102 protein-coding genes and 2 tRNA genes (1 of these 104 running past the window's edge) are annotated in these 115,343 nt (G+C 38.9%); 21 read left to right on the top strand and 83 right to left on the bottom strand.

Annotation, left to right across the window (positions count from 1 at the left end; genetic code table 11):
• From TZ94_RS09920 to TZ94_RS02835, 10 genes are all read right to left on the bottom strand, one after another.
• Window positions 1-3,345: Spy0128 family protein (locus tag TZ94_RS09920; RefSeq protein WP_080929464.1), on the bottom strand; the 3,345-nt coding region annotated here is incomplete at its 3' end.
• Window positions 3,346-3,650: 305 nt separating this feature from the next.
• Window positions 3,651-4,358: a glucosamine-6-phosphate deaminase gene (locus TZ94_RS02795; RefSeq protein WP_045613918.1), complete on the bottom strand. Its 708-nt coding sequence runs from the start codon at window positions 4,356-4,358 to the stop codon at window positions 3,651-3,653.
• Between the two features lie 154 nt (window positions 4,359-4,512).
• Complete coding sequence (locus TZ94_RS02800; RefSeq protein WP_045613920.1) at window positions 4,513-7,122, bottom strand: GbpC/Spa domain-containing protein; 2,610 nt, start codon at window positions 7,120-7,122, stop codon at window positions 4,513-4,515.
• Window positions 7,123-7,625: 503 nt separating this feature from the next.
• Complete coding sequence (locus TZ94_RS02805; RefSeq protein ID WP_045613922.1) at window positions 7,626-15,377, bottom strand: YSIRK signal domain/LPXTG anchor domain surface protein; 7,752 nt, start codon at window positions 15,375-15,377, stop codon at window positions 7,626-7,628.
• Window positions 15,378-15,762: 385 nt separating this feature from the next.
• Window positions 15,763-18,939 carry a carbamoyl-phosphate synthase large subunit gene (gene carB / locus TZ94_RS02810; protein ID WP_045613924.1) on the bottom strand — a complete coding sequence of 1,059 codons (3,177 nt, stop codon included), beginning with the start codon at window positions 18,937-18,939 and terminating at the stop codon, window positions 15,763-15,765.
• Window positions 18,940-19,251: 312 nt separating this feature from the next.
• Complete coding sequence (locus tag TZ94_RS02815) at window positions 19,252-20,331, bottom strand: carbamoyl phosphate synthase small subunit (RefSeq protein ID WP_045613926.1); 1,080 nt, start codon at window positions 20,329-20,331, stop codon at window positions 19,252-19,254.
• 49 nt (window positions 20,332-20,380) lie between these two features.
• Window positions 20,381-21,304, bottom strand: a complete 924-nt coding sequence (locus tag TZ94_RS02820; RefSeq protein ID WP_045613929.1) for an aspartate carbamoyltransferase catalytic subunit — start codon at window positions 21,302-21,304, stop codon at window positions 20,381-20,383.
• 17 nt (window positions 21,305-21,321) lie between these two features.
• Window positions 21,322-21,843 carry a bifunctional pyr operon transcriptional regulator/uracil phosphoribosyltransferase PyrR gene (gene pyrR, locus TZ94_RS02825; protein WP_000850019.1) on the bottom strand — a complete coding sequence of 174 codons (522 nt, stop codon included), beginning with the start codon at window positions 21,841-21,843 and terminating at the stop codon, window positions 21,322-21,324.
• Window positions 21,844-22,052: 209 nt separating this feature from the next.
• Window positions 22,053-22,682, bottom strand: coding sequence for an endonuclease III (nth, locus tag TZ94_RS02830; RefSeq protein WP_045613931.1), 630 nt, complete (start codon window positions 22,680-22,682; stop codon window positions 22,053-22,055).
• The gene (locus tag TZ94_RS02835) at window positions 22,683-23,225 is read right to left on the bottom strand and encodes a YceD family protein (protein WP_045613932.1); all 543 of its coding nucleotides are present in this window, start codon (window positions 23,223-23,225) and stop codon (window positions 22,683-22,685) included.
• A 168-nt stretch (window positions 23,226-23,393) separates the two neighbouring features.
• Here TZ94_RS02835 and TZ94_RS02840 point away from each other — a divergent pair, with 168 nt between their 5' ends.
• Both TZ94_RS02840 and TZ94_RS02845 read left to right on the top strand, forming a co-directional pair.
• Window positions 23,394-23,723 carry a hypothetical protein gene (locus tag TZ94_RS02840; protein ID WP_045613933.1) on the top strand — a complete coding sequence of 110 codons (330 nt, stop codon included), beginning with the start codon at window positions 23,394-23,396 and terminating at the stop codon, window positions 23,721-23,723.
• 243 nt (window positions 23,724-23,966) lie between these two features.
• Window positions 23,967-25,526, top strand: coding sequence for an ATP-binding cassette domain-containing protein (locus TZ94_RS02845; RefSeq protein WP_045613934.1), 1,560 nt, complete (start codon window positions 23,967-23,969; stop codon window positions 25,524-25,526).
• A gap of 43 nt (window positions 25,527-25,569) precedes the next feature.
• Here the strand turns inward: TZ94_RS02845 and htpX are convergent, their stop codons facing one another.
• The gene (gene htpX, locus TZ94_RS02850; protein ID WP_045613935.1) at window positions 25,570-26,469 is read right to left on the bottom strand and encodes a zinc metalloprotease HtpX; all 900 of its coding nucleotides are present in this window, start codon (window positions 26,467-26,469) and stop codon (window positions 25,570-25,572) included.
• Window position 26,470: 1 nt separating this feature from the next.
• Window positions 26,471-27,031 (bottom strand): LemA family protein, encoded by a 561-nt coding sequence (locus tag TZ94_RS02855; protein WP_045613936.1) that lies wholly within the window; start codon window positions 27,029-27,031, stop codon window positions 26,471-26,473.
• A 94-nt stretch (window positions 27,032-27,125) separates the two neighbouring features.
• Between TZ94_RS02855 and rsmG the strand changes: the two genes are divergently transcribed.
• Window positions 27,126-27,839, top strand: a complete 714-nt coding sequence (gene rsmG / locus TZ94_RS02860) for a 16S rRNA (guanine(527)-N(7))-methyltransferase RsmG (protein WP_045613937.1) — start codon at window positions 27,126-27,128, stop codon at window positions 27,837-27,839.
• Window positions 27,840-28,096: 257 nt separating this feature from the next.
• Window positions 28,097-29,380, top strand: coding sequence for a uracil-xanthine permease family protein (locus TZ94_RS02865; RefSeq protein ID WP_045613938.1), 1,284 nt, complete (start codon window positions 28,097-28,099; stop codon window positions 29,378-29,380).
• 51 nt (window positions 29,381-29,431) lie between these two features.
• Here the strand turns inward: TZ94_RS02865 and TZ94_RS02870 are convergent, their stop codons facing one another.
• The 5 genes from TZ94_RS02870 to TZ94_RS02890 all read right to left on the bottom strand — a co-directional run bounded on the left by TZ94_RS02870 (window position 29,432) and on the right by TZ94_RS02890 (window position 35,220).
• Window positions 29,432-30,349: a DMT family transporter gene (locus TZ94_RS02870; RefSeq protein ID WP_045613939.1), complete on the bottom strand. Its 918-nt coding sequence runs from the start codon at window positions 30,347-30,349 to the stop codon at window positions 29,432-29,434.
• A gap of 9 nt (window positions 30,350-30,358) precedes the next feature.
• Window positions 30,359-31,291 (bottom strand): serine hydrolase domain-containing protein, encoded by a 933-nt coding sequence (locus TZ94_RS02875; RefSeq protein WP_045613941.1) that lies wholly within the window; start codon window positions 31,289-31,291, stop codon window positions 30,359-30,361.
• Complete coding sequence (locus TZ94_RS02880; RefSeq protein WP_045613943.1) at window positions 31,288-32,013, bottom strand: CppA N-terminal domain-containing protein; 726 nt, start codon at window positions 32,011-32,013, stop codon at window positions 31,288-31,290. Before TZ94_RS02880 ends, TZ94_RS02875 begins: the two co-directional genes overlap by 4 nt.
• Before the next feature lie 149 nt (window positions 32,014-32,162).
• Window positions 32,163-32,981, bottom strand: a complete 819-nt coding sequence (locus tag TZ94_RS02885) for an endonuclease/exonuclease/phosphatase family protein (protein ID WP_045613945.1) — start codon at window positions 32,979-32,981, stop codon at window positions 32,163-32,165.
• A gap of 52 nt (window positions 32,982-33,033) precedes the next feature.
• Entirely contained in the window at window positions 33,034-35,220 is a 2,187-nt protein-coding gene (locus TZ94_RS02890) for a PTS transporter subunit IIBC (RefSeq protein ID WP_142321337.1), read from the bottom strand.
• Window positions 35,221-35,411: 191 nt separating this feature from the next.
• On the opposite strand from TZ94_RS02890, the gene TZ94_RS02895 reads away from it, so the two are divergent.
• From TZ94_RS02895 to TZ94_RS02915, 5 genes are read left to right on the top strand one after another with little or no spacing between them, the layout of a single operon-like run.
• Window positions 35,412-36,359 (top strand): TIGR01212 family radical SAM protein, encoded by a 948-nt coding sequence (locus TZ94_RS02895; protein WP_045613947.1) that lies wholly within the window; start codon window positions 35,412-35,414, stop codon window positions 36,357-36,359.
• The gene (locus TZ94_RS02900) at window positions 36,343-36,900 is read left to right on the top strand and encodes a tRNA (mnm(5)s(2)U34)-methyltransferase (protein ID WP_045613950.1); all 558 of its coding nucleotides are present in this window, start codon (window positions 36,343-36,345) and stop codon (window positions 36,898-36,900) included. Before TZ94_RS02895 ends, TZ94_RS02900 begins: the two co-directional genes overlap by 17 nt.
• Window positions 36,893-37,147 (top strand): hypothetical protein, encoded by a 255-nt coding sequence (locus tag TZ94_RS02905; RefSeq protein ID WP_006150587.1) that lies wholly within the window; start codon window positions 36,893-36,895, stop codon window positions 37,145-37,147. The genes TZ94_RS02900 and TZ94_RS02905 overlap by 8 nt, the downstream gene beginning before the upstream one ends.
• An 11-nt stretch (window positions 37,148-37,158) precedes the next feature.
• Entirely contained in the window at window positions 37,159-39,213 is a 2,055-nt protein-coding gene (locus TZ94_RS02910; RefSeq protein WP_045613952.1) for a cation:proton antiporter, read from the top strand.
• A 37-nt stretch (window positions 39,214-39,250) separates the two neighbouring features.
• Complete coding sequence (locus TZ94_RS02915) at window positions 39,251-40,114, top strand: YihY/virulence factor BrkB family protein (RefSeq protein WP_045613953.1); 864 nt, start codon at window positions 39,251-39,253, stop codon at window positions 40,112-40,114.
• Between the two features lie 227 nt (window positions 40,115-40,341).
• Here the strand turns inward: TZ94_RS02915 and TZ94_RS02920 are convergent, their stop codons facing one another.
• Together TZ94_RS02920 and TZ94_RS02925 are read right to left on the bottom strand one after the other, a co-directional pair.
• Window positions 40,342-41,283 carry an ATP-grasp domain-containing protein gene (locus TZ94_RS02920; protein WP_045613954.1) on the bottom strand — a complete coding sequence of 314 codons (942 nt, stop codon included), beginning with the start codon at window positions 41,281-41,283 and terminating at the stop codon, window positions 40,342-40,344.
• 13 nt (window positions 41,284-41,296) lie between these two features.
• Window positions 41,297-42,547, bottom strand: coding sequence for a dicarboxylate/amino acid:cation symporter (locus tag TZ94_RS02925; protein WP_045613956.1), 1,251 nt, complete (start codon window positions 42,545-42,547; stop codon window positions 41,297-41,299).
• A gap of 245 nt (window positions 42,548-42,792) precedes the next feature.
• Here TZ94_RS02925 and TZ94_RS02930 point away from each other — a divergent pair, with 245 nt between their 5' ends.
• The 3 genes from TZ94_RS02930 (at window position 42,793) to TZ94_RS10000 (ending at window position 46,669) form a co-directional block, all read left to right on the top strand.
• Window positions 42,793-43,152 carry a DUF3397 domain-containing protein gene (locus tag TZ94_RS02930; RefSeq protein WP_045613958.1) on the top strand — a complete coding sequence of 120 codons (360 nt, stop codon included), beginning with the start codon at window positions 42,793-42,795 and terminating at the stop codon, window positions 43,150-43,152.
• A gap of 116 nt (window positions 43,153-43,268) precedes the next feature.
• A complete protein-coding gene (locus TZ94_RS02935) occupies window positions 43,269-44,939 on the top strand; it encodes an N-acetylmuramoyl-L-alanine amidase (protein ID WP_045613960.1) in 1,671 nt (556 codons plus the stop codon).
• Between the two features lie 968 nt (window positions 44,940-45,907).
• Window positions 45,908-46,669: a hypothetical protein gene (locus TZ94_RS10000; protein WP_045613961.1), complete on the top strand. Its 762-nt coding sequence runs from the start codon at window positions 45,908-45,910 to the stop codon at window positions 46,667-46,669.
• A gap of 161 nt (window positions 46,670-46,830) precedes the next feature.
• On the opposite strand, the gene TZ94_RS02945 is transcribed toward TZ94_RS10000, so the two are convergent.
• The 18 genes from TZ94_RS02945 to TZ94_RS03030 form a co-directional block, all read right to left on the bottom strand.
• Complete coding sequence (locus TZ94_RS02945; RefSeq protein WP_045613963.1) at window positions 46,831-47,145, bottom strand: hypothetical protein; 315 nt, start codon at window positions 47,143-47,145, stop codon at window positions 46,831-46,833.
• 175 nt (window positions 47,146-47,320) lie between these two features.
• Window positions 47,321-47,393, bottom strand: a tRNA-Thr gene (locus TZ94_RS02950).
• A 47-nt stretch (window positions 47,394-47,440) separates the two neighbouring features.
• On the bottom strand, window positions 47,441-47,902 hold the full coding sequence (locus tag TZ94_RS02955; RefSeq protein WP_045613965.1) for a GNAT family N-acetyltransferase: 462 nt from the start codon (window positions 47,900-47,902) through the stop codon (window positions 47,441-47,443).
• 38 nt (window positions 47,903-47,940) lie between these two features.
• Window positions 47,941-48,726: an ABC transporter permease gene (locus tag TZ94_RS02960; RefSeq protein ID WP_045613967.1), complete on the bottom strand. Its 786-nt coding sequence runs from the start codon at window positions 48,724-48,726 to the stop codon at window positions 47,941-47,943.
• A 1-nt stretch (window position 48,727) separates the two neighbouring features.
• The gene (locus TZ94_RS02965; protein ID WP_045613968.1) at window positions 48,728-49,546 is read right to left on the bottom strand and encodes an ABC transporter permease; all 819 of its coding nucleotides are present in this window, start codon (window positions 49,544-49,546) and stop codon (window positions 48,728-48,730) included.
• 1 nt (window position 49,547) lies between these two features.
• A complete protein-coding gene (locus TZ94_RS02970; protein ID WP_045613969.1) occupies window positions 49,548-50,540 on the bottom strand; it encodes an ABC transporter ATP-binding protein in 993 nt (330 codons plus the stop codon).
• A gap of 315 nt (window positions 50,541-50,855) precedes the next feature.
• Window positions 50,856-51,401 (bottom strand): histidine phosphatase family protein, encoded by a 546-nt coding sequence (locus TZ94_RS02975; RefSeq protein ID WP_045613970.1) that lies wholly within the window; start codon window positions 51,399-51,401, stop codon window positions 50,856-50,858.
• A gap of 50 nt (window positions 51,402-51,451) precedes the next feature.
• Window positions 51,452-52,384: an alpha/beta fold hydrolase gene (locus TZ94_RS02980; protein WP_045613972.1), complete on the bottom strand. Its 933-nt coding sequence runs from the start codon at window positions 52,382-52,384 to the stop codon at window positions 51,452-51,454.
• A 132-nt stretch (window positions 52,385-52,516) separates the two neighbouring features.
• The gene (locus TZ94_RS02985; protein WP_033688381.1) at window positions 52,517-53,398 is read right to left on the bottom strand and encodes a class II fructose-bisphosphate aldolase; all 882 of its coding nucleotides are present in this window, start codon (window positions 53,396-53,398) and stop codon (window positions 52,517-52,519) included.
• Window positions 53,399-53,554: 156 nt separating this feature from the next.
• Entirely contained in the window at window positions 53,555-54,865 is a 1,311-nt protein-coding gene (gene vncS, locus TZ94_RS02990; protein ID WP_045613976.1) for a sensor histidine kinase VncS, read from the bottom strand.
• Window positions 54,862-55,518: a response regulator transcription factor gene (locus tag TZ94_RS02995; RefSeq protein ID WP_045613978.1), complete on the bottom strand. Its 657-nt coding sequence runs from the start codon at window positions 55,516-55,518 to the stop codon at window positions 54,862-54,864. The genes vncS and TZ94_RS02995 overlap by 4 nt, the downstream gene beginning before the upstream one ends.
• Before the next feature lie 70 nt (window positions 55,519-55,588).
• Window positions 55,589-56,968, bottom strand: a complete 1,380-nt coding sequence (gene vex3, locus TZ94_RS03000; protein WP_045613982.1) for an ABC transporter permease subunit Vex3 — start codon at window positions 56,966-56,968, stop codon at window positions 55,589-55,591.
• A 330-nt stretch (window positions 56,969-57,298) separates the two neighbouring features.
• The gene (vex2, locus tag TZ94_RS03005) at window positions 57,299-57,931 is read right to left on the bottom strand and encodes an ABC transporter ATP-binding subunit Vex2 (RefSeq protein WP_006150586.1); all 633 of its coding nucleotides are present in this window, start codon (window positions 57,929-57,931) and stop codon (window positions 57,299-57,301) included.
• 13 nt (window positions 57,932-57,944) lie between these two features.
• Window positions 57,945-59,222: an ABC transporter permease gene (locus TZ94_RS03010; RefSeq protein WP_045613983.1), complete on the bottom strand. Its 1,278-nt coding sequence runs from the start codon at window positions 59,220-59,222 to the stop codon at window positions 57,945-57,947.
• Window positions 59,223-59,357: 135 nt separating this feature from the next.
• Window positions 59,358-59,443: transfer RNA gene (locus tag TZ94_RS03015), tRNA-Leu, on the bottom strand.
• Between the two features lie 77 nt (window positions 59,444-59,520).
• Window positions 59,521-60,096: a cysteine hydrolase family protein gene (locus TZ94_RS03020; RefSeq protein ID WP_045613985.1), complete on the bottom strand. Its 576-nt coding sequence runs from the start codon at window positions 60,094-60,096 to the stop codon at window positions 59,521-59,523.
• Window positions 60,096-60,884 carry a GTP-sensing pleiotropic transcriptional regulator CodY gene (codY, locus tag TZ94_RS03025; protein WP_045613986.1) on the bottom strand — a complete coding sequence of 263 codons (789 nt, stop codon included), beginning with the start codon at window positions 60,882-60,884 and terminating at the stop codon, window positions 60,096-60,098. Before codY ends, TZ94_RS03020 begins: the two co-directional genes overlap by 1 nt.
• A 271-nt stretch (window positions 60,885-61,155) precedes the next feature.
• The gene (locus TZ94_RS03030; protein WP_045613987.1) at window positions 61,156-62,730 is read right to left on the bottom strand and encodes a DEAD/DEAH box helicase; all 1,575 of its coding nucleotides are present in this window, start codon (window positions 62,728-62,730) and stop codon (window positions 61,156-61,158) included.
• 340 nt (window positions 62,731-63,070) lie between these two features.
• Here TZ94_RS03030 and TZ94_RS03035 point away from each other — a divergent pair, with 340 nt between their 5' ends.
• The 5 genes from TZ94_RS03035 to TZ94_RS03055 all read left to right on the top strand — a co-directional run bounded on the left by TZ94_RS03035 (window position 63,071) and on the right by TZ94_RS03055 (window position 68,415).
• Window positions 63,071-64,387 (top strand): FAD-containing oxidoreductase, encoded by a 1,317-nt coding sequence (locus TZ94_RS03035; protein ID WP_045613989.1) that lies wholly within the window; start codon window positions 63,071-63,073, stop codon window positions 64,385-64,387.
• Between the two features lie 94 nt (window positions 64,388-64,481).
• Window positions 64,482-65,009: a hypothetical protein gene (locus TZ94_RS03040; protein WP_045613991.1), complete on the top strand. Its 528-nt coding sequence runs from the start codon at window positions 64,482-64,484 to the stop codon at window positions 65,007-65,009.
• 82 nt (window positions 65,010-65,091) lie between these two features.
• Entirely contained in the window at window positions 65,092-66,435 is a 1,344-nt protein-coding gene (murT, locus tag TZ94_RS03045) for a lipid II isoglutaminyl synthase subunit MurT (RefSeq protein ID WP_045613992.1), read from the top strand.
• A complete protein-coding gene (gatD, locus tag TZ94_RS03050) occupies window positions 66,435-67,217 on the top strand; it encodes a lipid II isoglutaminyl synthase subunit GatD (RefSeq protein ID WP_045613993.1) in 783 nt (260 codons plus the stop codon). Before murT ends, gatD begins: the two co-directional genes overlap by 1 nt.
• A gap of 115 nt (window positions 67,218-67,332) precedes the next feature.
• Entirely contained in the window at window positions 67,333-68,415 is a 1,083-nt protein-coding gene (locus TZ94_RS03055) for a M24 family metallopeptidase (RefSeq protein WP_045613995.1), read from the top strand.
• 46 nt (window positions 68,416-68,461) lie between these two features.
• Here the strand turns inward: TZ94_RS03055 and TZ94_RS03060 are convergent, their stop codons facing one another.
• The 19 genes from TZ94_RS03060 to TZ94_RS03150 all read right to left on the bottom strand — a co-directional run bounded on the left by TZ94_RS03060 (window position 68,462) and on the right by TZ94_RS03150 (window position 89,699).
• Window positions 68,462-69,004 (bottom strand): GNAT family N-acetyltransferase, encoded by a 543-nt coding sequence (locus tag TZ94_RS03060; protein WP_045613997.1) that lies wholly within the window; start codon window positions 69,002-69,004, stop codon window positions 68,462-68,464.
• A gap of 204 nt (window positions 69,005-69,208) precedes the next feature.
• Window positions 69,209-70,033 carry an ammonia-dependent NAD(+) synthetase gene (gene nadE / locus TZ94_RS03065; RefSeq protein ID WP_045613999.1) on the bottom strand — a complete coding sequence of 275 codons (825 nt, stop codon included), beginning with the start codon at window positions 70,031-70,033 and terminating at the stop codon, window positions 69,209-69,211.
• Window positions 70,030-71,490, bottom strand: a complete 1,461-nt coding sequence (locus TZ94_RS03070; RefSeq protein WP_045614001.1) for a nicotinate phosphoribosyltransferase — start codon at window positions 71,488-71,490, stop codon at window positions 70,030-70,032. Before TZ94_RS03070 ends, nadE begins: the two co-directional genes overlap by 4 nt.
• Before the next feature lie 107 nt (window positions 71,491-71,597).
• A complete protein-coding gene (locus TZ94_RS03075; RefSeq protein WP_045614003.1) occupies window positions 71,598-72,086 on the bottom strand; it encodes a DUF6773 family protein in 489 nt (162 codons plus the stop codon).
• Window positions 72,076-72,285, bottom strand: coding sequence for a helix-turn-helix transcriptional regulator (locus tag TZ94_RS03080; protein ID WP_045614005.1), 210 nt, complete (start codon window positions 72,283-72,285; stop codon window positions 72,076-72,078). Before TZ94_RS03080 ends, TZ94_RS03075 begins: the two co-directional genes overlap by 11 nt.
• A 149-nt stretch (window positions 72,286-72,434) precedes the next feature.
• The gene (locus tag TZ94_RS03085; RefSeq protein ID WP_045614006.1) at window positions 72,435-73,031 is read right to left on the bottom strand and encodes an HAD family hydrolase; all 597 of its coding nucleotides are present in this window, start codon (window positions 73,029-73,031) and stop codon (window positions 72,435-72,437) included.
• 55 nt (window positions 73,032-73,086) lie between these two features.
• Window positions 73,087-73,497 (bottom strand): GNAT family N-acetyltransferase, encoded by a 411-nt coding sequence (locus TZ94_RS03090; protein WP_052689731.1) that lies wholly within the window; start codon window positions 73,495-73,497, stop codon window positions 73,087-73,089.
• A gap of 98 nt (window positions 73,498-73,595) precedes the next feature.
• Window positions 73,596-74,969 (bottom strand): amino acid permease, encoded by a 1,374-nt coding sequence (locus TZ94_RS03095; protein WP_045614007.1) that lies wholly within the window; start codon window positions 74,967-74,969, stop codon window positions 73,596-73,598.
• Window positions 74,970-75,051: 82 nt separating this feature from the next.
• Window positions 75,052-75,534, bottom strand: coding sequence for a transcription elongation factor GreA (gene greA / locus TZ94_RS03100; protein WP_004252406.1), 483 nt, complete (start codon window positions 75,532-75,534; stop codon window positions 75,052-75,054).
• Window positions 75,535-75,610: 76 nt separating this feature from the next.
• Window positions 75,611-77,254 (bottom strand): endolytic transglycosylase MltG, encoded by a 1,644-nt coding sequence (gene mltG, locus TZ94_RS03105; RefSeq protein ID WP_241767279.1) that lies wholly within the window; start codon window positions 77,252-77,254, stop codon window positions 75,611-75,613.
• 75 nt (window positions 77,255-77,329) lie between these two features.
• The gene (locus TZ94_RS03110; protein WP_045614009.1) at window positions 77,330-77,824 is read right to left on the bottom strand and encodes a GNAT family N-acetyltransferase; all 495 of its coding nucleotides are present in this window, start codon (window positions 77,822-77,824) and stop codon (window positions 77,330-77,332) included.
• Entirely contained in the window at window positions 77,821-78,231 is a 411-nt protein-coding gene (locus TZ94_RS03115; RefSeq protein ID WP_241767276.1) for a GNAT family N-acetyltransferase, read from the bottom strand. Before TZ94_RS03115 ends, TZ94_RS03110 begins: the two co-directional genes overlap by 4 nt.
• A 113-nt stretch (window positions 78,232-78,344) precedes the next feature.
• Window positions 78,345-79,679, bottom strand: coding sequence for a UDP-N-acetylmuramate--L-alanine ligase (gene murC / locus TZ94_RS03120; RefSeq protein ID WP_045614013.1), 1,335 nt, complete (start codon window positions 79,677-79,679; stop codon window positions 78,345-78,347).
• An 11-nt stretch (window positions 79,680-79,690) separates the two neighbouring features.
• On the bottom strand, window positions 79,691-80,284 hold the full coding sequence (locus TZ94_RS03125; RefSeq protein ID WP_045614015.1) for a hypothetical protein: 594 nt from the start codon (window positions 80,282-80,284) through the stop codon (window positions 79,691-79,693).
• Window positions 80,285-80,330: 46 nt separating this feature from the next.
• Entirely contained in the window at window positions 80,331-83,429 is a 3,099-nt protein-coding gene (locus TZ94_RS03130) for a DEAD/DEAH box helicase (RefSeq protein ID WP_045614017.1), read from the bottom strand.
• Window positions 83,430-83,521: 92 nt separating this feature from the next.
• Window positions 83,522-84,688, bottom strand: a complete 1,167-nt coding sequence (locus tag TZ94_RS03135; protein ID WP_045614019.1) for a MalY/PatB family protein — start codon at window positions 84,686-84,688, stop codon at window positions 83,522-83,524.
• A 4-nt stretch (window positions 84,689-84,692) separates the two neighbouring features.
• Complete coding sequence (locus TZ94_RS03140; protein ID WP_045614020.1) at window positions 84,693-85,787, bottom strand: cystathionine gamma-synthase; 1,095 nt, start codon at window positions 85,785-85,787, stop codon at window positions 84,693-84,695.
• Between the two features lie 142 nt (window positions 85,788-85,929).
• Window positions 85,930-87,888, bottom strand: coding sequence for a peptide ABC transporter substrate-binding protein (locus tag TZ94_RS03145; RefSeq protein WP_045614022.1), 1,959 nt, complete (start codon window positions 87,886-87,888; stop codon window positions 85,930-85,932).
• A 188-nt stretch (window positions 87,889-88,076) separates the two neighbouring features.
• Window positions 88,077-89,699: a putative polysaccharide biosynthesis protein gene (locus TZ94_RS03150; protein ID WP_045614782.1), complete on the bottom strand. Its 1,623-nt coding sequence runs from the start codon at window positions 89,697-89,699 to the stop codon at window positions 88,077-88,079.
• Window positions 89,700-89,804: 105 nt separating this feature from the next.
• Between TZ94_RS03150 and TZ94_RS03155 the strand changes: the two genes are divergently transcribed.
• Entirely contained in the window at window positions 89,805-91,250 is a 1,446-nt protein-coding gene (locus TZ94_RS03155) for a UDP-N-acetylmuramoyl-L-alanyl-D-glutamate--L-lysine ligase (protein WP_045614024.1), read from the top strand.
• Window positions 91,251-91,284: 34 nt separating this feature from the next.
• On the opposite strand, the gene TZ94_RS03160 is transcribed toward TZ94_RS03155, so the two are convergent.
• The 22 genes from TZ94_RS03160 to TZ94_RS03265 form a co-directional block, all read right to left on the bottom strand.
• Window positions 91,285-91,935: a DUF1803 domain-containing protein gene (locus TZ94_RS03160; RefSeq protein WP_045614025.1), complete on the bottom strand. Its 651-nt coding sequence runs from the start codon at window positions 91,933-91,935 to the stop codon at window positions 91,285-91,287.
• Window positions 91,919-92,431 carry a YiiX/YebB-like N1pC/P60 family cysteine hydrolase gene (locus TZ94_RS03165; protein ID WP_045614027.1) on the bottom strand — a complete coding sequence of 171 codons (513 nt, stop codon included), beginning with the start codon at window positions 92,429-92,431 and terminating at the stop codon, window positions 91,919-91,921. The genes TZ94_RS03160 and TZ94_RS03165 overlap by 17 nt, the downstream gene beginning before the upstream one ends.
• 63 nt (window positions 92,432-92,494) lie before the next feature.
• Complete coding sequence (locus TZ94_RS03170) at window positions 92,495-93,430, bottom strand: manganese-dependent inorganic pyrophosphatase (protein WP_045614030.1); 936 nt, start codon at window positions 93,428-93,430, stop codon at window positions 92,495-92,497.
• Between the two features lie 84 nt (window positions 93,431-93,514).
• The gene (locus tag TZ94_RS03175) at window positions 93,515-93,799 is read right to left on the bottom strand and encodes a GIY-YIG nuclease family protein (protein ID WP_045614036.1); all 285 of its coding nucleotides are present in this window, start codon (window positions 93,797-93,799) and stop codon (window positions 93,515-93,517) included.
• Window positions 93,789-94,538 (bottom strand): tRNA1(Val) (adenine(37)-N6)-methyltransferase, encoded by a 750-nt coding sequence (locus TZ94_RS03180; RefSeq protein WP_045614039.1) that lies wholly within the window; start codon window positions 94,536-94,538, stop codon window positions 93,789-93,791. Before TZ94_RS03180 ends, TZ94_RS03175 begins: the two co-directional genes overlap by 11 nt.
• Before the next feature lie 48 nt (window positions 94,539-94,586).
• Window positions 94,587-94,949: a S1 RNA-binding domain-containing protein gene (locus tag TZ94_RS03185; RefSeq protein ID WP_004252382.1), complete on the bottom strand. Its 363-nt coding sequence runs from the start codon at window positions 94,947-94,949 to the stop codon at window positions 94,587-94,589.
• 1 nt (window position 94,950) lies between these two features.
• Window positions 94,951-96,351, bottom strand: coding sequence for a bifunctional Cof-type HAD-IIB family hydrolase/peptidylprolyl isomerase (locus TZ94_RS03190; RefSeq protein WP_045614042.1), 1,401 nt, complete (start codon window positions 96,349-96,351; stop codon window positions 94,951-94,953).
• Between the two features lie 80 nt (window positions 96,352-96,431).
• Window positions 96,432-96,935 carry a GNAT family N-acetyltransferase gene (locus TZ94_RS03195; RefSeq protein ID WP_045614044.1) on the bottom strand — a complete coding sequence of 168 codons (504 nt, stop codon included), beginning with the start codon at window positions 96,933-96,935 and terminating at the stop codon, window positions 96,432-96,434.
• Window positions 96,936-97,105: 170 nt separating this feature from the next.
• Entirely contained in the window at window positions 97,106-97,345 is a 240-nt protein-coding gene (gene rpsR, locus TZ94_RS03200; RefSeq protein WP_000068664.1) for a 30S ribosomal protein S18, read from the bottom strand.
• A gap of 32 nt (window positions 97,346-97,377) precedes the next feature.
• Window positions 97,378-97,848: a single-stranded DNA-binding protein gene (locus TZ94_RS03205; protein ID WP_045614047.1), complete on the bottom strand. Its 471-nt coding sequence runs from the start codon at window positions 97,846-97,848 to the stop codon at window positions 97,378-97,380.
• A gap of 11 nt (window positions 97,849-97,859) precedes the next feature.
• Window positions 97,860-98,150 carry a 30S ribosomal protein S6 gene (rpsF, locus tag TZ94_RS03210; protein ID WP_002896497.1) on the bottom strand — a complete coding sequence of 97 codons (291 nt, stop codon included), beginning with the start codon at window positions 98,148-98,150 and terminating at the stop codon, window positions 97,860-97,862.
• Between the two features lie 128 nt (window positions 98,151-98,278).
• Window positions 98,279-98,935, bottom strand: a complete 657-nt coding sequence (locus tag TZ94_RS03215) for a CBS domain-containing protein (RefSeq protein WP_045614050.1) — start codon at window positions 98,933-98,935, stop codon at window positions 98,279-98,281.
• Between the two features lie 357 nt (window positions 98,936-99,292).
• On the bottom strand, window positions 99,293-100,003 hold the full coding sequence (locus TZ94_RS03220; protein WP_045614052.1) for an ABC transporter ATP-binding protein: 711 nt from the start codon (window positions 100,001-100,003) through the stop codon (window positions 99,293-99,295).
• On the bottom strand, window positions 100,003-100,767 hold the full coding sequence (locus tag TZ94_RS03225; RefSeq protein WP_045614055.1) for an ABC transporter ATP-binding protein: 765 nt from the start codon (window positions 100,765-100,767) through the stop codon (window positions 100,003-100,005). The genes TZ94_RS03220 and TZ94_RS03225 overlap by 1 nt, the downstream gene beginning before the upstream one ends.
• Window positions 100,767-101,723, bottom strand: coding sequence for a branched-chain amino acid ABC transporter permease (locus tag TZ94_RS03230; RefSeq protein WP_004252374.1), 957 nt, complete (start codon window positions 101,721-101,723; stop codon window positions 100,767-100,769). Before TZ94_RS03230 ends, TZ94_RS03225 begins: the two co-directional genes overlap by 1 nt.
• A gap of 3 nt (window positions 101,724-101,726) precedes the next feature.
• On the bottom strand, window positions 101,727-102,596 hold the full coding sequence (locus TZ94_RS03235) for a branched-chain amino acid ABC transporter permease (RefSeq protein ID WP_045614058.1): 870 nt from the start codon (window positions 102,594-102,596) through the stop codon (window positions 101,727-101,729).
• Between the two features lie 116 nt (window positions 102,597-102,712).
• Window positions 102,713-103,873 carry an ABC transporter substrate-binding protein gene (locus TZ94_RS03240; protein WP_045614062.1) on the bottom strand — a complete coding sequence of 387 codons (1,161 nt, stop codon included), beginning with the start codon at window positions 103,871-103,873 and terminating at the stop codon, window positions 102,713-102,715.
• Between the two features lie 87 nt (window positions 103,874-103,960).
• The gene (locus tag TZ94_RS03245) at window positions 103,961-104,230 is read right to left on the bottom strand and encodes a YlbG family protein (protein ID WP_004252368.1); all 270 of its coding nucleotides are present in this window, start codon (window positions 104,228-104,230) and stop codon (window positions 103,961-103,963) included.
• A gap of 75 nt (window positions 104,231-104,305) precedes the next feature.
• A complete protein-coding gene (gene clpP / locus TZ94_RS03250; protein WP_006148124.1) occupies window positions 104,306-104,896 on the bottom strand; it encodes an ATP-dependent Clp protease proteolytic subunit ClpP in 591 nt (196 codons plus the stop codon).
• A gap of 171 nt (window positions 104,897-105,067) precedes the next feature.
• Window positions 105,068-105,697 (bottom strand): uracil phosphoribosyltransferase, encoded by a 630-nt coding sequence (gene upp, locus TZ94_RS03255; protein WP_006150334.1) that lies wholly within the window; start codon window positions 105,695-105,697, stop codon window positions 105,068-105,070.
• Window positions 105,698-105,786: 89 nt separating this feature from the next.
• A complete protein-coding gene (locus TZ94_RS03260) occupies window positions 105,787-106,254 on the bottom strand; it encodes a deoxycytidylate deaminase (protein ID WP_045614065.1) in 468 nt (155 codons plus the stop codon).
• Between the two features lie 18 nt (window positions 106,255-106,272).
• Window positions 106,273-106,830 carry a TetR/AcrR family transcriptional regulator gene (locus TZ94_RS03265; protein WP_004252362.1) on the bottom strand — a complete coding sequence of 186 codons (558 nt, stop codon included), beginning with the start codon at window positions 106,828-106,830 and terminating at the stop codon, window positions 106,273-106,275.
• Window positions 106,831-106,954: 124 nt separating this feature from the next.
• On the opposite strand from TZ94_RS03265, the gene TZ94_RS03270 reads away from it, so the two are divergent.
• Both TZ94_RS03270 and TZ94_RS03275 read left to right on the top strand, forming a co-directional pair.
• Window positions 106,955-107,800, top strand: a complete 846-nt coding sequence (locus tag TZ94_RS03270) for a DegV family protein (RefSeq protein ID WP_045614069.1) — start codon at window positions 106,955-106,957, stop codon at window positions 107,798-107,800.
• A gap of 56 nt (window positions 107,801-107,856) precedes the next feature.
• Window positions 107,857-109,032 carry an NAD(P)/FAD-dependent oxidoreductase gene (locus TZ94_RS03275; RefSeq protein ID WP_045614071.1) on the top strand — a complete coding sequence of 392 codons (1,176 nt, stop codon included), beginning with the start codon at window positions 107,857-107,859 and terminating at the stop codon, window positions 109,030-109,032.
• 41 nt (window positions 109,033-109,073) lie between these two features.
• Here TZ94_RS03275 and TZ94_RS03280 read toward each other — a convergent pair whose 3' ends face one another.
• Window positions 109,074-109,814, bottom strand: coding sequence for a MerR family transcriptional regulator (locus TZ94_RS03280; RefSeq protein ID WP_045614074.1), 741 nt, complete (start codon window positions 109,812-109,814; stop codon window positions 109,074-109,076).
• Window positions 109,815-110,044: 230 nt separating this feature from the next.
• Here TZ94_RS03280 and TZ94_RS03285 point away from each other — a divergent pair, with 230 nt between their 5' ends.
• Window positions 110,045-111,385 carry a sodium-dependent transporter gene (locus TZ94_RS03285; protein ID WP_045614076.1) on the top strand — a complete coding sequence of 447 codons (1,341 nt, stop codon included), beginning with the start codon at window positions 110,045-110,047 and terminating at the stop codon, window positions 111,383-111,385.
• Window positions 111,386-111,427: 42 nt separating this feature from the next.
• Here TZ94_RS03285 and manA read toward each other — a convergent pair whose 3' ends face one another.
• From manA to spxB, 4 genes are all read right to left on the bottom strand, one after another.
• Complete coding sequence (manA, locus tag TZ94_RS03290; RefSeq protein ID WP_045614080.1) at window positions 111,428-112,372, bottom strand: mannose-6-phosphate isomerase, class I; 945 nt, start codon at window positions 112,370-112,372, stop codon at window positions 111,428-111,430.
• A gap of 150 nt (window positions 112,373-112,522) precedes the next feature.
• The gene (locus TZ94_RS03295) at window positions 112,523-113,101 is read right to left on the bottom strand and encodes a DUF3592 domain-containing protein (protein ID WP_045614083.1); all 579 of its coding nucleotides are present in this window, start codon (window positions 113,099-113,101) and stop codon (window positions 112,523-112,525) included.
• Between the two features lie 149 nt (window positions 113,102-113,250).
• Complete coding sequence (locus TZ94_RS03300; protein ID WP_004252348.1) at window positions 113,251-113,598, bottom strand: VOC family protein; 348 nt, start codon at window positions 113,596-113,598, stop codon at window positions 113,251-113,253.
• Between the two features lie 59 nt (window positions 113,599-113,657).
• A protein-coding gene (spxB, locus tag TZ94_RS03305; RefSeq protein WP_045614086.1) for a pyruvate oxidase crosses the window boundary here: on the bottom strand, window positions 113,658-115,343 show its 3' portion. The gene runs 90 nt beyond the window's last position; 1,686 of the gene's 1,776 nt are visible here — the last part of the coding sequence; its start codon lies off the right edge, out of view; the stop codon is at window positions 113,658-113,660.

Raw genomic sequence — 115,343 nt, forward strand, 5'->3', positions numbered from 1 at the left:
TTCTGTTGTTGTAGGAGCTTCTGTTGTTGTAGGAGCTTCTGTTGTTGTAGGAGCTTCTGTTGTTGTAGGAGCTTCTGTTGTTGTAGGAGCTTCTGTTGTTGTAGGAGCTTCTGTTGTTGTAGGAGCTTCTGTTGTTGTAGGAGCTTCTGTTGTTGTAGTGTAAGTATTTGTAAACTTACGTGCTGCATCAGCTTCTTTTACAGTTGCAACGAGTTTACCTTCGCCGTTGTCTACCACTGAGACATGGATTGTGTAACTTTCAGTTGAGTATGTAACTCCTTCTTCTGAACCAGCTTTTTCTGTCAACACGTATTCGTGCTCGCCTGCTTCAGTGTATGAAAGTTTGAAGGCTACTTCATTTGTTGCAACTTCAACACCTTCAACTTCTTTACCGTTTGATGATGTTGCGATGACGTTTCCACCTTCGCTCAATTCAAACTCAAATTGTTCTTTAGCAAGTTCTTTACCAACTAATTCTTTAGTTGCTTTGATAACTGCTTCAGCTGGAGATGCTTTATATGTGTTTGTAAACTTACGAGTAGCATCTGCTTCTTTTACAGTTGCAACTAGTTTACCTTCACCATTGTCTACTACTGAGACGTGGATTGTGTGGCTTTCTTTAGAGTATTCAACTCCCGCTACTGAACCAGCTTTTTCTGTCAACACGTATTCGTGCTCGCCTGCTTCAGTGTATGAAAGTTTGAAGGCTACTTCGTTTGTTGCAACTTCAACACCCTCAACTTCTTTACCGTTTGATGATGTCGCGATGACGTTGCCACCTTCGCTCAACTCAAACTCAAATTGTTCTTTAGCAAGTTCTTTACCAACTAATTCTTTAGTTGCTTTGATAACTGCTTCTGTTGGTGATACTTTATAAGTATTTGTGAATTTGCGAGTTGAATCTGCTTCCTTAACAGTTGCAACTAGTTTGCCTTCGCCATTATCTGCTACTGAGACATGGATTGTGTGGCTTTCTTTAGAGTATTCAACTCCCGCTACTGAACCAGCTTTTTCTGTCAACACGTATTCGTGCTCGCCTGCTTCAGTGTATGAAAGTTTGAAGGCTACTTCGTTTGTTGCAACTTCAACACCCTCAACTTCTTTACCGTTTGATGATGTTGCGATGACGTTGCCACCTTCGCTCAATTCAAACTCAAATTGTTCTTTAGCAAGTTCTTTACCAACTAATTCTTTAGTTGCTTTGATAACAGCTTCTGCTGGAGTTGCTTTATATGTGTTTGTAAACTTACGAGTTTCGTCTGCTTCTGTGACAGTAGCTACGAGTTTACCTTCACCATTATCTACAACTTTAACATGAACTGTATAGCTTTCTTTAGAGTATGTAACTCCTTCTGCTGTACCAGCTTTTTCTGTAATTGTATATTCGTGGTCTCCAGCTTCAGTATAGAGAACTGAGAAGACTACTTCATTTGTTGCTGCTTCAACACCATTAACTGTCTTACCGTTTGATGATGTTGCAATGACTTTTCCACCTTCGCTCAATTCAAACTCAAATTGTTCTTTAGCAAGTTCTTTACCAACTAATTCTTTAGTTGCTTTGAATGTAGCACGAGCAGGTGATGGCTCATATGTATTTGTCAAAGTAGGTGTTTGAGTTGTAACCTCAGCTTTAAGTGTTCCACCTTCAGCTTTGACAACAACTGTTACTTCGTATGAGTTTTCATCAAATGTGATACCAGGAACTTTTGTTTCAGTATTTTCTTTGATGACATAGTTGTAGGTACCAGGACCTTTAGCTTTCAAACCTTCAAATGTGATGCTTCCATCTGCTTTGTTTGTTGTTGAAGCAATTGGAGTAGTCAAGTTGTTTGCATTGTACAAATCAAACTTGAACTCACCATCTTTCAAGGCTACTGGACGATTTCCAGCAATTACTTTCTTAGCAGTAATTGAGAAATCTGCTGCGATTGGTTCGTCTTGAAGGTTAATCTTAGAACCTTCGGCTCCAAGAACTACCTTATATTCTTTTTCATCAAGAGTATATCCAGCAGGAGCTGTCTTTTCTTTGATGATGAATGTCTTACCGACATATTTCTGATCAAACTCATCAGAGATTGCCACACCTTTTTCATTTGTAGTCAATTCTGTAGAGATAGTTCCATCTTCTGACTTAACTGTGTAAACCGCACCTGCAACTGGAACCAATGTGAAGGCATTTGTCTTGTTGATCTTAATCTTGAAGGCTGTAGAAGCTTCGATTTGTCCTTTTACAAGAGATACACGTTCAGCTTTAAAATCTAAGTTTGTACGATTACTACGTTGAGTAAGTGCAGTTCCATCTGCTGTAGTCAACTGGATAACGTTTTGAACTTTTCTACCGTCACCTGGTGTTGTGGTGTGGTATTCTACCCAATACGATTTAGATCCATCTGCAAAGATAAGATTGAACTGAGTATAGTTCTCATTCCAAGCTACAGTATAGTCAGTACCTTCTACCATCTTCTTAGCATCAGACGGAACTTGAGAAGTACCATCGTTCAATGTAGCAGAAGAATAAACTACCAATGACTCTGGGATATATTGGATAGGAGCAAATTCAGATGTATTTGGAAGGAAGTCATTCAAAACTAAGTTTTTACCATAGTCTTGTTTTCCTGTGTTAACACGGATTCTCCATGGAGAGTAAACGTCTCCTTTACCTACTGAACCAATTGCAGCTAACTTTTCTGAAGTCCATTCTTTACTTACTACGTCGTTACCGACCTTAGCATAGTTTTCGAAACCTTCTTGTTTGCTGTCAACTGTCTTAGAAGTAAAGCTATGTGTGATTGTTTTACCAACACCCTTGTTTTCGAAAGTGATTGGTGTTGCTGTTTGGTCACTCTTGAACAAGAAAGTAATTGCATAATTTCCTTTCACACCTTTAACGATATCTCCACCTGTTTTAGCTTGGAACTCATCAAGGTTCTTCAAAGTAACACGTGCCTTACCACCTTGGTTATCACCGTTAGCAGTAACAACTACTGTACCGATATTTACTTTTGTTTCCTTATCGTACAATTCAGTTGTTCCATTATAGACAGTTACTGGTGTAGGAATATCTACATCAAAGTAATCGCCATTGGTCAATTTCCCATCATATTGCTTGAGGTCAAATTGAACAAAGAACTGATTTGAACGATTGGTAATAATCTGATAAGTACCATCTGCATTTGGTTCCAATTTGGAATCCGACATGTTGAGGACACTTATATCAGTTACTACACCCGTTAATTCTTTCCCATCTGCATAAGCGACATTAGTCGACAAGAACAATGTGCTTAAGAAGGTCAGAACTGATACAAAAAATATTAATAACGGCTTTTTCTTTATCTTTTTCACCATTAAATATTTCCTTCTTTCCCTATTTTTTTAAAATATATTGAATTATTAAATAATCCAAAATTATAGTACTATATTTAAATTTAAAAGTCAATAAATTCAGGCGTTAAAAGCCTATTATTTAGTATATTTTCAATTATTTTTTTAATTTCCAATCCTTTTATAATATTCTATTGTTTAACGTACATTTTTTGTAAAATTATCCACTAGAAATCTATGGAGTCAGACAAATTTAATATATTCAAAATAAAAAGCCATCCAAATGAATTTTGAATAGCTTCCCTCTATAGTATAGTATAGTATAAATATTATTGATTCAATAGACTTAGCGCTTCTGCATCCGCAATAATGGTTACATCTGGATGATTTTGTAAGCTACTTGCTGGTAGATTTTCAGTCACTGGACCTTGAACAGTTCCTGCAATAGCTTCTGCTTTTGAAGGACCATAAGCAAATAGAAGAATAGACTTAGCATCTAAGATATTTTTGATTCCCATTGAGATAGCTTGTGTTGGGACGTCTTCGATTTTTTCAAAGAAACGAGCATTAGCTTCAATCGTAGACTGATCAAGATCTACAAGGTGTGTTTGGCTGTCAAAGGAAGTTCCTGGTTCGTTAAATCCGATATGACCGTTTCGACCAATTCCCAAAATTTGCAAATCGACTGGATGATCTGCAAGAATTTGGTTATAGCGTTCTACTTCTTCTTCTGCTTTGTCTTTGACACCACGCGGTAAAAAGCTTTCTTTGAATGGCTTTTTATTGAAAAGATTTTCTTGCATAAAGTAACGATAAGATTGAGGATTCTCTCCATCAAGTCCTACATATTCGTCCAAGTTCACACTAGTAAGATTTGAAAAATCAAGATCACTCTTAACGATTTCTGCGTAAAATTCAAGCGGGCTGCTACCTGTCGCAAGCCCTAATGTTTTAGCACCGTTTGCTAGCTTTTCTTTTAAAATATCAAAAGCTACTTTTCCACCTTCTTCAGGATTTTTCACTTGAATAACTTTCATAATTGTTCCTCCATATTTCTTTATTTTATTATATGGTATAGACCAATTTTTGTCAAGTGAAAACGGTTTTATTTTTTTTAATTTTTATAGGTGAAACTTGATAAAAAGAGAAGACTGAATTAGTCTTCTCTTTTCAAAAGATTCTTAGAATAAATTAATCTTCTTTTTTCTTTCTTGACAAAGCATAACCGGCAGTAGCTAAACCAATAAGTGCTGAATAAGTCATGAATGATTGTTCAACTGAACCAGTATTTGGCAATAATTTCTTAGATGATTTTGGTTTTGATTCTGGCTTAGGCTCTGGTTTTGATTCTGGCTTAGGCTCTGGTTTTGGTTCTGGCTTAGGCTCTGGTTTTGGTTCTGGCTTAGGCTCTGGTTTTGGTTCTGGCTTAGGTTGTGGTTTTTCATTTTCCTTGATAAGCACAACATTTTTATTCCATTCAACAACTGGTTTTTCTGTTTCTTTCTTAACAGGATCCTTCACCAACTCAGGTGCTTCTGGTTTAACCGGTTCACTTGGTAAGACAGGTACAGTTTTATATTCTGGTTCTGTCGGTGGAACTGGTTTTTCTTTAACAGTTGGTACTTCTGTCAATTCTGGTTTTTCAGGTTTAACTGGAGGTGTTGGTTCTGTTGGTTTAACTGGCTCTTCACCTGGATCTTGAGGGAAGCCAACGTTTGAGTTGATAGAGAACCAATAGAGAGTTGCTTCGCCTGTTGCGTTAGCACCTTTTGCTGTAAATTCAAGATGACCATCTTTCAAAATAACAGCAGCACCACCATAGTAAAGGTAAGGGCTCTTAGGATCATCCCAACCCTTAGTTTCACTTGAAGAGTCTGCATTAAATGTAGCACCTTGAGCCATGTATTGGTTTTGTTCTTTAGCAGATACTTCTTTTGTCGATGAATCTTGGTCTACACTTGAATTTGGAAGTTTAATAAACTCTTTGTCACCAATGTTTACAGACTCAACGTGAGGAGTATCTTGGTGTTTCATTTTTGGTGTGTATCTCAAAACACCTGATTTAGCGTCTACAGTGTAAGAACCGATAACGTCTGATTTATCACCGAATGTGTAATCTTCAGTACCAACTGAGTGACCATTTCCGCCACCAGATGCGTTCACTGTTGTAGCATCAACTGTTGTTTCTTCAGTTACTTTGAAGGCATCATCATCCCATGTTGCTTTTTGAGCAACAATTTTCAAAGGATTATCAGCATTGATATCAACTTCTGCACTACCGAAATCAGCTTTACCGCTTTTCACAACAACGTCTGCACCATCAAGTTTTGGTTCACTTCCATCTGAATATGGATCCCAAGTTCCACGAACTGTATTGCCTTCGCTATCTTTAGCTTCAACAACTAGAGGACGAGGTTTGTCATTTTCAACATAAGATGCACCATTCCAGTGGTTAAGTGAGTTAAGGGCAAGGATTGCATTGTGTTGTGACAAATCAATTAATTGGTCATTTTCATCGTAAAACTCAATGTCAACACCAACAGTTACTGGGTTTTCAGTATCTGTTGAGCTACCAATTGTCATTGTAACTGCTGGATCGTTGTAAATTTGAACGATTCCTTTTCCATCTGATGATGGAAGGCTCTTCACTTCGTATTTATAAACAACTTTTGCAATACCTTTTTCTTCGCTATCTTTTACAATTTTAGCTTGAGTAAGTCCTGTGTATGTAACATCAAATTTGTCTCCGACTTTTACAAGACCCCACTCGATTTCATTGTTGGCATATGGATTTGTAGTTGTCACATCAGAATCTTGAAGATTCTTTGTTTCATACATCTTAGTAGCTTTACCATCACCGTACATACGAGATTGACCTTCTTTTGTCAAGTAAGTTGTTAATCCAGTTGTTTGGTGTGTGATTTTAGTTGTTTCGCCATCAGCAAGTTCTTCAGAGAGGAATGTCAAATCTTGTTTGTATTTCTCAGGATTTCCACCACGCTCTGCAACCATCTTATTGAAGGCATCTTTAGCATCATCGTATTGTGCTTTTTTCTTGTTATAAATTTCGAGTTCAATCAAGTAAGCCGCTTGTGCTTCATCATAAGCAGCTTTTTTAGTCTTGTAGTCAGCTAATTTAGCTTCATACTCTGCTTGAGCTAATTTATTACTTTCAGTAGCTTCTTGATTTGCTGTTACAGATGCATTGTATGCTGCAAGTGCTGTGTTATATTCTTCAAGAGCTTTTTCATAAGCAACACGTGCTTCTTCATTACTCTGTTCTACTGCTGTTTTTTCTGCTGATTTTTCAGTCAATTCTTTTTTATAAGCAGTAAGTTTTTCGTTATAAGCTTCAAGCTCTTTATCGTAGTTTGCTTGTGCAGCAGCATTTTTAGCATCAACTTCAGCTTTTTCTTTTTCGTAAGCTTCTTGATTTGCTGCTACTTCAGCTTTATAATCAGCTACAGTTTTATAAATATCTGTAACTTGTTTTTCGTAATCTTTAACAGCAGCTTCCTCAGAATCTTGCTTTTTAGTCTCAGTTTCTTTAACTTCAAGACCTTCATTTGTGGCAGCAGTTTTAGCTTCTTCCAACTTCTCTGGAACCGCAACTTCTTTTGTTTCTTCTCCAGCTACTGTTGTAGTTGAAGTAACAGGTGTCGTTGCAGATGAAGTTTCATCGGCTGATACAGTGGCAATACCCGCTGCAGCAATCACTGTTGCAACTGCAACAGAACCAAAAGCAACTGAGGTTTTTCTCAAGGCATACTTGATTGTTTTATTATTCTTTAACGATGACATGACAAACTCCTTTTTTAAATTAAAAAAATTTTCTTTAGAAAAAATCTTATTTTATAAAATTCATATTAAGTTTATCAAAAAAAATATGTAAATACAATTAATTTTCGTATAATTTCTGAATATTTTCAATTTATTTCCAAAATATAAAATTGAACTACAAATATTTAAGATTCAACCTTATTAAGATTGCCCTATAGATTCAAAAAAACTTATTTCCCATTCATAACTTAGAGTTTTGAAAGTTCTTCACGAAGTTACTAAATTTATTAACAACCTATCTTAAACAGGTAATCAATCTTCTCAATGAGCAATTATAGAATTTTCTTTGCTTCTTAGTTTTGTAATCCTAGTCAGTTCTAAAATGCAACAAGACTAGTGTATTTTAGAGAAAGAAACTAGTTTTTTTACAAAGTAACAAAGAGGCCCCACTCTTCCGAGTAAAGCCTCTTTTTATACGACTATAATTTGTACTTCATCATTTTAGAACAGATAGCTTGTTAATTTTAGTCTTCACGTTTTTTACGTTTTGCAACCAAACCTAGACCTACGAGACCAAGCGCAGCACCAAGTGCAACAACTCCAGATTTAGATTGTTCACCAGTATTTGGCAATTCAGGACCTTTAGGTTTTTCTGATGTTGACGGTGTTACCGGTGTTGGCGGTGTTGGCGGTGTTGGCGGCGTTGGTGGTGTTGGTGGTGTTGGTGGTGTTGGCGGTGTTGGCGGTGTTGGCGGTGTTGGCGGTGTTGGCGGTGTTGGCGGTGTTGGCGGTGTTGGCGGTGTCACCTTGTTGTTAAACTCAGTGTCTTCCGGCATTTGTGAAGTAAGGGTCAACACTTTACCATCCTTAGTTACAGTAACTCCAACAGTCGCTACCATCTTATCGTACTCAACTCCAGCCTCTGTACCTTTCACTTCTTCTACATAATAGATATGAGTGCCTTCTTGACCACGTTTGAACTCAAGAGCTGAGAACTTGATCTTACCCTCAGCATCATTGCTTACGGTTTCAATCACGTTGCCATCTTTGTCTTTCAATACGAAGCTAAATTCACCAGCTTTCAACGCACGACCTTCCAATTTCTTCGTGAAGTTGAATTCAACTTTCACTGGGATATTAACAACACGTTTTTCAGTTGGTTTTTCTGGTTTTTCAACTGATTTCTTAGTTGGATCATATTGGTGAACAATTTGAGAAGCTGTATTTTCAATATCTACACCTTCCTTAGCAGTGTCCTTGATACGTGCAAGAATATCAAACTTATAGTAACGACCAAACGCTAGCTTAGTAGTATCAATTACTTGTGTATCTTCCGCATCTCCAAGAGACTTAGTCAAGTCAGCCTTAGATGTAGCAGTAATGACACCATCCACAATTGAGATATCAAACTTAGCTGTTACATCTTCACCAGTTACTGAATCATAAGCCTTAATTTCAGATACAATAACATCCAAGTTTTCGCTGTCATATTTATCTGTAATTCCTACAGATTGAATATTGTGACCTTCTGTGAATTTAGTTGTATCCAACCATACTTGGTAAACAACCTTATCACCTTTATGGAGTGTTTGAGTATTGATATTTTGCTTTTCATTATTATCAACATTGTCCACATATGGATCTTTGTTGGTATCAACTACTTTATCAGTCAACTCTTTATCATCATCAAGGAGTTTATTACCAGTGATATCAAATTTCTCTTCATTAAGAATATATTTCTCTGGATTGAACTCAGGAGTTTCTGGAGGAGTTACACGGTTGTTAAATTCTTTATCCGCAATGTCGCCTACAGTCGCGATCAGAATTTTAGCTGTTCCATCGTGTTTCACTGTGACTGTTACATTCGCTTTCATTGTGTCGTATGTAACGGTTGCGTCGCTTCCTTTAACCTCTTCTACTGTGTAGTTGTGTACACCTTCTTGGTCTTTCTTGAACTCAAGTTTAGAGAACTTAACATTACCTGATGCATCGTTGCTTACAGTTTCAAGAGTCTTACCTTCTGAATCTTTAAGAACGAAGCTGAATTCGTTAGCTTTAAGTTCACGGCCTTCCAAACGTTTCGTGAAGTTGAATTCTACTTCAACTGGAACGTTGTTGACACGTTTTTCAGTTGGTTTTTCTGGTTTCTCAACTTTCTTAGTAGTTGGGTTGTAGTAGTTGACTACTTGAGCCGCAGTATTTTCGATATCTACACCACCAGGTACATCAGCTTTCACTGTTGTTGGGATGTCGAACTTGTAGTAACGTCCAAATTCGAATTTAGTTGTGTCAATCACTTGTGTGTTTTCTGCATCGCCAAGTGACTTCGTGAAGCCATCTTTAAGGGTTGCAGTAATCACACCGTTGTTCACAGTGATATCGAATTTATCTGTTACTTCTGCACCTGTTACTGAGTCGTAAGCTTTGATCTTAGTAGAATCAAGTTCCAATTTAGCTTCATCGTAGTCATCTGAGATTCCTACTGATTGGATGTTGTCCTTGTTAGCTGCGTCAAATTTAGTTGTATCCAACCATACTTGGTAAACCAACTTGTCGCCACGTTTCACAGTCTTGGTGTTCAAGTTTTGAGCTTCGTTGTTTGATGCATCATCCGCATATGGGTTCGCATTGGTATCTGCGTACTTGTCTGCCAACTCTTTATCATCATCAACGAGCTTGTCGCCTGTGATATCGTATTTCTCTTCAGAAACAACATATTTCTCTGGTTGGAACTTAGGTTCAGTTGGTGGGGTTACGGTATTGTTGAATTCTTTATCAACAGCATCTGTTACATTAGCTACGATTGCTTTAGCTGTACCATCATGAGATACAACAACTTTCACAGTAGCAACCATTGTGTCGTATTTAACAGATGAATCTGTACCAGGAGTTTCTTCAACTGTATAGTTATATGTCTTACCTAAATCATCTTTACCAAACTCAAGAGTCTTGAAGGTAATCTTACCAGTCGCATCGTTCTTAACCGTTTCGACAATATCGCCGTCTTTCTTAAGAACAAAGCTGAATTCACCTTCTGCTAAATCACGACCTTCCAGTTTCTTAGTAAATTTAAGATCAAGTGGAACTGGAACATTGTTCACACGTTTTTGAGTTGGTTTTTCTGGTTTCTCAACTTTCTTAGTAGTTGGATTATAGTAGTTCACTACTTGAGCCGCAGTATTTTCGATATCTGCGCCAGCAGCTACATCTTCCTTAACTGTTGTTGGGATATCAAATTTATAGTAACGTCCAAATTCAAATTTAGTTGTGTCAATAATTTGAGTATTTTCTGCATCACCTAATGACTTAGTATTACCAGCTTTGAGTGTTGCTGTAATAACTCCATTATTAACAGCAATATCAAATTTATCTGTTACTTCAGCTCCTGTTACAGAATCATAGGCTTTGATATCGGCTTTATTCAGAGTTAATTTACCTTCGTCATAGTTATCAGAAATTCCAACTGTTTGAATATTATCTCTGTTATTAGCATCAAATTGAGTTGTATCTAACCATACTTGGTAAACCAATTTAGAACCACGTTTAACAGTCTTAGTATTTAAGTTTTCTGCTTCATTGTTGTTATCTTTATCAACATATGGATCAGTATTTGTTTCTGTATACTTGTTTGTTAATTCTTTATCGTCATCAAGTAGTTTGTCACCAGTAATATCGTATTTCTCTGCAGCGACAACATATTTTTCTGGCTGGAACTTAGGTTCTTCAGGTGGTGTTACAGTGTTGTTGAACTCTTTATCAGCTGGATTAGTCACAGTTGCAATTAGAGCTTTAGCTGTACCATCATGTGATACTGTCACGGTCATTTCTGCTTTCATAGTATCATATGTTACAGTAGCGTCTGTTCCTACAACTTCCTCAACAGTGTAGTTATATACACCTTCTTCACCCTTCTTGTATTCTAGGGCTGAGAATTTAACATTTCCAGTTGCGTCGTTCTTAACTGTTTCAACTTCATTACCTTTTGAATCTTTCAGAACAAAGCTAAATTCGTTGGCTTGCAGTTCACGACCTTCTAGTTTCTTAGTGAAATTAAATTCTACTGAAATTGGTACACTGTTCACACGTTTTTCAGTTGGTTTAGACGGTTTTTCAACTTTCTTGGTAACTGGATTATAGTAGTTGACTACTTGTGTCGCAGTATTTTCAATATCTACTCCACCATCAACATCATTTTTGACTACTGCTGGGATATCGAACTTATAGTAACGTCCAAACTCAAATTTAGCTGTATCGATAATTTGAGTATTTTCAGCATCACCAAGTGACTTAGTATTGCCAGCTTTAAGCGTCGCTGTCATTACTCCATTTTCAACTGTAATATCAAATTTATTTGTTACATCATCACCTGATACTGAATCGTAGGCTTTGATCTTAGTACCATCAACATCAACCTTAGTTTCATCGAAATCATCTGTAATTCCAACTGACTGTACCTTTTCCTTGTTATCAGTTGTGAATTTTGTAGTATCCAACCAAACTTGGTAGACTAGTTTATCACCACGTTTAACAGTCTTGGTATTGATATTTTCAGCTTCGTTGTTAGTAGTTTGATCAACATATGGGTTGGTATTCGTATCTTTATACTTATCTTCCAACTCTGTATCGTCATCCAACAATTTGTTGTCTGTAATAGAGTATTTCTCAGTATTCAAGACGTACTTCTCTGGTTGGAACTTAGGTTCAGTTGGTGGTGTAACGGTATTATTGAATTCTTTATCAGCTGGTTCAGTTACATTTGCGATTAAAGCTTTTGCAGTACCATCATGTGAAACAGTAACTTTAACTTCAGCCTTCATCGTATCGTAAGTAATAGTTGCATCTGCTCCTGCTACTTCTTCAACAGTGTATTTATGTTCACCAACTTGGCTCTTTTCAAATTTAAGAGCTTTGAATTTTACTTTACCATCTGCATCGTTCTTGACAGTTTCAACTTCTTTCCCTTTTGAATCTTTCAGAACAAAGCTGAATTCACTGGCTTGCAGTTCACGACCTTCTAGTTTCTTAGTGAAGTTAAATTCTACTTCGATAGGAACACTGTTCACACGTTTTTGAGTAGGTTTTTCTGGTTTCTCTACAGATTTGCTTACTGGGTTGTAAACATGAACGATTTGGTTGGCTTTGTTTTCGATGTCTAGTCCACCTGGAACTGAATCTTTAACTGTTGCTGGGATATCAAATTTATAGTAGCGACCAAATGCAAATTTAGTTGTATCGATAACTTGTGTATTATCTACATCACCTAATGATTTGTTTACAGAAGTCTTAGATGTTGCTATAATAACACCATTTTCAACCTTAATATCAAACTTATCAGTGACTTCATTACCAGTTTCACTATCGTAAGCCTTGATTTCACTAGAGTTAACCGTTAATTTATCAGCATCATAGGTATCAGAGATTCCAACCGATTGGATATTGTTTCTATCAGTGAAATTCTTAGTATCTAACCATACTTGGTAAACTAATTTTTCACCGCGTTCAACAACCTTCGTATTGATGTTTTCTGCTTCGTTGTTAGTAGTTTTGTCAGCATAAGGGTCAGCATTTGTATCTGCGTACTCGTCTGTCAACTCATGATCGTCGTCAACGAGTTTTGTACCAGTGATGTCAAATTTTTCTTTGTTAAGAACGAATTTTTCTGGTTGGAACTCAGGTGTTTCTGGAGGAGTTATTTTATTGTTAAACTCTTTATCTTCCATTCCATCTGTTGATTCTCCATTTTCATTTACACCACCTGCTGAGCTGACATTTGTTACAGTTGTTAGGGTATGTCCATTTTTTGCAACTTCCACAGTAAGCGTTGCTTTCATGGTGTCATAAGTCATTCCTAATTCTTTAGTAGCTGGGATAACCTCTTCTACTGTATAAGTATGGGTACCAACTTTTGTATTATCGAATGATAATTCTGAGAAGGTAACAGTTCCGTCTTCTTTATTCTTAACAGTTTCAACTTCTTCACCTGCTGCATTCTTAAGGACGAAGCTAAATTCACCTTCCTTAAGTTTACGACCTGCGAGTTTCTTCGTAAAATCAAACTTAGTAACTACTGGTGAAACTACATAGTTGTTAAAGATTTTGTCATTAGCGTCTGCACTAAATCCACCTTCAGAACTGTACTTAACTGTAGCTTCGAGATCACCCACTGCATTTTTTTCAGTTACCGTAACAGTCATAGTAACTGTCATCGCATCGTAATCAACATTTGTATCAGAACCTTTTAACTCTGTAATCTTATATTTATAGGTACCAGGATTGCTAAATGATAATTCACTAAATGTAGCCTTGCCATTTTTGTTTGTAACTGTTTCTTCATGTTTATCTGGAGTACTCTTTTCTTCTGTTAACTTGAAGCTGAATTCTCCATCTGTTAATACACGTCCAGCAAGCTCTTTTTCGAATTCTGGTGTAACTTTTGCTGGTTCGCGTTTTACATAGTAGTAGACCGGTTGTTTATGTGGCGTCAAACTGTTAAGCAAGTCAACGTTTGTACCGATACCACCAACTCCACGTTCTAATTGTGCGTTAGCTGAACCGTGTCCAATCCCGTCTCCTAAGAATGGTACGAATACTGATTTATATGGCGTATATCCTGCAGCTTTTTGGAAATCGAATGTAATTTCTTTACCGTTAGGATAGTTTGTTTTGGCTCCAGTTTTTGGATCTGTTACAGTATGTGCAATCGTATTAAGAGGTGATTTTTTAACAACTAGTTCTTGCGTATTAGCTTCACCTGGTTTAATTGGTTTAGTTTCAGCAATCAACATGTAGCCATCAGTACTTAATGAACCATCAGAACGTTTACTTTGTTGTTTTGGATCAAGAAGATAAACACGAATAACTACTGAACCATCTTCTCCAACAACTTCTTTAATCCGTTTAATACCATAACGGTCTGCATCCATAAATTTCGTCCCAACAGTATAAGGACGACTGACATAACCAGATTTATCTTTTGCATCAGCTGTTTGATACAATTTATATCCATCAAATTGACGTTCACCAGATGCTGTGAAGCTTTGTCCTTCCATAGCTTTAGTTGCATATCTAGCTAAATCTACTTCATTACCATTTTCTTTATAATCTTGAACAGTTACATCTGTTTTATTTGCATTGAATGTTGGATTGTTTTTGTCAACTTCTTTATAGTAAGTTGTTTTATTAATTGCCTCTGGTATTTTATCATTTGAATCCGTAATTAAACGACCGTTATAAGCTGGTTCAACAACGTTTAGAATATCTGTTGTTGTACGAGCGTTATAAACCGCAGTATGAAGTGCTTGATCTGCAGGTGTCAATTGGTGTCCAGCAGCCACTAAATCTGTTATACTCTTTCCAACTTCATACCCATTTTGAATGAATGGTTGAATTGTTTTACCTTTTTCTTGAGCAAGTCCAGCTTTATAATCTACTTGGAAGGTTAATTCACTATTAGACGCAGCTGTGGTAGTAGTGAATTTTTGAACGCCACTTGATGAAGTAACCGTTCTTGTTTCTACTACATTCCCAGTCGTTTTATCGATTAATTCAACAGTTGTATCTGTAGATTCATCAAATCTCTTATAAGCACGAGCATAGTATTTTGTACCATAACGTTCATTGAATCTAGTTAAATCCCAGATAGCGTATGTGTACCAATCTCCTTCTTTAGCAGAATAACCAGCTGGTACCGTTTGAGATCTTACAGTTGCACCGTTAGCATCTTTGATTTCTGGAGTTACTTTTTCCCCATCTTTTAAGTAAGTACTTACCGCTAAAGGGTTAGAGTTGTGGTCTCCAGAAACTGCATCTTCCGTTGTAGCACGACGATTACGAACTTTAGGTTTATCACCTTCTGAAACAGCTGGCTTAGTTTCTTCAGCTTTTTCAACCGGCTTAGCAGTTTCCTTATTAGCAATCTCAGTCTCAGTTGAAGCAGGTTTTACTTCTTCTGCTTTTTCTGAAGACACTGGTTCAGATTTAGCTTCTTCTGTTTTAGCCTCAGAAGCTGCTTTTCCTTCTTCAACCTTGTTTGCCTCAGCAAGTTCACTTGTTGCAACATTTTCTACAACATTCTGTTCCTTTTTAGAGGAATCCTCGCTACTATCCTTTTTCACCAACTCTGTTTTTTCTTCAGAACTTGGTTGTGCAGGAATTTCTGAAGCTTTTACTTCACCACCATTTGCCATTAGAAAGCTTAGAGTGGTTCCTAAAAATACCGATGCAACACCAACTTTATATTTACGTAAAGAAAAGCGTTGTTGTTCCTTTCTTATCATCTTGATAAGTTCTCCTTTATAAATCTTTTATTTTACTAGGAGTCAGAATTTTATAATTTTTGTACCTTTTATACAAAAATTATATTCTGGCTTTAGCTCCTTTATCATATCATAAGTTTAAGATAAGTTCAAAGAATTATATGCCCTTGAAAACGTTTACTTTGGAATAGTTTTCATTACCTGAGATCTAAATTTTTTATTATATTTTTTTTTATGCATGCTTGATATAATGCTACTTTTAACAGGATTTATTTGAATATGTTCTAATTTTTACTATATTTTTATTTTTGCTTTTTATATTTTCTAGATTATTTTTTTCTTGTGAAAATGGTAACAACATTTTCATAAAATAAAAAATGATTCCCTTACGAGAATCATTTTTTATTTAGATGGCTTCTGTGACAAAACTTCTGCTTTCTAATACTTTTAACATGGCATCTGCTGTGTCTAGAGCTGTAAAGAGAGGAACTCCATGTTCAATTGCTGAACGTCTGATTTGCTCACCATCTTCATCAGCTGTCCGTTTGGTACCAACTGTATTGATGATTGCTTGAATTTTTCCTTTGCGGACGTAGCTTGGAATATCGTGTTCATCATCACCAATCTTTCCAACGACTTGAGCCTGCAATCCATGACTTGCAAAGAACTCTGCAGTTCCTTCAGTAGCAAGGATTCCGTAGCCAATATTTTGGAAACGACGAGCCAAATCTAGTGCTTCTTCTTTTGCATCATCCGCGATGGTAAAGACAACATTACCAAAGGTTGGCAAGTGAAGATAAGAAGCTTCAAAGGCCTTGTAGAGAGCTTTTTCAAGAGTGGTATCAGAACCCATGACTTCCCCTGTCGACTTCATTTCAGGACCAAGAAGGCTGTCTACCTTAGCTAGCTTGGTAAAGGAGAAGACTGGTGCCTTGATATGAACGCGAGTGCTTTCTGGGTAAAGTCCATCTTGGTAACCAAGTTCTTCAAGACTTTGACCAAGAATCAACTTAGTCGCTACTTGCGCCATAGGGATATTGGTTACTTTTGAAAGGAATGGAACTGTACGGCTGGCACGTGGATTGACTTCAATAACGTAAACTTTTTCATCCTTGATGACAAACTGAATGTTCATCATACCAAGGCAGTTGAGGCCGATCGCAAGACGTTTGGTGTAGTCTGCGATAGTTTCCTGAACCTTTTGAGACAAGGTTTGTGGAGGATAAACAGCCATGGAGTCACCTGAGTGGACCCCAGCACGTTCGATATGCTCCATGATACCTGGGATGAGGACATTTTTTCCGTCTGAAATGGCATCGACTTCACACTCTTGTCCGACGATATAAGAGTCAACAAGAACAGGGTGGTCTGGACTTGCCTTAACTGCAGTACGCATGTAAGAACGAAGATCATCTTCATTCTCAACGATTTCCATAGCACGTCCACCCAAAACATATGAAGGGCGAACGAGAACTGGGAAACCAATTTTACGTGCAGCAAGCACTGCTTCTTCTTCATTGGTTGCTGTCTGTCCAGGAGGTTGTGGAATATCCAAGTCTTTGAGGGCTTGCTCGAAGAGGTCACGGTCTTCCGCACGGTCTAGATCAGCAACTTGAGTACCAAGGATAGTTACACCAGCTTTTGCTAATGGTTCAGCAAGGTTGATAGCTGTTTGACCACCGAACTGAACGATAACACCTTTTGGTTGCTCTAAGTCGATAACATTCATAACATCTTCAAATGTCAATGGTTCAAAGTAAAGTTTGTCTGATACAGAGAAGTCTGTTGAAACTGTCTCTGGGTTTGAGTTCATAATGATGGCTTCGTAGCCAGCAGCTTGAATCGCCTTAACTGAGTGAACAGTTGCGTAATCAAACTCAACACCTTGACCGATACGGATTGGACCAGAACCTAAGACTAGAACAGATTCCTTATCAGACTTGATAGATTCATTTTCCCAACCATAAGTAGAATAGAAATATGGAGTTTCTGATTCAAATTCTGCTGCACAAGTATCCACCATCTTGTAAACTGGGACAATCTTGTTTTCCAAACGTAGTTGGCGAACTTGATCAGCTGTAGTTCCCCAGAGTTCTGCGATTTTACGATCTGAGAAACCATTGAGTTTAGCTGTTTTCAAGACATCGACATCCTGAGGATGTGCACCCAATTCTTGCTCAATCTCAAAGATATGCAAGAGTTTATCAAGGTAGAAAATATCAATTTTAGTCAAGTCAGCAATCTCTTCTGGTGTATAACCACGACGAATAGCTTCTGATACGTAAAAGAGACGGTCATCTTGAGCCTTGACAACTTTTTCAATCAAGCCATCATCTGAAACATCTGCAAGCTCAGGCATTTCATTATGATGGACACCAATTTCTAGAGAGCGACAAGCTTTAAGGAGAGATTCCTCGATGTTCCGACCGATGGCCATAACTTCTCCAGTTGCCTTCATCTGGGTACCAAGACGACGTTCCCCTTTTTCAAACTTGTCAAATGGGAAACGTGGAATCTTAGCCACCACATAGTCAAGGGCTGGTTCAAACATGGCATAAGTTGAACCTGTAACTGGGTTGATGACCTCATCTAAGGTCAAACCGACTGCAATCTTAGCAGCCAATTTAGCGATTGGGTAACCTGTCGCCTTAGAAGCAAGGGCAGAAGAACGAGATACACGAGGATTTACTTCGATGACATAGTACTTAAAGCTGTGCGGATCAAGAGCCAACTGAACGTTACATCCACCTTCAATCTTGAGAGCGCGGATAATGCTCAAGCTAGCATCACGAAGCATTTGGTTTTCATAGTCTGACATGGTTTGCGCTGGAGCAAATACGATGGAATCCCCTGTGTGAATCCCAACTGGGTCAAAGTTTTCCATGTTACATACAACAAGGGCATTGTCAGCTGAGTCGCGCATCACTTCGTACTCGATTTCCTTGAACCCTGCAATAGAACGTTCAATCAAGCACTGGGTAACAGGTGACAACTTCAAACCATTTTCAGCAATTTCACGCAATTCTTCCTCGTTGGCACACATACCACCGCCAGTACCACCAAGTGTGAAGGCTGGACGGACGATAACTGGATAACCAATTGTCGCTGCAAAGGCAACTGCTTCTTCTACTGTGTTAACAATTTCTGATTCAGGAATTGGTTGGTTCAGCTCTTCCATCAACTGTTTAAAGAGGTCACGGTCCTCCGCTTGATCGATGGCAGACAATTTAGTCCCGAGAAGTTCTACTCCCAATTCATCAAGAATACCGTTTTTAGACAATTCCATGGCCATATTAAGCCCTGTTTGCCCTCCAAGAGTTGGAAGCAAAGCATCTGGACGTTCCTTACGGAGAATACGAGTCACAAACTCGAGTGTGATTGGCTCGATATAAACCTTGTCTGCAATTTCCTTATCAGTCATGATGGTTGCAGGGTTTGAGTTTACCAAGACAACCTCGTAACCTTCCTCTTTCAAAGACAAGCAGGCTTGGGTTCCAGCATAGTCAAACTCAGCAGCCTGACCAATAATAATCGGACCAGAACCAATCACCATAATTTTTTTGATATCAGTACGTTTAGGCATTTATAAGATATTAAGGGCGTTAAGCGGACAAAGCTAAAATAGGAGTTATGACGAAGAACTATTAGTTCTAGGAATAACTATATTTTTAGCACCGTCCCTAGCCCGTATTCAGTTCAGCAAATACGGACCACCCTTCTCCTTTCTATTCGTCGCCTCACAGAGCGACATTAAATAAGATACAAAGGACGAATAGAAAGCGATTGAATTTTAGGAAACCAAGGAAGGATTGACAATCCAAGTTGGTTTCTCTAAATTCCGAGCTTTCCGTCCGTGTTCAGTTACATAAATTCTCCGACGATTTCACACTCGTCATTAATTTGCTTGTTTAAAGGCTTCCATCATCTCAATGAACTCGTCAAATAGATAACTTGCATCGTGTGGACCAGGAGCTGCATCTGGGTGGAATTGCACAGAGAAACCTGGTAGATATCTGTGACGTACGCCTTCAACTGACTTGTCATTGATTTCTTCGTGGGTGATAATCAAGTGCTCTGGTAAGTCCTCACGACTAACGGCATAACCATGGTTTTGACTAGTAAAGTCCACTCGCCCAGTTGCAATTTCACGTACTGCATGGTTAAAGCCACGGTGACCAAACTTCATCTTGTAAGTCTTGGCACCATTTGCCATTGCAAAGAGCTGGTGACCCATACAAATACCAAAGATTGGAATCTTCCCTAGAATCCCACGAATCATGTCGAGCGCTTCTGGAACATCTTCTGGATTTCCCGGACCATTTGACAACATAACTCCGTCAGGATTCAAATGTAGAATTTCCTCAGCTGTAGTTGTGTATGGAACTACAGTCACGTTACAATCGCGTTTTGAAAGTTCTCGTAAAATAGAATGTTTAAGTCCAAAGTCTACTAAAACAACACTCAAACCAACTCCTGGAGCTGGATAAGAAGTCTTGGTTGAAACTTGTCTGATATTATCAGTTGGCAAAACAGTTGCTTGAAGTTGATCTGCAATATGATCCATGCTATCTCCAGCATGAGTCAAGGTTGCACGCATCGTCCCATGTTTACGGATAATTTTTGTAAGTGCACGGGTATCAATTCCTGAAATACCAGGAATTTTCTTAGCTTTCAAGAATTCATCCAGCGTCATTTGATTCCGCCAGTTACTTGCTCTACGTGCCTCTTCAAATACTACAACACCCTTGCAGGTAGGGCTAATAGATTCGTAATCATCACGGTTAATCCCATAATTCCCCACCAATGGATAAGTGAAGGTCAAGATTTGTCCATTATAAGACTGGTCTGTAATGGATTCTTGATAGCCTGTCATCCCTGTGTTAAAGACGATTTCCCCTGTTACATCAATATCTGCACCGAAGGCTTTACCTTCAAAAACTGTGCCATCTTCTAAAACTAGAAGTCGTTTTGTCATATTCTCACCTCTCGTGGACGCTCACTGGCGTCTTTTAACGTTTTGTGTCTTATTTGGCTTTTCTACTTGCCAATACGGATTCTAAGATTGCCATTCGAACAAAGACTCCATTGGTCATTTGTTGGACAATGCGTGATTTTGGAGCTTCAACCAAGTGGTCAGCAATTTCTACATCCCGATTTACCGGAGCTGGATGCATAATGATTGCTCCTTCTTTTAAGCGATTGTAGCGTTCTTGGTTCAAGCCATGTTGAGCATGATAGCCTTCTTTTGAAAAGACGGCTCCACTCTCGTGGCGTTCATGTTGAACCCGAAGCAACATCAGAACATCCACCTGGTCAACAATCTCATCAATGGTAACAAACTGTCCATAGTCCGCAAACTCTTGGCTTCTCCATTCCTCAGGTCCTGCAAAATAAAGTTCTGCACCTAAGCGCTTCAAAATCTGCATATTAGACTTGGCAACACGTGAATGGTCCAAGTCACCAGCAATCGCGACCTTGAGTCCTTCAAAATGTCCGAATTCTTCATAAATGGTCATCAAATCAAGCAAGCTCTGGCTAGGATGTTGTCCTGATCCATCGCCTCCGTTGATAATTGAAGTCGTAATCGTCGGACTCGCAATCAATTCTCTGTAGTAATCAACCTCAGGGTGACGAATAACGCAGACATCTACACCAAGCGCTGACAAAGTCAGGATAGTGTCATACAGTGTCTCACCCTTGTTGACTGAACTTGTCTTTACATCAAAGTCAAGTCGTTCCAAGCCTAGTTTGATCTCTGCAACTTCGAACGATTTATGCGTTCTTGTCGAATTTTCAAAGAAAAGATTGGAAACAATGGGATGGTCTTCGTAAGGGATCTGAGCTCCATTTTTAAACTCAATCCCTCGTTTAATCAATTTCATAACCTGATCCACAGTAAGATCTTCCATGGACACCACATGGTTGAGTGCTTGTTGATTTTCTGACATGGCTACTCCTTTAGCTATTAAGCTTCTTCAGTAATCAAAACTCTATCTTGGCCATCAAGTTCTGTCATCTCAACGATGATTTCTTCAGAACGACTGGTTGGAATATTTTTCCCAACGTAATCTGGTCGAATTGGCAATTCTCTGTGTCCACGGTCAACTAGCACCGCAAGACTCACGCGCGCTGGACGACCATGTCCGACAATGTTATCAATAGCAGCACGGATGGTACGACCTGTATAGAGCACATCATCCACCAAGATGACCTCGCGGTCTGTCACATCGACAGAAATCAATGAAGTATCCTCACCACTTTTAACATCGTCGCGGAAAGGTTTAGTATCTAATTCTACAACAGGAACTGAGATGTTTTCCAATTGTTCCAAGCGTTCTTGAATACGGTGAGCAATAAAGACACCACGTGTTTTGATACCCGCTAAAATGATCTTATTCAAATCTTTATTGCGTTCGATGATTTCATAAGTGATACGCGTAATTGCTCGCTTGACGGTTAATTCGTCTACAACTTCTTTTGTCTTCATGACAAACCTCCAAAAAGAAAAGTCTCCTTTTTCAAGGAGACTTGAGAATGTATAACTAAGCGAGCCTTACTGTAAACAGTATAGACTTACTCTTCTACTTTATCGAGCTCCTTGCCTGCCTCACGGGACAGGTTTAAAGGAATATTTTATTGTCCTTACTATATCACAAAGCCTAGTGCAAAGCAAGCAAAAACATTCAATGCTAAGTCTTATAAAGAACTAAAATCGTACAATTGTGGATAGTGTTCGCATTCTGGATTTTTGGGATGACAGATGGCACGACCAAAGTAAATCATAGCCTGATGGGCCGCCAACCATTCTTCTGGTGGCAAGACTTCCATGACACGTTTTTCAACTTCAAGTGGCGTAGCAGATTTTTTAACAATATCATGGTGTTTGCAGATACGTTCTACGTGAGTATCAACTGCAAAAGCTGGAATTCCAAATCCCACACTTAATACTACATTGGCTGTTTTTCGGCCAACTCCTGCCAAACTCTCTAATTCTTCCCTAGTCTGAGGAACTTGACCATCAAAATCGTCTAGTAACTGCTGGGCACATTTCTTAAGAAACTTAGCCTTATTGCGATAGAGACCTAGACGAGAAATATGTTTAGAAATTTCACTCTCGCTTGCATCTGCCATAGCTTGAGGCGTTGGAAAAGCTGCAAAGAGGGCTGGTGTGGCCTTGTTGACTGCAGCATCTGTCGTCTGAGCAGACAACATGACTGCAACTAGCAATTCAAAATGATTGCGAAAATCTAGACTTGGTTTCGCATCGGGAAAAAGAGCAATAATTTCTTCTATGACATGACGTGCACGTTTTTTGGATAAAACCATCTACTCATCTCCGTCGAACAGTCCTTGCAAACCTGCAAAAGGACTATTTTCTTCTTTCTTAACTGCTTGTTGAGCTTGATATTCTTCCTCAGACATGATTTGCCAGTCATTTCCAGAAACAAATCCCTGGCCAGCTTCTTCTTCAGCTGTTAAGACTTTGATTGGAATGTTGAGCAAAATATTATCTGAAACACTCTCTGCCAAGTCAATTTCACCATTTTCAATCGGTAATACTAAGTCATCATCTAGAACTTCTTGGTCCAGTTGATTGGTAGCACCTTCCATAAAGACTTCCGTTACTGGATATGATTCTTTCAATTCTACCGGTTCCATACTACGGCTAGAAGCTAGGACAATTGTATATGACAAGAGATAGTCTAGGAAAAACATTCGGTCTTCGTACTGAACCTTCCCTACTGCTTTGATATCTTTTACATCTAAAATTTCTTGATTACGAGCACGTAAGTCAGTTGCCAAGTCTAAAGTTTGCTCAAAGTGCAAGCCTTCAGGCTGCTTACAAATTTCTTGAATATTTAATTTCATACTTCCTCCATAAAGATTTACTCCCTTGATTATACCATGAAAAGAGCGCTAGCAAGGCAACTAAACTTTCAAAAAATCATTCTCTATTTTTTGATATATTTATTATGACAATTTTATTTTTTGTGCTATACTATAGGCATCAATACATGAGCAAAGGAGGACGCTCATATGGAAGACAAAGCTCTTTTAACAGAAGCCTATCAACTAGTTTCGAAATTAAACCAAACAATACAAAGCTGTAAACAGGGATTACCTGATGATCTACGCTTACAGCAAAATATAGACGAAATTCTCAGAGCACTTAAAAAAGCTGAGAAAGTAGACAACGCCATCTTAATTGAACTGGAATCTTTTTACCAACGGATTAGTCTTTTAATTGGACTTGGTTCACTGAAATTAAATGACCAAGCCCGCACTGCTTGGAGAAACTATGACAAGTTCCACTACGCTCAAGTTAAGCACGTTTTGACACTCTATGGACCTGTTTTTGGTTTTTAAAAATAGAGGATTTTCTGGCTTAATCTTGACAAATTTTCTCAAAAAGAGTATGATGATTGCAACAATATTCGGAGGTAAGGGAGATATGAACAACTAAGTCTATCAAATAAAGAACCTTTATTTAGTAGATCTTGTTTCTGTCTCTTTTTTGTGTGCTCTTTTTCTGCTGGATTTTCAGCCCTTTTAAAAGAGTTTTTTTGACATAGACGATTAGCTCTACTAGGTAAAGTAGAGCTTTTTGTTATGCAATATGGACATTCTAGAAAGGGCAATAATATGATAAAAATCAATCATCTGACCATTACACAAAACAAAGATTTAAGAGACCTTGTTTCCGATTTAAACATTAACATCCAAGACGGAGAAAAGGTCGCTATTATTGGTGAAGAAGGAAATGGAAAATCAACCTTACTTCGAACTTTAATGGGAGAAAGATTAGCTGATTTCTCTATCAGGGGAGAAATCCAATCTGACCTTCAGTCCCTGGCCTACATTCCCCAACATCTCCCTGAAGAACTGAAGAAAAAATCTCTACAGGACTACTTCTTTTTAGAGTCTACAGATTTGGACTACAGTATTCTTTATCGTTTGGCGGAGGAGTTGCATTTTGATAGTGATCGCTTCGCTAGTGACCAAGAAATTGGCAGTCTATCAGGTGGCGAAGCTTTGAAAGTTCAACTCATCCATGAGTTAGCAAAACCTTTTGCGATTCTATTTTTAGATGAACCTTCAAATGACCTGGATATAGAGATGGTTGATTGGCTAAAAAAACAGATTCAAAAAATGAGGCAAACCGTTATTTTCATTTCTCATGATGAAGATTTTCTATCTCAGACGGCAGACACAATTATCCACTTGCGACTGATCAAGCACCGGAAAGAAGCGGAAACGCTAGTCGAGCATTTAGACTACGATAGCTATAGTGACCAGAGAAAGGCTAATTTTGCCAGACAAAGCCAGCAAGCTGCTAACGACCAGAGAGCCTATGACAAAACCATGGAGAAGCATCGTCGCGTCAAGCAAAATGTAGAAACTGCACTTCGAGCTACCAAAGACAGTACTGCCGGTCGCCTATTAGCTAAAAAGATGAAAAATGTTCTTTCTCAAGAAAAACGCTACGAAAAAGTAGCTCAGTCCATGACCCAAAAGCCACTTGAAGAGGAACAAATCCAACTTTTCTTTTCAGATATAGAGCCATTAGCGGCTTCAAAAGTCTTAGTTAGACTAGAAAATGAGACTTTATCCATTGGCCAACAAATTCTGTCTCAAGGGCTACAATTAACTGTCCGTGGTCAAGATAAAATCGGCATTATCGGTCCCAATGGCGTTGGCAAATCCACTCTCTTAGCAAGGTTACATCAACTACTAAGCGGCAAAAGAGAGATTTTGCTTGGATTTATGCCACAAGATTACCAAGAAACACTGCAATTGGATCTATCCCCAGTAGAATTTCTCAGCCAAACTGGACACAAAGAGGAAATACAGAAAATCCAATCTCACTTAGCCAGTCTTAATTTCAGCTATCCAGAGATGCACCACCAAATCAACTCCTTATCTGGTGGTCAACAAGGCAAACTCCTTCTTTTGAATTTAGTTCTACGTAAACCAAACTTTCTCCTTCTGGATGAACCCACACGAAATTTTTCTCCAACTTCTCAACCAGAAATAAGAAAACTCTTTGCCAATTATTCTGGTGGTCTTGTCACTGTTTCGCATGATCGACGTTTCTTAAAAGAAGTTTGTACGAGTATCTATAGTCTGACAGAGCATGGTTTGGAAGTAGTTGATTTACAAGACCTTTAACTTTTGGAAATAAAACATCCAGAGGAAAACCTCTGGATATTTTTTACATATGTTTCAAACGCTCAATCCGTTCTGAAATAGGTGGATGCGTGTAAAATAGTTTTTTCAAGAAACCTGGTTTTTGAGGATCATTGATATAAAGTGCACTACTAGCATCATCCACATGATGACTCATGGGTTGACTATTATCTAATTTTTGTAAAGCATTGATCATCCCTTGAGGATTACGAGTTAGTTCAACACTCGAAGCATCCGCCAAAAATTCCCGCTGGCGAGAAATAGCTAATTGCACTAAAGTTGCTGCTAAAGGCGCTAAAACAATGGATAGGAGAGAAATTACTAACATAATCACTTCAAGTCCCCAACTATCACGATCATTACTTCTACGACTACGGCCAGCACCTCCCCACCACATCATACGACCAGCCATACTTGATAATAGCGTAATCGCACTAGCTAGAGCAACAGCAATAGTTGAAATACGAATATCGTAGTTGCGAATATGGCTAACCTCATGGCCGATCACGGCTTCTAACTCCTCACGGTTCATGATCTCTAAAAGTCCTGACGTAGCAGCAACAGCAGCATTTTGAGGATTCGAACCTGTGGCGAAAGCATTCAAACCTTGGTCATCAATAACATAAACTCGTGGCATAGGAATCTGAGCTACCATAGCCATATCCTCAACAACATGATAGAGAACAGGTTCTTCATTCCTATCAACCTCACGCGCACCATTCATACTCATGACAATCTCTGTAGATTGAAAAATCATGGTCAAGGCATAGATGAAACCGATAATCATGGCTACGGTCACTCCCCATATTCCTGAGTTTATGAAGAGAAAACCAACAGCATAACCAACCAAGGCTAACAAAAGAAAGAAGACAATTAATAGAACCCAAGTTTTTCGTTTATTACTAGCGATTTGTTTGTACAGCATCTTAGTCACCTAAACCACTAAAATCAACTCTAGGCACAGCCTTTTCTTCTTCTGGAGTTTGAAGGAAATCCGCTGCCTTGAAGCCAAATATAGTCGCAACCAGATTACTTGGGAAAGTTTCTAATTTAACATTGTAGTTGCTAACGACACTATTATAAAGCTGACGTGAATAAGAAATTTTATTTTCTGTGTTAGTCAGTTCTTCTTGTAAGTGAGCAAAATTGCTACTAGCCTTCAAGTCAGGATAATTCTCTGCAACCGCAAAAATACCAGATACCTGACGAGTCAGTGCATCACTAGCTTTCATGGCTTCCGCGGGTGTAGTTGCTGCAGCTACTTGTGTTCGAAGTTGAGTAACTTTTTCCAGAGTAGAGTTTTCATATTTCGCATAACCTTTAACTGTTTCAATTAAGTTCGGTAAGAGATCATTTCGACGCTTCAACTGAACATCAATCTGACTCCAAGCTTCCTTGGTCTGCATACGATTTTTCACCAATTTATTATAGCAGTCAATTACCAAGAAAATAATTAGCGCAAGAAGTCCATAAAAAATCCAATTCATCATAAAGCTCCTTTCTGCCTTTTGATTAGTACAAGTATATCAAATTTCCATGTTTTTGTGGTAAAATAAGATGATATACAAGAAGGATATAACTATGAAACCAGAAACTTTTTACACATTACTCACTGAACAAAATATTGTTCTTACTGACCAGCAAAAAGCACAATTTGAGCGTTATTTTGAACTCTTAGTCGAGTGGAATGAAAAAATCAATCTAACTGCCATTACGGATAAGGAAGAAGTCTATCTCAAGCATTTTTATGATTCGATTGCACCTATCCTGCAAGGGTTGATTGAAAATCAGGAAATTAAGTTATTAGATATTGGAGCTGGTGCTGGATTTCCAAGCCTTCCTATGAAAATTCTTTACCCTCAGTTAGATATAACCATTATTGACTCTCTAAACAAGCGAATCAACTTCCTTAATCTCTTAGCACAAGAGTTAGACTTAGAAAATGTTCACTTCTACCATGGACGTGCAGAAGATTTCGGTCAAGACAAGAATTTTCGTGCCCAGTTTGATATCGTCACAGCTCGAGCAGTTGCTCGTCTGCAGGTCTTATCTGAATTAACCATTCCTTTTCTAAAAATCGGTGGAAAATTACTGGCACTCAAGGCAAGCAATGCACCCGAGGAATTGGCAGAGGCAAAAAATGCTCTTACCCTTCTCTTTAGCAAAGTTGAGGACAACATCAGCTATACTCTTCCCAATGGAGATCCTCGCTATATTACTGTAGTAGATAAGAAAAAAGAAACTCCAAATAAATATCCAAGAAAAGCAGGTATGCCAAATAAACGCCCGCTTTAGAGGAATTATAAATAAATCTGCAGAATCAACCTCGCTTTCCTATTTCTAGGCTCGGGAAAAATTCGTTTACAAAACGAATTTTTTCTGCTATACTATCCTAAGCAAAGGTTTTTAATGTCATCCCGTGAGGTGACGAAGACGCAGATATACATAACATTCATTAAATACGGTCAATTATTTTTTAATGAAGTCTTACTCTGAGAGCCTATTGCTGTAAAATAATGGGCTCTTTTTTGATGCCCAAAAGTGAGGTATTTATGAAACAAGAATCAACTGTTGATTTGTTATTAGACGTCGACCAACGTCCGTCTGTTGGTAAGGGAATTCTTCTCAGCTTCCAGCACGTTTTTGCTATGTTTGGTGCAACAATTTTGGTCCCACTGATTTTGGGAATGCCTGTATCCGTTGCCCTCTTTGCTTCAGGGGTTGGTACCCTCATCTATATGATTGCAACAGGTTTTAGAGTTCCTGTTTATCTTGGTTCTTCTTTCGCCTTTATTACAGCTATGTCACTTGCCATGAAAGAAATGGGTGGTGATGTATCTGCTGCTCAGACAGGGGTTATCCTAACTGGTTTTGTTTATGTCCTTGTTGCTGCAAGTGTTCGTTTCGCGGGTACAAAATGGATTGATAAACTCTTGCCCCCAATCATTATCGGACCAATGATTATTGTTATCGGTCTTGGACTTGCTGGTTCTGCCGTAACCAATGCTGGGCTTGTAGCAGACGGAAACTGGAAAAACGCTCTTGTAGCCGTTGTTACTTTCTTGATTGCTGCCTTTATCAATACAAAGGGAAAAGGTTTCCTTCGTATCATCCCTTTCCTCTTTGCCATTATTGGTGGATATCTCTTTGCCCTAGCGCTCGGCTTGGTTGACTTCACTCCTGTTCTTCAAGCTAACTGGTTTGAAATTCCTGGTTTCTACCTACCATTTAATACAGGTGGTGCTTTCAAACAATACGACCTTTACTTTGGTCCTGAAACAATCGCCATCTTACCAATCGCTATCGTAACCATTTCAGAACATATCGGTGACCACACCGTTCTAGGTCAAATCTGTGGACGCCAATTCTTGAAAGACCCAGGTCTTCATCGTACCCTTCTCGGTGATGGTATCGCAACTTCTGTTTCTGCCTTCCTTGGTGGACCAGCAAATACGACTTACGGTGAAAATACAGGGGTTATTGGTATGACTCGCATCGCTTCTGTCTCTGTTATCCGTAACGCTGCTTTTATCGCTATTGCCCTTAGCTTCCTTGGTAAATTTACTGCCTTGATTTCTACAATTCCAAACGCTGTACTTGGTGGTATGTCAATCCTTCTATACGGGGTTATCGCAAGCAACGGTTTGAAAGTCTTGATCAAGGAACGTGTTGATTTTGGTCAAATGCGTAACCTAATCATCGCAAGTGCGATGTTGGTACTTGGACTTGGTGGAGCAATCCTCAAACTTGGTCCAGTTACCCTTTCTGGGACTGCTCTTTCAGCTATGACAGGTATCATCTTGAACTTGATTTTACCATACGAAAATAAAGATTAAATATTTAAATCTCTAAACATAAAAAATCCACTCAAATAAAGAGTGGATTTTTTATGACCTTTTTGGATTCTGTTTCTTTTCTAACATTAAATCCTTCAATGAAATAATGGTTACAGCTAGTAAAATCATTGTCATACCAAGAAAAACTACTGGATAAAAGATATCCCCCATAATCATAAAGGCAAAAAACACTGCCGAGATGGGCTCAATAGATGCCAAAAGACTAGACTTGACCGGTCCAATCATACTGGCACCCTTAAGAAAGGCTGTATAGGCAAAGACTGTTCCAATAAGGATAATACCTGCAAAAGCTAGAATGGTATCAAAAGCTAAGGGGACACTAGCACCGATAATCCCAGTAAATGGCACCGCTACAAACCCAGAGATGGTCATCCCAACACCAATGACTAGAATACTCCCCCACTTTTGAATCAAATGAATGGGTAAAATGATATAAAGAGCATAGGTCAGAGCTGAGAACAAACCCCAGAAGAGTCCAGCTAGTATCATAGAAAGCTGATCCAACTGCCCATGGGTTGCAATGAGAAAAGTTCCACCTATAGCCAAAATCATAGACAGAATTTCTGAAAGTGTAGGGGCTACCTTATCTTTTATACAAGTATAAGCTAAGATTCCAACTGGACAGACATACTGAAGGACTGTCGCTGTACCAGCATTTGTTTCCTGAATAGCTGATAAATAGGCCAATTGATTTAAAAAGAGCCCAAACAAAGAAAATAACAAGAGAGAAAACAGACTTGATTTATCCGTCAGAAAAGCCAAAAACTGTTCTTTAGATTTTATATAAGATAAAAGAACCAAGAGAAGACCTGCGATAATTAAACGAATATTGGTTAAAACAAGAGCAGAAATTCCTTGAGCCATCAGGTACTGCCCACTGGTTCCTGACAGTCCCCAAGCAATACCTGCAATGACTGTAAATAGAGTTCCTTTTAAAGCTTTAGACATAAGTCCTCCCTAGTCTGCTTCACGTATTAAGTCCATGACTTGATTACGGTCCAATATCCACTGGGCACGCTCATCTTTTTCATAGGTTCGGTTAGAGAGAAAGATTACTGCCTCTTGTTTCTTTCGATTCCACATGATAAAAGTTCCAGTATAGCCTGTATGGTCCAACCATTCACCTTCTATATTCCAAGCCAATGAACGTTCCTTGTCATCCAAGTCTGAATAATTTTGACTTAAGTCTTCAGCAAAGGAATCCTGTAAATAATGCTCTAGGAAGATTTTTAAATCATGAACAGTTGAAAATAAACCTGCACTCCCAGCGTGTCTACCTAGTAAACGCGCCTTGGGATCATGTACCACTCCTGCTTTCTGACCACGAGCAGTCGGCACAGCACTGGTTACAGGACCAAACCTCGTTTCCTTCATCTTCCATGGATCCAAAACTTGCTCTTGTAAAATCTGATCCAGGTCCTTTTCAAAATAGGATTCTAAGAGAAAACCAAGCAAGAGAAAGTGCACATCCGAGTAGAGAAAAGCTCGTTTCTCTCGACGATTCAGATGAAACATGGCATCTTTAAGTTGGTCTGCTGAGAGCTGATCTCTATTAGGGATAAAAGGATCTAAATCCGTCGCATGAGTTAATAATTGTCGAACGGTGATGTCTGGATAATCCGTCTCTGGAAGGTACGCCTTTATGGATTGATTGAGCTCAATCTTACCTTCCTTCCACAAGAAGGTTAAGACCGTTCCTACTCCGACGACCTTGCTCACACTTGCTAAATCATAGACCAACCCTTCACGCGTCTTCTCAGCAATTTCTGGATTTGCTTTACCTAGATACCAGTCAGACCAAACGCCATACTGATAATACGCAAAAGAGGCACCAGGATAAATCCCTGCCTCAATTTGTTGCTCTATTTTTTGAATGATTTTTTGTTTCATACTGCTTCAAACCACAATTCGACATTGTTGGTATCCTTAGTTAGGAAGAACTTCTCAGATTTAGGAATAAAGTCACCTGTAGCTTCAAAACGTTGGCGAAGACTTGCTAGGTCAAGTTCTTTCACTTGGAATTTCAACATAGACAAGTCCCAAGTTACATTATTTTCAACAAGTAAATCACCGCCTTGAGCTTCTCTAAAAGCGATTCGATTTTCGATTTCTTCTTTTTCAAGTAGGCTGCTTGTATCTTCTGGCAAGTTAACTTCCACTGAGATTTCAAACGCCGTCAAATATTGCATGTTCTCGTCTTTTGAAAAAGTGACTTCTTCTTCAACCTTTTCCAAATCTCTAACATCATCTTCCGCATGGACAAGGACACAATCGCCTTCTGGAGAAAGAACCTCAAAAGCATATCCCTTGTTTCCTTTATAGAGTTGATGAAGCTTTTCCATTCTAGCTAGTAGCGCTTCAATCTCAGATGAATTTTCTACTTTTACAATCAATCTAGCTAATTTTTTTACCCCTTCAACCTTACGGCTTCTCATACTCGGTGACTCTTCTAAAACTAACTTTTCTATGCCTGACTGGTCTCCTAATGATAAGAAGGCTGACTCTTCAAGCAAGGGTTTCATACCCAAAGTCTCAATATAAAATGATTCATTTAAATTTCTATTATTTACCTTTAGCGTCGGGATCATACGCACAATTTGATTTACAATCATAAATTCCTCCAACACTTTTTATTTTAAAGGATTTTATCTTATTTTACAAGTTATTCAACTAAAAACTTTAACTATATTAACTCTTTAAATAAATAAATCCCCCTTCTACTGACAGAAGGGGGACTTATTTATTTACTAAAAATCCTTATTTAGTCTTTCCAAGATAGTGTTGCTTGTAGACCGTAATGATCGCTCACCTGTGGACTGTTTTTACCATCAAAGACCACGTGAAGTTTTTCTACCTGCACATCCTTTGTTGTAAAGATATAATCGATTCGAAGAGGTTCGCTGTTTCCCTTCCAACCATCAATTTCAGGCGGAACGGTGTAGCTACCACTTCTTTCTTTTGCAACTTCAAATGCATCTTGCAAGTCTAGTGGACTAGCTAAAATAGCTTGGTAACCCTCTTGGCCAGCAGGATTATTGAAATCACCTGCTAGTAAGAGAGTCTTATTTAATTCTTTCAGAACTGCTTCAAAACGCGCCCATTCCTCTTGGAAGCCTTTATCCCACCAAGAGAGATGGACACTCGCAACAGCAAGTTCTTTACCTTCAACTACTGTTTCTGCTAAAGCAACTCGTCGTGTGTGATAATCTGTCGGATCATCCACATCTGAAACCAAAATCTCACGCTCTTCAATCGGTGTTTTAGATAGGATTGCAACACCTTCATGATAGCGGTCATAACCGATATGGTTATAAGCCCATGTCCAATAGTATTTCAGTCCTTTTTCAGCTAATTTCTCTACCATAAGGCGGACATAGTGGTCTTGGTGAATCAGTTCTGCTGAAGGTAACGGATGATAAAGTGGACCAGCCTCTACTTGCTCTGAGGTGATTTCTTGGTTAATTTCCTGAAAACAAATCAAATCATACTTGTGTTCAAGGATATCTTGCAACAAGAGCTGAAATTTTTCTTCAGGATCTTTTTCCATCCAACTATGAGTATTGAGTGTTAAAAACTTCATGCTTTTCTCCTATAAACAAGAGGTTGGAAAAATACTTCCAACCTCCTAAATATTACAATTCTACTTTTGCAACTGGTGTGTTAGCTGCAAGAGAACCTGTTTGTTCTAATTTAACTGATTTAATTGCATCGCCATTTGTAAAGACAACTACAGTTGTAGTTTCACGACCAGCTTCGCGGATAGCACCTAAGTCAGCTGTGACAAGAAGATCACCTGCAGCAACTTGTTGTCCTTCAGCAACACGAACTGTAAATGGTTTTCCTTCAAGACTTACTGTGTCTAAACCAATGTGAACAAGTACTTCGAGGCCTGCTTCAGTCACAAGACCAAGAGCATGTTTAGTTGGGAAGATGCTTGATACAGTACCTGATACTGGAGATACAATGTTTCCGTTTGCTGGTTCTACTGCAAATCCATCACCCATCATTTTTTGTGCGAATACAGGATCCTTCACTTGGTCCAATTCAATCACTTGACCGTCAGCAACTGAGTAAACTTCTTCAGTCACACCTTTATATACAACAGCATCTTTTTGAGCTGCTGCCATTTGACTTGGAAGAGTTTCAGGAATCACTTCACCTGAGTCAAGGATATCTTGGATATCTGATTTCAAAACGTCAGCTTTAGGTCCATAAATAGCTTGGACACCTTGTCCTTTCATGACAAGTCCCATAGCTCCTTCAGCCTTCCATTGTTCTTCTGTTCCGACTTTTTCAGCGTCTTTTACAGTAACACGAAGACGAGTCATACATGCATCCACATCAACGATATTCGCACGTCCACCAAGAAGGTTGATGATGTTCACAGCTTGAGAAGCTTCTGCAACTTTTGACTCACCAGCAGCTGCAGATTCTGATGAACCTTCAGCATTTTCGTAGTTTCCGTTACGTCCTGGAGTTGCGTAGTTGAATTTCTTGATCATGAAGTTAGCGATAACATACATAATAACTGCAAAAAGTACTGTTACCCAAATAAAGTTAATGATATCCATACCAAGACCAGCGTTGATAGCTAATGGTGTACGAGTCAAGAATTCGATTGAGCCGAATGAGTGAACACGAAGGTTCACAATATCAGCCATTGCAAAGGCAGCACCTTGAACAAGAGCGTAGACAAGGTAAAGAGGTGTTGCGATGAACATGAACATGTACTCAATTGGTTCAGTTACCCCTGTCAAGAATGTTGCAAGAGCAGTTGCAATCATCATACCTTTGTATTGGTGTTTCTTATCTGGATCAACGTTACGGTAGATAGCCACAATTACACCCATCAAGATACCAAACGAACCAATCATTTGTCCAACTTTGAAACGAGCTGGATGTACTGTATCTAACAAGTGTTGGTATTGACCTGCGTCAGTACCTTTAAGGTTTACAAGGTCAGTTACCCATGCAAGCCAAAGTGGATCTTGTCCAAATACTTGAGTGCCTTTTGCTGCACCAGTTAACACATCATAAGTACCACCAAGAGCTGTATAGTTCATTGGGATAGTCAACATGTGGTGAAGTCCGAATGGCAAGAGCAAGCGTTCCAAAGTACCATACAAGAATGGTGCAAGAACTGGTGCTGTTTCTTGTGAATTGGCAATCCAGATACCGAAGTTGTTGATACCTGTTTGAACAACTGGCCAGAAAGCTGAAAGAAGAATTGCAGCGATTGCTGAGCGAAGAATAACTACAAATGGTACAAAACGTTTCCCGTTAAAGAATGAAAGGGCATCAGGAAGTTTACGGAAATTATAGTATTTGTTAAATGCAGTCGCTCCAACAAAACCTGAGATAATCCCTACAAATACCCCCATGTTAAGGGCTGGTGCCTCAAGTACACTAATGAAGTAATCAGCAACCTTGATAGATCCACCAAAGATTGTTGAAACCATAGCGTTAGGATCTTTCAACATATCCCCTGATACACCGAAGATTGTACCAGTGATACGGTTAATAAGGATAAATGCAAGACCTGCCGCAAAAGCACCACCAGCACGTTCTTTAGCCCAGCTTCCTCCAATAGCGAGGGCAAACAAAATATGAAGGTTACCGATAACTCCCCAACCAATTTGCTCTAGTACGCCACCAGTAATAACTAGGGGAGCAAGGTTTGGGTCAATCATTGCAAGTGACTTACCGATTGAGATCATCAATCCAGCCGCTGGCATAACAGCGATAACCACCATTAGAGCCTTACCGAATTTTTGCCAAAATTCGAAAGACAAGACATTTTTGAATGTATCTTTCATCATTCAAATCTCCTTTTATATTTATTAGGCAAACGTTTTACGAAAACGTTTGCACTTGTTTGTGACTTAATTATACCACTTTTTATTTTTTTGTAAAGGCTTTTTTAAAAATTTTTTTCTGTCCAATCATTTCAATATCTCTCACTTATTTGCTGACTTTGAGTTTGCAGGTCTTTTTTGATATAATATTAGCTATGAAATCCTATAATACCTTGAATGATTACTATCGAAATTTATTTGGAGAAAAGACTTTTAAAGTCCCTATTGATGCTGGCTTTGATTGTCCCAATCGAGATGGAACTGTAGCACATGGAGGCTGTACTTTTTGTACTGTTTCTGGTTCTGGAGATGCAATCGTTGCTCCTGATGCTCCTATTCGCGAGCAATTTTATAAGGAAATTGACTTTATGCACCGTAAATGGCCAGATGTAAAAAAATATCTAGTCTATTTCCAAAACTTTACTAATACTCATGAAAAGCTCGAAGTGATTCGTGAACGCTATGAACAGGCTATTAATGAACCTGGTGTTGTTGGAATCAATATCGGTACACGACCAGATTGCCTGCCTGATGAGACTATCGAATACTTGGCAGATCTGTCAGAACGAATGCATGTTACTGTAGAACTAGGCTTACAAACAACCTATGAGGAAACTTCTGAATTGATTAACCGTGCCCACTCCTATGAACTCTACGTGGAAACGGTTAAGCGCTTGAGAAAATATCCCAAGATTGAAATTGTAGCTCATTTGATTAATGGTTTACCAGGTGAAACTCATGACATGATGGTGGAAAATGTTCGTCGTTGTGTGACTGATAATGATATCCAAGGGATTAAACTACACCTACTTCACCTTATGACGAATACTCGGATGCAGCGAGATTATCACGAAGGTCGTTTGCAGCTCATGAGTCAGGATGAATATGTCAAGGTTATCTGTGACCAACTAGAAATTATTCCAAAACATATTGTTATCCATCGCATAACAGGAGATGCACCTAGAGACATGCTGATTGGTCCTATGTGGAGTCTCAACAAATGGGAAGTTCTAAACAGCATTGAAGCTGAAATGAGACGTCGAGGTAGTGTCCAAGGATGCAAGGCTGTAAAACAGGAGTTTATGAATGAAAAGACCACTTGAATTGGCGCATGATTTTCTTGCCCAAGTCATCACAAAAGATGATGTTGTTGTAGATGCAACAATGGGAAATGGACATGATACACTTTTTCTTGCTAAATTAGCTAAACAAGTCTACGCTTTTGATATACAAGAACAAGCTCTTCAAAAAACAAGTCAACGTCTACAAGAAGCCGGTTTGACCAATGTTGAATTACTTCTCCAAGGTCATGAAACCGTAGATCAGTTTGTAACTGAGGTGAAGGCAGCCATCTTTAATCTAGGTTATCTTCCTTCTGCCGATAAGTCTATTATTACTAAACCTCACACAACCATTGAGGCACTTGAAAAACTCTGTCAGATGCTCGTTAAAGGCGGACGAATAGCCATCATGATTTATTACGGGCATGAAGGCGGAGATATAGAACGGGATGCTGTCTTAGATTTTGTCAGTCAGTTGCCACAACAAGAATACACTGCTACAATCTATCGTACCCTCAACCAAGTCAACAATCCACCATTTTTAGTTATGATTGAAAAATTAGAAAGGTATCGCCATGGATAAACAATACCTACGAGATAAAATAGAAGGACTTCGCCACAAATTTGTTGAATCAACCCAACATGAACGGGCAGTTGGTATGTTAGATGAAGCTCATATGAGCAAAAAGATGCTAAAAATCAAGAAAAAAATGATTACACTTGAAATGGAGCGTTGTCAAAAGAAAATCGAGCATAAGGACTGCTCTAAGATTGATCAAAAAATCCAAGAACAAAAGGAACTTTTTGAAGCTTGTCGCAAACAAAAATAAGGAGGTAGAAGATGAATTTACTTTTTTATCTCTTAGTATTTTTACTAGTTCTTATTGTTTCTAGCACGACCAATAAACTTCTTCCCTTTTTACCCATGCCCCTGATTCAAATTTTGTTAGGGATTGGAATTGGGCTTTGCTTACCTAACAACCAATATCACTTAGATACTGAGTTGTTTCTGGCTTTAGTCATTGGCCCACTACTCTTTCGTGAAGCTCAAGAAGCAGATGTAACCTCTATCTTAAAGCACTGGAGAATCGTTCTCTACTTGATTTTCCCAGTTATCTTTATATCAGCTCTGAGCATGGGTGGACTCGCTCATGTCCTTTGGGCTAGCCTACCATTAGCAGCCTGTGTAGCAGTTGGTGCTGCCTTAGGGCCTACAGACCTAGTTGCCTTCGCTTCCCTTTCTCAACGTTTTTCCTTTCCAAAACGGGTTTCTAATATCTTAAAAGGGGAAGGTCTTCTTAATGATGCTTCTGGTCTAGTAGCCTTTCGTGTGGCTCTCATCGCTTGGACAACAGGAACATTTTCGCTCACCCAAGCCGGAACTTCATTAGCTATTTCCATTGTTGGAGGTTTTGCAGTCGGCTTTATAACAGCCCTAATCAATCGCTTCCTCCATACCTTTTTACTTAGTGTCCGCGCAACAGATATCGCAAGCGAGCTCTTGCTAGAACTCAGTTTGCCCCTCTTGACATTTTTCATAGCTGAAGAGATTCATGTCTCAGGTATTATCGCCGTTGTAGTCGCTGGGATTTTGAAAGCCAGTCGTTTCAAAAAAATCAACTTGCTTGAAGCCCAGGTTGATACTGTTACCGAGACTGTCTGGCACACTGTAACCTTCATGCTCAATGGTTCTGTCTTTGTCATTCTTGGGATGGAACTGGAAATGATTGCTGAACCAATTCTTAAGAGTGCATTTTACAACAAAGTGCTTCTCTTAGTCAGCGTTTTTCTCTTGACCTTCCTACTCTTTGCCATCCGCTTTGTGATGATCTACGGCTTTTACGCTTTTCGGATTAAGAAACTTCATAAAAGCTTAGATAAGTATGTCAAAGATATGCTTCTCCTTACCTTTTCTGGCGTCAAGGGAACTGTATCCATTGCCACTATCCTTTTGATACCGTCTAATCTAGAACAAGAATATCCTCTTCTTCTCTTCCTCGTAGCTGGTGTAACACTTGTCAGTTTCCTTACGGGATTACTGGTACTTCCACACCTTTCCGAAGAGAAAGAACCATCTAAGGATCAGCTCATGCACATCGCTATCTTAAATGATGTCGCCATGGAGTTAGAGAAGGATTTAGAGAACACAAAAAACAAGGTTCCACTCTATGCGGCTATTGACAATTATCATGGACGTATTGAAAATCTCATCCTCAGTCAGGAGAACAAGGAAATCCAGGAAGACTGGGAAGCTCTCAAACTACTGATTCTCAGTATCGAGAGCGATGGTTTGGAGCAAGCCTATGAAGAAGGCAAAATCGGCGAAAGAGGATATCGTGTCTACCAACGTTATCTGAAAAGCATGGAGAAAAATATTAAACGAAACTTCGCTTCTCGAATAACCTACTACTTCCTTGTTTCTATTCGGATTATACGTTTTCTCCTACACGAGTTGCTTACATTTGGCAAAACCCTTCGTTCCTTGAAGAACAAAGAAACCCAAAGACTTCTGGCCATTGACTATGACCAGATTGCTGAACTCTACCTAGCCAACACTGAAATCATCATCGAAAGTTTGGAAAACCTTAAAGGGATTTATAAAAGTTCTCTGATCAGCTTCATGCAGGAATCTCGTCTCCGTGAAACCAGTCATATTACGAGTGGCGCCTTTGTGGAACGGGTTATCAATCGTATCAAACCCAATAACATCGCTGAAATGCTTAGAGGTTACTACCTTGAACGTAAGTGTATCTTTGAATACGAAGCTCAAAAACTCATCTCAGCTCAGTATGCCAAAAAGCTACGCCAAAATGTCAATAATTTAGAAACCTATTCCTTAAAAGAATCTGCTAATACCTTACCTTACGATATGATGGAATTAGTTCGAAGAAATTAAAGTCTATACAAAACAAGAAAAACTGGAGGTTTGTGAAATGAAAAAGTTGTGGAAACAGCTGAACGATAGACCATTATTAAAAGCTTTTTTACACTACTATCAAGCCTCTGATAGCGAGCTAACCAGCGTTGCTGTTGCCTACTATTGGTTGATTTCAATCTTCCCTTTACTCATGATAGTGGTCAATATCTTACCCTACTTTCAAATTCCCATCTCAAACTTTCTATTAACCATCAAGGAATTTTTACCAGATACAATCTATGAAGTTGTTGCAAAGATTGTCAGAGAAGTTCTGACTCAACCATCGACAGGTTTACTGAGTTTTGCTATCTTATCAGCTCTTTGGACTTTCTCCAAATCCATGAATTTTCTTCAAAAGGCTTTTAATAAAGCCTATGGAATCGCAAAAAATAGAGGAATTATCTCACATCAGATGATGAGCCTCTTAGTTAGCTTTGGACTTCAAATTCTCTTTGCGCTTGCATTATTCCTTAGTATGTTTGGCCATATGCTATTGGATTTGCTTAAAAACTACTGGAAATCTGAGAGTGCTCTGTTTTCATATCTACAAGATTTTACAGGACCGCTGATTTATGCCTTCCTTTTTGCAATCGTAATCATGCTCTATTATTTCCTACCAAATGTTAAAGTAAGTAAGATTCGCTACGTCATACCTGGAAGTCTCTTTGTACTAGTTACGACGATTGCTTTATTAAACATCTTTGCAGCTTATTTCAACAATTATGTCAATTATCTCGTTGACGTTAGATTTTTCAGTTCGATTGTCGTCGTCGTCATGATGTTCTGGTTCATTATCATTGCAAAGATATTAATTATCGGTGCTGTCATCAATGCCAGTGTTCAAAGTTTGAAGGATCCAGACTTTAAAGCAAATCAATAATTTTTTATCGATTAATACTTAATGAAAATCAAAGAGCAAACTAGGAAGCGAGCAACAGGTTGCTCAAAACACCATTTTGAGGTTGTGGATAGAACTAACGAAGGCAGCTCAAAATACTATTTTGAGGTTGCAGATGGAAGCTGATGTGGTTTGAAGAGATTTTCGAAGAGTATAAACAAATTAATCCCCCAGTCATTTGATACTGGGGGATTTTTGAATGTCCTACTTTATTGTCCACTAGTGATGGCTTGCAATTCTGTTTTTAGATAGTGAGCCAAATGTTGGTGAGCAAAAATATTGGCATTTTTTTCTGCGGTAGGATTGTAGTTGGTGTTGGTATTTACATCATAGACATAAATGTCTCCACTCTCTGATTGAACCCATTCGATCGCCGCAACTTCAATCTGAGCATTTTTCAAGAAATTCTCATAAGCTTCTCTTCGGTCATCTGGTAGAGGTTCTGTAATCTGGAATTTTTCAGACGTTTCTAGTTGCTCTGGTCTCTTGCCGATTTGGCAACCATCTGCTGGGCACAGTTGGAATCCATCTGAAGAATCGATCGAAACAGTATAGAGGAATTTTTGATTGATAAACTCTGAACGACGGATACGTCCATCACTTGGCTTGATGTAAGCTTGTAACAAGGTAATCCCGTCCACTGATGGTTCAAAGAGGGGACTATTGACGTAAGCTTCAAGCTCCTCTTCATTTTGGAAGAGTTGAACGCCTAATCCCTTACCTGCTCGATTGTGTTTGGTAATCAATGGATAGATGTTCAATTTTCTGGCTGCTTCAATGATATTTTCTTGGCCCAAAACTGCAACTGTCGCAGGCGTTTCAATACCTGACTCGTTTAACTTCAAATATTGTTTGACTTTACTGATTTCTAGGTTGATAGCGCCTGTTCCATTCACAACCTTGCGTCCGTGTGCTTCTAACCAAGTAATCACCTGCTCTGTAAATTCTGGTGCGTAGCGATGTCCCCTAGTGTGAGAGGATGCAGACATACGATTGTAGAAGATACCCTGTGGCGGTGGACTTTGCAGATCCAAAATTCCACTAGACAAATCCCACAGTTCATATGGAACTTCTAATTCTTCCAACCATTTGACCAAATGCTGGGTCCATTCAAGATTCTCATGAATTACATAAACTTTTGCTTCACTCATTACTCATATCTCCTTAAGAAAAGCTGACTGATAATTGGCTTTCCTTTTCCTCTTCTAAAATATATCCTTCTGTTTTTTCGATAACGCTGACTGTTAAGATTTGACCCAAAACATTGATCATAGTACGGCCGGCATTGACAAAGAAATCAACTGCAAAAATCAAGGCTACTCCTTCAACTGGCAAGCCCAATTGAGGTGCTGCAGCTAGTAGAACCACGATAGCACCTGATGGTACGGTTGCCGCAGTTTTTCCAATCAAAGTCAAAAGCAAAACAGTAAACAAGAGACTTGATAATGAAAATTGAATTCCGTAGGCATGAGCAATAAAAATCGTCGCTACTGAGAAGTAAACCGCTGCTCCCTCTAAGTTAAAAGTATATCCTAAAGGAACAACTAAATCAATTGTATGCTCGTCATGCCCCTGTTTTTTCAAATCTTTAAGAAGTGAAGGCAAGACAACACTAGAACTACCAGTAACAAAAGCCAGTGTCAAGAGACTCCAATTTTCACGAAAGGCTGACAAATACGGTACTTTAAAGAATACAGCAATCAAAGGGAAAATAAGAAGAACCAATACAGCATAAGCTAAGTAAGTTCCGATTACAAATTGACCAAGTCCAATCAATTTATCAACTCCTGTCGTTGCAACATCTTTGGCGATAAATCCAAAAATCCCAATCGGTGATAGTTTAACAATCACTGCAACAATTTTGTAGATGGCTTCAATCCAGATTTGGAAACCTTCGATAATTTTCTGAGATTTCTCAGATTTAAGATTCCCAATTCCATAACCAAGAAAGATAGCAAACACGATAATTGGCAAAAGAGCACCTTCTGAAAGAGATTTGACGATATTTGATGGAATAAAACCAAGCAAAAATTCACTGAACTTGACATTGTTCGCAATCCCATCAAGGTTCCCACCAGTTTGACCAATGTTCACACCTTGTCCAAATCCCAAATAGTAACTAGAGAAAACAAACAAGAGCGTAATGGCAGTTGTTATGGCAAAAAAGTAAACCAAACTCTTGGTCAAGATTTTTCCAAAAGATTTTTTTCCGATAACTCCAGCTACTGCAACAACGATGGTTGGGAAGATTAGCGGAATGATAACCATATTGATTAATTTAATAAAGGCTTGACCTAAAAATTGATAAAAGCCTGCAAATTGTGGCCAGATGACCGCAGCGATAACACCTAAGACCAAAGCCACCAATAATTGAATGCCTAGTGAGAGTTTTGACCATAACGTAACTAATTTCATAAGAAACTCCTTTGTTTTATTTGCTACTCATTCTACTACTATTCTTCTCCTCTGACTAATATATTTTTTCTATGGTCACCATAAAAAAGATTTATAATGAAGACTCAAACTATCATCATATCAAATACACGATTTATTTTAAACAAGAAGGAAGTATAAAATCTGTTTCTTACTAATGACTTTTTGATTAAACATTGATAAATCAAGGAATTTACTTTTCTATTCTCAAAATTTTATGATACAATATTGTTATGATTTTAATGAAACTCTCTTCCGTCTTGCTTTTGGTACTAACCTTGGCTCTGTCGATTATTCTAAGCAGACTTTTTAAGTTAAAGAAAAGAGGTATCAATGCTGCTGATTTGGCTTTCCCTTTTCTGATTTTTGAATATTATTATATCAGTGCTAAGGTTTTTACACACAATCAACTTCCCATTTTGGGAACAGCGTTATCTTTGCTCGCTATCGTTCTAACCTTTTTCTTTTTGAGAAAAAAACGTAGTTTTTATTATCCAAAATTCCTTAAATTCTTTTGGAGAGCTGGATTTCTACTTACATTGCTCATCTACATCATCATGATTGTTCAAATTTTCATGATGAAATAACTACTATAAATTTTGCCAGCACCTCAATAGTTGGCGACTCAAGGTTCTATATGAGGTGCTTTTCTAATGACATTTTTAAAAAGAGATTATTAAAAAAAAAATAGGAGATAAAAAAAGTGAAAAAAACACTCTTGGCAAGCGCCATCACGCTTACTTATCTAGGATTTGCAACAAACCCAGCTTTAGCTGAAGAAAGTAACGTACAAACTACTTCAGCAGAAACAACGCAACAGCCTACAACAGCTAACAAGGTTGAAACGAAGGAAGCAGTTCCTTCTACTGAAGCAAGTTCAAGCGTACCAACAACTTCTACAACAAATCCAAGTGAAACTCCAGCTAAGAAAGAGAAAGACAAGGCTCCAGAAGTCAAAAAAGAAGGTTGGGTATTAGAGGAAAACCACTGGCGTTTCTATGAAAACAATGCCCCTGTTCTTAACTGGAAAAAAATTCAAGGAAAATGGTACTACTTCAACAAAGATGGCATCATGCTAAGCGATACTATTTTTGACGGATATATCCTGACTAGTAGCGGGGCTATGGTCGATTCTGGTTGGAGTAAACTCCAAGATAAATGGTATTACGCTAACGCTTATGGAAAAATTTCTCAACAAAAATGGGATAAAATCGGTGATGTCTGGTACTATTTTGATCAAGACGGAGTCATGCTCAGCAACACCATTTTTGACGGTTATCTCTTTACCAATAGTGGCGCCATGGCTGAGAATTCTTGGGTAAAACAAGATGGACAATGGTACTATGCCCTTGCTTCTGGTAAATTAATCAAAAATAAGTGGGATAAAATTGGTGGTACCTGGTACTACTTTAACAAAGATGCCATCATGGCAAGCAACCAATGGCAAGGTAGCTACTACCTAAAAGCTAGCGGGGCCATGGCGGAAAAAGAATGGATTTTCGATAAAAACTACAATAGTTGGTTTTATTTGAAGTCAGGTGGTGTATACGCAGCGCGTGAATGGATTGGATCTTACTACCTTAAAGCTGGTGGCTACATGGCTAAGAGCGAATGGATTGACGACAGCTACTATAAAGCTCGCTACTATGTAGATGAAAATGGAGTCTATGTTACAGGGACCCATAAGATCGATGGACAAACTCATCAATTCCAAAGCAATGGGAAATGGATTGGTGAAACTTCTGTAAGTCGTGGTTTTAAAAAGGGTAAATATAACAATATCATCTTCCTAGATCCAGGACACGGCGGTAAAGACCCCGGTGCATCTTATTATAACATCACTGAGAAAGAACTAAATATGCAAGTTTACCAAAAACTACGCAAGGAGCTTGAAGGTCTCGGCTATACTGTTCTTTCTTCAAGAGATAGTGATGTTTTTGTCGACTTTGTCACCGAGCGTTCAAAAATGGTTAATAATACTGACTCAGATATCTTTATCAGTATTCATTTTAACGCCAGTGGAAGTCCTGTTTCCAATCGTTCTGGAATTCAAACTTATTCTTATGAAGAAGCTGCAGGTTATCCTTCTAAGATCAATCCATACTGGCATAACCATCCAGACCGTATCAGTGAAAGCAATCGCCTTGCTGCTGATATCCACTCTTCACTCCTAGCTGAAACTGGTGCCAAGGATGCAGGACTCCTACAAAGTAGTTTTGCGGTCCTTCGAGAAACTGACAAACCAGCCGTTCTATTGGAATTGGGATATATTGACAATTTCAATGAAAATCAACAAGTCCGCAGTGATGCTTATCAAAATAGATTGGTAGCAGGGATTGTCAAAGGTATTCAAAAATATTACGCAGGTCAATAAAGAAAAAGTCTCGAGAAATTGTACTGCCCCAAAAAAGTTAGATCAATAATTTAAATAAAGGATTAAGTTTTATATTGTATAGGACTAAGTCCTTTTATTTTATCTTAATTTATTTATTGATGTAATAATTCATATAGTTTACAATTGTCTAAATAGCTTAAATGCCTTCTTATAACCATAAAACATCTTAGATTTCAATATGCCACAGAAAGATTGCATCATACCATTGTCTGCCTCATTACTTCTTTGAGAGATAGATGGTTTAGTTTCCTAACTCTCTAAGCACTGTTCACAAGAATCATGGTGTTATTACCAGTCTAGGTCGCAATTGAAAATAATGTTCTTGTAGTGTTTCTATGTTAAGGCCTATTCTGACATAACTTTCACTTGTTCTAAGTTAAGTGATCGAGTGATAATGTATATAACAATTTCACAACTGAAATCATCTAAAATTAGTGATATTACAGAATATAATTTCTATATGCTAATGAAAATACTAATCGGAATTTTTGATAATTCCTTATTTTTATGAAGCACACTTCTATTTACGTTAAATACAAGATGTTAATCGTTTTATGTTTGACAACCTACAAAAATATCACGTTATTTATAGAGTAACTTGACAATAGTAAAAATTACCTTAAATACTGTAATATAGCTAAAATTTCAGATTAAACTCTTTATCTTTGTCTTATTTACCTAGTTGGTCAAATTTATAATGGTAAGATATTCTAGTAAAACGAGTAGTTCAAGAAAGAATCTAGTTGAACTCTTTTATGCCGTTTTTTTAATTGTCTCTATCTCTCCGAAATACTTTGCCCCTTTCTTTTTGTTCCTTACCTAATGTATTTCTAGTTTTTTAATTTTTTAAAATATAAAATACTTGACAATATATACATATATGGTACAATTAAAATAATAAGGTTCGCCTTAGAAATATAATGAAAAATTAAAGAGGAGATAAAACAATGAAAAAAGTTTTATTAACAAGTGTGTTGGGATTATCAGCGATTGCTAGCGTTTCTTACGCAGCTACTGAAGTTCCTTCTATCCCAGGAGTAACTGCTTCAACTGCTGGGACAGTTACAGTAGCAAATGCTAAGAATAACCACAACAACCGTTTTGGTTATGCTATTTCTCCATTAAGAAAAGAAAAAGCTATTAATTTTGCAGGTGCTAAGACTTATCCAGCTAAGCCATATCCAGGAACAGACGGTAAACCTTTGAATGATTCAACTCGTGAGTTTGGACACAACACTCGCTTTGGTGCAGGTTTTAACGCTACTAAATCAACTACTCCAGCTACTCCAGCTACTCCAGCTACTCCAGCTAAGCCAGCTACTCCAGCTACTCCAGCTAAGCCAGCTACTCCAGCTAAGCCAGCTACTCCAGCTAAGCCAGCTACTCCAGCTACTCCAGCTAAGCCAGCTACTCCAGCTAAGCCAGCTAAGCCAGCTACTCCAGCTACTCCAGCTAAGCCAGATCCAAAAGCAATTCCAGGTGTAACACGTCCAACTACAGAAATTGTTACTGAAGCAAATGCTGCTAACAACCACAACAACCGTTTTGGTTATGCTGTTTCACCACAATATAAAGATGCTTACAGTGTATCAGGTGCTGAAACTTATAATACATCTGCTCCAATTGAAGGAACAGATGGTAAACCTTTGAATGATTCAACTCGTGAACTTGGAGATAACACTCGCTTTGGTGCAGGTTTTTCAAAATAATCTAAGGAATTTATCAATTTTATTTAACTTTTAAATAAGTTAAATAAATATAGGAGAAAACCAAGTTGGTTTTCTCCTTTTTCTTTTTTTGAAAAATGTTCAACTTTTTCATAATTTTGGCTTTTACTTTAGTGATATTATTTTTTCATATTCAGGTTAAATTACCTTGCTTTAATATTTTTGTCTGGAACGAGGAAACCAATCCCCACACAAGCCAGAACACCAGCACCGATTACCAACCCACTTGAAAGTGGCAAAATATCAAGAATAGCATTCGCAATGATAAAAGCAATAATCAAGCACATGAGACTGGCCTTATAATCTTTCTTGACTAGATTTTCAAGAATGAAAAATAGAAATAGACCTACTGGAAAGAGTGCCCAGATGTTAACATCCAAACTTGGCCATCCAACTAAACCAAAAAATAAGACTGCTGCTGCAACGACTAAAAATCCGATACCTAATACTTTTTTCATGATATTACCTCATTTTCTATTTTGTTAGGAAGCTTTATCTCCCCTTGACAGTTACTACTATAACAGAAATAAAAATCGCATACAATAGCTTTTGCCTATGTGGTAGTCATGATAGACTATGTGGTCAAAATCTTATTAAAAGAAAAAAAGAAGTCCAAGAGGACTTCTTTCACACTGCCGATTGCAGGGATCGAACCTGTGACCTTCGCGTTACGAGTGCGGTGCTCTACCAACTGAGCTAAATCGGCGATTCCACTTATAGTATAGCACTATAAGGAAGGATGTCAAGGGATTCTTAACCCATCTTTTTAATCAAAATCTGACAAGGATTTTGAGGCCCCCAAAGTTGTGGAAAAATCTCTAATTTTTTAAAGCCAAGACTGCGATAAAAGACATTTGTTCGGTCATAATCTTTATTAGAGCCTTCTGCTACTGTTTTCACTTGTAAATAATCAACGTTTTTGCGTGCTTCACTTTCTAAAGTAGCAAGCAATTGACTCCCAATTCCTCTACCTTGATAAGCTTTTTTTACACCGAGACAATCAATCTCTGCACAATCTTCACTAGAATAGGACAAGCTTACAAAGCCAAGCAAATCACCCTCCTGATAGGCGGCCCACACTTGCAAGTCCTTGGCTCTTTCGATGTAGGCTTGCGTGCTTTCTGGTATTCCAAACCATTCTGGCAAATCCTTTAAAACCTCGGCGACAACTGCCATTTTTTGCTCTTCATCCTTAACTTCTTTAATAACAAGCATCACAAAATCCTTTCTTGATTTTAGTCTTAGTTTAGCTATTAGGAACCCGCACTTTCGTATGCGTCTAATCCCCTATCCCAGAGTTTCAGAGAGATGCAAAAGAAGATAAGAGAAATCAGAATCAAACCACCAATATTAAAGAAGACATCCTTGTCCTGCAAGAAATAGCTGGCAGGATAGTAGGCCGTAAAGGCGAAGGGTACAATAAAGCTAATTAACCAACGAAGGAGCGAATTGTAAATGGAAATCGGGTACTTGGCAAAATCATTAAACATATAGAAAATGTAAATCATGGCACCTGACTGCTTGGTCCAAAAAGCGATACTGGCTGTTGCAATTTTCAAGGAAGTATAAATCAAGGTCGCAAAAGGAATACAAACTAGAAAAATCAGGAATTTTGGAAGAGTCCAAGCAATGCTAGTCGCCGTTGTCGCTAGTAAAATTCCACCGACCAAAAGTTCACCCAAGGCATCAATCTGAAAGGTCTCAACGAGGATGTGAAAGAGAGGATTGATAGGACGAGTCAGATACTTGTCAAACTCCCCTTTTCGAACTAGTCGTTGACCTAAAGCCCAGAGATTGTCAAAAAAGAGATGGTCCAATCCCTTAGGAATCAAGGAAAAACCATAGATAAAGGCAATTTCTTGAAAAGTCCAACCTTCTAGCGAGGGAATATGTTGAAAGATGACATTGAGAAACAAGAGGTTCAGGCCTTGAGTCAGAAAGACTCCCAACACACCAACCACAAAATCTACCTTGTATTCCATGATTTGCTTGATGTACTGTCTGATAAAAATCAGATGCATGCGTTGATATTTTTTCATACTATCCTCCTTGAATGGTGATAAATGACTGGACTCGTTTCCAAATCAACTGAGACAAGCCCACCATCACTATAAGCCAGAAAAGCTGAAGCAAAAGTGCTTGAAGAATCTGACTAGCATCGTATTTCCCAACAATAATCATGACTGGAGTGTAAATCAAGGATGAGAAAGGTAAGAAGGACAGAATATCTGAAATGACCTTTGGAAAGAAAGCCAAGGGAATCAAACTTCCTGACATAAAGGATACTAGTGAAGCTTTGAATACTTGAGAACCCCATAGATTTTTAAATATAAAGGCTGAAAATCCAAAACAGATATTAAAGAAAAAGTTAATCAGGTATGCCAGTGCTAAGCTAAAGAGATAAAGTATCGTTAATCCTAGTACTTCTACAATACCTTGTCCAGATAAGATTTTCATCAAAACAATGACACTTAAAAATGGCAGTCCAACAGAGATAAAAATCAACCACTTGGAACCAAGCTCGGTGAAAAGATAAGAGGCCGCAAAATGGACTGGTCTTAATAAGCGCATGATAATAGAGCCATCTTTTACCTCATCACCGATCATAAAGGAGCTATCTGACTCAGTTAATAAATTAGTCACAAAACTCATGATGATATAGAGGGTGATATCCGCCATACTGAAGCCCTGAATCAAAGGCTCTTGCGAGGAATCAAAGACAGCCTTCCAGAGATAAAAGGCCACAAAAGCCCCCATGACATCGCCAATCCGATAAAGAAGAAAGTTTACTCGATAGGTAATCAACTCCTGAATCCCTGCATTGATAAAGGGTTTATAACGTCTCCACAATTTGACCATCTTAGAGCTCCTTTCGATAGAAGCGACGGATAATATCTTCAATATCCGTATCTACCATCTTCAAATCACGGATTTCAAAATCAGACAGGGTTTGCTTGATAATATCAGCTGACTGGTAGCGAGAACTATCGAATTCAATGTTGAGACTATTTCCTTGTCTATCAATGGTCATGTCAGGCAAGCCTTCATAGTGAGAAAGGAGATGACTTTGACCTGGTAGCAGTTCAAAGGAAAGAGTCTTCATCTTTCCAAAGGTATCCTTGAGCTGGCTCACCGTCCCATCAAAAATCTCCTGACCCTTGTCAATCATAAAAATCCGATCACAGAGTTGCTCAATGTCACTCAGATCGTGAGTGGTCAAGAGAATAGTTGTTTCTTCCTCTTGATTGATTTGAGTAATAGCCCGGCGAATGTTATCCTTGACCGACACATCCAAACCAATTGTCGGTTCATCTAAAAAGAGAACTTTGGGATTGTGAAGCAAGGAAGCTGCAATATCCGCCCGCATTCGTTGACCTAGTGAAAGAGTCCGCACAGGATCCTTGATAAATTCCTTCAAATCCAAAACTTCATTCAAAAAGTCCATGCGTTTATGGAAGAGCGAGTCTGGTACATCGTAAATTTCTTTTAAGACCGTATAAGTCTCTTGCAGTGCCAAATCCCACCATAGCTGGGTACGTTGTCCGAAAACGACTCCAATATCCTTGACATAATCTTGGCGATTGTCCTGTGGAATCTTGCCGTTAATCCGACAAAAACCAGATGTCGGTTTCAAAATTCCTGTCAACATTTTGATGGTGGTCGACTTCCCAGCACCATTTGCTCCGATAAATCCTAAAATCTGCCCCTTGGGCACCTCAAAGGTCAAATCTTTGACCGCTTCAAAGGTCTGCTTTTCAGGATGAATAAAGGAGCGCAAAGCTCCCTTCAATCCTGGCTCCTTTACTGTCTTCACAAAATTTTTCTGAAGATGTTGCACTTCTATCATTGCCATATCTATCTCCTTATCGTAAGAAACAACATTGTATTTTTGACTACAAATATTCTAAATCCTTACTTTCTACACCTTCTCAATATTATTACAGAAGGATTTATACCAACCTATTATAGTCCAATAAAAAAAAGAATGCAAGCGTTTGCTTATAGATTATGAAATTAGATATTTCTCTCTTAAAATAATGCTTTTGAGTCAGAAATTCTGGTTTAATAGTTTCCTTAAAACACCAAAAAACCTGCCATTAGGGGCAGGTTACGAATTGTAAAAAGGCAAACTATTTTGATCAATATGAATCACTATTTAATCAAAGAACTAATCTTTCATAATTCTTTTCACAATCCCATTTCTATCAATTAGAAAACAATCTGGAAAGGTCATCTGCTCCCATTTTTCATAATCAAAACTGGAATCAAAATGATGTAGTAGTATTCCTATCAAATTCCCGTGTGAACTAAGTAAAATCGTTTTTTCTGAGTATCTCTCTTCCAATTCCATTAAAAAATTTAGTACTCTAGCTAGTGCATCTTGATTTGATTCCCCTTCTGAAAGAGATTCACTGGGATTTTGCCATAAATATTTAATACTGTCTTCAAACTCAGAATCTTTTATAAAGGTTGAAGATAATTTTCGCTCTCGTAACCGATTATCAAGAACTATTTTATCAAATTGAATTGGCGAGCTATTAATTGTTTCAAATGCTCGTTTATAAGGACTAGAAAAATAATAATCAATATTAAAAGAATTCAAAAACTCTAACTGATCAAGAGATGAAAATCCTTTTTCTGACAAAGTTCTATTAAAATCATCACTTGAAAATCTTGAATGAGCATGTCTAAGTAAAATATAAGAATTATTCATAAGTCATTCCTTTCAATTATTATCATCAGTCTCAATGGATTTTTAAGCGCTCAATTATTCTCTAAAAATTCTTCAATTCGAGAAACTATTTCATGACTTTGATAATGATAAAGTTCGTGAGGCGCATCCATATAGATGACTTGAACATTAGACTGGTCACTAGAAAATTTCTCTGCATAATGCTGCCATTCTGATTGGCTAAAGGTCGTGCCTTCACCGTTAGAAACTAGTAATAAGGTGGGAATTTTCGGATTGATGCTAGAGGGAACTTTCTTGGCATTTTCCTTTACCAAACGGGATTCATGAAGCATGGCTTGTGACATTAACTGCTTATATGCTAGTAATTTATATTGTTGTCGTTCAGTTTCAGTCAGAGTTGGATTTTTTATATAAAAGGACTCAGGGAAAAAGCGTAATAAGCCAATCTTACTGCTCCAATAAGCCACAGTAAGCAAGGCCTGATTATCCTTTAAATCCTCATAACTAGCTGGTAACGCCCAATCCAGACCAACCAAGGCTTTCACCTCATCAGGATACTTTTCCTGCCAAGCCAGACTTTCGAGACTAGCCATGGAATGAGACAGAATGACAAAAGGACCTGTTACATTTGCTTGTGATAGAGCTTGACGTGTCTCAGACAAAACTTCCATCACATCTCTGGATTGATTACTATCCTCGCTATAACCATAGCCAGCCCGCTCCACGATGACTACCTTATATTTTTTTGATAAGGAATCCGAAACATTCTTAAAGTCCAAGATTGGGGAAGCAATTCCAGCACCTGATAGAACTACTATTGTCTCTGGACCATCCCCTTCAACGTAAACATTGATTTTGTGCCCATTAACGAGAACAGTTTTGCCCATAGGAGTTAGAGAGGCTTGTTCCTTTTCTAAGCTGATACGATGAAAGATAAATGTCCCTACTAAAAACAAGATAAGGAAACTAAGAAGCCCTATACACCATTTTTTCTGTATTTTCATAGCATTATTGTACAAAAATTAGACTCTTTTAGCAACTTAAGTTTAAGACTTTTTCTGTATAATCTGTATATATCCAGAAACACAAAAAACCCACCCTCAGGGGCAGGTTTCATTTTGTATGGTTCAGCTAGATTAAGCTTTACCTTCTGAACCGAATACGTCGATACGTTCTTCAACTGATGCTTGGATAGCTTTGACACCGTCAGCCAAGAATTTACGTGGGTCAAAGAGTTTCTTCTTGTCGTATTCTGCTTCGTTTGCTTCGTAGTCACGAGCAAATTTACGAGTTGCGTTAGCAAATGCGATTTGGCATTCAGTGTTAACGTTAACTTTAGCAACACCAAGTTTGATAGCTGCTTGGATTTGCTCATCAGGAATACCTGATCCACCGTGCAATACGATTGGGAAGCCTGGAAGAGCTTCTGTCAATTTTTGCAAGTGGTCAAGGTCAAGACCTTCCCAGTTTGCTGGGTAAGGACCGTGGATGTTACCGATACCAGCTGCCAAGAAGTCAATACCAGTTGCAACCATTGCTTTAGCATCTTCGATTGGAGCCAATTCACCTTTACCGATGATTCCGTCTTCTTCACCACCGATAGTACCAACTTCAGCTTCTACTGAGATACCTTTAGCGTGTGCTTTTTCAACTACGTCTTTAGCCAATTTAAGGTTTTCTTCAACTGGAAGGTGTGAACCGTCAAACATGATTGAAGTGTAACCAACTTCGATACACTCAAGTGCATCTTCGTAGTGACCGTGGTCAAGGTGGATAGCTACTGGTACAGTGATACCCATTGATTCTACAAGGTTAGCGATCAAGTTGCGAGCAACTTTGTAACCACCCATGTATTTAGCAGCACCCATTGAAGTTTGGATCAAAACTGGAGCTTTTTTAGCTTCTGCTGCACGCAAGATAGCTTGAGTCCACTCAAGGTTGTTTGTGTTAAATCCACCAACTGCATAACCGTTGTCACGAGCTGCTTGGACAAATTTTTCTGCTGAAACGATTGCCATTTTATCAGGCCTCCTGTATATTTTTATGGGACATCCCATTTACATTGTTCATTTTATCACTTTTTCACAAAAAAAGCTAGTTTTTCCCGTGGTTTCGATTGAATTTCTTCTATTTTCAAATATGTAAACCTTTTCCCACTTGGTCTACTCCTTGTTCTAAGGCAGGTTCATGTAAAATACCAAGTGATCATCATGTCTTTCAAATCGATAGTCAATTTCTTCGTTTTCTAATAAACTTTTAACTACGAATAGTCCCAAGCCAGCTCCCTTACTTTGTCGACTAGAGGACGTGAAGGATTGTTCAAACTTATCTTGCTCCTCAGGTATACAGGCGTTCTCTATAAACATCCAACTATCTTTTGCTCCAATTTTCAGATAACCACCTTGAACAGAGTGTTTCACAGCATTACTGATAAGATTGGAAAGAATTAGCTTGAGTACCGAAGGATTTAGATAAGTTTGTTGGTCAGTGAGTTGATTTTCTACAGTGATTTTTCTCTCTTTGGCTAACAAGTCATAGTCCTTCAATAGAAGATCTGTCATTTCAAGAAGGTTGATTACTTCCTTCTTATCTCGCAACTCCTGCACTGAAGAAAGGGATAAGATTTGCTGAACGTGGTGAGTCAAATCATCCACAATCCCCAAAGAAACTCCCAGATAATGGTCACGATCTTTATAGCGTCCGATATTGGCTTGCATATTCTCCAGAAGAATCTTTAGACTTGCTAGAGGCGTTTTCAGTTCGTGGGAAGCACCTCGCAAAAACTCAACCTTCATTTTTTCTAGTTGGAGGATGGCCTCGTTCTTCTCATGCAAATCTGCAATCACCGTCAAGAGATGCTGATAAAGGCTATTGATTTGTTCTTTGAGATCGCCAATTTCATCCTTAGAATCCACGCGCAACCTAACTTCTGCATCCAAATCCATCATCCGTCGAGTCACTCGTTTGATTTCCAAAATAGGAGCAACAATAGTTCTAGCATAGATAAAGGCGATGAGGAGCGAAATGATGAAAGACGCTAATAAAGTATAAGGCAGAAATTGAAGACTGATATCTTCTGCTTCTTTCTGCAAATCCATAGAAGCTAAAAACTGTAAGGTCATCGTCTGACCATTCTTAGTTTGAACTTCTCTTTCCTCAATAACCAAGGAGGCCGTTTGTCGTTGTTTATCAATGGGAAGATTATCATTGACTTCCAACTTATCCTGAGTCATCTCTCCCTTAACAGCTCCCTTAATATCACTGCTTTTAGAATAAAGTTCAAGGACTTCCTGAATAGTTTGACTGTCCTTTCCTTGGAGAGTTTGAGCAATTTCTGTAGCCTTTTGCCCGATGCTCTCCTGACGGTGACTGAGATAGGTCGGAGGAAAGAGAAAATAGATGGCCAAATGCAAACAAATGACTAGGGTAGAAAATACCGAGAAGGTATAGATAAAAATCTTTTTAAATAAACCTGAACGTCTCATTTTCTCTCCAATTTATAACCAACATTGCGCACGGTAAGAATACAGTCTAAATCCAATTTTTTCCGTAGTTCCTTGATATAGACATCGATCACTCTGTCAAAAGGAATCTCATCTGTCATCTTCCATACAGCATCGATAATCTGCGACCGTGTTAAGGCTCGACCTTCATTTCTAACTAGATAGTCTAAAATTTCTAGTTCTTTTGCATTCACTGCAACTTCTTGACCTGCTACTTTAGCGCTATAGCTGTCAAAGTCTACCTCGGTGTCCCTATAGGTAAAAATACGACTTACATCATAATAACGTTTAAAGATGGCATCCACTCGTACTTTTAACAAAGATAGAGAAAAAGGCTTTTCCAAATAACCATCTGCTAATGCAGCAAAGGCACTCATCTTATATTCTTCGTCCTGAAAGGCTGTCAACATCAAGACTGGAACTTGGCTGCTTTTACGGATTTCTGACAAAACCTCTAAACCATTGAGTTTAGGCATTTGAATATCTAGGAGAATCAGAGCAACTTGGTGATTGGAAAATTGTTCTAAGGCCTCAAGGCCATCTGCTGCCTGAATGGTTTCATAGCCACAATCCGTCAAATAGTCACTAATTCCCTCGCGGATCATGTCTTCATCTTCTACAATTAGAATTTTCATATAAATCCTTTTCTATCAAAAATGCTACCTATATTATATCTCATTTGAGTGAGAATAGGTAGCAGGTTTTTTATTCACTATCCAACAAGAGTTCTTTTGGTTGTTTAAAGAGGAGATTGCTGGAAGCAAGCGCCATAACTAGTACCACTAGAACTAAGCCAAGTACAAAGATGATAGCAAAGTCTGTGGGTTGAATGGAAATATCCAGACTTGAAAGTGTCTTGCTAAAGCCATCAACTTCTGCACCACCACCAAGATTAGAGGCTTGGGCTGCCTTACTAGCTTGCTTAGCCACATCTGATGTGACATTTGCAAGCACTGTATTTCCAATAGTACGAGCAGTATAGTTAGCTAAGAAGTAAGCTGAAATAAGTGCTGGAATTGCAATCATAACTGCTTCTGTGATAAATTGTCCTAGAATACTTGCTTGTTTTAGACCAATTGAAAGGAGAATTCCAACCTCTTTACGACGGGCGTTAATCCATAGTGTCAGTAAGAGAGCAAGTAGAAGAACAGAGAAGCTCAAGCTACCCCAGAAGAGAAGATTAGCCATCTTGTACATGCCTGAGATAGATTGTTCGAGGGCAGGATAGTTAGATGAACTCTTAATCAAGCTATACATCTTCCAGTTGATGCCGTTGATCGACCCTAATTCTTGCATGACAGTATCTAGATTCTTGTCTCCAGCCACAAAGAAGGTAGCATCTCCATAAATAGCTGTATCTTCTGTATAACCATAGAGTTGGGCTGCTGTGTGAATATCTGTGATAGCTGTATTCTCATAAAGTTCTTGTGAGTAGGTTACAGCAGATTTGTTATGTCCATCAAAAAGTCCTTTGATCGTTACTTCTACTGTTTCCTTTGCTCCTTTTTCATTATCTGCATCGTAGATATTGGAGTTCAGTTTGACCTTGTCCCCTACCTTCCAGCCATGTTTAGCAGCCAAGTCTTTGTGCATGAGAATCTGGTATTTGTCGTCCTTGGTTAAGTGTTCTCCTTCGACCAGTTTGTAAGAGCCTGACACAAACTTGTCTTCTTTAGACGAATCATTAACTCCTGTTATCATCAAGCTACTTCCAAAACGTTGAGCTCGATCTGCAGTTAGATTTTTCTTGGTTTCAGGCGTTTCAATCAGTTCATAGCCTGTCAGATCACCGATAGCATTAATCCGTTTGATGTAGGATTCAATATCCTTATTCTCGGTAATTTTTTTGATATCTTCACCCTTGATATTCCCTGCACCACGTGGCGTTCCCTGGTTGACCCTGCGGTTGATTTGCATGGAGAAACTATTGGTGATATTTTTAAAGGTTTCCTGAGAAGCCTTGGCTGTCGCTCCTTTGATAGACAAACCGACCAAACTCAAACTAGCCATCAAAAGAATGATAAGAAAGATCACAATAGACTTGAAAAATTTTCTTGTGACATAGGCAAATGCGTTGTGTAACATAAGATTCCTTTCTAGAATTACTTCGCTTATATGTTTTTATATTTCTTTATTTCCCTTAAATAGTGCGGACGGGAGGTAAAATTATCCAGTGGATGATTTTAGAAATCCAAGGAATTTCACGATTTATTTTTGAGCTCTTCGCCATTTCATTTCTAGGCTCAGACTAAAATAGTTCCCCAAACTATTTTACTCTCAAAAATCCCGTCCTAGATAATAACAAAGTTATTATCTAGGATACCACTATAGCGGGAAATAACTGTTTAAGAATCACTTCGTTTATAATTACTTAATAGTTTACTAAAGCAATTCCAAAAGTTTAAGAAGTAGACTCTATTTTTCAGTCAGTTTCTTATCCTTCAATTCAAGTGTAATATCTGACGCCTGTGCTACTTCCTTGCTGTGGGTCACAACGATCACACACTTGCCTGTTTTCTCAGCGAGAGATTTGAGCAAATCGATGATATCCCCAGCAGTCTTAGGATCCAAGTTTCCTGTTGGTTCATCTGCTAAAATTACTGGCGCCTCAGAGACAAGACTACGAGCAATGGCAACCCGTTGTTGCTGCCCTCCTGATAATTGGAGAACATTTCGCTTGATTTGACTTTCATCCAAACCAAGTTCAAGAAGGGTATCCTTGCTAGCTTTTTTATTGACCAAGCGGATATTTTCCAATGGAGAAAGATAATCAATCAAGTTATAGTTTTGGAAAACTAGCGAGATATGGTGCATTCGGTGATAAGAATATCCTTGTTCACGAATATCCTTGCCTTCGAATAAGATAGCACCTTCGACTGGGCTATCAAGTCCTGCTAATAGAGATAAGAGTGTGGATTTTCCAGCTCCTGATTCTCCGATAATACTATAAAACTTACCAGGTTCAAAATCGTAATTGATTTTATATAATACTGCTTCTGCAGTGTTTTTATAACGATAAGTAAGATCTTGTAATTGTAGTAAAGTCATGATTTCTCCTTTATTAACTGATGGATGATAAAATTTCTTTCGGTGATTTTCTAAATAAAAATAGGAAACAAAGTGCAACTGACAAGTAGCTAATTATAAGTAGGAAAATATAAGATTCTCCAAATGATAGAAGACTTGTTGAAAGATTCGTTGCTTTTGCTAGCGTATCTTGTAGTGCAGCTTGGTCGCCACTTGCTAATACAGTATTCAAGAGATAGGAAGTAATGGCATTCCCAGCCACAAATGCAGGCAGAATAGATGCCAATGAAACTAGGATGACTTCCAGGCAGAATTGGCTAAAGATTGCTCCTTTTCCCTTACCTAGTGCCAATAAAATACCAACCTCGTAGACTCGCTCTCGTAACCAAAGTGACAAGACCAAGATCAGCGCTCCTACACCAGCGATCATAATGCCATAGAGGAAAATCTGTAGGAAGGTTTGGAAGGTCGAAACTGAATCCTTGATTTGTTCAAAAGCCTTATTTTCCTTCTCGACTTGGTAACCTTGATTTTCCAGGGATAACTTTTCAACCTCTTGAATGATACTATCCATATCTTTTGGATTTTCTAGATAGAAACGAGCGGCGCTAACTTGAGCTTCCTTATTTCCAAGAAGAGTTTGGCTACTTTCGTAGTCTGTATAGACCGTATTTTCACTAAAATCTGAGCTAAGACCAGTGAATTTTTCTTGCTTCTTACCTGAGAAAATACCTACGATTTCATAGTCTTGATTTTGTCCACTACTATCTTCTACTGGTCCAGAATTTAAGTTAATCTTATCTCCTACTTTTAGATTGTTTTTCTTGGCTAAATCTTCATGGATTAAGATCTTTTTGCTATCCCCTTTTTGGATATGCCTTCCTTCTTTAAGGGTAAAGGCAGAGCTAGTAAAGGAGACATCCTTAGAGGAATCTTCTAAAGCTATCAAACTGATGAGATTTTTTTCAGCCTCTGTCAAATCATCCCGTTGAATACTTTGTTCTCCAGTAACGACTTCTTTGTCAGTTAACTTGGCTATTGTTTCTAGCTCAGGTGAAATCTTCTCAAAGCCCTTTATCTTTTTAAGGTCATCTAGTTGAGACAGTTGAAAAGTCTGATCTGCTTCTATTCTTTTAATAGAAAAAGATGTATTCAATGAACGATAGAGATTATTTTCTACTGTTTTGTTGGACTTCATGAGCGTCAAACAAGCCGATATTCCAGCCAATAAGACAAATAGAATCAGGAATAATATGAGACTTCTCAGTCGTTTTCTGCTGACGTAAGCCCAAGCTCTTTGAGTGGGATTCATATAGCACCTCCATATTTGTAAATCCATTATAATATTCAAATATGAAATGTTTATGAAATAAGAAAAAAAGAGCAAAAATATATTTGCTCTTTTTTACGAAAAATAAAAAGCTAGCCGAAGCTAGCTCATCTACTATGCGGAGAGAGGGACTTGAACCCTCACGACCTAAAGCGGTCACAGGATCCTTAGTCCTGCGCGTCTGCCAATTCCGCCATCCCCGCGTCGATTACTTTACTAGTATATCAACTTTGAAAAAAATTGTCAAGACTTTTTTCAGATTTTTTCATCTTGAAATGTATTATTCTGTAATTTCAAGCAAATTTTCATCAACCAATTTCGCACCAAGTGTATTCTTAAAATGTCCAAGTGCAAAGGCATGATTCTCAGGCCAAATGGATGCTACTGCAGGCTTGACAATCTCGATATGATAACCAAGATTATAAGCATCAATCGCAGTATGAAGCACACAAATATCTGTAAGAACTCCAGTCAAGATAACAGTATCCACACGACGCTCTCTCAAACGAATATCTAAATCAGTTCCAGAAAAAGCCGAATAGTGACGTTTATCCATCCAAAAGACACGACTATCTTGAGCATGTTCCTGATAAAAGTCAGCTAACTTGCCATACAAGTTACGTCCACTAGTCCCAATGATGTTATGAGGTGGAAAGAGTTTACTTTCCGGATGAAAAACATCATTTTCTTCATGAGCATCAATCGTAAAGAAAATATAATCTCCACGGTCAAATGCTAAACGTGTCACCTTGTCTATCACTTCAGAAATTTCTTGCGCAGGAGCTCCTGCAGTCAATTTGCCCTTATCCGCTACAAAATCTTCTGTGTAGTCAATTGAAATTAAAGCCTTAGCCATTAATAGTCCCTCTTTTTCACTTCTTCAAAAATGTCTGGAATCAACACTTTAAGATATGTTCCTTTCATACCAAGGGAACGACTTTCAATAATCCCTGCTGATTCAAGTTTACGAAGGGCATTGACAATCACAGAGCGAGTGATACCGATACGGTCTGCAATGACAGAAGCTGTCAGCTGACCTTCATTGCCATTTAGTTCTCCTAAAATAGCAGATACTGCTCGTAATTCAGAGTATGAAAGAGTGTTAACCGCCATAGTGACTGCTGTACGACGACGAATATTTTTCTCGTCTTCTTCACGTTGGAAGTTCAACAATTGAATTCCAACTACAGTGCTTGCAATCTCAACAAGGATCAAATCCTCTTCTTCAAATTTCTTGTCATTACGCCAAATAATCAAAGAACCCAAGCGGATACCAGAGACATGAATCGGAGCAATCGTAGTCAATCCATCAGGAAAGTCTGAACGACTTTCTGTTGGGAAAACGGTCAAATCATGCTCCACTGGGAGGTTCGCCTCCGTATCGTAGATCATGTTAGCCCCTTGGATATATTCATCAGGGAAAATCTTTGATTGGAAAAATTGCTCTACACGGTCATTATTGGTCTTGTAGCGCATAAAATATCCTAGAAGACGTCCCTTACTATTTAAAATACAGGCATTACAGTCAATAATATCAGCCAATTGACGTGTAATTGCATTGTATGGTAGGTCATCTTGAAGCTTTTCTTCCGCACGCTTCAGGATAGACGTAATTTTTCTTGTTTTTTCTAATAAATTTGCCATGTTTTACCTCGCATATAATCGCTTTCAGTATATCATAAAATTGCGACTATTTCAACAATTATCTGAAAATTGTTTATTGAATTGCAATTCAAGCGTGTTCGAAAATTTTTGCTAATTTTTTTGTATTTTCTTATTGACAGCTTCCTCAATTTTTGATAATATAATATTACAAGATAACAAATATATAAATACAAACTCTCGTATGATTATTTTCTTGACTATAGGTCTCCTTATATATAAAAGCGATCCACCACAGTGAACCGCTTTTTTGTTATTTATCTCCTTTGTTACGAATCACAAAGCCTGTCTTCTTCTCGCTTGAAGTATTACGTGGTTTTTTATTATCCTTACGGTAACGTTTTTCCTTCTCAAAGCGGTCGTTCTTGCGACTGCCTTTTTTGAAATCATCACGACGACCATTGCCACGGCGATCACGATCTCGACGGTCGTCACCACGACGGCTACCACGACCAGACTTGCCTTTTGCTCCAAATCCACCACCAGATGGTTTGAATGGTAATGGTTTCTCACGTGCAATTTCAACTTCTGGAAGACTGTCCGGATCCTGAACCGTTAAGCTAAGGATGTACATGGCCAATTCTTCTGGGCTAAATTCAGCTGCCAATTTACGAGCATCTTTTGCGAATTTGTCAAAGTTGCCACGAATAGTTTCATCCGCAAAGTCACGTTCAATCTTCTTCAGCGCAACATGCTTTTTAGCTTGGAAGGCTTCTTCTGCTGTAGCAGGTTTCAAGCCCTTCATGCGTTTCTTGGTCAAGTTTTCGATGATTTGGAGGTAGCCCATCTCATTTGGTGCTACGAAAGTAATGGATTGACCTGACTTCCCAGCACGACCTGTACGACCAATACGGTGAACATAGCTCTCTGGATCTTGTGGAATATCATAGTTGTAAACATGAGTCACACCTGAAATATCCAAGCCACGTGCCGCAACATCTGTTGCAACGAGGACATCAAGATTGCCATTTTTGAAATCACGGAGGACACGAAGACGTTTATTTTGGTCAAGGTCTCCATGAATACCTTCTGCACGGAAACCACGGATCTTAAGACCACGAGTCAACTCATCTACACGACGTTTGGTACGACCAAATACAATCGCAAGTTCAGGTTGCTCCACGTCCATGAGACGAGTCATAGTATCAAATTTTTCTTGTTCTTTGACACGGATATAGTACTGGTCCACCAATTCTGTTGTCAACTCCTTGGCAGCAATCTTCACATGCTCAGGTTCTTTCATAAACTGAACCCCGATACGTTTGATGGCATCTGGCATAGTTGCTGAAAAGAGTAAGGTTTGACGATTTTCTGGGACACGAGAGATGATGGCTTCAATATCCTCAAGGAAGCCCATGTTCAGCATTTCATCTGCTTCGTCAAGGATAAGAGTTTCAATATCTTGTAGTTTCAAGGCCTTGCGTTTGATCAAATCCAGGAGACGACCTGGTGTTCCAACTACGATATGAGCTCCTGATTTAAGTGCCTTGATTTGCTTTTCGATACTTGAACCACCATAAACAGAACGGACTTTTACACCCTTGCTTCTACCAAAGCGGAAAAGTTCTTCCTGACTTTGTACAGCTAGTTCACGGGTTGGTGCAATGACTAAAGCTTGAATGGTTCCTTCTTCTGTACGAATTTTTTCAAGGGTTGGCAAACCAAAGGCTGCAGTTTTCCCTGTACCTGTTTGAGCTTGTCCGATGACATCTTTCCCTTCAAGAGCCAAAGGAATGGTTTGCTCTTGAATAGGACTTGCTTCTACAAATCCTGCTTTTTCGATTTCTGCTAACAAATCCGCAGAAAGATTAAATTCATTAAATTTCACGTTATTCTTCTTTCTAAAGATGGTGCGAAGCCATCCTATAGCGCTTAGTTTATACTTTTCTTGTCATGACGTACTTTCATACCTTTTATGAAAGACCGTGTTGCTTCTTTTCCACTAAAGAAAAGTACTGCTTTTTTGCAACTTATCTAGTATAACACAAGACAGGGGCAAAAGATAGTCTAACCACCTGATTAAATCATGTAAACGATTTTTCTATCTTTTGAAGTCGATTTATCTAAGCATTCTCGAGACTATTTTGTTTGGATATTTTTTCCCGTAGCAGAATTGTGAAAAAATTTTTTTCTTGTGCTAGAATGAAATCAAACAGGAGGATTTAAAAATGTTAACATACGATTTAATTGTCATTGGATTTGGTAAGGCTGGTAAGACGCTTGCTGGGAAACTAGCTTCAGCTGGTAAAAAAGTTGCCCTTATCGAACGCAACAAAGCAATGTACGGTGGAACTTGTATAAACATCGGTTGTATTCCAACTAAAACCTTGTTAGTTGCCGCAGAAAAGGACTTGTCATTTGACGAGGTTATGGCTACAAAAAATACAGTTACTACACGCCTCAATGGTAAAAACTATGCGACTATTGCTGGTACTGGTGTTGATATCATTGATGCTGAAGCACACTTTGTCTCAAACAAGGTTATTGAAATTCAAGCTGGAGATGAAAAACAAGAACTGACTGCTGAAACAATCGTTATCAACACTGGTGCTATTTCAAACGTATTGCCAATTCCAGGTCTTACTACAAGTAAGAACGTCTTTGACTCAACAGGTATCCAAAACTTAGAACAATTACCAGAAAAAATTGGTGTACTTGGTGGAGGAAATATCGGCCTTGAATTTGCAACTCTCTACAACAAACTTGGAAGTAAGGTAACAGTCCTAGATGCTTTGGATACTTTCTTGCCTCGTGTAGAACCTTCAATCGCAGCTCTTGCCAAACAATACTTGGAAGAAGATGGAATTGAACTCCTTCAAAATGTCCGCACTACAGAAATCAAAAACGACGGTGACCAAGTGCTTGTCGTGACCGAGAATGAAACATACCGTTTCGACGCGCTTCTCTACGCAACAGGACGTAAACCAAATGTAGAGCCACTTCAACTTGAAAACACAGACATTGAACTAACTGAACGTGGCGCTATCAAAGTCGACAAACACTGCCAAACAAACGTTCCAGGTGTCTTTGCAGTTGGAGATGTCAACGGTGGACTTCAATTCACCTACATTTCTCTAGATGACTTCCGTGTTGTCTACAGCTATCTTGCTGGTGATGGTAGCTACACACTTGAGGATCGTCTCAATGTACCAAACACCCTCTTCATCACTCCTGCACTTTCACAAGTTGGTTTAACTGAAAGCCAAGCAGCAGATTTGAAACTTCCTTATGCTGTTAAGGAAATCCCTGTTGCAGCTATGCCTCGTGGACATGTAAATGGTGACCTTCGTGGTGCCTTTAAAGCCGTTGTTAATACTGAAACAAAAGAAATTCTCGGCGCTACAATCTTCTCAGAAGGTTCACAAGAAATCATCAATATCATTACTGTTGCTATGGACAACAAGATTCCTTACACTTACTTCACAAAACAGATCTTCACTCACCCAACCTTGGCTGAAAACTTGAATGACTTATTTGCGATTTAGTTTTAAAAATAAAAGCATTTTATAAAAAAATGCTTTTATTTTATCTATATTTATGATATTATTACGTTAATTAATTTAAAAAGGAGGTTTTATAATGCATAAAACACGAAAAATCATTACTCTAGGTCTATCTTGCTTATCTATCCTGACTCTATTTGCTTGTAGCAGTGGAGCAAAGAAAGAAAATAATACTTCAAAAGATGATAAAGTAGAAACTTCTACTAGTAAAAAAGAGACTGAGAAAAAAGATAAATTCGCTATAGGTGATAAAATAACTTTTGATAATGTTGCTGAATATACTATTACTAATGTCGAATGGACTGACGAACGGAACCAATTTGACAAAAGCAATCCAGATAAAGTCTTGAAAGTTACCTATAACGTAACAAACCTTTCTGAAAAGAATTTACCTATTGGATTAGACATGACGCTTTATGTAGGTGGCAAGAAAATGGAATCTTACCCAAATACAAACACTATGGATGCCATTTCTGCAGGTAGATCTATTGAAGGTGCTGTTTCTCATTTTGGAGTCACCGGTGAAGGTGATTTAGAATTAGAAATAAAACCTGCTCTTGATTTTAAATCAAAAGCAGCAATTGTTGCATTTACATTAGAATAACATAAGCAGCCCTCCTTGGGCTGTTTTTCTTTTTCTAAAATCTCAAATCTGTCTTTTTCAGCATTTATGATATAATAGAAACATGAAATTAAAAACTACTTTGGGACTTCTTGCTGGGCGTTCTTCTCATTTTATCTTAAGTCGTCTTGGACGTGGAAGTACGCTCCCTGGAAAACTCGCCCTCCAATTTGATAAAGATATTCTACAAAATATAGCTAAGAACTACGAAATCGTTGTGGTAACTGGTACCAACGGGAAAACCTTGACAACCGCTCTCACTGTCGGTATCCTAAAGGAAATTTATGGTCAAGTTTTGACCAATCCAAGTGGTGCCAACATGATCACAGGGATTACGACGACTTTCTTGACTGCAAAATCTTCAAAAACTGGAAAAAATATTGCAGTGCTTGAAATCGATGAAGCTAGTCTCTCACGTATCTGTGACTACATCCAGCCTAGTCTTTTCGTCATCACCAATATCTTCCGTGATCAGATGGACCGCTACGGTGAGATTTACACAACCTATAACATGATTTTGGACGCTATTCGAAAAGTTCCTACTGCTACTATCCTCCTTAACGGTGACAGTCCACTTTTCTACAAGCCTGCAATTCCAAATCCTGTTCAGTATTTTGGTTTTGATTTGGAAAAAGGTCCAGCAAAACTTGCTCACTACAATACTGAAGGTATTCTCTGCCCAGACTGTCAAAGTATTTTGAAATATGAGCTTAATACTTATGCTAATTTAGGAGCTTATATCTGCGAAAACTGTGGATGTAAACGTCCTGACTTGGGCTACCGTCTGACAGAATTGGTTGAGCTGACCAACAATCGTTCTCGCTTTGTTATTGACGGCCAAGAATACGGTATCCAAATCGGTGGGCTTTATAATATCTACAATGCTCTCGCAGCAGTCGCTATTGCTCGTTACCTTGGAGCTGATTCTCAACTGATTAAACAAGGATTTGACAAGAGTCGTGCAGTTTTTGGGCGCCAAGAAACGTTCCATATCGGTGATAAGGAATGTACACTGGTTCTCATCAAAAATCCTGTCGGTGCAACACAAGCCATTGAAATGATTAAACTCGCTCCTTATCCATTTAGTCTATCTGTTCTCCTCAATGCGAATTATGCAGACGGGATTGATACCAGCTGGATTTGGGATACTGATTTTGAACAAATTACTGACATGGATATCCCAGAAATCAACGCCGGTGGCGTTCGTCATTCTGAAATTGCTCGTCGTCTTCGAGTAACTGGTTATCCAGCTGATAAAATCACTGAAACAAGCAGTCTGGAACAAGTTCTTAAAACGATTGAAGCTCAAGACTGCAAGCATGCTTATATCCTTGCTACTTATACTGCTATGCTGGAATTCCGAGAATTACTAGCCAATCGTCAGCTTGTTAGAAAGGAGATGAACTAATGGTTTATACTTCACTTTCCTCAAAAGACGGTAACTATCCTTACCAGCTAAATATCGCCCACCTCTATGGTAACCTCATGAATACCTACGGAGATAATGGGAATATCCTCATGCTCAAGTATGTAGCTGAAAAGCTGGGTGCTCACGTAACAGTTGACATCGTTTCACTTCATGATGATTTCGATGAAAATCACTACGACATTGCCTTTTTCGGTGGTGGCCAAGACTTTGAACAAAGTATCATTGCTGGTGATTTGCCTGCTAAAAAAGAAAACATCGATAACTTTATCCAAAATGATGGTGTTGTCCTTGCTATCTGCGGTGGTTTCCAACTATTGGGTCAGTACTATATCGAAGCTTCTGGAAGACGTATCGAAGGCTTGGGTGTCATGGGACACTACACACTCAACCAAACCAACAACCGCTTTATCGGTGATATTAAAATTCATAACGAAGAATTTGATGAAACCTACTATGGCTTTGAAAATCACCAAGGCCGTACCTTCCTCTCAGATGACCAAAAACCACTCGGTCAGGTTGTTTACGGAAATGGAAATAATGAAGAAAAAATCGGTGAAGGTGTTCACTATAAAAATGTTTTCGGTTCTTATTTCCACGGACCTATTTTATCCCGTAATGCAAATCTAGCCTACCGTTTGGTCACTACTGCCCTCAAGAAAAAATATGGTCAGGACATTGTCCTTCCAGCTTATGAAGATATCCTTAGCCAAGAAGTTGCTGAAGAATACAGCGATGTGAAAAGTAAGGCAGAATTCAACTAGACTTTCTATTCCAACATGCTATTAGCTGTTGGAATTTTTTTGTAGTCTTTTCCCCTTCTCCCTTGCAATTTCTACTATTTTTTGCAAAAATAGAGGGGTAGAAAGAAGGTAACATATGTCTAAATTACAACAAATTGTAACATATCTCGAATCTGAAAAGTTAGACGTCGCAGTCGTATCTGACCCCGTCACTATCAATTACTTCACTGGTTTTTACAGTGATCCACACGAACGCCAAATGTTCCTCTTTGTCCTTGCTGACCAGGAACCACTTCTCTTCGTTCCAGCCCTTGAGGTTGAGCGTGCAACAAGCACTGTCTCATTCCCAGTTGTTGGTTATGTAGACTCTGAAAACCCTTGGAAGAAAATCCAAAACGCCTTGCCACAGCTTGATTTCAAACGTGTCGCAGTTGAGTTTGATAATCTTATCTTGACTAAATATCACGGTTTAAAATCTGTCTTTGAAACTGCTGAGTTTGAGAACTTAACTCCATTGATCCAACGCATGCGCTTGATCAAATCAGCAGACGAAGTGCAAAAGATGATGGTAGCAGGTGTCTATGCTGATAAGTCTGTTAAAGTTGGTTTTGACAATATCTCTCTTGATAATACGGAAACTGATATCATTGCGCAAATCGATTTTGCCATGAAACGCGAAGGCTATGAAATGAGCTTTGATACTATGGTCTTGACAGGTGATAACGCTGCAAACCCTCATGGTATTCCTGGAGCCAATAAGGTTGAAAACAATGCCCTTCTCCTCTTTGACCTCGGTGTAATGGTGAATGGTTATGCATCAGATATGACTCGTACAGTCGCTGTTGGTAAACCTGACCAATTCAAGAAAGACATTTACAACTTGACTCTTGAAGCCCAGCAAGCTGCCCTTGACTTTATCAAACCTGGTGTGACAGCTCATGAAGTAGACCGAGCAGCTCGGGAAGTGATTGAAAAAGCTGGCTACGGTGAGTACTTCAACCATCGTCTCGGTCATGGTATCGGTATGGACGTCCACGAATTCCCATCTATCATGGAAGGAAATGACATGGTCATCGAAGAAGGCATGTGCTTCTCAGTTGAGCCTGGTATCTACATTCCTGGTAAAGTCGGTGTTCGTATCGAGGACTGCGGTGTTGTGACCAAAGACGGCTTTGACCTCTTTACAAGTACCAGCAAAGATTTGCTTTATTTTGATTAAAAAGTATATTATAAAAAATAAGATGGAAAAGTGAGACTTTTCCATCTTATTTTTTGATTTGATAATAAATTTTATCAGCTATATAACCTTTTCGTTCAACTGCATTTGGAACAGTCTTCCAAAAAGTCATACCTGCTTTTTCCATGACACGTCCAGAAGCGGGATTTAAACTTACATAGCAAGCATCAACTCGTTCAAATCCAATCTTATCCAAACAGTATGATAAGACAGCTTTCAAGGCTTCTGTCATGAGTCCTCGTCCCCAGTAGTCCTGCCCTAAGATATATCCAATCTCACAGCTAGAGTTAGTTTCATCCACACTGACAAGACTAATATCTCCAATGACATGGTCTGAATTTTCTTTGAGACAAATGGCCCATTTGTAATAATCTGGATCGTCATAGGATTTTACCCAATTGCCAATAGAATTTTGAGTTTGTTCAACATTCAGGTGTGGATCCCAAGTCACATAGGTCAGATTTTCTGAGCGTGAAGCCCAATTATCAAACATGGCTTGAGCGTCATCTTCCACAAATCTTCTTAATATCAAACGTTCAGTCTCTATAGTTTGTGTCCCTACTGCTTTCATAATGGTAACTCTCTTTCTATTCTATGGATGGCTTCAAACTTGCATTGAACTTTCTCACTCTCCTATTTCAAGTTATAAAGTGAAAAAGGCCCCCCGGACCTTCTTCGCTTTCTCATTTCTAGGCTCAGGGTAAAAACATCCACTGGAGGTTATTCTTGCTTTCTAATTTTTAGGCAAGAAGGTAAAAAGGTCCCCCGGACCTTTTTACTCCCAAAAGTCATCAAACACTGTGATTGGTAGATGGCGTTTGTGTTGGCCTTTGTACCACCATTTTTCAATGGTTGCTTGGGCTTCTGGGCTTACTTGTTTGCCTTCGAGGTAATCATCAATTTCATTGTAAGTGACTCCCAAGACTACTTCGTCTGCAATACCTGGTTTTTCTTCTTCCAAATCTGCTGTTGGAACTTTTTCATAGAGGGCTGGATCAGCTCCAAGCTCCTTCAAGAGTTGTTTCCCTTGACGTTTATTGAGGCGATAAAGTGGGAGAATATCTGCACCACCATCACCAAATTTAGTAAAGAAACCTGTGATATTTTCCGCAGCATGGTCTGTCCCGATAACAGCTCCGCTATGGGCACCCGCAAGGGCATATTGGGCAATCATACGACTACGAGCCTTGATATTCCCCTTGTTAAAATCGGAAACAGAACTTCCTGTTGCTTCCACTGCTGCCGTCATAGCATCAGCAGATTCCTTGATATTCACTACCAAACTGACATCTGGCTGAATAAAAGCTAGGGCTTTTTGAGCATCTGCTTCATCAGCTTGCACTCCATAAGGCAGGCGAACTGCGATAAATTTATAGCTATCATCACCTGTTTCTGCTCGCATTTCTTCCATAGCTAGTTGGGCAAGACGTCCAGCTAAAGTCGAGTCTTGACCTCCAGAAATACCCAATACAAACGTTTTTAAGAAGGGATGCTTCTTTAAATATCGTTTTAAAAAGTCAATCGAACGACGGATTTCTTCCTGGGCGTCAATCACTGGTTTTACACCTAGTTGCTGGATAATGGTTTCTTGCAAACTCATTCTTCTTCTCCTTCGCCTAGAGCTTCCTTACGCATCTTATCAATCAAGTCCATCTTGTCTTGCCATACGTCACGAGCCAAGTCCACAGGATAGTGTTGTGGATTGAGTACACGTTTGTATTCGTCCCAGAGCTTATCAAATTCCTTACGAGCATAGGCTTGAATTTCAGGCAGACTTGGTAAGTCATAAACCAGCTTACCTTCCTTGAAAATGTCTACCAAGAGAGGAACAGCATCAAAATTACGAACAGTTTTCTTGATGTAAGTATAGGTTGGATGGAACATCTTAATTTCAGTCATACTAGCAACATCGACACCATCATAGGTAATGTAATCACCTTCTGACTTGCCTTTTTCACGGCTGGTGATGCGCCAAACTTGTTTCTTACCTGGTGTTGAAACTTTCTCTGCATTGTTTGAAAGTTTGATGGTATTACGCATATGACCATTCTCGTCTTCAATAGCAACAACCTTGTAAACTGCTCCAAGTGCTGGTTGGTCATAAGCAGTGATGAGTTTAGTACCTACACCCCAGACGTCAATCTTAGCTTTTTGCATCTTGAGGTTAAGGATGGTATTTTCATCAAGATCATTAGATGCATAGATCTTAGCATCCGTAAATCCTGCTTCATCCAGTTGTTGACGAACTTTTTTAGAAATATAAGCAATATCTCCAGAGTCAATGCGGACACCAAGGAAATTAATCTTATCACCAAGTTCACGCGCAACCTGAATCGCTGCTGGAACACCGATGCGAAGAGTATCATAGGTATCTACTAGAAAGACACAGTTTTTGTGCGTTGAGGCATAAGCCTTGAAAGCCTGATAGTCATTTCCATAAACTTGAACTAAAGCATGGGCATGGGTTCCTAAAACCGGAATACCAAAGAGCTTACCTGCACGTACATTACTAGTTCCATTGGCACCACCAATAACAGCCGCACGAGTCCCCCAGATAGCCGCATCCATTTCTTGCGCACGACGTGTTCCGAATTCCATCAAAGGTTCATCATCAATGACTGAACGAATACGAGCTGCCTTGGTCGCAATCAAGGTTTGAAAGTTGACGATGTTCAAGAGAGCTGTTTCAACCAATTGACACTGAGCCAAAGGACCTTCCACTTGAACAATCGGTTCATTGGCAAATACCAAGTCCCCTTCTTGAGCAGAACGTACAGTCAATTCCAACTTTAGATTACGGAGATATTCCAAGAAGGCGCCATGATAGCCAAGTGATTCCAAATAAGCAATATCGCTCTCAGAAAAGCGCAGGTTTTCTAAGTAGGTCACAATTCGTTCCAAACCTGCAAATACAGCATAACCGTTTTTGAAAGGTTGTTGGCGGAAATAAACTTCAAAAACTGCTTTCTTGTTATGAATGCCTTGGTCGAAGTAAACTTGCATCATGTTAATTTGATACAAATCAGTGTGCAAAGTTAAACTGTCATCTGGGTACATATACTGTCCTTCTTCCCTATTTGTAAAAAGATGAAAATGTTTCTTCTTTTCTCATAAATTAGTACTATTATAACACATTTTCTCGATATTGATAAAAAGCTAACAGGCTATTCCATACTCTCTAGCTCATCCATATCTTTTTCATACTTCTTCTGAGCCCATTCACCATAACTTTTCAAACCTAAGTTACCAATAAAGACCCAAGGAAGATAAAGTAGATAGGTAATGATCCAAGCAGACAAGTATTTAACGTTCAGAGGATTGTGCTGATAAATTTCGATATTGAATTGATAATTCTGCAACATCAAAAGAGTCGTAATAGCGAGAGTTACCAGCAAACACCCTATAATTGTAAAATGAAAACGACTATAGTAGTTCACACCCAAATCTCGAGCACGGCCGAAAAAGTAAGAAGTTCCAATAATGATAATGATGAGAATCATTCTCGGATTAAAAAGACTTGGTGCTAATACTGTAATCATATAAGATAAAAGCAAGAAAGCTATAGAGATATAGAAACTTTCAGCTCCCGCTTTATTCATCAGTTGTTCTTCTCTTTCGTCTAGTAAGTGATAATAAAAAAATCTATTTTTCATCTTCTTCCTCCCAAAATAATTGATCTAACGTTTTGCCTAGGCGTCTGCAAATAGACTGGCAAAGGGATAGACTAGGATTATATTTCCCAGCTTCTATCAAGCCGATAGTCTGTCTAGTCACCCCTACAGCTTCTGCCAAGTCACCTTGTGTCAGTTCAAGCTCTACTCGAGCGAGTTTTAATTTTAAATTCTTAGCCACTTCTTACCTCCTCCTTAATTTTAAAAGTCGCGCTTCTTTTTTCAACTTTATTATATCATATATTTTACATTATGCAATATATATCTGTCATTTTGTGCGATTTTTTTAACAAAAAAACTCTACCACTTACATGATAGAGAGTTCTCTGCTTATTCAAATTTTTTCAAAATATCTACAACGTCACTTCTCTGTTTGACTTGATAGGCTTTGATGCCTAATCTTTCAGCCATGTTGGTATTATCTATTACATCATCTAGAAAAATACAATTTGAAGGATCCAACTCATATTTACGGAGGATTTCCTCAAACATTTTTCGATCAGGTTTGATAGCCTTGATATCACAGGAAAGAACAAGCCCATCTAAAATCTTTTCTAGAGGTGCTAGTTGATTTTTCAATAATTCATAAAAAACTGGTGAGGTATTAGATAGGACAAAAATACGATGGCCATTTTCCTTTAAACGTGCAAGAAGCGGAAAGACTTCCGTGTAAATATCGATATAGGCAGGCCAGTTCCAAATGACTTCTTCAACCTTTTTCTGATAGCAATCTCCTAATAGGGAAAGAACCTTATCAACCAATTCTTCCCGAGTCAAGGTCCCCAGGTCCAACCTTTCCCATAGCCCCGACTGAAAAATAGCCTTGTCTAATATCAGATAATCTTTCTGAGTTTTAGCTACAGCTTTCAAAATCTTATCCTTGTTCCATTCCAGTAGAACATTACCCATATCCAGTATAATATCCATCAACCTGCCTCCATTATTATGTGACCAATCACTTTACTTCATTCCTAATTTTAATTTATAAATCTTTTTGATAATAGTGCCTTTGTCCAGTACAGGGATAGTCTTTTAAGGTAAAGACTTCCTGGTAACCATGTTTCTGATAGAAGGCTGGCGCTTGAAACTGATACGTATTCACAAAAGCGTACCGACAATTTCTCTTCTTAGCTTCACTTTCTGCTCGTTGCAATAGTTGGGAGCCGATTCCTTGTCCTCGCAAGTCTTCTTTCACAAATAAATACTCAATTTCTAGCCAATTTCCAAAGGTCTCTGCTACTAAACCAGCCAGGAGTTCACCGCTATCATCTTCAACATAAAGGTTAAGTGGCTCACTTTCAGCTGTTTCCCTTTTGGAACGATTATAAGAGCGAACCAACTCTCCGATTTTTTGCGCTTTCTGAGATTCTGTATCTTCCAATCGAATGTGCATCAAACCCTCCTCAAAGACACTTACGCCTTGATTATATTCCTATTTTAAATAACTGTCAAACTAGAAAGCTCACCAACCTGAGTTGATGAGCTTCTGACTTATTTTCTAAACTTCCATTGGCTGTAAATACCAAAAGCAACAATCCAGATTGCTGAACCTCTAGCTCCCATTACAGTTGATTCTTGTAAAAAGAGAGTTCCAAACACAAAGATAAAGAAGAGCATGGTCAGAGGATTTAGCAAGCGATATTGAGGCATGAGATAACCATCTGCCATAAAGTCCTTAGACTTACGATATTTGAGATGGGCTACCATGATCAAGATGTAGATAGCGATATAAACACCTGATGAAGAAGCTGTAATCAAAGCAAAGGCATCTGATACGCCAGGAAGTACATTGATGAAGGCAGCAAAACCAATCAATACGGCAGAAGCAATGATTGCATTCTGAGGAACGTTGTGGCGTGAGAGGGTATCTGCCTTAATAGCTTTCAAGAAACGATTGGGTGAATCATGGGCAATCTGATACAAGTGACGACCTGTTGAGTAAAGGGTTGAATTCAATGCTGACGCTGCTGAAGTCAAGACAACAAAGTTAATCAAAGCAGCCGCCCACTTAAGACCAACAAGTTCAAATACCGTTACAAATGGTGAATCTGCTGCAGAAAGCTCACGCCAAGGAATAATAGACATAATAGCTAAGAGTGCTCCACCGTAGAAGAAGATAATTCGCAAAGGAATTTCCTTAACAGCCTTAGGCAATACTTTTCTTGGATCCTTAGTTTCAGATGTGGTAACACCGATAAATTCAATCATCAAGTAGGCAAAGAAAACCATCTGGAAGGCCATGACAAAGTTCATACCACCATTTGGGAAAAGGGAGAAATGCTCGCTGATATTTGTCAGGCTTGCTGAACCATAAGGAGTTTCAAAGCCGGTCAAAACCATAAAAACACCTGTCGCAATCATGGCAAGAATAGCCACAATTTTAATCATGGCAAACCAAAATTCTACTTCACCAAAGATTTTAACGGCAATCAAATTAACCAGTCCTAAAATTGTTAGAAAGACAACCTGAATCAACCAAGATGGCCAGGATGGAAACCAAAACTGAACATAGTGCGAGATGGCTGTAATCTCAGCCATTCCGATAAAGACCACCGATAACCAATAAGACCAAACTGAGAAATAGCCCCAGCCCTTACCTAGATAACGAGTAATAAAATTGATAAAGGTATGTTGCTCTGGGTCCTGGTACAACATCTCTCCGATAGCTCGCATCATGAGATACATAAAACCACCCGTAATCATATAGACAAGGACAATCGAAGGTCCCGTTAAACTGATAGAGCGACCAGCTCCCAAAAATAGTCCAGTCCCGATTGTTCCCGCAATGGCCATAACTTGAACGTGGCGGTTTGTTAATCCACGTTCCATTTTACTTTTCTTTTTATGTTTATTTTCTGAATTCATCTAGTCTCCTCAAGTTTTTAGAATGAAGAAAAGGAGTGATAGGAAGCGCTTTCCCTGTATCTACTCCTTCTTTTTTACCCTATTAAACTGTTTTTTCAACTTTTAAAATTTTAACGTCATAGCTTCCAGCAGGTGTTTCGATTGTAGCGATATCACCTGTTTTCTTACCAATCAAGGCTTGACCGATTGGGCTTTCGTTTGATACTTTTCCTGCGAAGGCATCTGCACCAGCTGAACCAACGATAATGTAAACTTCTTCTTCGTCTTCTCCAACTTCTTGGATAGTTACAGTTTTTCCGATAGCAACTTCATCTTGCGCAACTGCATCGCTATTCACGATTTCTGCATAACGAATTTTTGTTTCCAAGCTTGAGATTTGTCCTTCAACAAAGGCTTGTTCGTCCTTAGCTGCTTCATACTCACTATTTTCTGACAAATCACCGTATGAACGAGCAATCTTGATACGTTCTACGACTTCTGGACGACGTACTAATTTTAATTCTTCTAATTCTTTTTCGAGTTTTTCCTTTTCTTCCAATGTCATTGGATAAGTTTTTTCTACCATTTTTCTCAACTTTCTTTTGATTGTTTCAATAAAATTTACTTTCTTAAAGCAAAATTATGTGGAAAACCACATAATTTTAGTTTGTGCTATTTGATTTGTTTAATTTACCATTGATATGTTCTTGAACATTTTTGTCATGTTCTTCCAATGTTGTGGCAAAGTAAACTTTACCATCTTGAACATTGGCCACAAAGTATAGATAATCACTCTTTGTTTGATTGATACTTGATTCGATAGCATCTAAACTCGGGCTATCAACTGGTCCAGGCATAAGACCTACTTTTGTATAGACATTGTATGGTGAATCAATTGATGTATCAATAGCTGCATCATCAGCAAGACTGATTTTTTGACCAAGTTTTCCTTCTGCATAAAGGATAGCAATATTACTTTGAAGTGGCATATTTTGGTTCAAGCGATTGTAGAAAATTCCCGCAATCAACTTACGATCCTCTGTTTTTGCTCCTTCTTTTTCTACAAGTGAAGCAATCGTTAAGAGCTCATTTACTGTTAAGTTCTTTTCTTTGATAGTAGTATAATGTGTAGTTAAACTTTTGTCCATAGCAGCTAACATTTCATCAATTAAACTTTCAACAGTCGTACCTTCTTTAATACTATATGTTGCAGGGAAAAGATAACCCTCTAAACGATATCGAACACCACTATCTTTTGTAGGTAAACTTTCGAGAAGATTTGGATATTTTGCAACCTCTTGAGCAATAAAGTTTTCATCTTGAACTTTTGCCTTAAAGGCATCTGCTGTTAATGGTTCTTTAAAATCACCTTGAAGTTGTCCAACAGCTTGTGCAATTTGCTCAAGCGTATAACCTTCTGGAATAGTTAAATTTGCAAATACTACTTCTTGAGGCTCTGGAGTCCCACCAACTTGCAAGGCTTTAATTAATTCATCAGTGCTCATACTCTTCTGCAAATTATAAAAACCTGACTTTAATTCTGTATAATTTTTATATTTTACATATAAAGTAAAAAGCATACCATGCTTAACTAGGCCAGATTTTTCTAATATTGAACCAATTTCCTGAGTATTAGAACCATTTGGAATCTGAACCTTTACAAATTGTTTAGATGATGGATCTACAGGTTGCAAGGCCGATTCTGCATAACGAAGACCAAAGAAACCACCTACACTGAATAAAATCAGTAATAGAAATACTGTCACTAAACATCCTTTTAAGTGAGATTTTTTCTTTTTCTTGGTTGGTTTCACAGACTCTCTACGACTTCTTCTAGGAAGTTCTGCAGTTTCAGTTTCAACATCCGCATGATTTTCATTCGCGAACTCTTCTTTGCTAGATGAAAAGCTTACAGTTTCAGTTGCTTCTGGAGAAGCATCTTGAGTTTTGTAAGAAACTGAAACCCTAGTTGGAATCGAATGTTTTTCTTCTTTTTCTGAGATTGTTTGAGGTGACTCAACTACCTCTTCAGGAGTTTCTTCTGTATCAGTTGAACGTGGAGGAACAACTGGTGCATTATCAATTAACTGATCAACAGCTGAAATTGATTGTGCAATTAATTCTTCTTCAGAAATACCTGGTTCTTTTTTTTCTGGAGTTGATTCAGAAGAATCTGCTAAAGCTGAAAAAAGGTCGTCAGTTTGTTCCGCCCCATTTGCCTCTTTTTTTAGTCGTTCTAAATCGCGTAAAATTTGCTCTTTAAAACTTAACTTTTCTTCTTCATTTGAATTTTCGCTCAAAGGTATTTACCTCCTTGTTGATAATCCATAATATTATATCTTAAAAACTAGAGAAAAGCAACCTTATAAGCTTTTCTACTATTAATTCTTATTTTCCCAGACCATATCATACCATTCTTCTCCCGCAAATTGGGACTTAGACTTACCTTCATTGACAAAACCATGCTTCTCATAGTAATCAATAAGGTAGTCATGGCAGGTCAAATTAATTCCCTCTCGCTCATGCTTAAGAGCTACCTCTTTCAAGGCTGCCAGTAGTTTTCTTCCCAGCCCTAAGGATTGAGCCTTCTTTGCAACAGACAAACATGTAACAGATATATAACCACCTGCTCTATGACTGTGATCTTGTATGTCCTCTGTGAAGGACTGATCTTGTAAATAGCGATGAGGAACCACTGGCCCTTCAATATAACCGAGTATCTCTCCATCTTTTTCGGCCACTAAAAAACTAGTCTTAATCTCTTTTAGATGAGCTTCAAAAACAGATCGAGGTATGGCTTCCTCAATTGAAAAATTCTCTAATTCAATCTCTAAAATACGGTCTAAATCGCTAAATCTAGCTTGTCGAATAATCATATTTCCTCCTGATAATAGGGATTTTGCCAATGCATGAGAAAGGCAAACTCACTGCTCCTTTCTCCTTCTATAATCCCTTGTTCCACAAATCCATTCATTTCAAAGTAGGCTAGCAATTCATCCTCACAAAGAAGATAAATACCGGGACTATTTTGTTGAAGAACAACTTGTTTGAAGGCTGCTAGCAATAAGGTTCCAAATCCTTGCCTCTGATAATCCGGATGAACAGATAAATCAGCAATCACATAATTTCTATCACTGATAAGTTCTACATTTGCCAACTCTTCTATCCATCTGATTAGTGAGGAATTAGCAAGATCTGTTCCTAGGATATAAGCAATTACCACATCATCAAGACTAGCTAAGAGAAACGTATCCGCATGACTGCGGATACGTTCTTCTATCATTTTTCTATTTGTTATTTCTCGAGAACCTGCTGTGCAATTAGAAATCAAGCAAATTTGTTCCATATCTGAATGCGTGGCTTCTCGAATTTTAATTGGAAATTCCATCTTGTTCCTTACTGAACATTATTTGTCAAATTTGACAAGAGACGTTCGAATGAGTATTCATATGATTGAATGTCACCTGCTCCCATAAAGACGTATACAGCATTGTCATGGTCTAAGAGCGGAGACACATTTTCAACAGTGATAACTTGATGTTTTTTATCAATCTTGGCTGCTAAATCCTCAACCTTAACATCACCATGGTCAACTTCACGAGCAGATCCATAGATTTGTGCTAGGTAAACTGCGTCAGCCTGGTTCAAAGCTTGTGCAAAATCATCCAACAAAGCAATTGTACGAGTAAAGGTATGCGGTTGGAAAATAGCAACGATTTCCTTGCTTGGGTATTTTTGACGTGCAGCATCTAGAGTTGCGATAATTTCAGTTGGGTGATGCGCAAAATCATCGATGATAACAGTATCATTGACAATTTTTTCTGTAAAGCGACGTTTCACCCCACCAAAAGTCTTCAAGTGTTCACGCACTAGATTCAAGTCAAAACCAGCAGTATAAAGCAAACCAATCACTGCAGTAGCATTCATGATATTGTGGCGTCCGAAAGTTGGAATGTGGAATTGACCTAACTCTTGACCACGGAAGTGAACGGTGAAGGTTGAACCTGTAGTAGAACGAAGCAAGTCACTGGCTACAAAGTCATTGTTTTCTGCTTCAAAACCATAATAGTAAATTGGAGCATCAGATGTAATCTTACGCAACTCAGCATCTTCACCATAGACAAACAAACCTTTGCTGATTTGTTTTGCATAATCATTGAAGGCGTTGAAAACATCTTCTAAGCTTGTGAAGTAGTCAGGGTGGTCAAAGTCGATGTTGGTAATGATAGAGTATTCTGGGTGATATGGCATGAAATGGCGCTCGTACTCGTCTGACTCAAAGACAAAATACTTGGCATTTTCAGAGCCACGACCTGTACCATCTCCAATTAGATAGCTAGTATCAGTAATGTGTGACAAGACGTGAGAAAGCATCCCGGTTGTTGAAGTCTTACCGTGTGCACCAGCAACTCCCATGCTGATAAAGTCACGCATAAAACTACCAAGAAACTCATGATAACGTTTATAACTTAGACCATTCTTGTCTGCATAGGCGATTTCAACGTTGTTATCTGGACGAAAGGCATTCCCAGCGATAATTTCTAAATCACCCTGAAGATTTTTCTCATCGAAAGGTAAAATTTTAATCCCTGCTTGCTCTAGTCCACGTTGGGTAAAGTAATATTTTTCAACATCAGATCCTTGGACCTTGTGCCCCATTTGGTGCAACATCAAAGCCAAGGCACTCATTCCTGATCCTTTAATTCCGATAAAATGATAGGTTTTTGCCATCTTTTTCCCCTTTACTCTGTCATATTTGTCAAGTTCAACTCTTGAGCAATTTTACGTTCTTTTTCTGTTTGATTTACTTTTTTGTTATAAATCTGGCTTTTCTTTAGAAAATCATAATTATTTTTCTTTGGTCCCAGATGCTCTTCTTTACTTGTTTGTTGCATCTGTGGAGCTATTTCAGCCAAAATATAATGGCTTTGTTTTAGTTTGTCACTATATTTGGTAAGCTCACCTGGATTTTCCTTTTGGAAAGGAGCTGTTGGCTGACTTGCTTGCCTTACTACATTATTTGAAGATTTATAGCGTTTTGTAAAACTAACATCTTGGGTCAAATACTTTGCTGAACGTTTTCGTTTCAAATCAGCTCTGGCTTCTTCACGAGCAAGTTCAGCGTAGGTTTTTTCCTTTTTTTCAGTCAATTTCTCTGGTGCCTTAGTCGGTGACTCTTTTTCAGTAGTAATTGGTGACCATTCCAAGTAGTTTTTATCTTGGTAGTCTCCCTTAATGTTACTAATGAGATCCGACTCATCATATAAATTCATAAACGGCATCTCTGTCAGCATAATTTCATCATCTGACACTATTGGAAATCGTTCTAGCTTCATTTTTATTTCCTTTCAATACTCCATTATAGCGTAAAGTCTTGATTTTTCAAGTCTTGGCTTCAGAAATTCCTAATATTTCTTGAATTTCAGAAAGTGTCAGACTTCCACGAGACTCTGTTCCGTCCAAGACTTCTGAGACCAGATTTTTTTTCTCTTCCTGTAACTCTTGAATTTTCTCTTCGATTGTTCCACGAGTTACTAGTCGATAAACTTCAACAGCTTGTTCTTGTCCCATACGATGAGCTCTTCCAATAGCCTGTGATTCAACTGCTGGATTCCACCATAAGTCGACCAGAATAACTGTGTCAGCACCAGTAAGATTGAGACCAACACCACCAGCTTTTAGAGAAATCAAAAATACATCGCGCTCACCTTGGTTAAAGGCCTTGGTCATTTCTTGACGCTCCTGTGATGGTGTAGAGCCAGTAATCTTAAAGAATGTTAAACCAAGTTTAGGCAGTTCCTCTTCGATGTGGTCAAGCATCCCCCTAAATTGGGAGAAGATGAGTACACGATGATTTCCCTCAGCAATTTGACTTAGTAGATCTCGTAAACTATCAAGTTTCCCGCTATCTCCCTTATAATCCTCCATAAATAGGGCTGGAGTATCACAAATCTGGCGAAGACGCATGAGTCCTGTTAGAATTTCAACTCGATTTCGTTGAAATTCTGCAGCTGTCACATGCTCTATACGTTCTTGCATCTGTTGTAGTTGAGCTAGATAGATCGCCTTTTGCTGATCTTCCAGTTCATTTTTATAAACGACTTCTATCAGGTCAGGCAATTCAGTTAAGACTTCTTCTTTTTTACGACGCATGACAAATGGTTTTATAAACTGAGCCACTCTCTCAGCTGGTAATTTCATAAAGTCTTTTTTTGCTGGCAAAAGTCCAGGTAAGACTATTTGAAAAATAGACCACAATTCGCCAAGGTTATTTTCAATCAGTGTTCCAGATAGAGCAAAAACTGATGGTACCACAAACTTTCTCAACGTTTTCGCAATTTTAGTCTGGGCATTTTTCATCACCTGAGCTTCATCTAGAAATAGAAAGTCAAAAGATAAATCCTGATAAATCTCGCTATCTTGCCTGAAAGTAGCATAACTGGTCACATAAATCTGATGTTTTTCTGCTAAAATAGTCTCGCGATAAGGCTTCAATCCATGCACAACAACCACATCCAAATTCGGTGCAAATTTTTGAAACTCATCGGCCCAATTATAGATGAGACCCGATGGAGCAAGAATCAAGACTTGACTGTTTTCTTGAAGCTGGCTACTCAGAAAGGCAATAGCTTGTAAGGTCTTGCCAAGTCCCATATCATCCGCTAAAATCCCACCAAAACCATAATGGTGAAGCATTTGAAGCCATTGAATCCCCTTTTTCTGATAATCTCTGAGATCAGCTTTGATATTCAGAGCTGTCATCGGAAAATCCTCTGGATGCGTCAAATCGTGCGCCAAATGCCTAAATTCTTCGGTAAATGTTACTTGGTCTTGATCCTTAAAAAGATGAGAAAGGGTATAAGCCAAAGATTTGCGTGCATGGAAAGAATCACTCTCTATCTCTCCAATTCCCAAATCATCTAAATCCTGACGAATACGTTTGGTCTCTTCATCAAAATAATAGACCTGATTAGATGAGCTAATATAATAGTCCTGCTTGGCAACAAGAGCTTTCATTGCTCGATTGATTTCTTCTTGATCTATATCTTGAAAATCAAATTGAATTTCTAAAAGACTCCCCTTGGATGAGATATGAATTTGAGGTTTCTGAACCTGATAAAGATTTTGCAAACTCTCAGAAATCTGTAATTCTCCTAGTGCTTCAAAGGCTGGTAATACTTCCTGAAAGAACGTATGGACTGATTCGGCTTTCAAACTCTGACGCCATGAACGGAAATCTGCTTCAAATCCAGCAGATAAAGCCAACTGAAAAATCTGTTTTTCTAGTTGAATATCACTCGCAAAAGGGAGGTTCTCTAGTTCATTTCGAGTAGTTACTAAGCAAGTTTCATATTGGAACTGCATATCTAAACGAATAGATCCGTCCTCTTCTCGTTCCATGTAGAAAGAGGGACGAAAAGATTGGATGTGAAGCGAGTCAGGTGCCTCTACTTTTCCGAGTTCTTTAAACTGGAACAGAGTCGAAGCTAAGAGATCTCGATCACTACAATCAAACTGTAAAATCTTTCTACCACTATGATCTAAAGGAACTTTTCTAAGCGCATCTAACAAACTAGCCTGTTTTTTCATCATCAGGAAAAAATTCCCCTTGGAGAATAACACTTGTCCTCTGTAAAAGAAATTAAGTCCTGCCTGTTCGAAAATTTCCATTTCAAAATAGTTGGATTTTTCTTCAATTCTAAATGAAAATAAACCTGCTTGGCCATCAAAGTCTCGGAAAAGAAGATGATGATATGTCGAAAGTTGGTGGTCAAACTGAAAGGCATCTAATCCCATCAGTAGGCTAGCACCCTGCTCAAAAAAGGTCTTAGGGAAATAGAGGTGTCGCCCTTGATTTTGGAAAAAAGTAGGATTGTCTGTTTTCTCCTCAACCAAGCCTAGCAAGAAATTCAAAACATCTTGACCGGCTCTATCAAATTGCTCAAGTTTTAATGATGACTCGTAATGTTTTCCAATCATGTAGGGTTTGGTAACTTCTATGACTTTTAAGAAAAGAGGGATATCCCTAATCACATAAAACTTTTCTTGCTTAGAAAGACCAATTCTTAAGGTCCAGATAATACGATTAGTTCCTGCTTCTACCTGACCCTGTGCAGAAAGCTGATAGAGGTCAGACTGACTAGGTGCTTGGATAGACTCCAAGAATTTTCCTCCGAAAGTCACTTGTGTCTCAACAGTTTCTTTTTCTTCCTGATTAGCCTCTAGATTGAGTAAGATTTCTTGCCCTAGTTGGTCATTTTTTAGGTAATATTCCAATGCCGCCAAATGAACACAGTAACCTCTTTTTTTGAAAAAAGCACAGGTACAAAAAATCAAATCATCATCCAAACTATAGCGAATTTCTTCATCTGCTACACGCGCATAGATGCGATGGTCTTGTTCTTTGATGATTTCAATCTGACCAGTTTCGTAGAGTTCTACTCCCTCCATTCGAAGCTTTCCTGGAATCAATTTAGCCATAGTTTCCCCTTTACTTTATCTCTTAATTATACCACATTTCTGCCTATGAAAATAGCCTTCTAGGAGTACTTTTCTCCTAAAAGGCTAGTTTTTTAATGATTTGAAAAAGTGGTAATGATTCGTTGACAAACTTCTTCCAAGACAGATGTAGGCATGGCTACATTTAAGCGAGCATGGAGAGCTCCTTCTTCACCAAAGTCCAGGCCTCTGTTCAGGATAACCTTGGCTTCGTCTCTCAAGAGTTTTCTTAGTTCTTCATCGCTAATATCATAGGCTGAAAAATCAAGCCAAATGAGATAGGTCCCTTGAGGTTTCATGACATTGATTTTAGTTTCTTTACCAAATACATCCACTACATCATTGATATGCTTCTCGATCAGTTCTTTAAGTTCTGCTAACCAATCTTCCCCATAGCGATAGGCTGCTTCTGTTGCCAAATATCCCAAACCTGAGATTTCATGTTGATTATTAGCAAGCTGGCGTTTTTGGAAAGCAACTCTTAACTTTGGATTCTCGATGATAGCGTAAGAATTCTTGGTTCCTGCAATGTTGAAAGTTTTGGTGGCACTACTTAAAATGAGTGAAAATTCTTTGAAGGCTTCATTTACCGTATTGAATGACTGATGCTTGTTTCCAAACAAGGCCAAGTCTTGGTGGATCTCATCAGATACTAGCAAAACGCCATGTTTTTGACAAAGTTGTCCAATCTTCTCTAAGACTTCCTTCTCCCAAACACGTCCACCAGGATTATGAGGGTTGCAGAGAACGTAAAGTTTCACATCCTCTTCAACAAAGTCTTTCTCTAATTGATCAAAATCAATCTCAAAAAGTCCGTCTTTTTCTACTAGAGAGTTGGTGATTAGTCTACGATTATTGAGCTTAATACTGCGAGCAAAAGGAGGATATACTGGTGTGTTAATGAGCACTGCTTGGCCTTCCTTGGTAAAGGCTTGAATGGCTGTTGAAATAGCTGGTACTACCCCTTCGATAAAGACTAGGGCATCCTTATCAAAGCGATAACCATGGTGTTTTTCCTCCCAGTTTTGAACGGCTTCAATCAATCCATCACTAGCATAGGTATAGCCATAGACTAATTGCTCTGCATAGTCATGGACTGTCTGACGAATCTCAGGTAACACCTCAAAGTCCATATCAGCAATCCAGGCTGGCAATACTTGACGGTCAGTCTCAGCTTCTTTCCATTTGTAGGTATGATGTCCAAAACGATTGGGCAAGGTCGTAAAATCATATTTTCCCATAGTCTTATCCTTCCAAGGCTTGACGCAAGTCTTCAATCAAATCTCTCGCATCCTCAATACCAATAGACAAGCGCAAGAGGTCATCTGTCAATCCATAAGAATGACGAACCTCTGCAGGAATGTCTGCATGGGTTTGAGTAGTTGGGTAGGTAATCAGACTTTCAACCCCACCCAAACTTTCAGCAAAAGAGAACACTTTCAAGGTATTTAAGATATGAGGAATACGCTTCTCATCAGCTACTTTAAAGGAAATCATCCCCCCACGTCCTGTATACAAGACTTCTTTGACAGCAGGCGATTGTTCTAGAAAGGCTACGATTTCTTGAGCATTAGCTGTTGAGCGCTCCATACGGAGTGACAAAGTTTTAAGCCCACGAATCAATTGATAACTATCAAATGGTGACAAAACAGCCCCTGTTGTGTTGAGATTGTAAAAGAGTTTTTCGTATAAATCCGCACTATCTGTCACAACCACACCAGCTAGAACATCATTATGACCTGCAAGATATTTTGTTGCTGAATGAAGGACGATATCTGCTCCGTCTTCAATTGGACGTTGATAGATTGGACTGTAGAAGGTATTATCAACGACAACTTTAGCACCTTTAGCATGAGCTAATGTTGATAATTTTTCAATATCAAATTCCAACATCAAAGGGTTGGTTGGTGTTTCGATATAAAGTACATCCACATCCTTTTCTAGCTCAGCAATCAACTCTTCTTCTGTGTTGGCATAAGTAAAGTGGAAACGTCCTTCCTGTTCCACTTGATTGAACCAACGGAAAGAACCACCGTAAAGGTCACGAACAGCCAAAACCTTACTTCCTACTGGAAAGACACTAAAGGCCAACACAATCGCAGACATACCTGAACTAGTCGCTAAAGCATATTTGGCTGATTCAATAGCTGCCAAGACTTCCTCTGCCTTGCTACGAGTTGGGTTTTTGGTGCGGGTATAGTCAAATCCCGTTGATTGACCAAATTCTGGGTGCTGATAAGTCGTTGAAAAGTGAATAGGTGTAACCAAAGCACCTGTTGCTTCATCAGACTTGATCCCTGCTTGTGCTAAAATTGTGTTGATGTGAAATGATTTACTCATACAATACCTCCAAATCTATACTAACTATTGTACCACTTATTTCCATCTACTCATTTTCTTGTTTTCAAGAGCTAGTTATAGTTTCAAACTATATAAAAAACGATAACCTTTTCTAAAGTTATCGTTTTTCTGTTAAAACTCATTATTTAACGTGTTTGGCAAGATCTTCTTGGGCTTTTTTGTTAGATTCTTCTTTTTCTTTCAACCATTTTTGTCTAGCTTCTTCATACTCAGCTGTTGTGACAATCTTATCTTGCAACTTAACATATTTGTAGGACTCAACACCCTTGTTACCCGCTTGAGAGAAGGCAGCAGAGAATGGAACTGTTTTTCTGATTCCTGGTGTTCCACCAAGAGATACGTTTGGAAGTGTGAGAGAGCTATCCACCAACCAAGCTTGTGCTTCAGCGTATTTGTCATAACGTTTGGTCAAATCTTGTTCAGCATTGGCTTCTTCTAGCATCTTAGTGTAGGTATCCAAGCCAACCGCAGTTGCTTTAGCATTACTTTCACCAGGTTCTAAGCCAAGGTTTTGCAATGAACCACCATTTGTAAGGTTAAGTGTATCAAGATAAGTTGATGGATCCTGGTAGTCAGGGCTCCAACCACCATTGTAGAGGTCATAGTCTTTTTGAGCCGCTGTATTGGCAAGGTAACCGATGCTATCCATTTCTTCTGTAGTCAGCATTTGAATATCGATAACGACATTATCTGCACCCAAAACAGACTCGATAGATTGTTTGAAGGAACTTGCCTCTTGGACACCCTTCTTATATGATTGGTCTACTGGCAAGTCAAGGTGAATAGGGAATTGAACGCCCTTAGCTTCCAATTCTTTCTTGGCTTGTGCAAAAGTTTCTTTAGCCTTATCACCATTATAGTAGGCATCTTGTGCATCCGCAAAGTTCACATTTTGCCATACTTGGCCGTAGTTAACCATCTTAGAAGCTACGACATCCCCAAAATCTTTTCCATCAAGTGTTACAAATGAAGGTGGAACAAGCAAGTTTCTGATAATCTTAGTTGCTCCCTCTTCCCCTTGTGACTGAGCCCCATAAGCTTTACGGTCATAGGCAAAGTTAATGGCTTGACGGAATGATTTGTTCAAGACGGCTTCTTGTTGGGCTGTCTTTTCAGCATCTGTCGTTTTTGATGTGTGGTTATAAGATTTTCGATCTAGGTTAAAGTTATAATAGTAGGATGTTGCACTCTGCATGCTGTAGATAATATTATCCTTGTATTTCTCTTGCACACCTGCGAAACTTGAACTATTTGGATAGAGACGTGCAAAACTATAGACACCTTCGCTAAAGTTACGAACGAGCGCATCTTGATCACTTCCATCATAGTAAGTCAACTTGACATCATCTACGAATACATTTTTTGCATCCCAATAGTTTGGATTTTTCTTGTATTCAAGTACAGATTTAGATGTGAATGATTTGAGGATGAATGGACCATTATACAAGATATTTGCTGGATCCACTTTACCAAAATCATCCCCTTTTGAGTTCAAGAAGTCAGCATTTACTGGAAATAGAATAGTTGCAGTTGTTTTTGAATTCCAATAAGGTTCTGGTTGAGTCAAAGTATATTGAACAGTTTGGTCATCAATAGCCTTAACTCCAACTGTTGAAAAGTCTGTTGTTTTCCCACTAACGTAGTCAGCCAGACCAGCAACAGAATCTTGCACTAAATACAAGGCTTCTGAATTTTTATCTGCAGCATATTTCAAACCTGTCACAAAATCTTGTGCTGTTACAGGCGCATACTCATCACCATCTGCTGTGTACCATTTGGCGTCCTTACGAAGTTTGTATGTATAAGTCAAACCATCTTGGGAAACAGACCAATCTTCTGCCAATGAAGGAATGTAGTTCCCATATTGGTCATTTTCCATCAAGCCATCTACCAAGTTTGTAACAACATCACCTGTTGTTGCACGATTTTCTACTAGATAGTTAAGACTGGAAGGATCGTTACTGTATACATAATTGTAAGTCTTTGTAGAACTAGCTGAACTACCACAAGCAGTTAATAGTAAACCAGCACTTAAGACGACGCCTGCCAGCGTCAGATATTTTGCCTTAGACTTTTTCATCTCCAGAACCTCCAAATTTAAATATTTGTATCATTATACAGTTAAAGTTTTTTTAGTCAAGGATTTATGTGTTAAAAATTTACATTTTTCTACATTTTTTATATTTTTTTATATTTTTTAAAGAAAAAAAGAACAATCTAAACTTTTTTTCTTTAAAAGTTCAAACTGTTCATTTTATTTATAAAGCATTATGATAATTTTAATCGTGTTCGTAACTGGTCAGCTTTTGCCTTTCCAATAACCTTATCCAAGAGTCGAGTATAGAGACTCATGATTCCGTAGAGCCCACCACCGATTGTACCAATTAAGGCGACATAGATGAAGCTCCAGAAACGTCCAGTTGGATGGAAGACAAGTCCAAAAATCCATTGCAAGAATCCAACCAGAATAAACATGACTAAAGTCAAAATAGTGATCAAGATTGTTCTCTTCAAGATAATCTTTCGGCGAGCACCTGTAATCTGACAGATTTCACGGTACATTAAAACAATTGGGATGATGAGACCGATAGTCGTTGAAATTAATGGTCCATAACTGTGGAAAATCGCTATTGATGGTAGTTGTAAAACGATCTTAGCAAGCGAACCATAGACAAAATATAGAACTGCCTTACGGTTACGAAACATAGCCTGAAGCATTGGAGACAAGACCATATACAAACCTAGGATTGTTGACTGCAAGACTGCAAAGACAAACAAGCCCAAAGCCAAACTATCAGGTTTACCGTAAAAGACTGTATAGAGGGGTTCCCCTACCATGACTACTCCAACCGTTGCAGGTAGTAGGAATAAGAAGAGCATGGTAATACTATCTTGCACCAACCGAGAAGCTGCTGGTAAATCACCCTTGACATAGTTCTCGGTCAAGAGGGGCAAACCAACGCTACCGATTGATACTCCTACGGAAATCAAAATCATGGTGATTTTATTAGGATTGGCAGAGAAATAAGAAAACATGACAACCAAATCTTCATTACTATAGTTGGTAAACCACTTCATGCTATTAATAAAGGTCATTTGGTCCAAGATTTGGAAAAGTTGAATAGCTGAACCTGTTATGATAAAAGGAATAGCTTCCTTAATCGTATCAACCAGCAGACTCTTACTATCAATCTTATCTCGAGTTTCAAATACTTTTTGAAGCAAACCTTCCTTGTAAAGGAAATAAAGTAAGACAGCGAAGCTAGCTACCATTCCCACAAAGGCTGCAAAGGTAGATTGGGTAACTGCTGATAGATAATCTTTTGAACCTAGCTTCATGATGATAAAGGTCGCTAAGAGCATCCAAATAACACGGATAACCTGCTCAGCGATTTGGCTCATAGCATAAGGCTTGAGATTATTCATCCCTTGGAAAAATCCACGGATAACACTCATAGATGGGAAAATCAAGACCGCCCACGCTAAACTTTGCATAATTGGAATTAAGTCCTTACCGACTCCGGAAAGGTCCGCCAACCAAGGTGCAAAGAGGTATAAGATCAAGGCAAAGGCAAGTCCTAGCACAGTCATAAAGCCCAAGAAACTTCGAATCAGGGCAAAACTATGCTCTTCTTCTTGCATGGTATTGTATTTAGCAACCTGCTTAGCTACAGCCACCGGGATACCTGCTGTCGAAATCAACAAGAACCAGGCGTAAATATTATAACCCATGGTAAAGAGGCCGTTAGCCGTTGCAGCATAAGTACCCATCCAGATATACCAGGGAATAATGTAAATAGCTCCGAGCAGGCGACTGATAAAGTTACTTGCTGTTAGCCAGGCAGTCCCTCGTAACATCTGGGCCTGCTGATGATTATTTTCGTTTGACATAACTTCCTCATTCATTTTTAATAACTAGGAAATGTTCCTTATCTTCCATTATAAACTTTTCCTTGTTACTTGTAAAATTCAGACTTTCAGTTTACAATAGAAAGTATGATAAAGATTGAAACCGTATTAGATATTTTGAAGAAAGATAGTCTCTTCCGCGAGATTATCGACCAAGAACATTACCACTATTATTTTAGTAATGTCATTTTTGATAGCATCTGCTATGATAGCCGAAAAGCAAAAGAAAAGAGCCTCTTTTTTGTTAAAGGAGCTACTTTCAAAAAAGAATTTCTCCTTTCGGCAATTGAACAAGGGCTCGGTTGGTATGTAGCAGAACAAGACTATGAAGTAGGTATCCCTGTTATTGTCGTTAGCGATATTAAGAAAGCCATGAGTTTGATTGCCATGGAGTTTTATGGCAACCCTCAGGAAAAACTAAAACTCCTTGCTTTCACTGGTACTAAAGGAAAAACAACTGCGGCTTACTTTGCCTACAATATCTTAAATCAAAAACATCGTCCAGCTATGTTGTCAACCATGAACACTACTTTGGACGGTAAGACTTTCTTTAAATCTGCTCTGACAACACCTGAAAGCATCGACCTCTTTGATATGATGGCCCAAGCAGTTGATAACGGAAGAACCCACCTTATTATGGAAGTTTCCAGTCAAGCCTACTTGGTGAAACGAGTCTACGGCCTAACTTTCGATGTAGGAGTTTTCCTCAACATTAGTCCTGACCATATTGGTCCTATTGAGCATCCGACCTTTGAAGACTACTTCTATCACAAACGTCTCTTGATGAAAAATAGTCGCGCAGTTGTCATTAATAGTGATATGGACCACTTCTCTGTTCTAAAAGAACAAGTTGAAAATCAAGAACATGATTTCTACGGTAGTCAGTCAAATAACCAGATCGAAAACTCCAAAGCCTTTAGCTTCTCAGCTACTGGTAAATTAGCTGGAAACTATGATATTCAGTTGATTGGGCACTTCAACCAAGAAAACGCTGTCGCTGCCGGACTTGCTTGCCTTCGTTTAGGTGCTAGTCTGGATGACATCAAAAAAGGGATTGCGACTACTCGCGTCCCTGGCCGTATGGAAGTTCTCACTCAAAAAAATGGCGCAAAAGTTTTCATAGACTACGCCCATAATGGTGATAGCTTGAAGAAATTGATCTCAGTCGTTGAAACACATCAGACTGGAAAGATTGCTTTAGTACTTGGTTCAACTGGAAACAAGGGAGAAAGCCGTCGTAAGGACTTTGGACTTCTCCTCAATCAACATCCTGAAATTCAAGTCTTTCTAACAGCTGACGATCCAAACTATGAAGATCCAATGGCCATTGCTGATGAAATTAGTAGCTACATCCATCGTCCTGTTGAAAAGATTTCTGACCGTGAGCAAGCCATCAAGGCAGCTATGTCTGTTACAAGTCAAGAACTGGACGCTGTGATTATCGCTGGTAAAGGAGCTGACTGCTACCAAATCATCCAAGGTAAGAAAGAAGACTATCCTGGAGATGCTGCTGTTGCAGAACGTTATCTATAGTATATTTAAAGAAGGCTAGGAAAATTCCTAGCCTTTATTTTTTTATAAAGATGAAGTGTTCTTTATCAAATTCTACAGCCAACTCATATTTCCCATCTTCATTTTGAATGATGTAGCCCAATAAAACTAAACTGTCCACAAAGATATCAGGTCGTTTCTGCATAAGCTGGTCTTTTTTGAGGAACTTGAGTAAAAATGTTGTCATATACTTGAGGGCATACTCAGGATTGACATCCCCTAAAATTTCATACAGTCTCTGCTGTTCTTCCGTCAGTGGATACTGGTGCTTAACCTTATAAAAGTAATTAGACAAAGTCATCTTTTCCCTAGAAAAATCCGTATACTCTTCTAGGATTGCTGCATTGGTTTGATTGCGCAATTCTGTCTGAAAATCTTTCTCCAGGATTTCTTGATAAACAGGACTATTATCTCTCACAAAGACTTCCTGGTCTAGTACAAGAGATTCTGTAGATTCTAGAAAGAGAAGATTGAGATAATAGCGTTTGTTTTCTCTCAAAATCAAACCCGCTTTAATGTATTCCTCCAAAAACTTATCAACTGGTATCTCTGGAAACTGAGCCTTGATTTCACGGAGGATAACATCGTCATGCTGATCAAGATAGTCTACCAAGTCCCTAAAGAATGGCTGCCGTGTCAATCGTGATGGATTAAAAATCTGAATCATGAAGATTCCTTTCTTTACATACTAAAAGTGGTGATGCTGCTAATTGACTCGGGTTAGTGCCAGGCTGATTCAAAGGTACAGGAAATCCTAGTTCTCTATAATATTCACTCCAGAAATCACTGATTTCCCAGTCATCATTACCAAATTTCATAGGAATGGTCTCAAAAATAGGTAGTAGTTCAGCGATGAACTGAGAACAATAGAAACCATCTCCATCTGGATAAAAGGAAGCATTATAGGGTGCACCTAAGTGGCACTTAGCCCGCTTTTTAACCTCTGTACAATCAATCTCCGCATAGCGATAAAGGTCATAGACCTTCTCAGCTTCAAAGAAATCTTCGGATGACTGGGAAAGAACACCACCTTCCACCGTAGCATGATAGATCTGTCCGTCTAAAAAGATAGCCACGTGACTGTAGTTACCTGTCGAAGCCTGGATGGCCTGGCCCATTTCCGTATTTTCTCTCACAAAAATCAAATCGCCAGATTCTAACATGGTCTCCTCCTAGCAAAAAAGGAGCCGAAACTCCTTTTTAACGATGGGTTTCCCCACCTATCATTATGCATTAAAGCTTTCAGTCAATTGAGGAACCACTTGTTTCTTACGTGAAACGGCACCTGGAAGGAAAGCGTGGTTGTTTTCAAGTTTGAAGTTGAAAGCTGCTTCAACTTTGTCCATGTTGGCACCAAGAGCCAAAATTTCTGAGTTTGAGTTGACGATGTCTGTAATCATCAAAACAAAGTCAGAGTATCCGTTAGCGACATTTGCTACTTGGATAGCTGCTTCGATTTCAGCTTGGCGTTCCAAAACTTCCGCAATATCAACTGTATTGACTTGAGCCACACGGACATTGTTTCCATTGAGTTCAAAGGTCTTAGCATCGATGTCAATCAATTCTTCTGCTGATTTGCTTGCCAAGTTCGTACCAGCCTTAAGCATTGAAAGACCGTATTCTTCCAAGTTCACACCAGCCAATTCTGCCAATTCAGGCGCAATCACCTTATCAGATGGGTGAGTCGTTGGAGATTTCAAAAGAAGGGTATCTGAAATCAAACCTGAAAGCATCAAACCTGCAATTTCTTTTGGAACAGCTACACCGTGTTCTTTGAACATGCGGTAAACGATAGAAGATGCTGATCCAACTGGCTCCAAACGCATGTAAAGTGGGCTAGCAGTTTCAAAGTTAGCCACACGGTGGTGGTCCACTACACCGTAAACTTCTACTTCAGCGATATCTGAAACAGATTGTTGGAATTCATTGTGGTCTGTTAAGATGACTTGCTCTGCACCTTCTGCTTTAGCTGATGTGATCACGCGTGGTGCTTCCACACCAAAATAGTCCAATACGAAAGCAGTTTCTTCATTTGGAGTTCCAAGAGCTACTGCTTCTGTATCCAAACCATACGCTTCTTTTGCAAGATAAGCAAAGGCTACAGATGAACCGATAGCATCTGAGTCCGGATTTTGGTGACCAAATACTAGAATCTTAGACATGATAATACCTCGTTTCTTTATTCTCCTTATTGTAGCATTTTTTTTAATTTTTGACAAAAGTAAGAGGAGTCAAAGGACTCCTCATTACAAGTCAAAAGAATCGACTAAATTCCTATTATGATTCTCTTTGAAATAATTTTCTTTTTGCATACGTGTCTTGCTCTTGAAAAGAGCTTCAGCAGACATGGCTTCTTCTTTACTATCGAAACCTTGAGCATAGATGAGTTTTACCGGTAATCGAGCTCGTGTATATTTGGCTCCTTTGCCACTATTGTGGACAGCAACTCGTTTCTTCACATCTGTTGTATAGCCTGTATAGTAAGAACCATCACGACACTCAACCACATACATATAAGCCTTATAATCCATAATAAATCTCTTGAATTTCTGGTGTATAGGAGCCATCATCATTATGAACGATGAGCGGTGGTAAAACCTTAAAACCACTAGTGGAACCATCTTTGATAGCCTCAATCAAAAGCATATTAGCTTCCTTCTCCCGTTTAGGGTAGACAAATTGCAGACGCTTTGGAGCCAAATTGTGTTGTTGAAGCGTGTCTAAAATATCTAACAATCGATCAGGACGATGAACCATAGCCAAACGCCCATTTGATTTGAGAATACTCTGAGCACTACGACAGATTTCCTTAAGATTGGTCGTAATTTCATGCCGAGCTAAAAGGTAATGCTCGCTTTCATTTAGATTAGAATTTGGATCTACCTTAAAATAAGGCGGATTACATAAAATCAAATCAACCTTGCTCCCCTGAATGTAGCTAGTCATGTTCTTCAAATCATCACAAATAACCTGCATCTGCTCTTCCAAGCCGTTTAAACGCACTGACCGTTCAGCCATATCAGCGAGACGTTCCTGAATTTCTACAGATAGAATTTTAGCTTTGGTACGACTACTGGCAAAAAGTCCAACAGCTCCATTGCCCGCACAAAAATCCACAATTAACCCATTTTTAGGAAAACGAGGAAAGCGTGACAAAAGTACACTATCCACCGAATAGCTGAAAACCTCTCTATTTTGAATAATCTTGATATCTGTAGAGAAGAGTTGATTAATGCGCTCTCCTGATTTTAATAATTGTTCTTCGTCCATACTTCTATTATAACAAAATATAATAACATCACAATGTTTTGAGGGATATCAATTACTGTTTTTCTTTAAATGCTCCAAGGCTTCTCGAGTCCAAACAGGCATCATGCGGCCAAGTGGCGCGAATCCATGTTTGATGCGATCATTCGAAAACCGTCTCCGTCTAGGAAGTTGATGTTTTTCTTCTTCCAAGGTACGAATGGAAAGGCTAGCCTTCCCTGTATATTCATCAAAATCTACCACCTGCACCTGGACTTCATCACCGATCTTTAAAACCTCGTAAATATTTTCGATAAATCCTGTCCGAATCTCTGAAATATGGATCAGTCCAGTCACTCCTGTTTCTAACTCAACAAAAGCTCCATAGGGCTGAATCCCAGTAATACGGCCATTTAGCTTATCACCGATTTTCATTTTAGTCCTCAATTTCAATAGTTTCAATGACTACGTCTTCAACTGGCTTGTCCATTGCACCTGTTTCGACACCTGCAATTGCATCAAGAACTTCATAAGAAGCTTCATCCGCAAGTTGACCGAATACAGTGTGACGACGGTCTAGGTGAGGAGTTCCACCTTGTTCAGCATAAATTTCCGCAATTGGTTCTGGCCAACCACCACGAGCAATTTCTTTCTTAGAATATGGCAAGTGTTGATTCTGCACGATAAAGAACTGGCTACCATTTGTATTTGGCCCAGCATTAGCCATAGAAAGGGCTCCACGGACATTGTAAAGTTCTTCTGAAAACTCATCCTCAAAAGATTCTCCATAGATTGACTCACCACCCATACCAGTACCAGTTGGATCTCCACCTTGAATCATAAAATCTTTAATAATACGGTGGAAAATCACACCGTCATAGTATCCATCTTTTGACAGAGCAATAAAGTTGGCTACTGTTTTAGGAGCATGTTCAGGGAAGAGCTTAATACGCAAGTCTCCGTGATTGGTCTTAATGGTCGCGATAGGACCTTCTACTGTTTCAATGTCTACTTGTGGGAAATGCAATTCTTTTTCTACCATACCAAATCCTTCTAAGGCATCAAAGATGCCATCTTCTTCTAATGTTTTTGTAATATAATCTGCTTTTTCTTTGATTTTATCATGAGAAATTCCCATAGCAACACTAATGCCTGCATAATCAAAGAGTTCTAAATCGTTAAGACCGTCCCCAAAAACCATAACGTTTTCAGGTTTTAAACCTAATTGGTCCACAACTTTTGCAACCCCAGCTGCCTTTGAACCGGAAATCGGCACAACATCTGATGAATGTTCATGCCAGCGTACCATACGCAAAGTCGATGCTAAACTGTCAGGCAAAGTCAAGTCATCTCCCTGCTCCTCAAAGGTCCACATCTGATAAATATCTTCATTTTGATAAAAATCACGGTCCACCTCTAAATTAGGATAAATCGGGTCAATTGCCTGGCTAATCATCTCTGTTCGCCTTGATAGTTTAGCAGCATGACTTCCCACCAAACCGTAATCAATCTCAACTTCCTTGGTCCAAGCAATATACTCTTCTACCTTATCCTTAGCAATTTTGTTACTATAAATGACATTGCCCTTTTTATCCTCAATATAGGCACCATTCAAGGTTACAAAGAAATCAGGATTGAGGGCTTTAATCTCTGGTACCACACCGAAAATGCCTCTACCAGTCGCAATTCCTGTCAAGATTCCTTTTTCACGTAATTGTTTAAAAACCCTTGGAATATTACTTGGAACAAAACCTGTCTTTGAATTTCGTAAAGTATCATCTATATCAAAAAAGATAATCTTAATCTTCTTAGCCTTGTATCTTAACTTGGCATCCATTATAATACCTCCTTCAATTCACTCTTTCCATTATACCATAAAGTAGGCAAATCCCACATCCCCAATAAAGTCCTTTTCTCTTATCCGAATTCCTTTACTAGATACAAAACCAAATCATCATTATTTTGGCTAGTTGCATTCATTTCCAAGGGTTGATTTCGATACCAGACACCTGCCCCATCTGGAATATAACCTCGTTTGATGTACAATCTCTGAGCAGGTCCATAACCTGAGTGGAGCCCAACACCAAGCGTCACCTTATCCGATACGAGTTTTACTCGTTTTTCTGCTTCTTCTAGCAGTTGATTCCCAATCCCTTGATTTCGAAAAGGCTCAAACACATTAAAATCTGATAATTCTGGATAGACTTCTACAAAAGGACCATGTTTAGCAGAGGGTAAAATGGTAACGTAGCCCGCTACAGCACCATCAATCTCTGCAACTAAGACTTCTCTCTCCCCACTTTCCTGTTCCAGAAAATATCTAGCCAAAATTTCCTCTCTACCAGGCCAACCTTGATTCATAAATCCATGAGATAAGGATTCAATGTCAGACTTAATCATATTTCTAATCGTACAATTCATCTTTGACTTACCAACCTTTACTCTTTCTATTACCATTATAGCACGCTAAGGTCAGAAAAAAACTATCTCGTAAAAAAAGACCCGTAAGGGTCTTACTCGCTCTCTTGTTTTCAAGCTCGTGAAAAAGAGGTCCCCCGGACCTGAAAAAAAGACCCACCCGGGTCTTTTCTTTAATCTTCGTTTACGAAAGGCATCAAAGCCATTACGCGAGCGCGTTTGATAGCTGTTGTTACTTTACGTTGGTTTTTAGCTGAAGTTCCTGTTACACGACGAGGAAGGATTTTCCCACGTTCTGAAACGAAACGGCTAAGAAGCTCAGTATCTTTGTAATCAACATATTCAATTTTGTTTGCTGCGATGTAATCAACTTTTTTACGGCGTTTGAATCCGCCACGACGTTGTTGAGCCATGTTTTTCTCTCCTTTATAGTTTTAATTGTCCATTAGAATGGTAAATCATCGTCTGAAATATCCAAAGGATTGGTTTTTCCAAATGGATTTTCATCTCGTGAAAAGTCAGGTACTGATTGTGTAGGTGCTGAATAACTTGAACTTGGTGCAGAATGACCTCCACCAGTTTGACCTTCACGCACGCTACGGCTTTCCAACATTTGGAAATTTTCAGCTACGACTTCAGTCACGTAGACACGTTGTCCTTGCTGGTTATCGTAACTACGAGTCTGGATACGGCCTGTAACCCCAATAAGTGAGCCTTTTTTAGCCCAGTTAGCAAGGTTTTCAGCCTGTTGGCGCCACATTACGACATTGATAAAATCAGCCTCACGTTCACCATTTTGACTCTTGAATGTACGGTTTACTGCAAGAGTAAAAGTAGCTACTGCTACATTTGATGGGGTATAACGCAACTCAGCGTCACGTACCATACGCCCTACAAGTACAACATTGTTAATCATAATCTACCTTCTTACGCGTCAAGCTTGACGATCATGTGACGAAGAATGTCAGCGTTGATTTTTGACAAACGGTCAAACTCTTTAAGAGCTGCGTCATCGTTTGCTTCAACGTTAACGATGTGGTAAAGTCCTTCACGGAAATCTTGGATTTCGTATGCAAGACGACGTTTTTCCCAATCTTTTGATTCAACAACAGTTGCACCGTTGTCAGTCAAGATAGAGTCAAAACGTGCTACCAAAGCGTTTTTCGCTTCTTCTTCAATGTTTGGACGAATGATATAAAGAATTTCGTATTTAGCCATTGATATGTTCCTCCTTTTGGTCTAATGACCCCAAGTCTTTGCATGGGGTAAGTGAGGTTTGCTCACAATAAACTATTATACTAGAAAAAAATTTTTTTCGCAAGTATAAAACAATAATTGTTTACTTTTTAGAGTTTCTTTGCAGAAGTCTGGGTAATTTCATCTACGAGAATATTTTCATCCTCAAATTTCTTTTTTAATGAAGAAAGGTCAATGCTTCCCTCAATTTGGACTTCGATAACAATCTTACCATCTTTACGTGGAATATTAACAGTATGAGAAATATTAAGATTTTCCTCAACGATTAAAGAAACAATCTTACCGAGTACCCCAACTTCATTTTCTGTGATAAAACGAACACGGATTCCCTCTTCACCATAACCAGCAATTTCAAGAAAGGCTCCGAATACATCTCGATCTGTTATAACGCCATACAATTGACCATTATCAACAACTGGTAAGATACCAATCTTATTTTTCAACATGAGATAGGTTGCATCTTCCAAACTAGCATATCCTGAAACAGTAACAACATCACGAATCATGACATCTTTTACCTTTGTCTTGTTTAGCAAGTAGTTCATCTCAAAGATTGAAAGACTAGTTGCTTTTGATGGACTAGCTTCAGCAATAGTTCCTTCTGTTACTAGACCAACTAATCTATCATTCTCAATAACAGGAAGACGATGCAAACCTTGTTCGCGCATCAAGTCTGCTGCATGTGCTACAGTCGTATCTGGGCTAATATATACGACCTTACGAGTCATAAAATCTTTTACTGCCATAGGAAATCTCCTTTATGTTTATAGTTTTATTATACACTTTTTACGGAAAGCTATCAAACGCTTTCATCTCTTTTTCAAGATTCAGAAAACTTTGAACCACTACACGAAAAAGAGCTCTACAAGAGAGCCCTTAATCATTTACTCATAATGATTGCGTCACAATCTCTATCCGCTGACTAAAAGATCCCCCGGACTAATGTGGTTTGCTTGTGCAAGCTTTACCTGCCGACTAAAACAATCCACTGGATTTGATGATTGCCAAGCAATCTCTATCCACCGACTAAAAAGGTCCCCCGGACTAATGTGGTTTGCTTGCGCAATCTTTATCTGCCGACTAAAACAATCCACTGGATTGTTTTAGCCACCTAGATATGCTTTTCTGACTTCATCTGATGCTGCGAGTTCTTTTCCTGTTCCTGATAGGACAATCTTTCCTGTTTCAAGTACATATCCTCGGTCAGCGATGGCAAGTGCTTTATTGGCATTTTGCTCAATTAAGAGAACGGTTGTTCCTTGTTTTTGAATATCTTGGATGATATCAAAAATTTCTTGGATAAAAATTGGAGCAAGTCCCATTGATGGTTCATCTAATAAAAGAAGTTTAGGCGTTGACATGAGTGCACGTCCCATGGCAAGCATCTGCTGTTCACCACCAGATAGAGTAGCCGCATCTTGATTTTTACGTTCTTCTAAACGAGGGAAACGAGAGAAGACTTTCTTCAAATTTGCTTGATTCTCTTCACGATTTTTCTTAAGAAAGGCTCCCATCTCCAAGTTTTCCAAAACTGTCAAACCAGAAAAGACATGACGTCCTTCTGGTACTTGAGAAAGTCCTGATGCCACAATCTTTTGTGCAGGCATCTTTTGGATTTCTTGCCCCAAAAATTCAATTCGACCAGAACTTGGACGAACAAGACCTGATAGGGTACGAAGAATGGTCGTTTTACCAGCACCGTTAGCACCGATAAGGGATACAACTTCCCCTTCATTGACTTCAAAGCTCACATCACGTACAGCTTGAATCATACCGTAGTGTACTGAGAGGTTTTCAACTTTTAACATAGACATTAGGCTTCACCTCCAAGATAAGCTTCGATAACACGTTTATTGTTCTTGATTTCATCTGGTGTCCCATGAGCAATCAAACGACCGTACTCGAGAACATAGATACGTTCAGTGACTTCCATGACCAAGTTCATATCATGTTCAATCAGCATGATGGTGATCTTGAATTCATCCTTGATGCGACGAATCAACTCTGTCAATTCTGCAGTTTCTTGTGGGTTCATACCTGCTGCAGGCTCATCCAAGAAGAGGATTTTAGGTTCTGTAGCAAGGGCACGAACAATTTCCAAACGACGTTGTTGGCCATAGGCTAAGTTTTTAGCTAAGGTTTCAGCATCACCATCTAAATCAAAGATTTTTAGTAATTCTAAGGCTTTAGCTTTTAATTCTTTTTCATTCTTATAAAATGCTGGTAAGCGCAAGAAACTAGCAAATACATGTTGTTTATGATGATTGCTAAATGCGATGAGAACATTGTCCAAAACTGTTAGGTCTTTAAAAAGACGAATATTTTGGAAGGTACGCCCTAAACCAAGAGATGCGATTTTATAGGGTTGCTTGCCATTTAACAAGTGACCATCCAAGGTTACTGTCCCTTCGCTTGGTTCATAAACGCCTGTCAACAAGTTGAAGAGAGTTGTTTTCCCAGCTCCATTTGGCCCAATTAAGCCAACAAGTTCACCTTCGTTCAATTCAAGAGTGACGTCCCCAACGGCTGTCAGACCACCAAAATGTTTGGTTAAGTTTTTTACTTCAAGTAATGCCATTAGTTTTGTCCCTCCTTCTTACCTTTTTTAAAGAGACGTGATAGGCTCAATTCCCATGTTCCAAGGAGACCACCTGGTCTGAAAATCATAACAAGTACCAAGGCTAAAGCATAGATAATCATACGAACGCTAGCCACATCTTGAAGGAACATATTCAAAATACCAAGAACAATCGCAGCAACAATTGCCCCTGTAATCGATCCCAAGCCACCAAATACAACGATAATTAAAACGTTGATAGAGTTGATAAAGCTATAATCCTTAGGCACAACAGAACCGATAAAACCTGCTTGAAGGGAACCTGCAATACTTGCAGTCATAGCTCCAAAGACAAATGCGATAATTTTGATTTTTGTTGTATTGACCCCAACGGATTCAGCTGCAATTTCATCTTCACGGACAGACAAGGTTAAACGACCGATTGGACTACGAAGGAAATTCAGCGTTGCAATTGTCGTAATCACGGCAAAAATGTATACCATTTGCCAATTAGTAAAGTTTGGAATACCAAGGATACCAGCAGCTCCGTTTGTTAAATCACCACCATTGACGATTAGGATACGGATAATTTCAGCAACCCCAAGTGTCGCAACTGCAAGGTAGTCCCCCTTCAAACGAAGGGTAGGAATTCCAACGACCAAGGCAACCAAACCAGCAATGATAGCACCGAGCAACATAGCTCCAAAAAAGGCACCGTAAGTTGGAGATTTAGAACCAATAATGGCTGCTGCATAGGCACCGATAGCCATGAACCCAGCATGTCCAAGAGAAAATTGACCAGAGAAACCAACGATAAGGTTAAGTCCTACTGCAAGAATAATATTGATACCGATTTGTTCTAGAATCTGAATATGGAAAAGGTTTAAAATACCAAACGAAACTAATAAGCTAATCACACCATATCCAAGCAACAAAAGGAGCAACCAGAGAATATTGACTTTTAAATTTTCTTTCATTGTTTACACCTTCTCTTTCACATTCTTACCAAGGATACCAGCTGGACGAACAATCAAGATTAAGAGCAAGATTCCGTACACGATAGCATCACGGAAATCTGACATTCCGAAGGCTGTTGCAAAAGTTTCCAATAGTCCGATTACAAAACCTCCAAGAGCTGCACCAGGAATGATACCGATACCACCTAGAACGGCAGCCACGAATGATTTAATACCTGGAGTCATTCCCATCAATGGTTCAAGAGAGTTATAGTAAAGTGCAATCAAGACACCCGCTGCACCAGCTAGAGCTGAACCCAATGCAAAGGTAAAACTGATTGTACGGTTCACGTTAATCCCCATCAGCTGAGCAGCATCACTATCTACAGAAACGGCACGCATGGCTTTCCCCATCTTGGTTTTTTGCACGATGAGTTGTAGAAGAACCATCAAAACAAGTGAGACAGTCAAAATCAACAATTGAATATTTGTTAGACTAATTGGTCCCAAGTCGTATCGTACAGTTTGGATTGCTTGAGGGAAGGCACGTGTATTGGCACCCACCAGATAGACCATTCCATACTCTAGTAAGAAGGATACCCCGATAGCTGTAATCAGTACAGAGATACGAGTTGAATGACGCAATGGACGATAAGCTAGAAACTCAATGATAACACCGAGAATGGCTGAACCAATCATCGATAAAATTAAAGCTAAAAAGAAATTTAATTGTAGGGAATTAATCAAGAAATAACCCATGAAAGCACCCATCATGTAGATATCACCGTGGGCAAAGTTAATGAGTTTGATAATTCCATAAACCATGGTATAACCCAAGGCTAGCAGCGCATAAACACTCCCTAGGATCAAACCATTGACAAGTTGTTGAAGCATATGGTTCACTCTTTCTAATTATTTTTCTTAGGATTTATATAAAAAAATAATCCCTTTATAAACACCGAAACAGGGAGTGAGTAAAAGCTCATTCCCCATTTACGATATCTATAAAATTAAGGTTTTACGACTTCTGCCGCTTCTACTTTACCATTATTCATGGTCATCATGAAGGCTGTTTTCACAGTGTTGTGATCTGCATCAAAGCTTGTTTGACCTGTAACACCTTCGAAGTTTTGTGTTTTAGCAAGGTTGTTCTTGAGATCAACTGACGTTTTTGCACCTTTTGCTGCGTTAGCTACAAGGTAAACTGAGTCATAAGCAAGAGCTGCAAATGTTGAAGGATCTTCGTTGTATTTTGCACGGTAAGCTTCAAGGAAGGCTTTTGCTTTATCTGAAACATCAACAGTAGTTGAGAATCCTGAGATGAAGTAGATATTTGATGCGCGTTCAGCAGTTGCTTGTTGAACAAATTCTGCACCGTTAAATCCATCACCACCGATGATTGGTTTATCAATTCCCATACCACGAGCTTGGTTTACAATCTTACCAGCTTCTGTGTAGTAACCTGGCAACACGATAGCGTCAAAGTCTTTGTCTTTGATTTTTGTCAAAGCTGCTTGGAAGTCTGTATCACCTGAAACAAATGTTTCATCTGCTACGATTTCACCTGTAAATGAATCACGGAATGATTTTGCAATTCCTTTAGCGTAGTCACTTGAGTTATCTGTATACAAGACCACTTTCTTAGCGTTCAATTTGTTTGAAACGTAGTTTGAGATGATTTTTCCTTGGAAACTATCTTGGAAGGTTCCGATGAAAAGGAAATCTTGTCCTTTAGTCAAACCATCTTGCGTAGCACTTGGAGAAATCAATGGAACTCCAGCTTGTGTAGCATTTGCTACTGCTGCTGCAGTTGCACCTGAAGTCGCAGGTCCTACGATAGCTGCTACCTTAGATTGAGTCACAAGGTTTGTTGAAACAGAAGCAGCTTCAGCAGTTTCAGATTTGTTATCTTTGTCAACTACTTCGATTTGTTTTCCATCGATACCACCTGCTGCGTTGATTTCATCAACTGCAAGTTGAGCACCCTTTTGCTCAGAAGTACCGTAAGATGCTACAGCACCAGTTTCTTCGAAGTTGAAACCAATTTTTACAACTTTTTCATCAATTGGATTACCAGTTGTGTTTGAAGCTCCTGACTTCACTTCCCCACAAGCTGCTAAAAGAGCTGTACTTGCAAGAGCTACAAGTGACAATGCAAATTTTTTCTTCATGTTTATCTCCTTTTAATGTTCAATTTAAATTACATGTTAAGAATATACCGAATTATCAGAAAATTGTCAACAAGTTTCTCTCACTTTTTAAATGATAACGTTTTCGCTAGTTTTATATAGGTTCCCAACGAAAGGAGTTTCCAATTCTTGGATATGACAAACTCTCACTTTCTTGATAAATTTCTCTTTTCCTAAACGATTTACCAGCTCTTCTACTTCCTCTGTTGGGACATAAAGTTGTAGGTAACGATGTTTTTTTGAGTGGTAACAAATATCACCATAATTTGCGAGTTTTTTAGCATCGCGATTATAGTATAAATAGATAATCAGACCAGACCGATTCTCTTTTTGAAACATAATTCAACTTCCTTCTAACAATCTTCCTTCTATTATATCAAAAAAAACAAGCTCAGTCGAGCTTGCTTTAGTAGTTTAATTCAAAGAATTATTAGCCATAATTTCGTCAATAAAACCGTAGTCAAGAGTTTCTTGAGCACTCATCCAGTAATCACGTTCAGCATCTTTATGAATTTGCTCAACTGATTTACCAGAGTTATCTGCAAGAATTTGCTCCAAAGTCTTACGAGTTTTTAGCAAGTGTTCAGCAGCGATAGCCATATCTGTTTGCTGAGTACCACCACCTGTACCACCCATTGGTTGGTGAATCATGTACTCTGCATTTGGAAGCATGAAACGTTTACCTTTTGCTCCACTTGAAGCAATAATTGTTCCCATTGAAGCAGCCATCCCCATAACGATAGTTTGGACATCTGCCTTAATAAAGTTCATAGTATCAACGATTGCCAAACCAGCTGATACAGAACCACCAGGAGTATTTACATAAAGGTAAATATCTTTTGTACTATCTTGGGCATCCAAGAAAAGCAATTGAGCGATGACTGAGTTCGCCATATTGTCTTCGACTGGTCCAGTCAACATGATGATACGATCTTTTAAAAGACGTGAGTAAATGTCATAAGAACGTTCTCCACGACTTGTTTGTTCAATAACTACAGGAATCATTCATTTCTCCTTTGATTTCTATATTTTTTAGTCAAACGACTCGGTACAGGATTATTATATCTTTTTGGTCAAAAAAGGTCAAATTTTTGCTCCATTCTAAAGACAGACACAAAAATTCAACCTCCTTTCGAGACTAAAACCAATGAACAGTTTTAATGTATGCTTAGAATCTTATTTTGTACCGAACAAGCGGTCTCCTGCGTCACCAAGACCTGGAACAATATAGCCATGTTCGTTCAAACGTTCATCTAAAGCTGCAGTAAAGATTTCTACATCTGGGTGAGCTTCTTGAAGAGCTTTTACTCCTTCAGGAGCAGATACTAGGCAGACAAACTTGATGTTTGAAGCCCCACGTTTTTTAAGGGAATCAACAGCCAAGATTGCTGAACCACCAGTTGCAAGCATAGGGTCAACCACAAAGATTTGACGTTGGTCGATATCTTCAGGTAATTTTACTAAGTATTCTACTGGTTGAAGGGTTTCTTCATCACGGTACATACCGATGTGCCCAACTTTTGCCGCTGGAACCAAGCTTAATAGTCCATCTACCATCCCGATACCTGCACGTAAGATTGGAACAATCGCTAATTTTTTACCAGCCAATTGTTTTTGAACTGTTTTTGTGATAGGTGTTTCGATTTCAACGTCTTCAAGCGGAAGATCACGAAGTACTTCATATCCCATCAACATTGCAATCTCGTTAACTAACTCACGAAAAGCTTTTGTAGAAGTGTCAGTACGACGCAAGATTGACAATTTGTGTTGAATCAGTGGATGATTAATAACTTCAAGTTTTCCCATTTTAAGAATTCCTTCTTTCAATTTATTCTTCTTATTATATCAAAAAATGGCTTAAAAAGCTTTCTAAACCATTTATTTTTTTACAATTTCTAGATTAGGTGAGCCTCGTGGAGAGCTGCTTGTACTGTTTCAAGTGGTAAATGGGTTAACTCTGTTCCTTTTTCGCGATAAAGATGTTGAGCATAGTCATCCATGCGGTATTGGTTGATATAAACAACACGCTCGCAACCTACTTGAAGGAGTTGCTTGGTACAGTTGAGACATGGGAAATGAGTAACGTAGGCTGTAAAGCCCTTTGGAACGCCACGCTCTGCCCCTTGTAAAATAGCATTTACCTCTGCATGAAGAGTGCGGACACAGTGGCCCTCTATCACCAGACAGTCGTGGTCAATACAATGTTCTGTTCCTGATACAGAGCCATTATAGCCTGTTGAAACAACCTTGTTATCCTTAACTAAAACGGCTCCTACCTTAGCACGTTTACAGGTTGAACGATTGGCAATCAATAGAGCTTGAGCAGCGAAATACTCATCCCAAGCCAGTCTTTTTTCTGTCATAGTTTTTCTCCTCTTAACTTATTTTTTGAAAAATGGCAAACGTAAATCTGCAATTTTCTCAGCAGGAACCTTCATTCCATCCTTGATCCATTTTAGCAAAACGGATACGATGGCAGAACTCCAAAAAGAATGCAGATAACTGCTTACACCCTTTGATTTTCCATAATATTTTTCCAAAAATTCCTGCATAGCTTGCACAAAGATTTTTTCCAGGTGATAGTCCAGGGCAAGCTGAATAACCTTGGCTTCTTTCTTGGCTTCTCGAAAAAGATGAACCCAAACCAGATAGAGATCCGTTTTAACATCGTAATGACTCAATTGCTCCATGATGTTATGGACGCTACGTTTAAAGACACTTTCTAAAATCTCTTCTTTTGAATCATAGTTTCGATAAAAAGCTGCACGAGAAACGCCAGCACGCTTGACTAACTCAGAAATGCTAATCTTAGCCAACTCCTTTTTCTCCAAGAGTTGCAAAAGAGCTGTTTCAATCGCTTCTCTGGTTAGCAAATTAGATTCTTGATTGGATTTTCTAAGATTTTCAAGCGATTTTTCAGATATTTTACGTTCAGACATAACAATTTCTTTCTACTTGTGACAACAGAGAGGTACTACTTTTGTTTCAAGGGCTTTCATGATATAATTGTAAAAAAAGACAGAACCTTTGTCAATGTATAAGTGATAAAGATGGAGAATTTCTATGACTTGGAAGATTGTAGCTGACTCTGGTTGTGATTATCGCCAACTGGAAAACACTGCTTTTGATACTGAATTTGTCAGTGTCCCCTTAAAGATTCAGGTGGCAGATCAAGTCTTTGTCGATGATGCCAATCTGGATATCGATCAGATGATGGAAACTATGTATGCGACTTCTGAAGCTTCAAAATCAGCCTGCCCTAGTCCTGATGATTACTTACGAGCATTCCAAGGTGCCAAACATATTTTTGTAGTGACTATCACTGGAACTCTCTCTGGTAGCCACAATAGTGCTCAATTAGCTAAGAATATCTATCTCGAAGAACACCCTGATACTCAGATTCACGTTATTGATAGTTTGTCTGCTGGTGGAGAGGTTGACTTAATTGTTGAGAAAATCAATGACTTGATTCACCAAGGACTTTCATTTGAAGAGGTGGTTGAAGTTATTACTACTTACCAAGAAAAAACGAAGTTGTTGTTCGTTCTTGCTAAGGTTGATAACCTGGTTAAAAACGGTCGCTTGAGTAAGCTTATTGGTACAGTTGTCGGGCTCCTCAATATTCGTATGGTTGGGGAAGCAAGTGAAACTGGAACCTTGGAACTGCTTCAAAAGGCTCGTGGTACTAAAAAGTCCCTTCAGGCTACTTATGAAGAGTTGATCAAAGCCGGCTATGCTGGTGGGCGTATCGTCATGGCTCATCGTAGCAATGAAAAATTCTGCCAACAACTCTCAGAACTCTTGCGAGAAAAGTACCCGCAAGCTAATATTAAAATTATCCCTACTTCTGGGCTTTGCAGTTTTTATGCAGAAGAAGGCGGACTTCTTATGGGATATGAAATTGGTTAATCAATCTAACAAGGGATGACTTATCATCTCTTGTTTTTTTATGGTACAATACTTTTATGAAACATTTTGATACGATTGTCATCGGAGGTGGTCCTGCTGGAATGATGGCTACTATTTCCAGTAGCTTTTACGGGCAGAAAACACTTCTCATCGAAAAAAATAGAAAACTTGGAAAAAAATTAGCTGGTACTGGTGGTGGTCGTTGCAACGTCACTAACAACGGAACCCTGGATGACCTACTAGCTGGCATTCCTGGAAATGGGCGCTTTCTTTACAGCGTCTTCTCCCAGTTTGATAACCATGATATTATCAACTTTTTTACGGAAAATGGCGTCAAACTAAAGGTAGAGGATCACGGGCGTGTCTTTCCTGCTAGCGACAAATCTCGGACTATTATCGAAGCTTTAGAAAAGAAAATCTCTGAATTGGGCGGACAAGTCATGACTCAAACAGAGATTGTTTCTGTTAAAAAGATAGACGACCAGTTTGTCCTCAAGTCAGCAGACCAGACTTTCACTTGTGATAAACTCATTGTCACAACAGGTGGCAAGTCCTATCCTTCCACTGGTTCGACTGGTTTTGGCCACGATATCGCTCGCCACTTCAAACACACTATTACCGAGCTTGAGGCAGCCGAGAGTCCATTATTGACGGATTTCCCACATAAAGCCTTGCAGGGGATTTCACTGGATGATGTGACTCTAAGCTATGGCAAGCATGTTATTACCCATGACCTCCTCTTTACTCACTTTGGTTTATCAGGTCCCGCTGCTCTTCGTATGTCTAGTTTTGTCAAGGGTGGAGAAATCCTCTCTTTAGATGTCTTGCCGCAACTTTCTGAAAGTTACTTAGTAAACTTTCTAGAAGAAAATCGTGAAAAATCCCTGAAAAATGCATTGAAATCTTTATTGCCAGAACGCTTGGCTGATTTCTTCTCGCAAGGATACCCAGAAAAAGTCAAACAACTAACTGAAAAAGAGCGAGAGCAACTTCTCCAATCTATCAAGTCCCTCAAGATTCCTGTGACTGGAAAGATGTCCCTTGCCAAGTCATTTGTAACTAAAGGTGGCGTTAGTCTCAAAGAAATCAATCCCAAAACTCTGGAAAGTAAACTGGTACCTGGTCTTCACTTTGCAGGGGAGGTGCTGGATATCAATGCCCATACGGGTGGGTTTAACATTACTTCTGCCCTCTGTACCGGATGGGTGGCAGGAAGCTTGCATTTTGATTAAACTTTAAAGTAAGAAATCGGCAGAGAAACCTCCGCCGATTTTTATTTTGTCTGAGTTCGAACATAGTGGGCAATAACATCTGAAGTGTATTGAGCTGTTCCAGGTCCAAATTTATCAATATTTTCCTTAAACTCTGGGTTATAGACATAGCCTTTACCGATATGGCCGAATACCTCAATAGAGCAGTCGAATCCATAAGTACGGATGGCTTGCAAGAGTTTAGCGGCTTCTTCTTGATTTTCGGTTGCTGTTGTAGGTAGTCCATCTTTGAAATTTTGAGCCAGGGCTTGAAAGACTTGGTTGAAGGTTTCCGTAGCCTCATCTTCTCTACCAGTTTGACGTTCGAGAGCCTGGTCCATGACTTCTTGGCCATATTTCTCTACTGCCTCTTGGTGATATTTTTGATTGTCTTGATAGCTAAATCCAGTGAATTTTTCCTCAATAGTCATTTTTCTTTCTCCTTTTTGATCTTGAATGGTTTTTTGCAAGGTAGAAATCAAGGTATCTAGATGTTGCCTTTCTCGAGTTAGGTAATCCAACTGTCTTGCCAAATGTGGTAACAAGTCCGTCTTTTCTTCCTTCAATAGCTCTGCTATTTTTTCTAAAGAAAAGCCTAGATACTTGTAATAGAGGATAACCTGAAGTCGTTCTAAATCCTCTTGACTATAGGTTCGATAGCCATTTTCTGACTTTAAGGGGACCAAGAGTCCTATCTTATCATAATGGTAGAGGGTCTTGACGGAGACACCTGAAAGTTGCGCAGCTTCTTTGATATGGTACATGATTTCCTCCTCACATGAATAGTATATCCCCTTACCTTAGGGTAGAGTCAAGTATTTTATCATATTTTTTATGAAAACTTGAAAATCGCTTTCTTGACAGGCTTCAGAAAACATGATAGGATAATCAAGTCTATCAATCAAACAGAAGTCTCATAAAGAGCCATTGAGAGAATGCTATTTGATAACTCAAGTAGCCTTTTCTTATTTAGAAATAGATCGGAGTTTTAACGATGTCTGAAAAATCGCAATGGGGATCAAAACTGGGCTTCATCCTTGCATCTGCTGGTTCTGCTATTGGTCTTGGAGCTGTTTGGAAGTTCCCTTACATGAGTGCTGCTAATGGTGGTGGTGGATTTTTACTGGTCTTTCTTATCTCGACAATTTTAATTGGTTTCCCTCTTCTACTGGCTGAGTTTGCCCTTGGTCGAAGCGCTGGCGTGTCAGCAATCAAAACCTTTGGCAAGCTTGGAAACAATCAAAAGTACAACTTTATTGGTTGGATTGGTGCCTTTGCTCTTTTCATCCTTCTCTCATTTTATAGTGTCATTGGGGGTTGGATTCTGGTATACCTTGGTATCGAGATTGGAAGATTATTCCACCTAATCGGAAATGGAGATTATGCCCAGCAATTCTCTTCCATCATTTCTAATCCAGTTATTGCTTTAGGAGCTCAAGCAGCCTTTATCTTCTTGAATATTTTCATCGTATCACACGGCGTTCAAAAAGGGATTGAAAGAGCATCTAAGGTTATGATGCCCCTACTTTTTATCATCTTTGTCATTATTATCGGGCGCTCTCTTAGCTTGCCAAATGCTATGGAAGGTGTCGTTTACTTCCTCAAACCGGACTTTTCAAAACTAACAAGTGCTGGACTTCTCTATGCACTAGGTCAATCTTTCTTTGCTCTATCCCTTGGAGTTACAGCCATGCTGACCTACGCTTCCTACCTCGACAAGAAGACCAATCTGGTCCAATCAGGAATGTCTATCGTAGCCTTGAACATCTCAGTTTCTATCATGGCGGGACTTGCGATTTTCCCTGCGATGTCAGCCTTTAATATCCAATCTGAAGGTGGACCAAGTCTCCTCTTTATTGTTTTGCCGCAACTCTTTGACAATATGCCTTTTGGTACTATTTTCTATATTCTCTTTCTCTTGCTTTTCCTCTTTGCGACGATAACTTCCTCAGTCGTTATGCTTGAGATCAACGTTGGAAATATCACCAACCAAGACAATCGTAAGCGTGCTAAGTGGAGTATGATTTTAGGAATCTTGACTTTTGTCTTTGGTATCCCTTCAGCCCTATCCTATGGTGTGATGGCTGATGTCCATATCTTTGGGAAGATCTTCTTTGACGCCATGGATTTCTTGGTTTCCAACCTCCTCATGCCTTTCGGTGCTCTCTGCTTGTCTCTTTTTACAGGCTATATTTTCAAGAAAACACTGGCAATGGAGGAACTTCATCTTGATGAAACACCTTGGAAACAAGGACTTTTCCAAGTCTGGCTTTTCCTTCTTCGTTTCATCATTCCAATTATCATCATCGTGGTCTTTATCGCCCAATTTATGTAAATACAAAAAAGGACTTGAGAATATCTCTCAAGTCTTTTCTTTTTATGGATGGCTAACAATCAATTCTAGACCTTGCCCTTCCAAGGTCCAAGCTTCAACATCACTTGGTAAGATAAAGTGACTACCTTTTTGGATTGGATAGTCTTTTCCGTCTACAGTCAGTTTCCCTTGACCAGCCAAGACACTCAACAAGCTGTAATCAGCCGTCTTCTCAAAGTCAACTTTTCCAGTAATTTCCCACTTGTAGACAGCAAAGAAATCATTAGAGACAAGTAAAGTTGAACGCAAATCATCTGCTTTGACAGTCACAGGACGGCTATTTGCAGGCTCACCAATATTCAAAACATCGATTGATTTTTCGAGGTGAAGTTCACGCAAGTTGCCATTATCATCCTTACGGTCAAAGTCATAAACTCGGTAGGTGGTATCACTAGACTGTTGCGTTTCAAGGATTAAGATACCTGCACCGATAGCATGCATGGTCCCACTTGGTACATAGAAGAAATCTCCAGCCTTAACAGGAACCTTTGTCAGCAAGGCATCCCAGTTTTTGTCTTCGATTTGCTGGCGGAGTTCTTCTTTAGACTTAGCATTGTGGCCGTAAATAATCTCTGAACCTTCATCTGCAGCGATGATATACCAGCACTCTGTCTTTCCAAGTTCGCCTTCATGCTCTAGTCCATAAGCATCATCTGGGTGAACTTGAACACTGAGCCAGTCATTGGCATCAAGGATTTTGGTCAAGAGCGGAAATACAGGCTCAGGACGGTTGCCAAACAACTCACGGTGTTCTGCATACAAAGTAGCGAGGTCTGTTCCTTCATAGCGCCCATTGGCTACCTTAGACACTCCATTTGGATGAGCTGAGATCGCCCAATACTCACCAATCTTGTCATTTGGAATGTCGTAACCAAACTCATCACGTAGTTTAGTCCCACCCCAGATTTTTTCTTGCATTACAGAATTTAAAAATAACGGTTCTGACATCTTGATCTCCTGTCTGATTTTTCTCCCTTCATTATAGCAAAAAAAGAGTTCCAGTTGAACTCTTTTTCATATCTTATAAAGTAGGGAGAAGATTTTATAAAAATAGTAACGATATGGATTTCATACTTTTAAAAAATCTACAAGAAACTATTAGTTCACAAGATTTGGAAGAATGAACACTATAAAGAAAGCTAGAGCAACTATCAGAAAAACGAGGAAATAAGCTAAACATTTAGTCAGCCATGCATAACGACCTGGTTTTAAAGGTCTTTCTACGTAGGAATGTTTTGGTTTTTTAGGGTCATAATAAACAGCAACCTTACTACCCACTGGGAAATACTCTTCTAAAGGTGATTTGGTTAAAGAGATGAAACTGTTCCTATAAATTTTATATCTTAAAACCTGAGGAATTTCCCCATCTTCAAAATTATCCATTTTGACATCAGATACGATTGAACCTAAGGGAGTACTGATTGTATTTGAAATCGCATATAGAAATTTCGGACCTAAAACCTTGTATCGGTTCCCATCAACAGTGTACACGACAACTGGCAGGCTAATTCCGTTATAAAGAGCATAGGAATATCGGATAACAACTCCTTCCGTTCTTTCAGTGCATCTCTTGGCATTTCTGTAATTACTAAAGATAAAAATGTCGAACATGAAATAGGTGAAGGCAGCAAAGCCTAACGACATTAAGCCAAATAATAGAAAGAAAGTTGTTGGCATCTTTTTTCTCCTTAAAATATCATGATGCATCTATTTTAACAGAAAATACATAAAAAGAAAAAGACCGGATTGCTCCGATCTTTTAATAGTTCATATTCTCATATTCTGTTTTAAGAATCATTAAGGTTAACTTCAAATGACTAGGCATCCTATTTCATACGATAAAAATCAATGACTAGACCAGCAGGGCCTTTAACTAACAGGGATTCTGTTCCCCAATCCGTTTCACAAGGACCGTGTAAAATCTCGATACCAATCTCTTTTAACCGCTTCTGGTTCTGGTCGACATCCTCAACCTCAATGTGTAGAATGATTCCTGACTGAAAATTTTCCAAAGGAATCAAATGATTTTGGGATAACATGAGACAGTGACTGCCAATCGTGAACTGAGCAAAACTGTTATCAACATAGTCCGCCTTTTTATCCAAGATACTCTCTAATTCAGCACAGACTTGGGGAACATCTGACACGATAATATCTAATTGATTTAAATTCATTTACTGTCCTCCACAAAAAGACCGGATTGCTCCGATTTTTTTAAGTTCCACGAGAGGAATTATTTAATTGCTCGTGATTGCAATCCTTCTTCTTCTAAGAAGAGGCGGAATGGTACAAGCTCTTCAGCTTCGTATTTTTCCTTGAAGGCTTTGATTGCTTCTTCTGAGTGTTGTTTTGGATCCAACTCAAGTACTTCTACTGGAAGTGGACGATGTGGAGTGATGTGAGCATCGATAACAACAGTTTTACCTTCTTTGTTCAATTTAACAGCTTCTGCAACAACTGCATCGATGTCTTCGATACGGTCAACTGTAAATCCTACAGCACCTTGCGCTTCAGCGATTTTCGCATAGTCAGCATTAGGGAAGTCACAACCAAACAAGTGTTTGTTTGTGTCTTCGTATTTGTCCTTGATGAAGGCATATTTACCATTTGAGAAGACAACGTTGATAACTGGAAGGTCGTATTGAACGTTTGTGATAACGTCTGGGTAGCACATGTTGAATGCACCGTCACCCATGATGTTCCATACTTGGCGATCTGGATTGTCTTTCTTAGCAGCGATACCACCAGGAAGGGCAATACCCATTGTCGCAAAGAGTGGAGATGTACGCCACATGTTCTTAGGTGTCATGTGAAGGTGACGAGTAGATGTTTGAGTAGTGTCACCTACGTCGATTGAGTAGATAGCGTCTTGATCAGCATGTTTGTTGATTGCATTGTAGACTTGGTACAATTGCAATTCACCCTCAGTTTTACCTTCGAGTTTGTTCATGTAATCACGCCAGTTTTGGTTGTTCTTAACGTTTGCACGCCACCATGGAGTAGACTCAACTGGGTTTACTTTATCAAGGATAGCTTTAGCTGCTTGACCTGCATCACCAAGGATAGAAGCGTCAAGAGCGTGACGTTTACCAAGTTTGTAAGGGTCGATATCCACTTGGATGAATTTTTCAGTGTTTTTGAATGCTTGGTAAACTTCAGCAAATGGGAAGTTTGAACCAAGGAAAAGAACTGTGTCTGCTTCAAAGACCACTTCGTTGGCTGGTTTCCAACCAACACGGTAAGCAGAACCTGTCAAACCTTCGTAGTTCCATTCGAACGCTTCGAAGTTTTTACCAGTTGTGATGATTGGTGCTTTGATTTTACGTGACAATTCAGTGATTACTTCACCAGCTTTAACACCACCGTAACCAGCGTAGATAACTGGACGTTCAGCGTTGTTCAAAATTTCAACAGCTTTGTCGATTTCAACTTCGTTCAAAGCAGGAGCGATGAATGAACGCTCGTATGAACCTGAACCGTAGTATGAGTTTTCGTCGATTTCTTGGAAACCAAAGTTTACTGGAATTTCAACGACAGCTGGACCTTTTTTAGAAACGGCAGCACGGCAAGCTTCGTCAATAACTTTTGGCAATTGCTCTGCGTAAGCTACACGTTTGTTGTAAACAGCGATACCGTTGTACATTGGGTTTTGGTTAAGCTCTTGGAAGGCATCCATGTTCAATTCGTTAACTGGACGTGATCCAAGGATAGCAAGGAATGGAGTGTTATCCATAGCTGCATCGTAAACACCGTTGATCAAGTGAGTCGCACCAGGTCCACCTGAACCAACTGCAACACCGATAGATCCGCCAAATTTAGCTTGCATAACCGCTGCAAGAGCACCTGTTTCTTCGTGGCGAACTTGCAAGAAACGGATATCTTTGTCTTCAGCCAAAGCGTCCATAAGTGAGCTGAGTGT

The sequence above is a fragment of the Streptococcus infantis genome, from assembly GCF_000960085.1.
Classification (GTDB): Bacteria; Bacillota; Bacilli; order Lactobacillales; family Streptococcaceae; genus Streptococcus; species Streptococcus infantis_C.

Bases quoted from the DNA above. Each gene is read 5' to 3' on its own strand.
- TZ94_RS02975 (WP_045613970.1), bottom strand. From the start codon at position 51,401: ATGAATAATTCTTATATTTTACTTAGACATGCTCATTCAAGATTTTCA.
- greA (WP_004252406.1), bottom strand. From the start codon at position 75,534: ATGGTAGAAAAAACTTATCCAATGACATTGGAAGAAAAGGAAAAACTC.
- TZ94_RS03185 (WP_004252382.1), bottom strand. From the start codon at position 94,949: ATGAAAATCGGTGATAAGCTAAATGGCCGTATTACTGGGATTCAGCCC.
- murC (WP_045614013.1), bottom strand. From the start codon at position 79,679: ATGGCAAAAACCTATCATTTTATCGGAATTAAAGGATCAGGAATGAGT.
- TZ94_RS03260 (WP_045614065.1), bottom strand. From the start codon at position 106,254: ATGACAGAAAAAAGACTGGCTTGGGATGAGTATTTCGCTGCTCAAGCT.
- TZ94_RS03155 (WP_045614024.1), top strand. From the start codon at position 89,805: ATGATAAAGATTGAAACCGTATTAGATATTTTGAAGAAAGATAGTCTC.
- gatD (WP_045613993.1), top strand. From the start codon at position 66,435: ATGGTTTATACTTCACTTTCCTCAAAAGACGGTAACTATCCTTACCAG.
- clpP (WP_006148124.1), bottom strand. From the start codon at position 104,896: ATGATTCCTGTAGTTATTGAACAAACAAGTCGTGGAGAACGTTCTTAT.
- TZ94_RS03040 (WP_045613991.1), top strand. From the start codon at position 64,482: ATGCATAAAACACGAAAAATCATTACTCTAGGTCTATCTTGCTTATCT.
- TZ94_RS03285 (WP_045614076.1), top strand. From the start codon at position 110,045: ATGTCTGAAAAATCGCAATGGGGATCAAAACTGGGCTTCATCCTTGCA.
- TZ94_RS02840 (WP_045613933.1), top strand. From the start codon at position 23,394: ATGGAAGACAAAGCTCTTTTAACAGAAGCCTATCAACTAGTTTCGAAA.
- TZ94_RS03010 (WP_045613983.1), bottom strand. From the start codon at position 59,222: ATGAATCCCACTCAAAGAGCTTGGGCTTACGTCAGCAGAAAACGACTG.
- TZ94_RS03060 (WP_045613997.1), bottom strand. From the start codon at position 69,004: ATGAAAGCAGTAGGGACACAAACTATAGAGACTGAACGTTTGATATTA.
- TZ94_RS02905 (WP_006150587.1), top strand. From the start codon at position 36,893: ATGGATAAACAATACCTACGAGATAAAATAGAAGGACTTCGCCACAAA.
- TZ94_RS03225 (WP_045614055.1), bottom strand. From the start codon at position 100,767: ATGGCATTACTTGAAGTAAAAAACTTAACCAAACATTTTGGTGGTCTG.
- TZ94_RS10000 (WP_045613961.1), top strand. From the start codon at position 45,908: ATGAAAAAAGTTTTATTAACAAGTGTGTTGGGATTATCAGCGATTGCT.
- TZ94_RS02800 (WP_045613920.1), bottom strand. From the start codon at position 7,122: ATGTCATCGTTAAAGAATAATAAAACAATCAAGTATGCCTTGAGAAAA.
- TZ94_RS03175 (WP_045614036.1), bottom strand. From the start codon at position 93,799: ATGGATTATAAGGCTTATATGTATGTGGTTGAGTGTCGTGATGGTTCT.
- TZ94_RS02895 (WP_045613947.1), top strand. From the start codon at position 35,412: ATGAAATCCTATAATACCTTGAATGATTACTATCGAAATTTATTTGGA.
- upp (WP_006150334.1), bottom strand. From the start codon at position 105,697: ATGGGAAAACTTGAAGTTATTAATCATCCACTGATTCAACACAAATTG.
- vex3 (WP_045613982.1), bottom strand. From the start codon at position 56,968: ATGTTACACAACGCATTTGCCTATGTCACAAGAAAATTTTTCAAGTCT.
- TZ94_RS03205 (WP_045614047.1), bottom strand. From the start codon at position 97,848: ATGATTAACAATGTTGTACTTGTAGGGCGTATGGTACGTGACGCTGAG.
- TZ94_RS03140 (WP_045614020.1), bottom strand. From the start codon at position 85,787: ATGAGTAAATCATTTCACATCAACACAATTTTAGCACAAGCAGGGATC.
- TZ94_RS03220 (WP_045614052.1), bottom strand. From the start codon at position 100,003: ATGTCTATGTTAAAAGTTGAAAACCTCTCAGTACACTACGGTATGATT.
- TZ94_RS03125 (WP_045614015.1), bottom strand. From the start codon at position 80,284: ATGAAGCTAGAACGATTTCCAATAGTGTCAGATGATGAAATTATGCTG.
- TZ94_RS02815 (WP_045613926.1), bottom strand. From the start codon at position 20,331: ATGACAAAACGACTTCTAGTTTTAGAAGATGGCACAGTTTTTGAAGGT.
- TZ94_RS02870 (WP_045613939.1), bottom strand. From the start codon at position 30,349: ATGTCTAAAGCTTTAAAAGGAACTCTATTTACAGTCATTGCAGGTATT.
- TZ94_RS02985 (WP_033688381.1), bottom strand. From the start codon at position 53,398: ATGGCAATCGTTTCAGCAGAAAAATTTGTCCAAGCAGCTCGTGACAAC.
- TZ94_RS03240 (WP_045614062.1), bottom strand. From the start codon at position 103,873: ATGAAGAAAAAATTTGCATTGTCACTTGTAGCTCTTGCAAGTACAGCT.
- TZ94_RS03300 (WP_004252348.1), bottom strand. From the start codon at position 113,598: ATGAATTTAAATCAATTAGATATTATCGTGTCAGATGTTCCCCAAGTC.
- TZ94_RS03110 (WP_045614009.1), bottom strand. From the start codon at position 77,824: ATGATTATTCGACAAGCTAGATTTAGCGATTTAGACCGTATTTTAGAG.
- TZ94_RS02890 (WP_142321337.1), bottom strand. From the start codon at position 35,220: ATGATGAAAGATACATTCAAAAATGTCTTGTCTTTCGAATTTTGGCAA.
- TZ94_RS03165 (WP_045614027.1), bottom strand. From the start codon at position 92,431: ATGTTAGAATCTGGCGATTTGATTTTTGTGAGAGAAAATACGGAAATG.
- TZ94_RS02845 (WP_045613934.1), top strand. From the start codon at position 23,967: ATGCAATATGGACATTCTAGAAAGGGCAATAATATGATAAAAATCAAT.
- nadE (WP_045613999.1), bottom strand. From the start codon at position 70,033: ATGAGTTTGCAAGAAACCATTATCCAGCAACTAGGTGTAAAACCAGTG.
- rsmG (WP_045613937.1), top strand. From the start codon at position 27,126: ATGAAACCAGAAACTTTTTACACATTACTCACTGAACAAAATATTGTT.
- TZ94_RS02880 (WP_045613943.1), bottom strand. From the start codon at position 32,013: ATGATTGTAAATCAAATTGTGCGTATGATCCCGACGCTAAAGGTAAAT.
- TZ94_RS03130 (WP_045614017.1), bottom strand. From the start codon at position 83,429: ATGGCTAAATTGATTCCAGGAAAGCTTCGAATGGAGGGAGTAGAACTC.
- TZ94_RS03115 (WP_241767276.1), bottom strand. From the start codon at position 78,231: ATGATAGAAGAACGTATCCGCAGTCATGCGGATACGTTTCTCTTAGCT.
- TZ94_RS02915 (WP_045613953.1), top strand. From the start codon at position 39,251: ATGAAAAAGTTGTGGAAACAGCTGAACGATAGACCATTATTAAAAGCT.
- TZ94_RS03265 (WP_004252362.1), bottom strand. From the start codon at position 106,830: ATGTCTGAACGTAAAATATCTGAAAAATCGCTTGAAAATCTTAGAAAA.
- TZ94_RS03150 (WP_045614782.1), bottom strand. From the start codon at position 89,699: ATGTCAAACGAAAATAATCATCAGCAGGCCCAGATGTTACGAGGGACT.
- TZ94_RS02925 (WP_045613956.1), bottom strand. From the start codon at position 42,547: ATGAAATTAGTTACGTTATGGTCAAAACTCTCACTAGGCATTCAATTA.
- vex2 (WP_006150586.1), bottom strand. From the start codon at position 57,931: ATGACTTTACTACAATTACAAGATCTTACTTATCGTTATAAAAACACT.
- TZ94_RS03270 (WP_045614069.1), top strand. From the start codon at position 106,955: ATGACTTGGAAGATTGTAGCTGACTCTGGTTGTGATTATCGCCAACTG.
- TZ94_RS02995 (WP_045613978.1), bottom strand. From the start codon at position 55,518: ATGAAAATTCTAATTGTAGAAGATGAAGACATGATCCGCGAGGGAATT.
- TZ94_RS02955 (WP_045613965.1), bottom strand. From the start codon at position 47,902: ATGCTTGTTATTAAAGAAGTTAAGGATGAAGAGCAAAAAATGGCAGTT.
- TZ94_RS03095 (WP_045614007.1), bottom strand. From the start codon at position 74,969: ATGAATTCAGAAAATAAACATAAAAAGAAAAGTAAAATGGAACGTGGA.
- TZ94_RS03035 (WP_045613989.1), top strand. From the start codon at position 63,071: ATGTTAACATACGATTTAATTGTCATTGGATTTGGTAAGGCTGGTAAG.
- TZ94_RS03160 (WP_045614025.1), bottom strand. From the start codon at position 91,935: ATGATTCAGATTTTTAATCCATCACGATTGACACGGCAGCCATTCTTT.
- TZ94_RS02885 (WP_045613945.1), bottom strand. From the start codon at position 32,981: ATGAAGTTTTTAACACTCAATACTCATAGTTGGATGGAAAAAGATCCT.
- TZ94_RS02835 (WP_045613932.1), bottom strand. From the start codon at position 23,225: ATGAAATTAAATATTCAAGAAATTTGTAAGCAGCCTGAAGGCTTGCAC.
- TZ94_RS03020 (WP_045613985.1), bottom strand. From the start codon at position 60,096: ATGGCTAAGGCTTTAATTTCAATTGACTACACAGAAGATTTTGTAGCG.
- TZ94_RS02900 (WP_045613950.1), top strand. From the start codon at position 36,343: ATGAAAAGACCACTTGAATTGGCGCATGATTTTCTTGCCCAAGTCATC.
- TZ94_RS03215 (WP_045614050.1), bottom strand. From the start codon at position 98,935: ATGGCAGTAAAAGATTTTATGACTCGTAAGGTCGTATATATTAGCCCA.
- TZ94_RS03145 (WP_045614022.1), bottom strand. From the start codon at position 87,888: ATGAAAAAGTCTAAGGCAAAATATCTGACGCTGGCAGGCGTCGTCTTA.
- TZ94_RS03280 (WP_045614074.1), bottom strand. From the start codon at position 109,814: ATGTACCATATCAAAGAAGCTGCGCAACTTTCAGGTGTCTCCGTCAAG.
- TZ94_RS03090 (WP_052689731.1), bottom strand. From the start codon at position 73,497: ATGCACATTCGATTGGAAGATACAGAATCTCAGAAAGCGCAAAAAATC.
- TZ94_RS02795 (WP_045613918.1), bottom strand. From the start codon at position 4,358: ATGAAAGTTATTCAAGTGAAAAATCCTGAAGAAGGTGGAAAAGTAGCT.
- TZ94_RS03245 (WP_004252368.1), bottom strand. From the start codon at position 104,230: ATGTTTCAAAAAGAGAATCGGTCTGGTCTGATTATCTATTTATACTAT.
- TZ94_RS02945 (WP_045613963.1), bottom strand. From the start codon at position 47,145: ATGAAAAAAGTATTAGGTATCGGATTTTTAGTCGTTGCAGCAGCAGTC.
- TZ94_RS02805 (WP_045613922.1), bottom strand. From the start codon at position 15,377: ATGATAAGAAAGGAACAACAACGCTTTTCTTTACGTAAATATAAAGTT.
- murT (WP_045613992.1), top strand. From the start codon at position 65,092: ATGAAATTAAAAACTACTTTGGGACTTCTTGCTGGGCGTTCTTCTCAT.
- TZ94_RS03190 (WP_045614042.1), bottom strand. From the start codon at position 96,351: ATGGATGCCAAGTTAAGATACAAGGCTAAGAAGATTAAGATTATCTTT.
- TZ94_RS02875 (WP_045613941.1), bottom strand. From the start codon at position 31,291: ATGAAACAAAAAATCATTCAAAAAATAGAGCAACAAATTGAGGCAGGG.
- TZ94_RS03135 (WP_045614019.1), bottom strand. From the start codon at position 84,688: ATGGGAAAATATGATTTTACGACCTTGCCCAATCGTTTTGGACATCAT.
- TZ94_RS02920 (WP_045613954.1), bottom strand. From the start codon at position 41,283: ATGAGTGAAGCAAAAGTTTATGTAATTCATGAGAATCTTGAATGGACC.
- TZ94_RS03180 (WP_045614039.1), bottom strand. From the start codon at position 94,538: ATGGACGAAGAACAATTATTAAAATCAGGAGAGCGCATTAATCAACTC.
- htpX (WP_045613935.1), bottom strand. From the start codon at position 26,469: ATGCTGTACAAACAAATCGCTAGTAATAAACGAAAAACTTGGGTTCTA.
- TZ94_RS02960 (WP_045613967.1), bottom strand. From the start codon at position 48,726: ATGAAAAAATATCAACGCATGCATCTGATTTTTATCAGACAGTACATC.
- TZ94_RS03085 (WP_045614006.1), bottom strand. From the start codon at position 73,031: ATGGATATTATACTGGATATGGGTAATGTTCTACTGGAATGGAACAAG.
- TZ94_RS03170 (WP_045614030.1), bottom strand. From the start codon at position 93,430: ATGTCTAAGATTCTAGTATTTGGTCACCAAAATCCGGACTCAGATGCT.
- TZ94_RS02855 (WP_045613936.1), bottom strand. From the start codon at position 27,031: ATGAATTGGATTTTTTATGGACTTCTTGCGCTAATTATTTTCTTGGTA.
- TZ94_RS02910 (WP_045613952.1), top strand. From the start codon at position 37,159: ATGAATTTACTTTTTTATCTCTTAGTATTTTTACTAGTTCTTATTGTT.
- nth (WP_045613931.1), bottom strand. From the start codon at position 22,682: ATGGTTTTATCCAAAAAACGTGCACGTCATGTCATAGAAGAAATTATT.
- pyrR (WP_000850019.1), bottom strand. From the start codon at position 21,843: ATGAAGACAAAAGAAGTTGTAGACGAATTAACCGTCAAGCGAGCAATT.
- carB (WP_045613924.1), bottom strand. From the start codon at position 18,939: ATGCCTAAACGTACTGATATCAAAAAAATTATGGTGATTGGTTCTGGT.
- TZ94_RS02970 (WP_045613969.1), bottom strand. From the start codon at position 50,540: ATGGCAATGATAGAAGTGCAACATCTTCAGAAAAATTTTGTGAAGACA.
- rpsR (WP_000068664.1), bottom strand. From the start codon at position 97,345: ATGGCTCAACAACGTCGTGGCGGATTCAAACGCCGTAAAAAAGTTGAT.
- TZ94_RS03295 (WP_045614083.1), bottom strand. From the start codon at position 113,101: ATGCCAACAACTTTCTTTCTATTATTTGGCTTAATGTCGTTAGGCTTT.
- rpsF (WP_002896497.1), bottom strand. From the start codon at position 98,150: ATGGCTAAATACGAAATTCTTTATATCATTCGTCCAAACATTGAAGAA.
- TZ94_RS03075 (WP_045614003.1), bottom strand. From the start codon at position 72,086: ATGAAAAATAGATTTTTTTATTATCACTTACTAGACGAAAGAGAAGAA.
- TZ94_RS03235 (WP_045614058.1), bottom strand. From the start codon at position 102,596: ATGCTTCAACAACTTGTCAATGGTTTGATCCTAGGGAGTGTTTATGCG.
- TZ94_RS02865 (WP_045613938.1), top strand. From the start codon at position 28,097: ATGAAACAAGAATCAACTGTTGATTTGTTATTAGACGTCGACCAACGT.
- TZ94_RS02965 (WP_045613968.1), bottom strand. From the start codon at position 49,546: ATGGTCAAATTGTGGAGACGTTATAAACCCTTTATCAATGCAGGGATT.
- TZ94_RS02820 (WP_045613929.1), bottom strand. From the start codon at position 21,304: ATGTCAGAAAATCAACAAGCACTCAACCATGTGGTGTCCATGGAAGAT.
- TZ94_RS03055 (WP_045613995.1), top strand. From the start codon at position 67,333: ATGTCTAAATTACAACAAATTGTAACATATCTCGAATCTGAAAAGTTA.
- vncS (WP_045613976.1), bottom strand. From the start codon at position 54,865: ATGAGACGTTCAGGTTTATTTAAAAAGATTTTTATCTATACCTTCTCG.
- TZ94_RS03070 (WP_045614001.1), bottom strand. From the start codon at position 71,490: ATGTACCCAGATGACAGTTTAACTTTGCACACTGATTTGTATCAAATT.
- TZ94_RS02980 (WP_045613972.1), bottom strand. From the start codon at position 52,384: ATGAAAATACAGAAAAAATGGTGTATAGGGCTTCTTAGTTTCCTTATC.
- manA (WP_045614080.1), bottom strand. From the start codon at position 112,372: ATGTCAGAACCGTTATTTTTAAATTCTGTAATGCAAGAAAAAATCTGG.
- TZ94_RS03195 (WP_045614044.1), bottom strand. From the start codon at position 96,935: ATGAATTGTACGATTAGAAATATGATTAAGTCTGACATTGAATCCTTA.
- TZ94_RS03230 (WP_004252374.1), bottom strand. From the start codon at position 101,723: ATGAAAGAAAATTTAAAAGTCAATATTCTCTGGTTGCTCCTTTTGTTG.
- codY (WP_045613986.1), bottom strand. From the start codon at position 60,884: ATGGCAAATTTATTAGAAAAAACAAGAAAAATTACGTCTATCCTGAAG.
- TZ94_RS03275 (WP_045614071.1), top strand. From the start codon at position 107,857: ATGAAACATTTTGATACGATTGTCATCGGAGGTGGTCCTGCTGGAATG.